This window comes from Aster yellows witches'-broom phytoplasma AYWB (assembly GCF_000012225.1).
Lineage (GTDB): Bacteria > Bacillota_I > Bacilli_A > Acholeplasmatales > Acholeplasmataceae > Phytoplasma.
Genome location: NC_007716.1, coordinates 576715 through 692057 on the forward strand (window position 1 = coordinate 576715; position 115343 = coordinate 692057).

Sequence of the window (115343 nt, forward strand, 5' to 3'; positions counted from 1 at the left end):
AAAAAATATGAAAATTACAAAATTAAGATATAGATTTGCAACTATTACAACTACTTTTGTATTATTGTTGTTAGTGGTGCTGATTTTTAAATCTTTTGACAATATTGATAATATAAGCCCAACAAAAAACGAACCTAATCATAATGTGGATGTTATTCAAGAAAAAATCTATAACATGGATGGAAACATTGACCATATTTTGGATTACGATAGCAAAACAAATCAAAAAATTAAACTCACAGCATTTAATGAAGAAGAAGGGTGTGTTTGGTATATCATAGAATATGATTTGCAAACTGCCAATAAAATAAGACAAACTGTCTTTGGCAATGATGGAAATATCATAAATATTAAAGAATACGATCCACATACGCAAAATTTAATTAAAGAAATAAGTTTCGCAGAAGGAACATCAAATATTTTATATATGTATGAATGCGATGCTAAAGGTGGAAATATCATAAAAGAAACTCATCATAATAGTCAAAATGGCAAAATAGAATATATTTTAGAATATGACCCTCAAACCCAAAATAAAATTAAACATACAAAGTATTTTCCTAATGGAAATATCGATTATATAAATAAATACGACCCCAAAACAGAAATAAGAATTTGGTGCGAAAAATACAAATATCAGAGCAAAAATAATGTTAAAGATATTTATAATTATGATCCTAATAGTGGCGATGTCATAGAAAACAATGACAATTAGAATTGTTGGGAAAAATGTTTAAAGGCAAAAGCAAGACTAGTTTAAAAAGGTAGTTTTTCGAAATAACAAAAAGAAAAAGCATGCAAAAGGAGCTTTTGCATGCTTTCATCCTAATATTTTATTTAATTTTTTAATTGTTGTTGTTTTTTATGTCCTAAAGCTTTATTAATGTGTAAAAAGTCTTCTGGATGAACGTACAAAACTCTATCATCATAACTATAATAAGTTTTTTTAGTGTAATCTTGTAAAATTTCGAACTGCATTTCTTCAATGTTATTTAATTTTTCTAAAACTTGTTTCAAAGTTTCTGGAATTTTATCCCAAAAATTCTTTTGTGAGTTAAAAGTTTGGGCATTATTAGGGATGGTATCAGCTTTGGATTGCTCTTGTTTTTCTTCTAATTCTTTGATTTTTTGTTTCATTTCTAATTCAAAGATCTTTTGATTAAAATAAGTTTCAAGCATTTTATGCTTTAATTCTAAAAGATCAGTTTGCGAACGGTTATTATCTTTTTTGTCCATCATCTCCATTAATTTTAAATTAATTAGACAATTAGAATCAAAGTCTTTGTTATTAATTAAAACATTGGGAATTTGAGGTTGTTCGTTTTTATTATTGTTGTTTTTGCTCTCTTTAAACGATTTAGAAGGACTAAAGAAAGCTGCAATGCGAAAATTGATAACATAAATGAAAATTAGCGTTTTAATTACTAATTTTACTAAAAGAAATATCAGTACAGGGAACAAAACAGCTCCAACAACCCAAATCCAATGGTTATTGGAAACCCAAGTTGCCAATTCTTCAAATCTCAAAAAACCAACCTCCTAATAAAAGCTTCTGTAAAACTTTTATACTTTATTTGTTAGCTTCATAAAAAACTTAAATATGGCTTATATTTATTTTATCATAAAACTTTATATCTACACCTTTATTTAATCAAAAAAAGAAACAATTGTCAATTAATTTTGGTGGTTTTTTGAGATAAAGTTGTTTTCTTGGAATTTTAGAAAAGATAAATAAGTTTTTTTGAGATTTAAAGGGTAAAATGATTGAAAAAATGCGTTTTAAAATATTTTAATAAAATAAAAACATCAATTAAGCTTTTCTGATAAACACTTTTTTTACTTTATTAAAATATTTTTCTTGGGGTAATTTAATTTTGGCAGGGATATCAGGATTCGAACCCGAACGAGCGGTTTTGGAGACCGTTATGCTACCGTTGACATCATATCCCTTAATTTGTAAGTAGGTTGTATGGTACGGGTGACAGGATTTGAACCTGCAAGCCTAAGCGCTAGATCCTAAGTCTAGTGCGTCTTCCATTCCGCCACACCCGCTTTTACATTTGTTATTTTCGTTCGTTAATAACTAATAAACAGTTATAAAATGGCAGACCCAGCTGGATTTGAACCAACGAATCACGGAGTCAAAGTCCGTTGCCTTACCACTTGGCTATGGGCCTCAATATAAATTTATAATCTGGATATTTTATTATTAAATAATGTTTATAATATTTTTTTTGTATTTTTATATTTTGTGTAATATATTCTGGGGCGGCTAGTGGGAATCGAACCCACGCATATCGGCGCCACAAGCCGCCGCGTTAACCACTTCGCCATAACCGCCAAATAATTTTAATAATTAAAATTCAATAACATAAAATATTATACCTTGATTTTGTTAATTTGTAAAGTAAAAAAAGTTAAGTGAGTTGTTTTTATAAATTTTTTTAGTCAATATTTTTTGTGAAAATGTTTAAAAAAGTTTTTAGGGTATAAATTGAGATAAAAAATATGTATCCAAAAAGAAGCAAAAGAAAAAAAGGATAAGTCCAAAAAAGTTTAAAAAGAAATTCCCAAAATATATTCCCAACAACAAGTTCTTAAAAAATAATATGAGAGATTAAATTATGGAAATTATTTTTATCAAAATGAAAATGACTTCGAAAACTAACAAAAAATAGCTAATTTTATTTGGCGGAGGAAGAGGGATTCGAACCCTCGCATCTTTTTAGATCTACACGCTTTCCAAGCGTGCCTCTTCGTCCACTTGAGTATTCCTCCAAAAATCCAAAAACTATAAAAGTTTAATTAGATTTATGATTTAATTATTAGCCGCAAAAGCAAAAGCATTCTTGCTGATCGTCTTTATATTGGTTAGTTTTGTTTTGTTTTAAACGCAAAACATCTTGAGCAATAGCAAGTTCTTCGTTGGTAGGAATGACAAAAGCTTTAATGGTAGAATCAGGAGTTGTAATAAGTTCTTGTTTGCCTTTAACTTTGTTTTTTTCTTCGTCTAACTTAATTCCTAAAACTGATAAACGTTTAATAATTTCGGAACGAAAAAAAGAAGAATTTTCGCCAATACCAGCTGTAAATACTAAAGCATCAATTCCTTTTAATAATACGTAATAACTAGCAATATAATCAACTATGCGCTTAACTTGGATGTCGTGTGATAAAATAGCTTGCTGGTTGCCTTCTTTAATGCTTGCCAAAATATCACGAGTGTCATTAGAAATACCTGATACTCCTAAATAACCTGATTTTTTATTCAAATCATCGATAACACAAGCAACAGTTTTGTTTTCTTTTTCAGATATAAATTTCACTACTGCAGGATCAATATTTCCACTACGAGTTCCCATAGGAACCCCTTCTAAGGGAGTGAAACCCATAGAAGTATCAACTGATTTACCAGAATCCACTGCACACAAAGAAACGCCGTTGCCAGCATGACAAATAATGATTTTGGCGTTGTCTTTAGCCAAAATTTGTTGCATTTGCTCAGTTACGTATTTATAAGATGTACCATGAGCTCCGTATTTTCTAATTTGGTATTTTTGGTACCAGTAATAAGGAGTGGCATATAAAAAATTAACTGCGGGCATGCTTTGGTGAAAAGTAGTATCAAAAACAGCTACTTGAAAAGTTTGAGGAAGTACTTTTTGAAAAGCTTTAATACTTATTATGTTTGCGGGATTGTGTAAGGGTGCTAGGTCGCATAAACTTTCAATTTGAGCAAGGGTTTTTTCAGTTAAAACGGCAGAATCACTAAATATTTCTCCACCTTGAACTACGCGGTGCCCTACTCCTTCTATTTCTTCCAAAGCATTAATAACTTTTTTTTGAATCAAAGCATCTAGCAATAACTCTACCGCTGTTTGATGGTTTGGCACTTCTAATACTTGTTTGTCTTTTTTGTCTTTGGTCTTCATTGTTAAAACAGCTTGATTGCTGCCAATTCTTTCAAATAAAACTGAAACAATTACTTCTTGTTGTGGCATTTCTAATAATTGAAATTTTAAAGAAGAACTACCAGAATTTACCGACATAATTTTCATATATTTTTCTCCGATTTTTGATGTATAATAATTTATTTTTTTGTTTATATATTATTTTTTTTGGTTGAGTTTGTTTTAATTATTTGTTATTTGATTTATTTTTTATTAATTTTTTGGTAAAATTTCAAGCAAACAATATATTCCCCAAGCATGAAAACAAGTTCCTGCAATAACAAAAAGATGCCAAATAAAATGAAAATATTTTTTATTATCTTTAATATAAAAATAGATGCCTAAACTGTAAAAAACACCACCAAGTAAAACGAAATAAAAAATATTGGTTTCCCACATTGCAGGCACTAACAAAAGCCCACTCCAACCAAGCAAAGCATAAAAGATTAAATGAATAATTTTTCCTTTATTCATCCAAAAAACTTTGCATATGATACCTGAAAAAACTAAAATACATTGGCAAACAAAAAAGAATTGTCCTTTGGAAATTGGCACACTTGCTAAAGCAAATAAGGGTTTTTGTAATTCTGGCAAAAGTAACAAAATAGGGGTAAAAGTTCCCCAAATTAATAAATAAATACTAATATGATCTGTCTTTTGAAAAAAATTATGAGCTTTGGTAAAGGATAAAGAATGATACAAAGTACTCATCAAATAAAGAATAATCATCGATATGCTAAAAACAAGCACAATATAACCGTTAGGATTTGACATTGAAGAGGTTTTAAGACAAAAACAAACAAGAATAAAAAATCCTAAAGGAATCATTAAACCATGGGAAATGGCGTTGGCAATTTCTTCACCCAAAGTTTGTTTATCACTTGGTTTAGTAGAACATTTCAGAATAAAACTCCCTTCTTGCTTGGAATATGCAGCAATTAATGAAATTATAAAAAGTTTAGAAATTATACAAATTATAAGAAAAAATAAGGAAAATAAGGAAAATAAGGAAAATAAGGAAAATAAGGAAACATTTAAAAAATAATAATTCATTTTATTAAATAATTTATAAATTAGATTAAATTGTAATAAAAACTAATTCTTATATATTCTATCACATAAAAGTAGTTGTTAAACTAAATTTGGTAAATTGACAAAAGACAAATATATGGAGTTTCACAACATGCTTCAAAATATAATAATGTATGGTCAGCAAATAAGGTTATAATATTTAAGGAAACTGAGTTTCCATAGAAAAGGAATATTTTTAATGAAATCTATTCAAACTAAATACTACAAGTATTTAATAATTATAACATTTATTATCGCACTAATGATTTTGTTATCTGCAATTATTTTTATTAATCAAAAAAATAAATCCGCCCCTAAGGCAAAATTAAGCCAACCCCTTCCTGAAATCAAAACCACTCACAAGACAAATATTATTGAACATTATTTAGGTCTAAATCCTAATTTAGAAAATTTAAAAAAAGAATTTAGAAAAATAAACCCTGATTGGAACCAAGAAGTTTTTGCTTATAATTATCATATGCTTTCTAAAAATAATGCAAATCAAAAAATTACTGATGCTATCCAAAACAAAATTTTTGCTATTTTTTTAAACTTTAATGATGAAAAAATTACATCATATCAAACTCAAAATAATCTTTTAGATGCCTTAAAGCAAAATCAAAACAATAAAATTCATATTTTTTGGAAAAAAGAAAAACCAAATCCCACTCTTATATTAACTTTTCAAGACCAATTATTGCATAACATAAATAAATGGCAACAAACGGCAACAAATATTTTTGATAAATTACAAACCTATATTAATGATATAGATCAAATATTAAAAAAACCACTAACACCACTTGAAAAAAATAAAATTGTAATTGATATGAATACAGGCAAATGCAAAATCACAGAAATTAAAGATTTTATAAAACAAAATTTGATGGCTAATTCAAATGCCAAACTTGAATCTGATCCAGAACAAAATATTTTAATAAAAAAATTAAGGAAACAATCTTTTAATTTAATGGAATTGAGAACAAAATTCCAAACTCTCCAAAAAATATCTCAAAAAATATCTCAAAATGTCAATATAACTACCATATTTCAAAAAGATATGCAAGAATTAGAAAACCTTATAAAAACAACTATATTAGAAATTATAAATGAATCTGATAAATTAAATATATAATTTTCATAAATAACTAATGATTTTTTTTATACATTTTTTTCTTCAATTCTTCCAAAATTTGTTCTACAATAGCTTTAACTTGAGGATTGACAAAAAGAATCTGATTTTTAACTTCAAAATAAGTTTTTTACTACAATTTTTCAAAATCACAATTTTTAATTTATCAATATTAACTTTTTTCAACATTCTTCTAATTTTTTGTTCTTTGGCTTGTTTTTTAACATGAATATTTCCTTTTTTCTTCGTTTTATTTTTATTAATAAATTATTTTTAGTTAATAAAATAAGCTAGTTTTTTAATACCGTATTTTTGCATTTAAGCTTTTATTTTAATCTTTTAGGCAAAATTTTGTCTTTACCATATTTTTTTACTTTTTTTGTCTTTATAAAAATATTTTACAACTTTTCAAATAACTTTTAAATATTTTGTAATTATTTTTAATATATTGCATCATTTACATTTTGGATATATTTTAAATATTTTTAATCATAAAAAGGAGACAAAATTCATTATTAATCATTTGCAAAATCAAAAAACTAATATTTTATCACAAAAACTCCAAATTCAAATTATTTTGTATTTTTTGCATTTATATAACATCAATAACATTATTAATTGGATTAGTTTATTTGCAATTTAGAAATCAAAGACTAAATCATAAAGTTTTCAATGAAACAGTAGCTATTAATGAACCTCAAATCCAAACTCTCAAAAAATATAAAAAAACTCACCCAAACAAAATAAAGGGGGTAAGTGGGACAAAACTTTAAAAAAGGGAATAGAATTTGTATCTGTAATACAAAAACCTACTTTAATGACTCACAAAAAATACATTTTTTATGAAAACAAACCAAATATTGCAAATTTATAATCTATTCCCGAATTAACTAATGTTCAAATATTAGAACAAATAATAAAACCCCAAAAAATTAATCAAATACAAAAAGAACTTGATTTGTTTAAACAAAAAAACAACCATTTTCAAGAACCTTTGGATTCGCAATGAATTAAATTATTGCAAAATCCTTTTAATAAATGGCAAAAAACTTTAAACAAAATAGATATTTTTACTCAAATCCAAATAATACAAGATAACAATGCTATTTTTTGCTTATTTTTAACAAAAATATTGAAATTACCCTTAGAAAAAATAAATAAGGTTATAATTATGGAATATAACAGTAATCAAAAAAATATTAATTCAAGACAAAGAGATTTTTTTAGGTAATTTAATATTAAGCATTTATCAAAAGCAATTTAACTGTAAAGAAAGTTTTAATTTATACTTTAATCCTGTAAGAAAAACTTTATCTATTTATAAAAAAAATATAACATATTATAAATAGCTTACAATTTTGAGCAATAAAATATTGTAGTTCCAACAGCAACAAAAAAAACAGATATAATTAGAAAAAAACACATTAATCACAATCAAACAAACCCCAAAGAGACTTTTTACAGTCTCTTTTTTTATTAAACCCAAATAATTTATAATTTTGTTATAATTGAAGTATCAAACACACAAAAAACCAAAGCAATAAGGAAAGCAAGGATAAAACATTGATAGCTGAAATAATTATAGATATAAAAACTACATATCAAGGAATCAACAAACCTTTTGATTATTTGGTACCACCCCATTTTGAAAAGATAATCCAAAGGGCAATGAGAGTTGTTGTTCCTTTTGGTAATGCTAATTTACAACGCTTAGGCTACATTATCAATTTAAAAGAAAATAGCCAATTTAATAACAACTTAAAAGAAATAATAACTATTTTGGATGAAAATCCTTATTTTGATCAAGAATTTTTTTTATTATCCCAAGAAATGTTAAAAACTCCTTTTATCATTAAAGCTTTAGTTTATAAAACTATTTTCCCCAAAGAATTTGTAAAATCTTTTTTAAAAGAAATTAAAATTATAAATAAGGAGTTGTTGCCTGAAAATCTCAAAGGTTTTTTCACAAACAAAAATGAAATTTTTTTAAATCCGAAAAACAAATCCCAAGAAAAACTGTTAGAACATTTCACAAAAATATCTAAGAAAAAAATTGTCATAATCAAAGATATTTTACAACTTAAAGAAAAAAACAATGAAAAAAAAATATGCATTTACCACCTTAATCCACAATCAAGCGAACAAAAAGACAAAAAATTAACACCCAAACAAAAAGATTTTATTGAAAAATTAAAACAATTAAAGCCTTTGAAAAAATTATATAAAACACACTCAAATGAAATCAAACATAGCAAACAAAAAATAGAAATTCAAGAAATCACAAGAAAAAAAGCCTTAGAATTAACTTCGAACAGCATTATTCAATCCTTAATCCGCAAAAAGCTTATTTTACAAACAGAAAAAAAAATAAGTATAATTTTGAATCACAACTTTGATTTGCTTGCAGAAGACAAAAAAATAATTTTGAATGAAGAGCAAAAACAAATATTGCAAAAAATAAATATTAACTATCATAAGACTTATCTTTTGCACGGAAAAACAGGAACAGGAAAAACTGAAATTTATCTCCATTTAATTACAAAAGTTCTCAATCAAAATAAGCAAGTTTTATTATTGGTACCCGAATTAATGTTAATAGCTCCTTTAATGCAACGCCTCCAAGCCAAATTTACAAAAAAAAATATAGCTATTTTGCATAGTTATTTAAGTCCCAAAGAACATTTAGACCAATTCTTAAAAATTAAAGAACAACAAGCCTACATTGTTTTGGGAACTCGTAGTGCTATTTTTGCTCCTTTAAATAATTTAGGAATTATTATTATTGACGAAGAACACGAAGAGGCTTTAATAGAAAAAGAACGCGCCACTTATGATGCAAGAATCTTAGCACAAATAAGGGCTAAATACCACAAAATTCCTTTAATTTTAGGAAGCGCTACTCCTTCTTTGGAAAGTCATTATCAAGTTTTACAACAAAATTATCAACTTTTAAGCCTTACCAAAAGAGTTTTAATTGATGATTTTCCGCCCATAGAACTTGTTGACATGAAAGAAGAATTAAAAAAAGGTAATTTAGAACCTTTTTCCCAAAACCTCAAAAATGCCTTAAAGGAAGTTATAGCCAAACAACAACAAGCCATTTTATTTATCAACACCAAAGGTTTTGCGCCATTTGTTTTATGCCGTTTTTGCGGGTTTGTCCCCAAATGCCATAAATGCAATAATAGCCTTACTTTTTATCTAAAACAAGAGCTATTAAAATGTAGTCATTGTAACTATAAAGAGCAATTTACAAAAAAATGCAGACGCTGTTCCAAAGAACAAATAAAAGAAGTTGGCGTTGGTATCGAATACATCGAAGCTTATATCAAAAAAGAATTTTTGCATGCAAGGCTTATCAAATTTGATTCAGATACTATAACAAAAATTAGTCAATACGAAAAATTATGGAACGATTTTAATCAAGAAAAAGCAGATATTTTGTTAGGAACTCAAATGATTGCCAAAGGGCTTGACTTTCACAAAGTTACTTTAGTAGGTATTTTAATGGCAGATTCTTTACTCAAAATTCCTAGTTTTAAAGGCTCAGAAAAAACCTTTCAATTAATCATTCAAGCAGCAGGACGTTGTGGCAGAAAAGAACAAGGAAAAGTAATTGTGCAAAGCTATAATGTAGATCATTTTGCAATTAATGCAGCAGTTAAATATGAAGAAAAGGGGTTTTTGAGAAAACTTTTAGAAGAAAGAAAAATGTCACAAAACCCTCCATTTGGATACCTGAGCCAAATTTTAATCTCTCATAAAGATTTTAAAAAAACTTTTAATATTGCTTACCGAATCAAAGGCGCATTGGCAAATCGCTTTTCGCAAAAGATAACTGTTTTAGGTCCTGTTTTGTCACTTATTCCTAAAAAAAATAACCGTTATCGCTGTTTATTGACACTAAAATATAACATTTGGCCTTTGGATCTAGATTTTATTTTGGAAAACAACATTCACCAAGATGCTTTAATTGTTTTTGATAGGTTCAACAATTTATTGTAAACAAATTATAAAAGCAAAAGATAAATTAAATTTACATTGAGGAAAGAAAAAACAACATCCAAACAAAATTACCATTCTTTTTTATTGCTTTTTAATTGCCATTAACAAAAAAATATGTACTTAAAAAAAACCAGAAAAAACAATACAAAATCAGCAATTATTTTATTGTATAAATTGACATTTTTTATTATTTATGTTAAAATGAAATTAGTTAGTTATTAAAAATATAAATTAAAAGCGAGGTATTATTTCAAAAACATATGGACGATAGTGATAGTATAAAATTTATCACAATAAAGATCTTTGAAAAAAAGACGTTTTTGGATAAAAAAAAAAATTTAGCAAATAAAAAATTATGCATTAATGCCAAAAGGGGTTTTTTCTTATGAATCCGATAATCATATTGATTATTTTAATCGCATTAAATGCTTTTTTTGCAGCTTGCGAAATATCTTTTATTTCTACTAACGAAAGCAAAATTGAATTAGATATTAGAAAGGGCAATAAAAATGCTTTAAGAGTAAAAAAAATCAAAGCCAAACCAACCACTTTTTTATCAGTAATTCAAATTATGATTCACATCATTACTTTTTTTCAAGGAAATATTGTAACATCTTATTTTCTAAGAGAGAAAGAGGGTCATTTTTCATTACATAAAATTGGAATTGAGGCTTTAATTATTACTCTTTCTATTATTTTTGGAGAATTAATTCCTAAACGCATAGCAATGCATGCGCCTTCTAAAATTGCTTATTTTTTTTCTGGTTCTATTTCCTTAATTGCTTGGTTAATTACGCCTTTAGTTTGGGTTTTGACTCAAGTAAGTAATCTTTTTCTTATTGTTTTCGGACTAAATCCTAACAAAAATAGCATACAAATTTCGGAAGACGAACTACGATTGATGTTAATTTCAAGTTATCAAAAAGGCATAATTGACAAAGATGAAAATAAAATGATTCAAAATATTTTTGAATTTGATCACACAAACATTTTTGAAGTAATGCGTCACCGCACTGAAGTAGTTGCAATTGATGTTGAAATTACCAAAAAAGAATTAATTAAAACTATCCAAAATGAAAAATACACACGTTTCCCAGTTTATGAAAATAGTATTGATAATATTATAGGAATTTTACATATTAAAGATATTTTTAATTATTTAATGTCCTCAAACACAAATAAAATTTTTGATTTGAAAAAATTCATTAGAAAACCTTATTTAGTGCAAGATGCCCAAAATACTAGAGAAATATTTCGCGAAATGAAAAAAAACAAAACCCATATGGCAATAGTAATTGACGAATATGGTGGCACAGCTGGAATAATTACTTTTGAAGATTTAATTGAAGAGATTTTAGGTGAAATTTCTGACGAATACGACAACGAAGAGCTAATGATCAAAGAAGTTGCCAAAAATGAATATATTGTCAATGGATTTGCTGATTTAGAAGAAGTCGCAGAAACAATTAAATTAGAATTTAACACTGAAGATTACGACACTTTAAGTGGTTTTTTAATAGGAAAATTGGGAAGATGCCCCAACCAAAATGACAAAAATACCGAAATCATTTACAAGAATTTTAAATTTAAAATCTTAAAACACAATGATAAAGTAATTTCTCAAATCAAAATCTCAAAAATAGATTTACAAAAATAAAATAAAAAAAGCAAATATTTTCATATTTGCTCTTTTTTATACCTTTATAAGTTTGTTCAATTAAAAAATCATTTATTTTCAAATAAATAATAATGAGTAGTAAAAATCAATGTTTAGAATTATAACCATTCATCAAAATATTAAAATCCACATCTTGAATAAAATTAAATATAATTTTATTAATAATATCAATGTTTTTTAAAATGTTTTTTTGACTACTTGCATTTACAGGCGTTAAAAGATATTGATCCAAAGGCATACAAGAATCTAAACTAACTCCTATTTTTAACCTTTTAAATTGTTTAGTGCATAAACGATCAATAATATTTCTTAATCCGTTATGCCCTCCATGACCACCTTGCATTTTTAACTTTAATTTTCCTTCATCCAAATAAATATCATCTACAATGACTAAAATATTTTCTATCTTAATGCGATATTTATTTATAATTTTTTTCACCACTTCGCCTGACAAATTCATATAAGTTTGTGGTTTAATCAATAATGTTTGATGATTATTAAAGTTAATTTGATAAATATGGGCATTTGTGTCTTCCTTCAAGGTTTGATATTTATTTTGACTTAAAAAAGAATCAACAACAACAAAACCAATATTATGACGAGTATTTAAAAATTTTTTACCTGGATTGCCCAAACCTACAATAAGTTTCATCGTTTGTCCTTTCTTTTTTGTGTTTTATTATTTCATTTTGTTATTTATGATAAGAAAAAGCAAAAACTGTTTACAAATTTAATTTTGCAATTGTATATTTGAATTATTTTACTAATTACATTATTTTTTCTTTTTGAATTGAACAAAGAAAAGCGGTTTTATTTTTTGTATTTTGTGCGCAAATTATTTTTAATAACGAAGATAACAAAATACCAACGGCAATAAAGAAAAAAGATGCTTTCATTAAAGCATCTCTTATATAAATTATTGAAACAAATAGCAAAGAAAGAAATTATTTATTAATATCTTTTAAAATATTTTCTATACGACGCCCATAAGATAAAGATTTATCATATTTAAAAACTAAATCAGGGATTTTACGAAAATTTTTAATTTTTTTAGCTAATTCGAACCGAATAACAACTTTATTTTGTTCAATAGTTTCTTCTGTTAATTTCAAAACAGCTGGATCATCGCTTAAAATAGTATAATAAACATTAGCAAAAGACAAGTCTTTTGTTACTTTAACATCAGTTAAATTAATATATCCTATTTGTTCGTCTTGAATAACATCATTAATTAAAACCAATTCTTTTTGAATTAGACTGGATAGCCTTTCAGATGTTGTTACCATTTTTTATTCCTCTACTTTGCTTAGTTTAGATGTTTCTATTATATCATTAATTTCAAAATCATTAAAACCATCAAGTAAAATGCCGCACTCATGACCTTGTTTGGCAGATTTAATGTTATCTTTGAGATGTTTTAAGGATGTAATTTTGCCTTTAAATAAAACTTCATCATTGCGCATCACTTTAGCAAAATCGCTATTATTGACAATGCCTTGTGTCACATAACAACCAGCAATATTACCAACTTTACTGATATTAAAAATTTTTCTTACTTCTACTTTGCCAGTAACCACTTCTTCAAAAGTAGGCTTAATCATAGATTTTAATTTTTGTTCAATATCTTCAATAATGCGATAAATAACATTATGAATAGTAATTTTTACTTCTTGTATTTGAGCAGATTTAAGTGTAGAAAAAGCAGGTTTGATATTGAAGCCTATTAACAAACTGTCTGATGATTTGGCAAAAGCAATATCTTTTTCTGTGATTGTTCCAACAGCAGCGCGCAAAAGTTGCACTTTAAGATCGGATACTTTAATTTTGTCAATCATACCTTGAAGCGCTTCCAAACTGCCTTGAGTATCGGCTTTTAAAATGATATTTAGTTCTTGAGGTTTTTCGGTTTCTAAGTCTTGTAAAATATCTTCTAAATTAAGAGGAGAAGGGGGTTTAGCTAAAGTTTCTTTAGTTTTGGTTTTTTTTTCAGATACAATTTGTCGTGCTTGTTTTTCATTAGAAACGGCATAAAAAATATCTCCTGCTTGAGGAACTTCTTTTAATCCTGAAACTCGCACAGGTTGCGAAGGTAAGGCTTTGGTTGGTGTTTTTTTATTTTCATCTTCCATGGAACGAATTTTCCCATAAGAAGTTCCAGCAACAACGATATCGCCTACTTTGAGGTTTCCATCACTTATAATAAAAGTAGCCACAGGACCTAAAGATTTATCAAGGCTTGCCTCAATAACTGTTCCTTTAGCTTTTTGATCGGGATTAGTTTGTAAATTTTGGATTTCACTAAATAAAAGAATAATTTCTAATATTTTTTCCAAACCTTCTCTTTTTAAAGCAGAAATAGCAATATAAGGAGTAGTGCCGCCCCATTCTTCAGGTAATAAATCATAACTAGATAATTCTTGCATAATTTGTTGTGTTTTATTGTTGGGTTTATCAACTTTATTTAAAGCAACAATAATAGGAATTTGGGCTTTTTGGGCGTGTTTCAAAGCTTCTAAGGTTTGTGGTTTGACACAATCATCAACTGCTACTACCAAAATACAAATATCAGTAATTTTAGCTCCTCTAGCTCTCATCTTATCAAAAGCTTCATGTCCTGGAGTATCAATAAAAGTTATTTTATTGCCTTGGTATTCAACTTGATAAGCTCCTATGTGTTGTGTAATGCCTCCAAATTCTTGATCAACTACACGAGTTTTTCGAATGGCATCTAATAGGGTTGTTTTACCGTGGTCAACATGTCCCATAATAGTTACAATAGGAGGTGTTTTTTGCAAATTAAGTTTTTGATTGGGCTTGGCTTGGAGTTTGGATTTAGTTAGTGGAGGCTTTTGTGGTTGAAGTTGTGGTGGTGTTTGTTCTTTTTGGGGTTCAATTACTTTAATATTGTATTCTTTGGCTAAAAGTTCAACAATATCTTTTTCTAAGGTTTGGTTAACATCTGCTTTAAGCCCTAATTGTAATAACTTTTTAATTAAAACAGCACTGGTAATGCCAAAAACTTGAGCGATTTGAAAAACTTTGTCTTGGGGATTAAAAACATAGTTTTTACTAGCAAAATCGTTTTGAAAATCTGTTTTCTTAGATAATTTAGGGGTAGTTTTGGATGAATTTTCATTATTTGTTTTTTTGTTAAGGGTCATTTAAATCCCTCCTTTAATTTTAATAATTTTGAATGCATGAAAATAAAAAATTACAACATAAAAAAATAAATTTGGACAAAATAATAAAGTGTGAAGTAAACAAAAATATTAAAAAGATGGAAAAAATGAATAAATATAAAAATGTTTACTAAGTTTTTGAAGCAATTAATTTTAAAAGGATTTGATATATTTCTTCAGGAACTTGGGTTTTGAGTTTTTTATCTAAAAGTTTCTTTTTTTGCGACAAAATAACATATTCAGGTTTTAAGGTTAGATATGCCCCTCTTCCTTGAAGTGCTAAATTAAAATCAACAGATACTTTTCCTTGTTTAGTACTATTTATTCTGATCATTTTTTTGATATCTTGAATTTTTTTAGAAACTATACAAGTGCGTAAAACAGTCATTACAATTAAATTAATCCTTCTATTTGGGCTTGATCTAAGGTTTTGATATCAATATTCCACTTAGTTACTTCCACTGCTAATTTAACATTTTTACCTAATTTACCAATTGCTAAAGAAAACTGGTCGTCAGGTACAATTGCAAGAGCGCATTTGTTAATGTCGTCTTTGATGACAACTTGAAGGCATGAAGCAGGTTTAAGGGCATTTGCAATAAGTTCTTGGGGATCGTCGCTCCAAATAAATAAATCAATTTTTTCGCCTTTAAGGATTTTGATAACATTTTTAATACGGTTGCTTCTTTCGCCAATACAAGAGCCAATTGCATCTATTTGAGCATCACAAGAAAATAAACCAATTTTAGTGCGTTCGCCAGAAATGCGGGCAACACCTGCAATTTTAACGATGCCTTCTTGGATTTCAGGAATATTTTCTTCTAACACTTTAACTACAAGTCCAACATGATTACAACTGACAAAAATCTTAGGCCATTTGGTAGTTTTTTTTACTTCTGACAAAAAAACTTGAATTCTTTCACCTACTTGCATTTCATTATTTGAAGCAATTTCTTTTTTAGGAAGTAAGGTAGTAATTTCTTTTTCTAATTCCAAATTATAAAATTTGTCGTTTTCTGAAATAATTTTAGCACTAATTAATTTGCCTTCTTGTTGTTTAAAAAAATTATAAATGTTTTCTCTTTTCTTTTTGGTAAGTTCTTCGTTAAATTGATTTTTAAATTCTTTGACAGCGTATAGATTAAAATCTTTAGGATCAACTTTAATATCAATTACTTGACCTATTTTAGCATGAGGCTTGATTTGTTGAGCTTCTTCAAGAGTAATGGGAGTTGACTCTTTTAAATTAATAGTGCTGATAGTAGCTTCGTCAGCTACCAAAAATTGTTTATATAAAATAATTTCACTTTTGTCTTCTTTTAAATGGATTTTACAACTTTTAACTTTATGATTTTTTTTGCAACCAGAAATCAATCCTTTAGCAAAAGCATCAATAACTTGGTCTTTATCTAAACCACTTTCTTGAGCGATTTTATCTAAAAGTTTAAAAAAATTCTTACTAATCAAATGATACCTCCTAGTAAATGCATCTTGTTAGGTTTGGGGAACGTTTAACATTAACAAACGCAACCAACTAAAACTAGATACAAAATAAAAAAACAGTGATTTTTTACAAGCACCATTTTTTATCTTTTGATGAAAAAATAACTCATAATATAATTATATCATTTCCCAAGGCAAATAACAATTTTTTATGCATACTTAAGGAATTTTGTGAATAAAAAGTAGATAAAAATAATAAATTTGGCTATTGGACAATATCTTTAGGAGTTAAATATAAGAAATTAGTTTTTTTGGTTTTACCAATAAGTCCTTTCAAAATTTTTACCATTACCCAAGTATCTTGTTTGCAATATTGTTCTAAGGCTTGAAATTGCGCTTGAAATTTTAAAGGAGACATTTGAGGAAGTTGAATGTAAGTTAAAAAAGCCTCAATACCATTTTGAATAACTAAATTTTGATAATTCAGATTGCAAAATAAAGGAGTAATTTTTTTGATAGAAAAAGAGCCTTGTAAATGGGGATGATAAAAATTAATGCCTGCGGCTTGTTCGGAATCAAATCCTAGGTTTTGATAAAAAGTTTTGCTGCCTTTTAGAATGTCTTTAAGGTCAAAAATACGCGCAATAAGATTTTGGATTTGGAAGGAATATTCAGGAAAAAGCAAAGATAATTCTTGAAGCCGTGTTTTTTCAAAAGCTTTATGATAAACAATAATGGAACCTCCATCATCTAAAATGGCATTGGTTAGTTTTTCTAATAAGGTTTTTCTGTGATCAGAGTGATTGGGTGCCAAAAAAGAAACGTGATTTTTATCTTTATCGCACAAACCAGGGGCTTTTTCAATGTGAAGTGAAAATTGAAATAAGGATTGAGTGTAGGGTTTTTCGCCCTTAAATCTAGGAAAAGGAGAAGGAAAAGCTTCAAAATCTAAATAATAAAGAGGATATTTTAAGGTTTGCAAACCTGCTTTAATCTTATCAAAACAATAATAAGGAATCTTTTTTTGGGTAACTTTTTGTTGCACTTTATTATCAAAACGATTCAACCAAGCAAAAGGGATATCAAAAACATGATAATATTGTTGCAAAATTAACTGTTGTATTTCGTATTTTTGTTTTTTTTGGGAGTCAAAAAAACCTAAATGATTATAAAAATAAGTAAAAATACTATCTTTAGAAGGGATGTTTTCATAAAAATGAAGGATTTTTTCGGGCAACAAATAAGAAGCAAAAGTGCTTTTGGGCTTGGAAGTTTTGGAAGACAAATAAGAAATTAAAAGATTGGCATCATTTTCTAATATTTGAGTTACTTGTTGAGTAATCAAAGTCAAATCAATAAAAGTAAGCAAGCTAGGATCCAAAGACTTATTGCAACTTCTTTTGTCATCCAAAACATAATCCGAATTAAGAACTACCAAATAATACTCTATTTTTTTCTTTTTTTGTGCCTCAGTTAAATTATTTTCAATTACCCATCTTTGATAAGTTAAATCATAGATGTATTTTCCTTCTTCTGATTCAGGATTAAAAAAAGTTTGCATTTTTTTTTGATAAGATAGATTTCCTTGATTGGAAACCTTGAAAAAAGGCGATAAAGTGTTAGGGTTTGTATAATGGAAAAAAGGCATTTTTTCTTTGTTATCATTTACAAATTGCAATTTTAAAAATTTTTTGCTAGTAGTAGTTTTAGTTTCAAAAATACGAATAGTGGTTTGGTCTTCTTGATATCCATCTAAAAAACAATAAAATTGATATCCTTGTTTATTCATTTGAAACTTTTTTTGTTGATGAGTTTCCAAAGAAAAAATAACTTCTCCTGGAAAATGTTTTTCCAAATAAGAACTTACCAAAAGCTCTAATTGTTTGTAATAAGGTTGCATAATGGCTAAATGTTTTTGGTTTAAAAAAGCTTGATATTCTTCTTGCTCACTTAGATTTTCTTGTAAAAAAGCAAGTTTTTTAGCATAAGTTTCTTCTTTAATTAAATCTTTGAGTTCATTGGAAAAATCCAAAAGAAACTGAGATTTATTTTGATACAAAAACTTAAAATTCAAATATTTTAAAACTTTTAAAAACTTAATAAAACGAGTTTTAGAAATTTTCATTCATATGTCCTTAATTATTGTCTAATTTGATATCTGCATAAAAGCAAAAAATACAAAATATTAATCAATTTGATTTTGTTTAATTGTTTTTTTACTCATTAAAAAATACAAGAGTTATTGTTTTTTATTAAAGTTTTTTAATGTTTTTTGAATACGCAATTTAGCATTAAAATCTTTTAAAGCATTTCTTTTATCATGTTTTTTCTTGCCTTTAGCTAAGGCAATTTCTAATTTAACTAAATTTTTATTAAAATAAACTTTCAAAGGAATAACAGACAATTTTTCAGTTTTGATTTTTTTTTGAATTTGGATAATTTCATATTTTTGCAACAAAAGCTTTTTAGTTCTATTTTCATCATATACCAAACAACAACTAAAAGGATATTTTAAAATAGTCATATTCACTATAAAAACTTCTTCATTTTTGATATGAATATAGGAGTTTAATAAATTAATTTTTCCTATTCTAATTGATTTTACTTCACTCCCTAATAATTTAATTCCTGCTTGATATTTTTTTTTTTCTAAAGAATAATCATAAAATGCTTTTTTATTAGTGATAATTGTTTTCATAATTTAAACTTTTCCTTTGCAAAACGAAATAAATACAATAATCAAATTTGAGTTAGTAAGTATTGTTTCAAAAATAATTTTGTTGTAAAGTAAATATTTATAACCAATATTATTGTGAAATCTTGTTTTCTTTTTTAAACACTTTAATCAAATATTTAATTACAATTGAGTCTTATCAAAACTAAAAAAATCATTTTTTCAAAAAATAAATTTTATTTGCAAAAATATAAGAAGGCCCTTATTGCTTTTTTTCTTTCTTTAAAGAAGGTTTAATAACTTTTTGATAAGTTAAAAGACTTGTTTCAATAGCACTAAATGCTGATTGTTTATCTTGTATAGCTTCAATAACTACTTTTTTCTTTTCTAAAGTTTTGTAATTTTCAAAAAAATGCTTAATTTCTGCAATCATGGGCAAAGGCATATCTTTTAAATCTTGTAAATGAGAAAAATGCTTATCAAAAACAGGAACTGCAATTACTTTTTCATCTAATTCATTATTATCAATCATTTTAATTACTCCTAAAGGACGACATTTTACCAAAGTCATAGGATCTAGGATTTCTTGAGATAACACCAAAACATCTAAAGGATCGTTGTCTTCACAATGAGTTAAAGGAACAAAACCATAATTAATCGGATAACGAAAAGCAGTTGTCAAAAAACGATCAAGCAACAAAAGACCTGTTTCTTTATCAATCTCATATTTTTTTTTACTTCCTTGAGAAATTTCAATAACTACTATAAACTCTTCTTTAGTAATTCTTTCGGGATTAATATCATGTAATATATTCATTTTTAAACCTCTTTATTATTTTATTTATTTTATAATTTTTTTGCAATGAAATCTTTTTTCTTTGGTAATTACAAAAGATACATTAAAATGCTTCCTGCAACTGCAACATTTAGGCTTTCGACATTTTGGGTGAAAATATTTACAAAATAATCAGAAAGGCCTTCTGTTTCCGAAGAAATCCCTTGCCCTTCATTACCTAAAACTAATACTTTTTTAGGATGTTTTTTAGCATCTTTTATAGTAATATTGGATTTTTGGGGAAAAGCACTAAAAATAGAATAGTTTTGTTCTTTAACTTCTTCTAAAAAAGATTTGGTACTTCCTCTTTTTAAGGAAAGCGAAAATAAGGCACCTTGACTTGATCTAATGGTTTTTTCATGATAAAAATCAGCACTATGAAAACTGGCAAAAACTTGATTAAACCCAAAAGCACTAGCAGAACGCATTAAAACTCCTAAATTAGCAGGGTCTTGAATATCATCCAAAACTAAAATTTTATCAGACAATAAATTGTTCTCTGAGATAGGTTTACAAAGAGCCATTTGATCAAAGACAGTTTTAGTTTGAGATAATTCTTTCATCAAAGAAGACTCAATAAAAGTCCCTGGTTTTTCTTCATTAGAAGTAAAAATGGCAACAACAGCGTTATTTTTTTGTGCTTGTTCAATAAGATGATCACCATATACTAAAAATTGTTGATATAAATCGCGATATTTTTTTAATTGTAATTTTTTTAATTTTTTAAAAGTAGAATTTTGTTTCGATGTAATCATAAATTTTCCTTTGATAAAATTGTTCCCTTTTTAAGATCTTTTTAAATATTATTTTATTGTTTTTTTATCTTTTGCATTTTAATATTGACTTACAATAGTTTGCTCTGGATTTTGTTCGCAAAAATGCTTAATTGCTTCTTTTACATCAAAAAAACCATAATCACAGATTTTAAATTGCAAATGTTGGTTTATATTGAGAGTAATTGTATTTTTCAAAGCATCATTTAATAATGCAAAATAATCTATTTTTTGCTCTTCTCTTTTAGTTTTTAGAATAGTTGGTTTAGTGGCAGGATTTTGAGGCAAATAAAGAGTACAACAATCATGAAAAGCACGAATAGAAATATCAAAAGTATCAATTTGTTTAGCTATTTTAATTATTTCATTTTTATCCATAGTAACTAATGGTCTTAAAATAGTCATATTTGTTACTTGAGTAATTGTTTGCATGCTTTCCAAAGTTTGACTTGCTACTTGTCCTACTGATTCGCCATTAATTAAACATAAATGATTTTTTTGACAAGCAAATTGAGAAGCTAAACGATACATCATCCGACGCATAATATTAATGATATAAGAATCTAGAACTGTTTTAGTAATTTTTTCTTGAAAATATCTAAAAGGCACTAAATGCAATTTAATTTGATTACCAAAAGCATAACGACTCAAAACTTTAGCTAAATCAATTACTTTTTGGATTGATTCTAAAGGAGTTAAAGGGCTGGACTCAAAATGTAATAACTCTACTGTAATACCTTTTCTCATTGCTAAATAAGCAGCTACAGGAGAATCAATGCCACCACTCATCAAAACAGTTCCTCTACCTCCAGAAGAAGCAGGAAACCCTCCTAAAGCTTGAGTTTCATCACTTTTCAAATAAAGATAAGTATTTTCTTTTCTAATAATAACATGCAAAATAACTTGAGGATTTTTAACATCAACTATTAATTTGCCTTCAAACTGATTTAAAATTAAAGGAGCAATTTGTTGGGTGATTTCCAAACTTTTTAAAGGAAAGCTTTTATCTTTTCTAGTGGTTTCTATTTTAAAAGAAGTATTTTTTGTAATTTTTTCTTGCAACAACGAACAAGTTTTTTGAACAATATCATCTAATTGTCTGCTTGCTTGACTTACTACAACAAAAGAAGAAATCCCTGATACATAAGACAATCTTTTAAGAATTTCTTTTTCTAAATTTACATCATAAATATATTCTAAATAAGCATAATCATGTTTAAAATACATTTGAACGTTGCAAAGATCTTTAATTTTATTTTGCAATAATTGCCTTAATGTATTAATGAAAGCTTTTTTATTTTTTCTTTTTAAAAATAATTCTCCAAATCTAATTAAAATTTTTTTCTGATACATAAAGTTCCTCACATCAATATTTTGTGTATGAATATTTTTGAATAAATTATATTTAAATATCTTTATACAATTAAAATATTAAAATATAATAACTTTTTACAGATTAATTATAACATGAATACAACTATTTTTGTGATACAACTGCATATTGATAAGTTTTTACCTTGAATACTACAATTATAAATTTATATATCCTCATTTAATAATATATCTTTTTAAAAGGATTGTTTTTCTTCTAATTGTTCCAAAAAATTTATATTTTAATATATTTTTATCTTTTGTGAATTGTGATGTAATCATTGGTGCATTGCTCCTTTTTATTTTTTTATTCTTTGGTTTGGTTTCGGATTGTTTTATCTTTTAGACATTCAACTTGTGAGAGTTTTAAATTTTTTCTGGAGTGATGCCGAAACTTAAACAAATAACATTAAATTTGTTTTTGCTTAATTTGGTTTTTAATTTTTTAAGGAGTAATTCATCATGATTTACTTGTTTTAACCATAATTGATGTGGGTTGAGGTTTCTTATTCTATCGGGATCATAATTTTTTTCTTTGAAAATGATATTATTTGATTTGGTTTTTTGTTGGATTGAAGGTGAGTGACTTTTTCTTATTAGTTCATTGATTGCTGATTTTATGATTGGGGGTTATGTAAGCAATGAAGTCATAACCTAAATCTTGTTAATTATTGAGAGATTTGATTAATCCTAAGAATCCTTCTTAGTACAAATAATCTCTAATTAACAATTTAGGGCAATATTTGAATTTTGAACTATTTTTTTACTAAAGGTAAATGAAGTTCGTTTAAATGATTACAAATTTCTAAATTCTTTTTGTTTTTTAAAAAAATCTTTAAATAATTTTTATCTTAACATTTAGCCTTAAAGAGTTTTTAAAAAATAAAAGGTGTCTAAACTTTTGGAACAGCGCAAGATGATTGGTTTTTGTTGGTTCTAGTTAGGTTGGTGGATTTGGGTTTTACTTTTTTTCTTCTTGTTGCTTTCATGCGAAATAAGCTGTTCTAATTAACCCTACTAATAAAAATATTACAAAAAAAATTGTTGTTGTTTTGTTGTTTTGTCATTTTTAAATGTTCTCCTTTTGGTGGTTTTTAGGGTTTATTATTTTTTGATCTTACCTTTATTTTACTCTTTTTTGCGTAAAAATCGCTCAAAAATAGTACTTTTTATCAATAATATATCTTTTTATAAACAAAAAAAAGATTAACTTTTACAAAAGTTAATCTTTCCATATAAAAAAATATTTAATTATAAAATAATCTAAAAATAAAAAGGACTACCACCAATAAATTCTTTTAACAAAGACTCATGAAACACTAAATTAGAATCAAAAGATTTAAAAAAACTTAACAAATTTAAAAAATACTGAGCTTTATCAAAATACTTACTTGTTTCAGGAATTTGTAATAAAAAAGGAATCAAATATGGTTTTAAAACATTAAATTCATAAATTAATTCAGAATTAAAAACAAAATCAGCTTCTTTTTGAATAGGATAAATCCATCTAAACTCCCCTTTTCTCACAGAATCCCAAAACTCAAAAGTCCTTAAAATATTGGTATTCCTAGAAATATAATCTCTTATAGCTCTTCTTAAAAACCTTACATCGGTTAAATGTAAAGGATTGTGTAAATCTAGTGATAATTGATGTTGTGGAGAAATATAGATTTGAAATTTTTGTAATCTTGGAATAAAAGGAGTAAGTTTAGGGTTTATGGCATGCATTCCTTCTACTAAAATAATGTGATTATGGGTTTGAATATCTTTTTGGGTATGACTACGAGTAACAAAATCAAATTGTGGAATAGTAGTTTTTTTACAAGTAAGCAAATCATAGATATTTTGATTAAATAAAGGAATATTTAAGGCATCGATACTTTCAAAATCAAAGGAGGTGCCATCTTTTTCTTTGGGAATATCTTTCAAAGGCAAATAATAATTATCCATAGCAACAATAAAAGTAAAAATTCCTAAAGCTTGTAATTGTAATTGTAATCTTTTAGCAAACGTAGTTTTGCCACTAGAAGAAGGGCCTGAAATATTAATAATTTTAAGATTGGAAACGCGTTTAGCAATTTGGGTGCTTAATTGTTGCAACTGATTTTGATGATTAATTTCTGCAAGATTAATTAAATTGAATTGACTTTGAGCAGTTTGAGCAAATTGATTAATTTGAGAAACATTTTGTATTTGAATAGTTTTTTTAAAAGCCAAACTTTGAGTAAGCATTTGTTCAAATAGAGGCTCTTGTTGAAAAAGAGGAATTTTTTCATCACTAAAAGGAGTTACAAATTGAATAACAAACCCATTTTTATGATAAAATAAATTATATTTATCTAAATAACTAGTGTTAGGAACTAAACCTTGATACATATAATTACAATAATTTTGGCAAAAATAAAGGGTGACAAAGGAAGGATTTTTTTGTTTGAGGAGACTAATTTTATCCCCAAACCCCAAAGATTGATAAATTTGTAAGGCTTTTACAAGAGGCAATTTCTTTTTTGTAATATCTAATTTTTGATATACTAACAAGAGCATTTCTTCTTTGATTTGTTGAAACATTTCTGGCAAAAAAGTAATTTCTTTGGGAAAAGATGCCAAAATACTAGAAGAACTATAATAAGTAAAATGTAATGAAATATTTTCAAAAAGTTTGTAAGATGCCATAGCAACTAAATATCTTAAACTAGCTTCATAAATATTTACAGCCTCAGCGTGCCAAGCGCCTAAAAAAGCAATTTGATTGGTGGGGTCTTGCAATTTAAAGGTAAGTTCTTTTAATTTATTGTTTACTTTGGCAGCATAAACATTTTTAAGGTTTAATTGATTTTTTAAAGTCTCTAAACTAGTGTTTAAAGGAACATTTAAGATGGTTTGATTATAATAAACTTTTAGCACGATTTCCTCTGATACTGATAATATATTAAAAACCTCAATTAAGAGGTCTTTTCCTAAATAAAATTATTGTAATGTTTGTGGATTGCAATAAATAATATTGAAAAATAAAAAAAGGTAAAAAATAATTAAAATGTGGGGGCATGAATGAAAAATGATAAAGATTGCAAAAAATAAAAAAAGGGTAATTTTTTAAATAAAGCCTTTATCTAATAATTGCTTTCTTAAAATATCTGCTTGGATAAAATCTCTGCATTTTCTTGCATCTTGCCACAAAAAATATGTTTGTAAGTCTTTTTTTGTTGGTTTGTTAAATGGAATTGCAATTACTAAAGTATTTAAAATTAATAATAAAGAGTTTTGAAATTGAGATAACTTATCCAAAATTTGGGTTTGATGGGCTCGTTTAATTATTTGTTCCATTAAATCAATTACTTTATGAGTAGCAAAATCATCTTGCATTAATTGATGAAAAAGCTGCATTATATCTTGGTCTAAGGTTTGACAAAAAAAATGATTAACTTTTAAATAAAAATTATTTTTAGTTAAAAAATAAGTTATTTTTTTGTATTTTTGTTGAGTTTGTTCCATTAAATCATAACTAAAATTAATTGGCTTACGATAATGAGTACTTAAAATTAAAAACTTTATTATACAAGGATTATATTGCTTTAATAAATCTTTACACCAAATAATATTGCCTAAAGATTTAGACATTTTTTGATTTTGATAATCTAATCTTTCTACATGCATAAAAAAATTAGCTAGTTTTTGATGACTATGGGCATGTGTTTGGGCAATTTCATTTTCGTGATGAGGAAATTTTAAATCTGTTCCTCCTCCATGAATATCCAAAGGCAATTTAAAAAGTTGTTCAATCATAGTTGCACATTCAGTATGCCAACCAGGACGCCCCGCAAACCAAGGGCTTGGGTATGTGATGCCTTGAGAAGTTTTTTTCCACAAAATAAAATCTCCTGGAAATTCTTTTTGGGGGTCTAATTGTTTACGTACATTTTGTTTAAGTTGGGATAAATCTTGTTTTTTGAGTTTACCATAATCAGTGATTTTAGATACACGAAAATATATTCCTTGATCAGTAAAATAAGCAAATCCTTGGTCTAAAAGAGTTTGAATGTATAAAATCATAGAATTGATATATTGAGTAGCTTGGGGTTTAAAATTAATGGTTTGGATATTAAGGGTTTCAAGGAGATTGTTAAAAGATTTAATATACTTATTGGCTAAATCTTTTTCCAAAACTTGGTTTTTAAGCGAAGTTTCAATAATTTTATCATCAATATCAGTAATATTCACTACATAATATACCTTAAATTTAAGCATTTCTAAATATCTTTTCACTGTATCAAAAAAAATTAAAGGTCTAGTGTTTCCTAAATGCAGGTGATTATAGACAGTAGGCCCACAAACATAAATGTTAATTTGGGGCGGATGGTCAGGTTTAAAAAATTCTTTTTTGCGAGTTAAAGAGTTATAAATTTGTAGCATTAAAGAAATCCTTTTTGTTTGGAAAATGGAATAAAGAAAAAAGAAATGATAAGTAAATGAAATTAATTAATATATAAATATTATTTTTCAAATGGAATTAATTAGAATTTTTGGGCTTGTTTTAAAACATAAGATAAATTTTTAAGTACTTGTTTTTTTCCTAACAATTCTAATAAAAGGGCGATACTTGGACCATGCATTTTGCAAGTAGTTCCGATGCGCAAAGCCATAAAAAGTGTTTTTTTAGAAAAATCATTTTGGTTAGCAACTTGTTTAATGGCATTAAAAATAACATCTTTTTTAAATACAATAACATCAAAAACATTATAAAAAGTTTTTAAAATTAGGGTTGTTTGGGGATTAGTTTGTAAAAAAATCGTAGCTTCTTGTGATAAGGAAGGTTTGGTTTGAAAAAAAAGTTGATAAAAGTCTGCTATTTGTTGTATATAATTCATTCTATCTTGAAACAAAGAAACAAATTTAGTCATCCACTCTTTGTCATTTGTAGGAGCAGTTGTAAGAGTTAAATATTTTTTTTGCACAATAAATGATGCAATCACTTCTGGAGTTAATTTTCTTAAATGTTGATTATTCAAATAATCTAATTTAACTGTATCAAACATAGCAGGAGCTTTATTGAGGCGTGCCACATCAAATAAATTAATTAATTCTTGAGGACTTAATATTTCGGTTTGACTTAAAGGACTGAATCCTAACAAAGATAAAAAATTAAATAAGGCTTGTGGCAAGTAGCCTAATTTTTCATATTGTTCAATGAATTGCATAATGTTAGCATCTCTTTTACTTAATTTTTTTTTGTTGTCGTTAAGAATTAAAGTCATGTGAGCAAATTGAGGAAGATGCCATTGAAAAGTTTGATAAATCATAATTTGTTTAGGGGTGTTAGTTATGTGTTCTTCTCCGCGAAAAATATGAGAAATCTGCATTAAATGATCGTCAATAACCACTGCAAAATTATAAGAAGGATAGCCGTTTGATTTGATGATAACCCAATCTTCAATTTCTTGACTTTGAAAAGTAAGTTTACCTCTAATTAAATCATCAAAGGAAAAAGTTTGATTGGTAGGAACACGGAATCTTATTGCAAAAGTAGTTGTATTTTCTTGAAATTCTTTGTAAGCGAGACCTTGATCAAGTAGTTTTTGGGCGTATTTTTGGTAAATAGCAAGTCTTTCTGATTGGCGATAAGGTCCAAAAGGCCCTTGGATATCGGGCCCCTCACTCCAATCAATCCCTAACCAACGTAAATTTTTTAATTGAGAAGCCTCGCCGCCTTTAACATTGCGGGAAAAATCGGTGTCTTCGATTCGGATGATAAACTCTCCTTGATTGTGTTTGGCAAACAAATAATTGAATAAAGCAGTACGGGCATTTCCTATATGCAAAAAACCAGTAGGGCTTGGAGCATAACGAACTTTAATTTTTTTCATAGTTACAGTAATGGTTTTCCTTTTAATTTAAAATCGATAAAGGGGAGATGTTGGTTAAAAAATTAAAAAAAAGGAACTTTTTTACAAAGTTCTTTTTTGGATTAACGTTTGGAAAATTGTGGTGCTCGACGAGCTTTTTTTAAACCGTATTTTTTGCGCTCTACACAACGAGCATCGCGAGTTAATAAACCAGATTTTTTTAAAATGGCTCTTAATTCTGGAATACTTTCAATTAAAGCGCGGGCAATTCCTAAACGAATAGCGCCTGCTTGAGCTGAAAGTCCTCCACCATTTACATTCACACTTACATCAAAAACTTCTCTTTTTTCAGTTAATTCTAAAGGTTGAATCATTTCTAGACGTGTTGCAGGTAATGGTAAATATTTTTCAAAATCTCTAGTATTGATTGTAATTTTGCCAGTACCATTAGTTAAAATAACTCTTGCCACAGAACTTTTACGACGACCAGTACCAAAATAATTTACTTTTTTCATCTAATTAAACCTCTAAACTTTCTGGTTGTTGAGCTTGATGATTATGTTTTTGTTCGGCATAAACAAATAATTTTTTACCAATTTGTGAACCTAATTTAGTATGAGGAACCATTCCTAAAATTGCTTTTTCAACCATTCTTGTAGGAAATTTAAGCATCATTTCTGAAGCTACAACTTTAGTTAAACCACCAGGATAACCTGAATGTTTGTAGTAAGTTTTTTGTTGCCATTTTTTGCCAGTTAAATTAATGTAGGCAGCATTTATAACAATAACATAATCGCCATTGTCTACATGTGGCGTGTAATGTGTTTTATGTTTTCCTTTTAAAATGGAAGCCACTTTGGTAGCTAATCTACCTAGGATTTTGCCCTTAGCGTCTACTAGGTGCCATTTGGGTTTTACTGTTTTTTTATTAGCCATTAAAGTTTTTTGATTGTTTTTTGGTTGCAATTGTTCTGTCATGGAATTTTCTCCTTATCATTAGTGAAAAAATAGTGATTAATTTTATGTGTGTATTTATGTTTTGTTTGAAAGCGATGAAAACAAAAAAAGAGCTATGAAATATTTTGTAATTTTGATATGAAATAGTCTTAAATTATTATGATATATTAATTTTTTATTTTCAATATTCTCTTAATATTTTACTAAAATAATGTCATTAAGTCAAGTAAAAAAATAATTTTATTCGCTTTTTTAAAAAATAATGCATAAATTGTGTAAAAAAATGAAAAAAGGCAATGATGAATAGATGATTCTCGGATAATTTTGATATTTTTTATATAAAAATAAAAAAGGTCCAAAAAAAATATTTACCACGTTGTAAACAACAAAAAAATAATTTAATAATAAATAAAAAGGTATTTTTTGCAATTTTAAATTTAAAATTGGGGAATCGTTAAATAAAATATTTTTTTGAGGCAAAAATATTATTTTTTAATTCTTAATTTATTTGATACACATTTACTAAACATTAAGGGAATTTTTAAAAGCAAGAGCAAAGTCTTTGCCTTTTAGCACTTCTACTAAAGCAAAAGCAAAGTCAAAGACAGTTATAGGGGAACGAGAAGTTACAAATTTATCACTAATAACAGCTTTTTTGTCTGGCAAATAAGTACCTTCAATAAAATTATTACAAGAAGGAAAACAAGTAAAAGGGTGGTTTTTTAATAAATCTAGTTTACCTAGAAACATAGGAGCGGCGCAAATAGCTCCAATAACTTTATTAGCATCAAAAAAAATTTGAATTAATTGCAATAAAAAAGTTTCTTTTTCAATAATTTGTGCCACGTAAGGTCCTCCAGGAATAACTAAAAAATCGTATTCTAAAGGATTAATGGTAGCTAAATTGGCGTTTGCTTTTACACAAAGCCCGCTAGAAGATACAACTTCTAATTGGGGATTTAGAGTTGCGCTTGTTAAAGGAAGGGATGCGTGATTTAATAAAGCTCTTGTGACTAAAGCCTCACAATCCTCAAATCCATCATATAAAACTAATAAACCTTTCATATTGTTCTTTGTTGTCTCCTTTTTAACTTTGTTATTTGTTTAGTTGCATGTGTTTGTAAGTAATTTTTTGGTGTTGGTGTTAGTTAATATAAATTAAAATACAAAGTGAAAATAAAAATAAAAAATACCACAAAAAAACTGTGATATTTTAATTATTAATTTTGGTTTGCTAAATATTTTACTAAATTACGTCTTTTGCTGTTTTTCATAAACAAACCCCTTTTAGAGTGAAAATCATGAGGATGTTGTTTTAAATGTTCACTTAATTGTTTGATTTCTGCTGATAAAATAGCAATTTGAACTTCAGATGAACCTGTATCTTTTGCAAAATGTGAATTTTGTTTAATGATTTCTTGTTTTTGTTCTTTGGTTAATGCCACGTAAAAACTCCTTTTTTTAATTTATATTTAGTTGAATTTGATAGGTTTTAGGTTTGATAATTAATGTTAAACTTTTAAAAATTGGTCCACATCAAGAACAAAAATCGTTGCTCCGCCAACAGAAACTTCAGTAGGAAAAGAATTATAAGCGCTAAACTCATTGATGATATTGTTTGGAATCATTTGAGTTTTTTTATGAGAATGGGATTTTATAATTTCTAAAGCTTTGGATACTTTTTCTTCTTTGACTCCCAAAATAAAAGTTGCATTAACTTCTTTTAAAAAGCCTCCTTTAGTAGCTAATCTAGTTGTAAAAAAACTATTTTCTATTAAAGATTGTTGTACTTTGTTAGCATCGTGACTAGAAACGATAGCTATAATTAATTTCATATTATCCACAATAGTATTATACCTTAATTTTGCTTTATTTGATGAAAAAAAATAACCAAAAAGTAGGTAGGAGAGGAAAATGAAAAAAGGATTGCGATTAGTGTTTATTAAGGGCAAAAGCAATTCGATTTCCCACAAAATAAACTGTTTGAGTTAAAATAAAGGTAATCAAAACAGATACTATAATTAAATCAAAACGAGTAAAAAAAGGTTCAAAATCATAATGTCCGTTATATCCATTATCAATTGCAACTGCTGCAATACCTTGATGCCCTACAATTTGCAAAACAGAAGAATAAGCAAGGGAAGTGATAAAAAGAGAAGCTAGTTTTAAAATGATATCAGAACGAGTTTCTACTAACAAAAATTTAGTCACAAATTGAAATTTAGTCGCCCCAAGACTAAATGATGTTTGGTATAATTCTGGATTAGTAGTTAAAAAAACTTGTTCACAATGGCGAGCAAAAAGAGGAACAATAGCCAAAACTAAGAAAAAAAGGGCAGTACCAAAACCATAACCCATGCGAAAATAAGGGATTAAAACTAATTTTAGTAATAAAACAATTAAGATTAAAAAGGGAGTAGAAATGAAAAAATTCATCAAACTATTTAAAATCCAATATATTTTATAATTTTTTTGTATTTGGAATAAATATAATAAAACTCCTAAAATAAGCCCTAAAAAAAAAGCAATAAAACAACCTATTAAAGTAATTTTAAGAGTTTCTTTAAAACCATTCCATACCAATTTATTTTTAGCTAAAACATTCCACAAACGAATAAAAATATTATTTTCCATTAAGTTTTTCCATTAATTAGAAGAAGAAGAAGCAGAGCCTGTTTTGCCTAAATATTTATATTTAATGTTTTTACTTATTTGTTTAACTTCTTGTCTTGGAATCATATAAAAATTGGTTGCAAATGGGTTTGCTTCCATATATGCAATAGCTTCTTCTTCTTTTAAAATATCTTTTAAAATTTTAATTTTCCAGTCATTTTCATTATTGTTGGTAGTTACTAAAGAAATGGCATAAGAATAAAGAATATCATCTAACTTATTGGGTTTTTGTATTATGCCTAGTGATATAAATTTATTTATTCCTAATCCCATAACAGTAGGATAATTAAGACACAAATCAAAATCATTGTGAGCGAGAAATCTAGATGTAATTTTGTTTAAATCCGTTTCAGTAGTGTATTCTATATAAGGATATAAATCAGTAGATTTAAAATCTGTAGTTTTTAAATTAAATTGCTCTTCATTGATAAGAGTGCGTCCTGGGTTTTTTTCTTCGATAATTTTTAATTCTTGCAACAAACACAAAGCTAAAGAACGTTGAAAATTATCTTGTGGCATCAAAATTTTAAGATTGCTAGGATGGGTGGTTTTTTGAATGCTTTCTAAATTATTAAAAGTATTAGGTTTAGCAAAAAGCCCAAATTTAGCTAAATAAACTACTTGGCTAAACGTTAATTTGTCTTTATCTGTGATATTTGATTGTTCTTTGTTAAAAACATTTAGATGATGTACATGAGCGTCTAATTTGGCATCAACTTGTTTGTTTAAAAGTAATTCATTGGTTTGTTTAAATCCTAAACTTAAATATTGAACATCTAAATCAATATTGTATTCTTTTAAACGGTCTTTGGCATATGCCTCTAAAAAATCTTTAATAGTTGGCAGAGCAGTCGCTACTTTTAATTTATGGGTTTTTTGGTTATAGGAGTTATCAGCTAAAGTTTTTTTATTATACCAAAGAAAATAACCCAAAAGCAAATTACACAAAAGAGAAATAGTTAATAAGGCAAATATTAGATTTTTTTTAGTTTTGGAAGATAAAAAAGATAGTTTAAACATGCAATGCGTCTCTTTTCTAAGTAATTTTATTTATTAATATTTTGTTTGACAAAAACATTTGTATGATAAAAAAGGATAAAATTCAGACAAAAATGTTTTGATAAGAAGTAGCTTCAAATTTACAAGAATGATTCAGGGTAGAAATTTTAGCTAATTTTCCTTGTTCCAAAATAGCTACACGGTGGCACAAACTTTTAATTACTGCAACATTATGAGAAACTAAAACAATTGTAGTTTTTAGTTTTTGATTGGTTGTTTGCAATAATTTCAAAATCTCCTGACTTGTCATTTCATCCAGGGCAAAAGTAGGCTCATCACAAAAAATAATTTTAGGCTCATAAACTAAGGCACGCGCAATGGCTACACGTTGTTTTTGTCCGCCCGAAAGTGTTTTAGGATAGATATTTCTAAATTGTTTAAGCCCTACAAAATCTAGCATTTTGTTTACTTTAGAAGTAATTTGTTTTTCAGGAGTGCTTCTTATTTCTAAAGGAAGAGCAACATTTTCAAAAACATTTAAATTACTCAAAAGATTAAAATTTTGAAAAATCATAGCACTTTCTAGATGGCTAAAAGTTTTTTGAATGGAAGAATTAGCATTTTTATCAGGCAACATAAATCCATTCATAATTTTTAATAACGTAGTTTTGCCAGAACCTGAAGTTCCTACTAACCCAAAGATTTCTCCTTTAAAAACTGCAAGTGAAATGTTTTGTAAAACCGGAAGTTGTTCTTTTTTAAGGAAAAAAGTTTTCGAAAGATTATTGATTTTAATCATAAATAATTCCTTGTTTATTGTTTTTTTGAATTTAAATGATTGGAAAGTAGGTGAAAAAAATAAAAAAAACTCTAAAACAAAAATGATGAAGAAAAGTTTAAAAAATGCAATTGGAGTCAGTAAAAGTTTTTAAAAGCTTTTCAAAATTAGTAGGTAAGGGTGCTTCCAAAATAAGATTTTGATTAGTGATAGGGTGATTGAATTTTAGTATTTTAGAATGCAAAAATTGACCTAAAGGAGTAATATGGTGTGATGAGTCATAAAGTAGATCTCCTACAATGGGATGTTTTAGGAAGGAAAAATGTGCTCTTAGTTGATGAGTTCTTCCTGTTTCCAAATTACATTCCATCAAAGAAAAGTGAGAAAAGCGTTGCAAAGTTTTAAAATGAGTAACAGCAGTTTTGCCGTCGGGCATAACTTGCATTTTTAATCGATTATGATTATTTCTTCCGATAGGTAGTTTAATAATACCTTTATCTTCTAAAAAACCTTCAATTAAAGCCCAATAAATTTTGGTAATTTTTCTTTGTTGGAACGCAATTTGTAGTTTGTCGCTTACATCATTAGTTTTAGCAACAATTAATAAACCAGTAGTATTTTTATCAAGTCTATGAACGATACCAGGCCTTTGGGTATCTATATGACTTAAAGTGTTAAATTGGTGTAACAATCCATTAACTAAGGTTGTTTTTTGAAAACTTAAAGAAGGATGCACTACCAAATTGGCAGGTTTATTGATAACTGCTAAATAAGGATCTTCATAAATGATGTCTAAATTAAGATTTTGAGGAGTTTGTAAATTAATAGATTCGTGAGTTTGAGGGATGATAACTGTAATGAGGTCTTGGGGCTTTAACAAATAACTTTTTTTAGAAGATTTGGTGTTGACCAAAACTTGTTGTGCCAAAATTAATTTTTGACATTGACTTTTATTTAAATTAATGTGAGCGGATAAAAAATGATCCAAACGTTGAAATGCCTCACTGGCAGAAATAAGAAACTCTTTTTTTTCATTCATGCAAAAGGCCTTGTTTTCTAAAAGTTAAAAAATGCAGTAAAAAGGTTGGGTTAAAAAATAAAGACAAAATATTCAAAAGATTAAAAAATTAAGAAAAAGCATTAGTGATAAAATTAAATTATCATAACGAACACCAACTCTAAGAAAGTTTAAAATTGGTGTTAATTGTAAAGATATTTTTGTTTTTTGTAAAAAAGCTGTTTTTAGAAATGAAAAAAATAGATTAGATTTAAGTTTGTTCGGAGTCTGTTGACAAAACTTCTGGAGAAGCTTTTTCATTATTGTTTGGATTTGATTCATTTGATTCTTGGTTGTCTAAATTGGTTGTTATTTCTAATTCATCATTTAAAGGAGTTTTATCAGTGTTAGTTGTTTCATTGTTGGAAGACATTTGAGAAGTTGTTTGGGTTGGGGCGTTGGTTTCTTCTTTTTCTTTTTCCCACCAAGCAATTTTTCCCGTAGCTACAATTTCGTCAATATCTCTTTTATTAAGGGTTTCTATTTCAAGTAAATATTTGGCGATTGTGTCAAGCAAATCTTGATTTTCTTGAATAATTTGTTTGGCTTGTTGATAACAATTAGCAATAATTTTTTGAATTTGTTGATCAATTTCTAAACCTTTAGGATCAGAAAAATCATTTTGAAAAGTGTTTCCTGAATATTGCACTGGTCCTAAATCACTCATTCCATATTTAGTTACCATCAGTTTAGCTATTTGTGTAGCGTGTTTAAAATCGTTATAAGCACCATTAGAAACGTCATCAAACATTAATTCTTCAGCGACACGTCCGCCAAGAAAGGAAGTAATTTGGGCTAATAGGGCTTTTTTAGAAGAAAAGAAAGTTTCTTCTTGAGGAAGCATTAAGTTGTATCCGCCTGCATTTCCACGTGGAATAATAGTGATTTTTTGAACTATTTGGGCAAAAGGAATTTTGATTCCAATAACAGCATGTCCTGCTTCGTGATAAGCTACCATACGTTTTTCTTTGTCGTTGTATTTTTTAGATTTTTTAGTAGGACCAATTAAAATGCGGTCTAAAGCTTCGCTAATGTCTTTTTTATTGATAAAAGTAGCATTTCTTCTAGCAGCTAATAAAGCAGCTTCATTTAAGGTTCCTTCTAATTGAGCGCCACTAAAGCCTGGAGTTTGTTTGGCTAATTCTTCTAAACTGATTTCTTCTGAAAGTTTTTTATTACTTGCATGTAATTTTAAGATAGCTTCACGGTCTTTAACATTTGGTAAAGTAATATTAAAGTGACGGTCAAAACGCCCAGGACGTAAAATAGCTGAGTCAAGAACTTCGGGTTGGTTAGTAGCTGCAATAACAATAACACCCATTTTTTGGTTAAAGCCATCCATCTCTACTAAAAGTTGGTTTAAGGTTTGTTCAGAACCGTTGCTCCCACCAATATTGGAACCTCTTTTTCTAGCAACTGCCTCAATTTCATCAATAAAAACGATACAAGGAGCTGCCAGTTGAGCTTCTTTAAAAAGATCTCTTACACGTGAAGCTCCAACACCTACATAAACTTCATCAAAATCAGAACCTGAAGCAGCAAAAAAAGGAACGCCCGCCTCACCTGCAACTGCTTTAGCAAGTAAGGTTTTTCCTGTTCCTGGAGGCCCATACAACAAAACTCCTTTAGGAATTCTTGCTCCCATAGCAGCATATTTACGCGGGTTTTTTAAAAAGTCAATCAATTCTGACATTTCTTCTTTTTCTTCATCAGCTCCTGCTACATCTGAAAAAGTAAATCTTTTGTGATTGATAATAACTTTGCGACTTTTAGCGCCTTTTTTACCAGAGGTTGATGCCAAAATTTCTTGTCCCATTTGTTTGATAGTATCGGCAAAAAAGAGAAAAAAACAGTAAAAAAATAACATTGTTAAACATTGTCTAAATACCCAAAAAACATGTTCATAACCATTCCAAGGTCTAGGATCTACAGAATAGGTGTTATATTTGTATTTGCCGTTTGGTTTTTTTTCAAATACTTTGTCATAAGGAATATTAAAAAAATCAATTACTCTACCATCTGTAGTAGTAACTACAATGTCACAAAAAGCAGAATTAGCAAAAATGGGATTATACTGTATTTTTTCAATTTCGTTTTTTTGCGCAAGTGCATCAAATGTATTGTTATCTTTTTTTTCATGCTTAGTAAAATAACAATAAATAAAAGTGGCGCCTATTAAAATTACAGCAAAATAAAGGACTCCCATATGGAATTTTTTAAAAATTTTATCAAAAAATGACATAAATTAACCTTTCTTGCAAGAAATTATCTTTGGGTTAAACATTAAAATAAAATATTTTAATGTTTTGAGTTTAAATTCGGGATGGATGTAATTTCTGCATTTTTTTCGATTCTCATTTTTAATTTGTTTGAGAAAAACAATTTGAAGAGGTAAAAAAGTTTTTAAAAGCTAAATAAATCCTGAATTGATTTCCTAAAGTTAGGTTGGTATATAATTGAGGAATAAATAAAATATTGTCTAGATTGTCTACTACTAACCATAAATTATTTCTTTGAGTAAGGGGAACTTTTTTTTCAATTAAAAATTTTTTCAATTTTTTAGTGCCAAAACTAAATTTTAATGTGTCTTTTGGTTGGCGCAAACGCACTTTTAAAGGGAAGCTAACTTTTTGAGAATTATAATTGAGGGTTTCTATCAAAGGACAAACACAAACAAGACAAAGATTACATGTAGAAACACACAACAAAGGTTTTGTTAAAGCAAAGGGGAGCGGTAGTGCGGGGTTCATTAATTTAATATGCTTGTAATCTTTAATTAAATGCCAATCAGAATTAAGATGCCAAGATAGATTAGGCTTATAAGGATTGTTAATGCCTTTGATTATATTTTGGATAAAAATAAAACTTTGAGTAATATTTTTTTGTTCTAATAATAATAAAATGATATCTTTTTGAATAACTAAATCAAGGTTTAAAAAAGGCGCAAGTGCAATAGAGTTTGGTTGGTTACAACTATGATTTGTGTGTTTTGTAAGAAATAAAAGAGTTTGTTTTCGAATAAAATTGTAGGCTTGCAAAAGAGTTTGTTGGTATTTTTGGATATTTTGCAAAAAACTAGTTTGAGTTTTTAAATAGGGAATAACTTGATGCCTGATTTGGTTTCTTTGATAAGTAAGCTTTTGATTGGTGTAATCTTCCAAAAAAGGAATTTTGTAAAAAGCAGCATAACTTATGATTTTAGCTTTGGGAATGTATAAAAAAGGTTTTAAAAAGATGAAATCCGTCCAAGAAGTTTGGATCTGCATGCCACTATAACCTAGCAAAGTGCTGCTTCTGCTTATTTTTTGTAAAATAGTTTCTGCCAAATCATCTAAATGATGAGCTGTCAAAATAAAAGGGGTTCGGTGTTTTGCAGCTATTTGCATTAATTTTTGTTGCCTTAATAAACGTGCTTGGGCTTGAAAGTTTTTTTGAGGGCAATTTAGTTCAAAATAATGGAAGCCAAGGGAGTTTTGGAGGCAATAATTTTTAACTAATTCTTTATTTTTCCAAGTATTGGAGTTTGTTAAATGGTTGAAATGCACAACTTGAAGTTTTATTTTTTGTGCCACCAAATAATGAAGTAAAGCCATTGAATCAACGCCACCACTTACAGCTATAATATAGGTTTGATTGGTTTCTAGACTACAAGCAAGTTTAATATTTTCCATGAAAAATCCTTAATTAAAATTGCATTTGAGTTGGAGTTTTAGGGTGTTGAGTTGTTCTTGGTTAACTGCGCTGGGAGCTTCTAACATCAAATCTTTGGCACTTTGGGTTTTAGGAAAAGCAATAACATCTTTGATATTATTAGTTTTGGTAAACAACATCACAAGACGATCAAGACCTAGGGCAATTCCTCCATGAGGTGGGGTACCGTATTTAAGGGCTTCGATTAAAAAACCAAAACGGTTTTGCACTTCTTCTTGCAAAAATCCTAAAAGACTAAAAATTAATTCTTGCGTTTGGTGATTGTTAATTCTTAACGAACCACCACCCACTTCATAGCCGTTCCAAACTAAATCATAAGCATTGGCAAGAGCTTTTTGAGGATTGCTTTTTAAAATAGTAGCATCACGAGGGGCAGTAAAAGGATGGTGCAAAGAGTAAAGACGGTTTGGTGGGGATAGGTCTTCTTGAATGGTTTCAAACAAAGGAAAATCAACAATCCATAATAACGCTTCTTGAGTTGTGTCAACCAAAGATAAATCAAGGGCTAGTTTGGTGCGAAAAATACCTAAAGCTTTGTGAATAATGTCTTTTTTGCCAGAAACGACAAAACAAATTTCTTCATTTTTTAAAAAAGAATCATCTTGAATAAATTGAGATATTCCACCTATAATTTTATCATTTTTTTTAACAAAAGAAAACAATTTCAAGTTAAAATGTTTACTAAAAAACAATTGATACTCATCTAGTTTACGGCGTGTCAAAAATGCTGTTTTGGAAACTTTAAATCCTTTAATTTTTCCTGCAAAAATATTTTGGGAATAAGTATTAGTATCAAAAAAAGTAGTAAAATCTGTAATTTTAAGGGGATTCCTTAAATCTGGTTTATCAGAACCATAAAGTTCAAAGGCTTGTTGATAAGTTAATCTTAAAAAGGGTTGAAGAAGTGGTTTTTTCCAAATATTGGCAAATAAATCTACTATAATTTCTTCTGTTAAAGACATAATTTCATCTTGATTTAAAAAAGATGTTTCGATATCAATTTGACTAAATTCAGGTTGTCTATCAGATCTGAGGTCCTCATCACGGAAACAACGCGCTACTTGAAAATACCTTTCAAATCCTGCAATCATGTATAATTGTTTAAAAAGTTGGGGAGATTGAGGAAGAGCATAAAAATTACCTGGATAAATCCTAGAAGGCACTAAATAATCTCTTGCTCCTTCAGGAGTTGATTTAGATAAAATGGGGGTTTCTAGTTCTAAAAAATCATTTTTCAAAAGGGTTTGACGAATACTTTGGGTAATGTGATGTCTTTGAATCAAAAAATGTTTAACTTCAGGATTTCTTAAATCCAAATAACGATATTTAAGTCTGGTTTCTTCTAAACTTTCTTGACTTTGAAACACATTTAAAGGTAAGGTTTGAGCCTCACTTAAAATTTCAATATGAGATACTAAAATTTCAATATCACCAGTTGGCAAATCAGGATTTTTATTGATTCTTTCAATTACTTGACCTTTAATTTGCACGACTGTTTCTAATTTAATTAAAGCTATTTTGTCGTATTGTGGATTGTTTTCTTTAACTAATAATTGAACGATGCCAGAAACATCGCGTAAGTCAAAAAAAAGAGTTTTTCCTAAATTACGTTTACGAAAAATAAAACCTTTTAGAAAAACTATTTTTCCTTGGTGGATTAGTGTTAATTGATTATTATAATAGCTATATTTAGTTTTCATGAATATAATTTAACTCCTTGTTGTTTTGTAAATAAGAAACAACATCTTTTTGTAATATGGTGGTTTGCTGTTGGGTGTAAGTATTTTTGATTGTAATTTGATTATTGGCAAATTCTTTTGGTCCCAGAATTAAAAGATAAAGAGGTTGTTTTTTTAAGGCTTGTTTAAGACTTTTGGAAAAAGATAAAAACTTATAATTAAGATCAGCGGAAAAACCTTGATGGCGGAGAGTTGTTGCAAGTTCAAGACCTTGATAAAAAAATTGTGGCTCACTAACTAATATAAAGGCATCTAAAGAAGGTAAGATATTTTTGTTACAAAAAGAACGGGTGGCTAGAATTGACATTAAGCGTTCCATACCTAAGGCGAATCCAATACCAGGCGAAGGACTTCCTCTAAATAAAGTAACTAAATTATCATAACAACCACCGCCACCCAAAACTGCTTGATGTCCTTGTTCGTTATTGTAAACAATTTCAAAAACACTATTAGTATAATAATCAAGCCCACGGACTAAATCATGACACAATTCAAAATTAACATTCATTTGTTTAAGCCCTTCTAAAACTTGTAAAAAACGAACTTTAGCATCCTCAACAAGGTGGTCAAAAATGCGTGGTGCTTGCTTTAAAAAAGGTTCATTATTACAATTTTTACAATCCCAAATACGCAAAATATTTTTTTCAAATCTTTCTTGGCATAAAGGACATAATTGTTGATAATGTGTTTGTAAATAGTTTTTAAAAACTTGTAAATAATTATTGTATGTAGTTTTGCATCCCAAAGAATTAATTTTCACAGTAATATCACAAATCCCTAATGATTTAAGGGTTTTATAGGCAAGAAAAATTACTTCTACATCTAAAAAAGGGCTTGATTGTCCTAAAATTTCTACTCCTACTTGATGAAATTGACGATAGCGACCTTTTTGAGGTCTTTCATAGCGAAAAAAAGGTCCATAATAAAAAAACTTGTGTAATTGTGAAGTTTTATCTAATTTATTTTCCACATAACTACGAATAACACCAGCAGTTCCTTCGGGACGCAAAGTAATAAAACGTCCTTTTTTATCTGTAAAAGTGTAAGTTTCTTTGGAAACCATTTCTGAATGTTGAGCTGCTCTATCAAAAACACCACGATATTCAATTATAGGAGTTCTTATTTCTTGCAAATGATACTTAGCAAATAAAGTGCGAATGTGATTTTCTACTTTTTGCCAACAAACCATTTTATCCAACATCAAATCATGAGTACCTTTAATTTTAGAAAACATCTTTGGGCTCCTTTGCTTTTAGGGGTTTGGTTTGGTTTTTAATTTTTGGATTGTTTTGTTGTTTTTGGGATAAAAGTTTTGATAAAGCTTTTTAGGGATTTTTATATTTTTTAAGTTTTTTTGATAATAAAGCTTTAAAAGATGGATGAAAAATAATTTAAAAAACACAAAAAAAACAAACAATAAACAAAATAATTTTAATAAGGTATCATTAATAATTGAATAAAATAGAATAAATGAAGTAATAAATAATTGTCTGCATTATAAATAATAAATTATTTAATTATTGATTCTTTGAATTTTATAAATTTGTGAAATTTTATATAAATTAGTAATTAAATTATTTAATTCTTTAGTATTAGCTATTAAAATCCTAATCTTAATAATTGTTTCTAATTTTTGTTTATTAATAACATTAAATTCTAAAATACTTAAATTAAAACTATTGATTTTATTAATAATTTGTTGCACTAAAATATCTTTGGTAGAAGCAATAATGCTAATCCAAGCAGGATATTTAGCAATAGTGTAATCTTTTTGCCATGAAGCAGTAATTAGTCTTTTTTCATCACATTGAGCTAAATTATTACATTCCTTGCGATGCACAATAATGCCTCTTCCTTTAGTGACAAATCCTAGGATTTCGTCGTTATAAACAGGGGTACAACAACTTGCCAATTTTAATTTAGGATTACTAAGACCTTCAATAATAACACCTGTCTCACTTTGATGTTTGAGTTTAACATGAGATTTTGCCATTTGTTTTTGCAAAATATTTTGACTTAAAGTTTCTTTGGCTAAAACAAGCAATTTATTAATTAATGACTTAGGATTTAATTGTTTTTTAGCAATTTCATAATAAAAATCGTTAAGAGTTTGAATATTATAGCGCTCAAAATGTTTTTGGACAAAATTATTATCAAGTAAGGAAATTTCAATTTTATTGGCGGTTAATTCTTTTTCAATAATATCTTTTCCTTTTTGAATTTCTGCTAAATATTCAGTTTTATTTTCTTTGATATCTTTCTTTAAAAAACCTTTAATTTTTCTTTTAGCGTGTGTTGTTTTTACCATACGCAACCAGTCTTTATTAACTGATAAAATATTTTTATTGGTTTTAATCGAAATAATATCGCCATTTTTTAGTTGATAATCAATTGGTGCAATTTGCCCATTAATAATAGCTGCTGTCATTTTGCTTCCTACTGCGGAATGAATACGAAAGGCAAAATCAATGGGAGTAGAACCTTTGGGAAGTTCAAATACTTCTTGAGTAGGAGTAAAAACATAGACATTATCACTTAAAATATCATTTTTAATAGCATCTACAAATTCTTTGGGTGTTTCTTCAGGATGATTTTTGGCATCAATAGTAATTTTAACTAATTCTCGATACCATCTTAATTTTTTGGCAAGTTCTAATTGTTTAGCTTCTTGGGAATAAGTTTTATTTTCTTTATAAGCCCAGTGAGCAGCAATTCCTTTTTCAGCAATTTCATCCATTTCTTGAGTTCTTATTTGCATTTCAAACAAAGAACCATCCTTAGTTAAAACAGTTGTGTGCAAAGATTGATAAAGATTGGGTTTAGGAACTGCAATATAGTCTTTAAATCTTAGGGGCAATGGCGAAAAATGACCGTGAATAATCCCTAAACATTGATAACACAAATCAACGGTAGGAACAATAATTCGGATAGCTAAAAGGTCAAAGATTTCTTCAAAACTAACTTTTCTTTTAACAATTTTTTTATAAATGCTATAAATATTTTTGACGCGTCCTTTAATAGTGTAATTTTTGAGTTGGTGGCTGTCTAAAAGAGATTTAATATTAGTAATAATTTTGGCAATTGATTCTTCACGTTGTTGTTTTTTTAAACGAATTAAATTAGAAACACGGTAATATTCTTGAGGAAAAACATATCTTAGAGACAAATCTTCTAATTGTGATTTAATTTCAAAAAGTCCTAAACGATGTGTTAAAGGAGCGTGAATTTCTAAGGTTTCTTTAGCAATGCGTAATTGTTTTTCTGAAGTCATCACATTTAAAGTTTGCATATTGTGCAAGCGGTCAGCAATCTTTACAATAACAACTCTAATGTCTTTCGCCATCGCTAAAAACATTTTTTGTTGATTATCAGCATGTCCTTGATTTTTGTGAAAAGCAATTTTGGTAAGTTTGGTTGCCTGATAAACTAAATAAGCTACATCTTCTCCAAACAAAGAAGTTAAATCTTCCATAGTAGCATTAGCATCTTCCAAAACGTCGTGGAGTAAACCCGCCATTAAAGTATTGGGTTCGCTGTTTAATTGTGCCAAAATTTTAGTCACTGCACAAGGATGAATAATATATGGTTCTCCTGTAAAACGTTTTTGCCCGTGATGTTTTTCTTTGGCAAAAAGATAGGCTTTAGTAATTTTTTGCAAAATGGTGGCATCTTGAATATTTTTGAAAATCACAACCATTAAATCTTGATATAATGTATCTTTTTCTAAAGTTAAATCGGAATTTAAAATCATCTTATAACCTTCCTTTTTAAGGATTTAAAAAAAAGCAAAGAAAATAAAAGGAAGCAAAAAATAAATTAAGTGTATAATCTTTTTGTGCCTTGAAAATAAACTTCTTTAATAACACCTGCACCACAACAAATATTATTATTATAAAAAGCACATATTTGCCCTGGAGTTACTGCTTTAATTGTTTGAGGATAATAAATTTCTAAGGTATTTTGGTCTATCCAAGTTAAAATAACATCTTGATTGGGTTGGCGGTAACGCATTTTGGCTTGCAAGTGCAGATTGGTTTTTTTACCGCGCCAAACAATATCACTAATTAAGGCTTTGTCGCTGTATAAATAAGGATGTGTGTTGCCTTGTTCTACGTATAAAGTGTTAGTTTGAAGGTGTTTTCCCACGACAAACCAAGGTTTTTGGCTGGAAAAATCACCCAAACCTAAATTTTTGCGTTGCCCTATAGTATAATACATTACTCCTTTGTGATGTGCTAAAAAAGTACCATCCAAAGTTTTAATATCACCTTTTTGAGCGGGTAAATAGTTGCTTAGGAATTGAAAAAAATTTCTTTCACCAATAAAACAAATCCCTGTGGAATCTTTTTTAGTGGCATTAATTAAATTATTTTCTAAAGCAATTTGGCGTACTTCTTGTTTGGTGAGATTACCCAAAGGAAACAAAATATTTTGTAATTGTTTAGTTGCTAGTTGTGATAAAAAATAAGTTTGATCTTTGTTTTGATCCACAGCACAAGCAAGTTGTGGAAATAATTTTTGTTCCGAAAAAGTTTCATATATGATGTTAGCATAATGTCCCATAGCAATATATCGAGGGGCAAGTTTTGTTGTTACATACTCAATGAAAGCTCTAAATTTAATTTCATTATTACACAAAATATCGGGATTTGGAGTAAGATTATTTTCAAAGGCTTTTATAAAAGACATAAATACTTTTTGCCAATATTCTTCAATAAAATCAACACGATGTAACTTAATTCCTAGTTGTTCAGACACTTTTAAGGCATCTTTATAATCTAGTTCTTGCGGGCATATGTCATTTAAAGTGGGATTGCCTTGGATATCAAAATTAAGATTGCTATCCCAATTACGCATAAAAACTGCTTCTACCAAATAACCTTGTTTTTTTAAAAGAAAAGCAGCAACGGCACTATCAACTCCTCCTGATAAACCAACAACAACTTTTGTCATTTTTTGCTCCTTTTCTTTTTTTAGTTTGTTATGTATTATTTTGATGATATTTTATTGATGTTTTGATATTTTGGTTTTTTTGGAAATTTGTTTTATTACTTTTTATTCTTGTCTTTGTAGATAAATAGGAAGCAAAAATTCATTTCTGGGCGAAAGACTATTTTCTAAAACTTTAGGACCTGGTGCCACATTTTGTCTTTTAAATTGGTTTTGATAAAAAGTTTTAAGATATGAAACAACTAATTGATTGCTTTTTTCTTGACTCAAATCAAAGGCAATTTGTAATAACCAAGCAATTTTGGTTTTGGTAAAACCTTTTTTGATGTGGCAACAAAGAATAAAATCTTCTATAATTAATTTTTGATTAATGTTTTCTTGTGCTAATTTTTGATATAATTTTTTTAAGGAAGGTGCAATTTGTAAATGGTTGTTTTCTAAATGATAAAGTAATAATTCTTTAACTAAAACGTTAGGAACACCAGCATTGACATTATAAATGTGGTCATAATGACTACGAGGATTGTTTTTTCCTAAAGCCATATCCGAAAAATTATTATTTTCTAACAACAAAAACTTTTGCGTTTGGGAAGCCAATTCCTTTAAAAAAACTTGATCTAGGTCTTTGGTACAAGAAGCAAGCTCGTTTGATAAAATAGAAATGTTGTTAACATTTTTGACTAAAGTAGCTATTTTGTTTGTTTCATTTGTTGCGCTTGTGTTGTTTGTGGCATCAATTTTGTCAAGTCCCAAAAAGGCTAACAAATCTTTTTTATTTAAAAAACCACTTTCACAAATGTGACAAACTCCTTTAGTTTGTAAAAAATCTTTGAGGAGTTGATAATGAGTTGGGTTAGAAAAAAGAAGTGGATTTAGGATTACAATTAAATCTTCTAATGGTTTTTGCAATAAGGAAAAACTTTGAAAAGCAACTACTAAAGTTAATAAATCTTTAATATTTTCAGTAATTTCTACAATTATTTTGGCGTTCAAATTGCTAAGTTTGGTTTTAAGTGCTAATACTTGAATTTCGTTTGCCAATTTTAAGTGCGAAGCAACATTTGATTGAGGAATAAAAGGCGTTTGATTGATTGGTTTTTCAAAATAATAATGAGGTGTTTCTTTAAGTTCAAAATAAGCTTTTAAAAAAGGATGTTGTTTACCTATTCTTTGGTCACCATAAGTAGTATCAATTCTTCTTTGAAATTTAATTAAATCAACACAAACATCAACTACTAAACTTACATCTTGATTAAATAAATCTTTTTCGGAGACCATTTCGCCTAACAAAGCAGCCATTTTGTGGTTAGAAAATAAATTATCAACAGTGGATTCAGTAATTCCGCTACTGGTGTAAAAATAGCCTCCAATTTGTTTGCGCGAATGATCAAGAACGGCATTTTTTCTTAAATCAAGTTTGCCTATGTGATCAGTTGAAGCAGAAAGGTTAAAAATTAAATGAGCCCCATTTAAGGAAAGTAGATCGCCAGGAGAAAAGACAGTCCATAAATCTTGACAAATTTCTACTCCAAAAATAAGATCAAATTGAGAATTAATAAATAAAACATCTCCAAAAGGAACTGTTTGACCCAAAATTTGGATGTATTGGGATTCACAGGTTTTACCTGATTGAAACCATCTTTTTTCACTAAATTCTTTATAATTGGGAATAGTTTTTTTAGGGGTTATTCCTAATATTTTATCTTTTTGAATGATAACTGCTACATTAAATAAAACTTCATGCAAAGCAAGAGGCATACCTAAAATATAGACTCCTTCAAAAGAATTATTTTTTAAAAGCCAATCTAAAGCTTGAAAATTTTGTTCTAAAAAATTAGTTTCAAAAAAAAGATCTCCTGCTGTATAACTACTTAAACAAAGTTCAGGGAACAAAACAAAACTGGCTTTACTTTTTTTTAGAACATTTTGCATACTATAAGCATTTTTTAAGGGATTGCCTACTGTTAAAGGAGGACTTGCTAATTCAATTTTAATAGAACCGTTTTTGTACATTTTCTTTTATTTGCTTCCTTAGTTATTCATTTTTTAATAATTAAAGTTTAATATTTATGATAACTAATATTTTTTATTAAGATAATTTAATGTTAATAACTATAATTTTTATTGTTTATTTTTAAATAATTTTTTATATTGATGTTAAATAAATTGATAAGTATTTATATGGTTTAGGATGATAAAAAAATAAAACCATTATATATATTATATAATTTTTTAATAATTTTCCCAAATAAAACCTTATAATTAATTCTTTTTTATTATTAATAATAATTTTTGATTATAATTGTATTTATAAAGATTATTTTATTGATAAAAACTATTATTAATAATAAAGATAAATAAAAAAAAACTAGGTTAAAAAAAAACCTAGCTTTTTTTAAAAACAGTATAATTAGGGATTAATTAGTTTTTTTTGTTTTTTTTAACAAAGAAAACGCCACCACCAATAGCAGCAACAACTGTAACAGCTACTAATGTTAAAAACCACCATGATTTGTACCAAGATGTAGTAGAAACACCTTTACCAGCGTCAACTACATAAGTGTAAGTTACTCCACCTGTAACAACATCAGGTTTCGTAGTTTTAGCTTTAACTATTACTTTTTTTGCATTTGTATCGGCTACATCAACTGTAACATCAACATTTTCATCTGTTAAAACATCAGTATAAATTTTATCTACTTTAGCAGCTTTTAAAGCTTTAACAATTGAAACTATTTGTTTAGCTTCTTCATCTGATTTAAAAGTAAGTTTGTCAGTTCCTGATGGTAATGTTGCTGAATTTAAATCGATAACATTATTAGCAAAAACTTGAACGCCAACAAACATTAAAGAAACAGCAGCAAATAAAACTAAAACTTTAGCAATTAAAGATTTTTGAGTTTTTTGATTTTGCATTGTTTGTTCTCCTTTCTTGCGTTATATAATTATATGGTTTGAGTTGTTTTCTAACAAAGATTTAAAATACAATCAAAACCTACTATTATTTTAACATGAAAAAAAGAAAAATGAGAAATAATAATTAAAAAAATAAAGCTTTATTAGTTACAAAAAATTATTCTTGTGTCCCTAAATCAAAGTTATTATCTTTATTTTCTTTAAAACTTACAACAGCAGCCTCAGTTGTAATCATCAAAGCAGAGATAGAAGCAGCATTAATAACAGCTTGACGAGTTACTTTAGTAGGATCAATTATGCCTTCTTTTAATAGACAAACATATTTACCTTCTTTAGCATTAAAACCAAAATTTGAGGGTTGTAAAAGTTGTTGTTTTACTACATCTTTACCTGAAAATCCTGCATTATAAGCAATTTGATAAGTAGGCACTAAAAGACTTTGTACTACCAAATCAATTCCTTGTTGTACTTCTTTATTATCAGATACTAAAGTATCTTTTAATTCTTGATAGACCTCAACTAAAGCTTTTCCACCACCAACTACAATTCCCTCAGTAATAGCAGCTTTAGTAGCATTAAGAGCATCTTCAATACGTAATTTTTTATCTTTTAATTCAGTATCAGTTGCAGCCCCAACTTTAATTAAGGCAACTCCTCCTGATAATTTAGCTAATCTTTCTTGCAAATTTTTAGTTTCATAATCAGAAGTAGAATTTTTAATTTGGGTTTTTAATAATTGAATACGTTTTTCTAATTCAGGACTTTTAGAATTGCTTATCAAAGTAGTATTATCTTTTTTAATAATAACTTTATTGATATTTCCTAAATCATCCATTTTTAAATCTGCTAATTTCATATTAAGATCTTTAAAAACAAAATTAGCTTTTGTAAGTACTGCAATATCTTTTAACATTTCTTTTTGATTATCGCCAAAACCAGGAGCATTAGTTACAACTACATTAAAAGTTCCTCTTAATTTATTAGCTACCAAAACCCCTAAAACTTCATTTTCCACTGCTTCAGCTACAATTAACAAAGGTCTAGATGCTTTTACTACTTCTTCCAAAATAGGTACAATTTCTTGCACGGTGCTAATTTTATGATCAGTTACTAAAACTAACGCATTTTCTAAATGTACTGTCATACTTTCTCTATCAGAGACAAAATAAGGAGAAGCATATCCTTTATCGTACTGCAATCCTTCAACAACTTCTAATTCTGTTTCAAAACCTTTGGATTCATCAACATTAATAACTCCATCTTTACCTACTTTTTGCATCGCTTGGGCAATGATTTTACCAATTTCTTGACTACCTGATGAAACAGAAGCCACATTTTGAATATCTTCTTGGTCGTCTACTTTTTTAGATTTAGCTAAAAGTTTTTTTGCAACTGTTAATGAAGCTAACTCAATTCCTTCTTTTACTAAAACAGGATTAGCTCCTGCATCAATTGCATCAAAACCACGATGAATCATACTTTGTGCCAAAACAGTTGCTGTAGTTGTTCCATCTCCTGCTTTATCGTTAGTTTTAGAAGCCACTTCATATACTAACTTTGCTCCCATATTTTGATAAGGATTTTTTAATTCAATTTCTTTTGCAATAGAAACACCATCATTTACAATAGCGGGCGACTCGTAGGCTTTTTCTAAAATAACATTACGTCCTTTAGGTCCTAAAGTAACTTTAACAGTATTTGCAATTGCATCTACTCCTTGTAATAAAGCTTTTCTTGCTTCTTTGCCATAAAGTATTTTTTTACTCATTTTATTACTCCTTATTTATTGATTTATTAATATTTTTATGATTTATGATTTTAAAAAGGGATTAAAATATTGCCTTTTTATTTATTAATATTTAGTTTATAATTATTTATCTTATCTATATTATATTATTTAATTTGTGCCAAAATATCTTTTACAGCAACAATTAAATAATCTTTTTCTCCTAAAGTAACTTTGCTACCAGAATAGCTTTTATAAACCACTTCGTCATCTTTTTTTAAACCTTCAACTTTAGAACCTACTCCAACAACAACTCCAACAGAGGATTTTTCTCTTTCTGATAAAGCTAAAATAATTCCGCTAGCTGTTTTGGTTTCTTCCATTTTCAATTTTAAAACAACATTGTCATGTAAAGGGATAATTGTTTTTTGTTTCATGATTAAACTCCTTTTAATTTAGTAATTTATTATAGTAAATAAAATATTTTTGTAATGATTTAATTTTAGCACTAAATAATTTAAGTGCCAAAGCAATTTTATTATATCATAAGATTTAATAATTGGCAAGTGTTAAAAGAATTAATTAGGTTTTTTGGGGGGATTCAAAAAATTATTTTATGTTTATGGTTTGAAATTGCAACAAAGTTTTTTATTTATGTTGTTATTTATTATCATAAAAATAAGTTTGATAAATAATCTTTAATCTTGGATTAAGATAAATAACACAAACCAATAATAATAAATTACAAGTAATAACTGTTTCTAAATTAAGAACAAAAATAGTAATAAAAGAAGTTATTCCATTAGCAAAAAAAATATTATAATGGGAATTGTCTTTTAGAATATATTTAATACTTGGCAAATAACATAAATAACCATTTATAGTATAAAGACAAGTATGAATTAACATAATTATAATTAAAATGATTAATAAACGTATAATATTTTTTTTATTAATATTAAAATGACTTAAATCTTTATAATATAACAATCCTGTAAAAGACCAAGATAAAAGAGGCATTAAATTTTTTAAAAGATAATTCAGTATGAAAAAAGTTACTTTATTAATATTTATTTTTTCAAGCAAAAAAATATCATAATCAGCTAAAATCCAAAAATGACCCAAAGTGGTTACAAATTCACAAAAAAGATAAATAATAAGTGTTAAATAAGCTTTCTTAAATCCAAAAAAAAACCCTAAATAAAATAAAGGTACTAAAGCAAAATTCAAATAAGCTTTATAAGTTAAAGGAGACCTAAAATAATCATAGAATCCCATTTGTTTAGAAATATGAAATAATATAAGAGCTAAAGCAAGTATATGAGCTGCTAGAATATATTTATGCAAAGTCTTTTTAGTCTTTTGGGTGATTGAAGAATACAAAACATTGCTCCTTTTAGTTTTCTAATATACTTGTTGATAAATTTATTTTTAAGGAATTATGATATTATTTTTATCACCTCAATTATAACATATATCAAAATACAATAACATCAATGTTAATATAAATAATTTATTCAAGTTATCAAACAAAGATAAAAAATTGTTAATTAAAAATAAAAAAATAATGGATATTTTATATACATTATTTACTATAATTATTATTTAATTGTATTTGTTATAAATTAAAATTGAATAATAATCTATATTAATTTTAATTTTTTCTTGTTTTTTTAGGTCTTTTTGTGTCTTTGGATAAAATTAGGTTATTTAACAACTTTAAAAAATCAAATATCCTAATTTACTTGCAACAATTATAAAAAATAACAACGAAAATAAACATTGCAAGTAAGGAGCAAACAGAGACAATCAATAAATTTTTTTTTGCAAACATAAATATCTCCTTGATAAAAATGTGATTAATAAAAATGAAATAGGCAAAAAAATAATTAGGAATTAAAATAATAAATAAAATAAAAATTAATCAAAAAACAAAAAATATACTAAAAAAACAAAGTTTTTATCTACAAAACAAAAATATCATAATATACAATATCCAAAATAAAAGCTTAAACTATTTTACTAAATTATTAAATAAATATACAAATATAATAGCACAAAACAATCAAATAAAATAATGTTACAATTAAGATAAATCCCTATCATCAATATAAAATTATTCCAAACCAAATAAACAACAATAAATTTATTTTTAAAAAAGCAAAAAAATATCATACAAATAAACCCTTATTGTGTTATAATAATTTATATATTGTAATTAACAAAGGAGAAAAACAATGAGTAAATGTTATATAACTGGAAAAACCACCCTCTTTGGTAATCGTCGTAGCCACGCTATGAACGCAACTAAAAGAATTTGGAAAGCCAACTTACAAAATGTAAAAATTATTGACGAAAACGGCAAGATTCAAAAAGTAAAAATCTCTGCTAGGGCTTTAAAAAAGCTCAAATTACAAAGAGCCTAAAAAAATCTTTACTTTCTTTTGATTTTTTATTTTTTCTGATTTTCTCAAAAATAAAAAATCAAAAGTTCAAAAAAACCCATTAAAAAAATAAATAATAAAACACAAACACATCGTATAAAACATAACAAAATAAAAATAAAATCAAAAAAATAATAAGGAGCTCTAAACACATGAAAGCAAACATTCACCCTCAATTTAAAACAGTCGAAGTATCTTGTGCGACTTGTGGCAAACAACACCCAATTGGCACCACAGTTAATAGCATCAAAATAGAAACTTGTTCTAATTGCCACACTTTTTACACCGGAGTCCAAACTTTTGTAGTTAAAGCAGGCCCAGTTGACAAATTTAACAAACGTTATGGCATTACCCAAGACCAAAAAGTTAAAAAATTTCCTTCAAATGCTGATAACCAAAAAGAACCCGCCGAAGAACAAGAATAAAAATAAATAATAAATTCAAAAAATATTTAAAATAAAATAGCAAATCGCCCTATAAGTTCTTTTGGACCAACTATCACAACAAAAAACCAAAAAACTAAATCAAATTATCTTATTTATAAAGGAGTTCAAAAAAATGACCCAAAAAGAACAAGGGCAAGGGTTTATTGAAGTTATTTGCGGACCAATGTTTGCAGGAAAAACAGAATCATTAATTCAACGCAGAAATAAAGCATTAAAGCTCAAAAAAAAAATTTTATCCTTCAAACCAAGAATAGATGACCGTTATTCTGTTAAAGAAGAGATAGTTTCTCACAATCGCAACAATATTCCTGCTATTTTAATTGACAAAAGCAAAGACATTCTCACATTTATTACTCCCGAAATTAATGTTGTAATAATAGATGAATCCCAATTTTTAGATAACGACATTATCGCTATTGTAGATTATTTAGCTAACTGCAATATTGAAGTTATTATATCAGGTTTAGAACTTGATTTTTGTGGAAAACCATTCGGACCAATGCCTTATTTATTAGCAATTGCAGACACCGTTACTAAATTAACTTCCATTTGTGCTATAAGTGGGGGAAAAGCTAACCGAACTCAAAGATTAATTGAAGGTAAACCTGCTCAAAGTAATGAACCTGTGGTTTTGGTAGGTGGAAAAGAATACCACGAACCTCGTTGTCGAAAACACCATTGTTTAGCAGACATTGACAAAACAAAAGTTAACTGGAAAAACTTCGCCAACCAATCTAAATAACTCCACTAAAATAATTCATCTAAATAATTCTTTTAGAATGTGGATTGATACTTAAAATATGGAAAATAACAACCAACAACATATTTTTTTTATGAAAGAAGCTTTAAAAGAAGCCCAAAAAGCCTACCTCAAAGAAGAAGTCCCCATCGGAGCTATCGCTGTTTTAAACCAAAAAATAATTGCACGTGCTCATAATAACAGAAACACTAAAAAACTTTTTTTTGGACATGCTGAATTTTTAGCCCTAATAAAAGCAGGCAAAAAAATAAACAGCCGTTTTTTAAATGATGTATCTCTTTATGTCACTTTAGAACCTTGCTTAATGTGTACAGGAGCAATTATACAAGCAGGAATCAAAAACCTTTATTATGGCACGAGCATTGAAAAATCATATTCTTTTAATGATATGTCATCTATCCAAAATATGCCTTTTATGGATAAATTAAATATCCAATCAGGACTTTTAGCTCAAGAAAGCATACAACTTTTAAAAAAATTTTTTCAAGAACTAAGAATCAAAAAAAATAATTTACTATCCAAATAAAAAAAATAAAAAAATGCAACAAAACAATAACAACTCTTATAACAACCCAATTAGACCATCACAACCGATGGTCTTTTATTTTCAAAAAAATAATTTGCCAATAATGAAATACTTTTTATTTTAAATATTTTCTAATCCTAAATAATTCACCCTACATTAAAACACTAATAATAATAATAATATTAAATAATATTTAATAAAAAATAAATAATAAAAAACACTAACTAAAAAAACAACCTTTAATATTTATATCTATTATCTATTTTACTTTTATCTTAACTATGTTTTTTCACCAAAGGCAACAAACCAACCAAAAAGAACAAAATAAAAAAATTAGAAATATTACTAAAAGCCAAAAATATGAAACATTCCAATCAAATAAAAACAGCTCAAAAAATAATTACTATCTTAAAAACAAACGGCTTCGAAGCCTTTATTGTTGGTGGCACTGTCAGAGATTATTTACTCAAAATAAATGCCAACGAAGACATCGACATCACTACTAACGCCGCTCCCAAACAAATAAAACTCCTTTTATGCCCAAAAAAAACAACCCAAATACAAATTAATTATGGTAGCCTTAAAATAACTTTTGAAAAATATCTTTTCGAAATTACTACTTACAGAAAAGAAGGCACTTACAAAGACTATCGCCACCCTAGTGAAATTTTTTTCACTAAAAACATCCATCAAGACCTTTTAAGACGTGATTTTACTATTAATGCTCTTTTAATGGATGAAACTGGTAAAATATTTGATTTCACACCCGAAAAAAAAGGCAAAACAGACTTAAAAAAAGGCTTAATTCGTACTATCAAAGACCCTTTTATTAGATTTCAAGAAGACCCTTTAAGAATTTTAAGAGCTTTTTATTTTCAATCTAAGCTATGTTTTTGCATAGAAAAAAACACCAAAAAAGCTATCATCCAAAAAAACCATTTATTAGCTAAAATTTCTTCTCAAAGAATCTATGAACACCTCGAAAAAATAATCACTCACAAAAACTGGCACCAAACTTTTAAAACCATGATAGAAACCAAAACCCATCTATTTTTACCCCAAATATACAAAAGTATTCTTTGTTTAGGTTATTTAAATGAAACTCAACTGAAATACATTCAAACACACCACAAATTAAAAAGAAGAATTTTTTGGTCAATGTCACTTTTACTAAACAACCAAATCCTTGCATCTTTTCCTTTTACCAAACAAAAGAAAAAAATCTACCAAAACATTGCCTCTTTAAGTTTATATCTTTGGGAAAATATTACTTTTAATTTATTTAAACATGGATTAAAAAATTGTCTCCTAGCTAATCAAATTAATTATCTTTTACAAAAAGAACCTTATGAAGTAGCTAAAATGCAATATATTTATCAACATTTACCAATAAAAACAATTACTGAACTTAATTTTAGTTGGAAAGAAGTCTTAAAACAATTGCCCCAAAAACCCAAAGGAACATGGATTAAACATACACAAAAAGAATTAATTACCAAAGTACTTAACAGAGAAATACCCAACATCAAAGAAAGATTAATTAATTTTGTACTTAGCAAAAATCAAACCCTAGATAAAGAATAAAAAAAACAACGAATAAAAATAAAATGAACTTAATTGTATTATTAGCAAAATTATAAACATCTATTTATTTTTTGTTTATAAATGTAATAATTCAAACTCACTATTTCCCATTATCAACATATTTTTATCAATCCCAATCTAAACCAATAGGAAACAAACGTATGAAAAAAAACCAAACCAACAACTTACCAAAATATCAAAAAGGGCAAATCTACTTTTTTACAGGCCAAGTCACAAGCATCAATCAAGGACTTCATTTTTATAATATCACCTTACAATTACAAGAAAAAAACGACATCAACATAAAATTAGAACCTCAAACCAAACCACCTATCCAAGGACAAATATATAATTTCAAAACTATTTGTCTTCTCAAAAATGAAGAACTTATTTTGATGAATCAAACATATAATTTAGCTTACAATGTATTAGATATGCAAACTTTGTACGAAACTTATTTAGTTTTTTATGAATGTTCTCCCATTTCTTTTGCAATAGTACAAGACGAGTTAGAAAGCTATTTAAATAAAATAAAAAATAAAGTCTTAAAACAAATTACTTATAATTTATATTGCAAAAACAAAAATAAATTTTTAATTTCCAAAGCAGCGTTAAAAATTCATCACAATTATTATGGCGGACTTGGTTATCATACTTTAACTATGTTAAAAATGGCAGAATCTCTTTTAAAAATTTATCCTTTTATCAATAGTGATTTACTATTTGCAGGTACTATTTTACATGACATGGGGAAAATTAAAGAACTAGATTTAGAACAAAAAAATTATACACCAAAAGGTTTGCTATTAGGTCATTTAGTCATGGGTGCTTGTGAAGTGGAAAAAGAAGCCCAATTATTGGGTTTACAAGATAAAGAAGAAGTTTTATTATTAAAACATATTTTAATTTCTCATCATGGGCTTTTAGAACATGGAGCTGCCAAAAGACCACAAATAGGAGAAGCTCTTTTACTTTGGTATTTAGATAATATCGATTGCAAATTAACATCTTTACAAGAATTTTTACAAAAAACCGATGCCCAAACATTTACAGAACCCATCCCTGTTTTAGAAAGAAAAGGTTTTTATAAATCATTAGATTTAGATCAAAATAATGATGATGAATAATTTTGTTTTTTCTTAATTACAAAAATTTGTATAATATGAAACATTAAAAGTTTTGTAATAAATTATCCAAGTAAGAATTCTTGAAAAGTTTGCCAAGGCAATAAAACACAATTAATTTTACCTGGAAATTTATAAACTATATCAAATGCTTTTAGATCCGAATTAAGAAAAGCATCATCTTAAATTTGATTTTGCACCATATCCATAAAATGATTAGTTTTATTTAAGACTTGTAATTTGGTTAAATGTTGTAAATAAACTAACATAACACCGACAGAAGCAACACAATTAGAACAAATGTTGGCTTCATATTTAATATCTATAAATTTTATTGTTATCAAAATTTTAATTGAATAATAACTTTATTACCACAATAAAAAAATTTCAAATTGAATATATCCTGTGAGTTTAGCATAAGTTTGATTTTGAGGATTGTGATAATGTTCAATAATTATTTCGTGTTTTTTAGCATCAAACATTTGTTATTTCTTTCTTGCGCTTATAATTCAAAATATGTTAATAATTTGATTATAACCATTTTTGTTGAATTCATTCTCTTAACTCATTCTGGTCTTTTACCATAATATAATCTTGAGTTATGCCAACATGTAAAAATTGTACTTTTCTATAATGATTGTCATTTAAAACTTGTTTAAGGATTGTAACTTTAGGGTGTGTCTCAGTTCCTGTTTTAGCAGTTAAAATAACAAACACATCTTCTCTATGGGGTTCAATATTTTATTTTTTGCCCTAAAACCAATGTATTTGCTTCGTGAACGTATAATCCATATTTAGGATAAAATAAGGAGCTTACCATTGTTAAAAGGCAAAGTTTCCTTCTTTTTGTGGTTTTGTAAATTTGATTATATCCTTGCATAGTATAAAAATTATTACCAATATTAGTATCAATCAAACCTTGTTTTAAGTCGTAATTACATGACAATTGATATTGGGGTTGAACTTCTTGTTCAATTAAAATCTCTAATTTAGTGTTATATTGCAAAAAATCATCTTTAATTTCAACAAGAGCATCAAACACTCTTTGAAAAGGGCTTGAAATTTTAATTATTTGTTCCATTTTTAATTCCTTTTTTGTTTTTGCTTTATAATGTTGTTTGTAGAATTGAATAAATAACAATATTAATAAACTAAAATATTTTGACTATCTATTTTAAATTAGAATGTATTTTTGACATCTTATAAGTCTTTCAAAACAGGATTGCGATTTTTATTGTTATAAAGTCCGCATTTAGAATAATAAAAGGATTGAACATATTCAAACATTTCTTTATTGTGAGTTTTTAAAATTTCGTTTTGATAATTAAGAACATGAATATTAAATCATATATTAGAATATCAGCTTTGCTAGAAGAAGTTAAACTGTTCCTTCTGTGTAATAATTTACCTTAGCAAAGGAGGTCAATGTGCGCTGTTCCGTTTTTTTAGACAACTTTTGTCTTTAAAATTGTTCTTTAAGACTTAAAATTAAGTAGATAATTTCATATCTTTTCAAACTAAAGAAATATTTTTTTAAATTTCAAAAAGTTTCTAAAACTTTTAATAATTCTTTAGTTTCAAAAGATATTTTTTTGTCATATTTTACCCTTACACTATATATTTAAGTAAAAAAAGTTAAAAAAGTGGTAAGAAAATGAAATTATAATTATTTTTTTACGTAATTATGTTATTTTGATTAAAAAAATGCGCAAAAAGTAACCTTTTTCAAGGTTGAAAATTTGAAATAAAAAATTATTATCTAAAATTTTGACAATATTGAGAAGGTGATGAATAATTTAATTTAGCTAAAATCCATTGATTGTTCCAAAATTTAGGGAAATAATTGATTATTTTTTTAACTTTTTCAGGTGATTTTTGAAATAAAAAAGGATGTTGATGTTGTAAGATAGTTTTCATTTGGCCGAAAAAGTTTTCAATTACAGTGTTATCACGTGGAGTAGCTTTTCTCGACATGCTGATTAAAAAACCTTTTTTAATTAGTGTTTGTTGGACTTTTTGTGATTGATAAACTGTGCCTTGGTCGGAATGAATGATACAAGGTTCTTTTAATAGAGGTAATTTTTGGATGGTGTTTAAAACTAATTCTTTATTTTGATGTTTGGAAGTGTGGGAAGCGATAATTTGGTTGTTGAAAGAATCAATAATACAAGAAAAATATAAAAATCCTTGGGGAGTTTTGAAATAAGTTATGTCGGTAAATAGTTTTTTCATGGGTTTAGTTGATATAAAGTCTTGATTAATTAAATTGTCTACCACTTTTAATTTAGCTTTTAAATTATTTTTATAATAATATTTATTTTTTTTAATTCTTAAACGACAAAAAAATACCGTTTTCTTTCATAATAGTATAAATTTTTTTCTTGGTAATGTTTTCGTTAAAAGTTTTTTGGTATAAATCAGTGATTTTACGATGACCGCAAAAATATTTTTCTTGTAAACATAAAGCTTTGATGCGATTTTGTTGTAATAAGTATTTTTCTTTTTTGGCTTTTATTTTATTTTCGACTTTCAACCAATAATAATAAGTGCTTCTTTTGGTTTTGATAGTTTTTAAAATGGTTGTTAAATTTGGTTTTTGATTAAATTGTTTAACTAATTCAAAAACAGTTTTTTTATCAGTTTTTTGGTTTTTTTTCATTAGAGTTTGTAATAATTTATTTTTTTGTTTCTCTTTTTCTATTATTTTAGCTATTTTTTTCATGATTTAAATATTGTTTCCTTTTTTTATATCATATACATAACCATTATAACTCTGAATGATTATATTTATTTAAAAAAGGGGGTAGCGCGCAACTGGGGGGTTTTTATTTTTCTTCTTCTTTTATTTATGTGTACTTATGATTGTTATTAGCGCTTCAGCGCTTTAGGGTATTGTGTTTGGATAATTTTTAACAACTCTTTTTAATAATGTAAAGGAAAAATAGGGAGTTATTTATATATCGAAAAATAATAATGATAGATAAAAGATACAACGATAATATCAAATATCGAGTATCATTATCATTATCGATATAATATATAAAATATCACTCCTTAAAAATGTTTGGTTTTGTCAAAGAATTTTAAATATTGAAAGTGTTATAAAACTGTTAGTGAAGTGTTATAAAACTGTTAGTGAAGTGTTATAAAACTGTTAGTGAAGTGTTATAAAACTGTTAGTTAAGTGTTTATTTGATTTTAGATATATATTTATACATGGGATGTATTTTTTTAACCCGATAGCCCTGTTTATTTTTGGTTAAAAATAATTTGATGTGTTTTAAATCTTCCGATTGATAATAAATAACATTTAATCCTTTTTTTATAATTTGTTTTTATAGGATTGTTATATTTATCTACTTTTTTAGCATCTAATTTATATAATTTTAAAGTTTCTAGTTTGTCTATGGTTATCTTACTTATTAATTCTTTAATATAATCTTTTTGTTCGTTAAGATAATTAATTTGGAAGATAGGGAAATGTGTTTTAAGGGTATTATTTTGGTGTTTTGGGGGTGTTATTGGGTTGGTAAGGGTTAGATTATTATCGTTTTCGGAAGAGTGATTTTTGATTATTTCTATTCTATACTTTTTCATTTCATCTAAGATTTGAGGGTCTACAAATAGAGTTTGGTTTTTAGGGCGGTAGTTTGTTTGTTGATAGGAATTTTTCTTTTTAGAATGAGAAACAATTGTAATATTTAATAATTCTCCTTTTAATGTTTGTAAAAAGTTTTTGATTTGAACTAAGTCGTTGGGGGTTGATTTTGTTTCCCAACCGCCCTTAATGATTCCTTGATTTGTTTCTTTTTTCATATTTTTCTCCTTTTAGTTAGTTTTTTAGTTTTTTGTTATTTTTGATATAAAAAAAAGACCTTCAATTGAAGGTCAAGTTTGAATATTGAAAATATTTTTTAGGTATATGTTGGATGGCATTTATTAATATTATGGATTCTTAGTCCCATAATTGGTTAGTTTAGTTACTTTACTCTTTTTATTTGTATTCCTCGATAAAATTAATTGTACCGTTGAAATTGTATAGGGGTTTTTTTTACTATTTTCCCATTTTTATCGTATTCGTTAATCCAGTCAATTGTTTTTCCATCGTAGAAATAGTATGTTTCTTTATTTATGATGTTGTTTTTATATTCAGCAATATGACTAATTCCTTTGCCTCCTATGATTGGGTAATAGGTTGCTTTGACTCTTTGTCCTTGTTTATCGAATTCAATAATAGCAGAAATTGTTTTTCCATCAGGGATGAGGTAGGTTGATTTTGTTTTTTTACCATTTGAGTCATATTCACAGATAAATTTAATTTTTTTCCCATCTTTTTGATAATGAGTTGATTTGATTCTAATACTATTTAATGAGAATTCGGTGATGGAATTAATTGTACCGTTGAAATTGTATAGGGTTTTTTTTACTATTTTCCCGTTTTTATCGTATTCGTCAATCCAATCAATTGTTTTGCCATCTTTTAAATATGTTATTTTGGTTAAATTAATTTTCATTTTTTCAAATCTCCTTTTATTGATATAATTACATATATTTGATAAGGATGGGATTTTGCAAGTATTAAAAGTTTTATTTTTAACTTCGATTGTTTTAATGTTGCCTAAAACATATCCTGATTCATCTTTGAAAATATTATTGTTTCTTTGAATTTCTAATCTTTTTGGAAATAATTCATTTATAGCTAAATATTGAAAAACAGTTTGATTAAAACCATAGAAAACAATTACAACTGATGAAAAAAAGAATGGTTTTAAATGGAGATAGTGGTTTATTTGTAAATTTATTTTTTTTATATTTTCATTAACTTTTATTTTTATAAATCTATTATAACACAAATCAACTTTGGTAATCAGTTTTTTTAATTAGTTTTTCAATTCTTGTATATTTTGTCTCCTTTCGATTTTATTTTGTAATTTTGTTAAATTATTTATTAATTTTGGACCTTAGTAATTGAATGTGCGTGATTCATATTACTAATTTTAATTTTAAAGGTTTTATAGGGGGAAAATTTTGAGTTTTGGCTTTAAGTTGTTATTTTATAATAAATAATTATGTAATTATTTCTACTTTGTCTTTTCCAAAAAAATAAATAGCTAAATCGACTATGATTTTATTTTTGGCCTCTTCATAAGTAATGTATGGGTCTAAAAAACATTTTTGATATGCTTCTTTTCCGAATTGTCGCAATAAATCATCAACATCTTTACAAGTTTTATCATAAGGTGGTAAAATGCGTCTAATTTCGTAAATAATATTTTCTTCTTTAAGTTGTTCTCCTAAGGCTTCACTTCGTTTTTGACCTGTTTCATCATTATCTAAGGCAATAATTACTTTGATATTTTCTTTTTTTAGAATTTCTATTTGTGATTTAGAAAGTAGTTGAGTGACACAAATGAGACCGACAACGTTTTTAATATTGTTTTGCCAACAACTAATGACATCGAAAAAACCTTCATGAATAATAATGGTTTTCATTTGTTTAATATAAGGTAACGCTTCAAAAAAACGATAACTGAAATGAAAAGTAGGTGTTTGACTAAAATTATTGAGGGATTTATATTTAGGTTGGAAATAAGAAACTTCGCGAAAGTTATTTTGATAAAAATGAAATGTTTTATTGTATCCATTTTCAATGGGGATAATGATGGAACCATGAAAAGTATCGTGATAATATGTTTTATTTTGTTGATTGGTTTTATCTTTAATAAAACCATATTCAATTAATTTTATTGTATCGATATTTTGCTTTTTACAATAATTTAATAGACGAAAGGATAAAGGCTTATCAGATAATGGGGCATAACCTAGTTTAAATTCTTTAATAGTTTCTATAGTTAATTTTCTTTTTTGGGTTAAATATTCTAATCCTAGGTGAGATTCATTATTTCGGTTAGTGGTTAATAAATAATGATAATAATCTCTAATTTGGTTGAATAAAGGTGATATTTCTTTAAATAATTGTGTTTTTGTAGCGTTAATTTCTTTTTCATCAATTGGGTTGTTGATTTTATTGTGGTGGTATTGATATTTAAAAGGTTCGTAAGAAATATTAGGCGTTGAAGTTTGTTGTTGGATTAAGTTTTTAAATTCTTGAGTTTTCATAAAGTTATTGATTTTTTCAAGAGCGTTATTGAAGGTTTTAATTCCTCTTATTTCCATATAAACATCAATAATATCGTAATCTTTACAACATTTCCAACAATGAATTTTATTATCTGAAGTTAAATGGCAACAAGTTGGGTTTTGTCCTTGATGAATGGGACAAGGAAAACGTTATTTGGGATTGAATTTTGGTGGTATTATATTTAATTTTTTTAATAAAACTGACATAGGGAAGTTGATTTGAATATTTTTTATTTTTTCTTGAAAATTCATTTATTTTAACTCCTAGTTTTTTTGATTAATAATAAGTTTCTATTTTATAAGGTAAAACATAACCGATTTCTTGGAAGGTTTGAGTGGTCATTTCAAAGTGATAAATTAAGGTTTTTTTGGTACCACTTCTATTTTTTTGATACATACTTCGATTATTTTTTGATTTTCATTGTCATTATAGTCTGAATATAGTTCTTCTAAGGTTGAATTATATATATTTATGGGCTTTTCTTTGTCTTTGGATAGTTTGGGTTTGAATTCAGACATCATTAAGACGATATCTGAGTTAGTTTCAATTCCGCCACTTCCTTTTAAAGCTGTTATTTCTGGTGATTTACCTTGATAATTGCTGTATGTATCTCTTGAAAATTGAGATAAAATGATAATAACAATGTTTAATTCAATGGCTAATTTTTTTAATTTAGTCATGATTTCATCAATTGCTAGACGGTCATTTTCTAAGTGGTTTGTGGTTTTGGTTATTTGAAGGTGGTCAATTACGATAATTTCTGCTTGTTTTTCTAAATAAAAACGATAAACTAAATCAATTACATAATCAATATTTTTGCTTTTATCATAACTAAATGATAAATTTATGTTTGCAAAAAATTGTTTTGCTATTTTCATCCTTTCCGTGTATTTGAGAGGTGTGATATTGGCATCTTCAAAATTTTTATCTAAAATAACATCTAGAGGAATTTGAGTTTGGTGGGCTAATAAACGATTTAAATTTTCTTCTAAGGTCATTTCATAAGAAAATACCAAAATATGAGGATAATGAGATATTTCTTTGTGTTTGGTTTTGGCTATATCTAAAAGAAGATTGTAGACAAAAGTTGTTTTACCTAATCCAGTATACCCCCCAATAGTGATTATTTGGCCTTTTTTGAATCCTTTTGTGGATTGGTTGAGTCCTTTAAAAGTTTCGGATAAACGGTAATATTCTTCTTGTATTTTTTGTTTTGATTGATTATCTGTGTCAAAAAATTCAGGATGCAAAGAGGCCATTTGGTTTAAAGTAAAGTGTGTTTTATCGTTTTTATGGGGGATTAAAGAGATAAAATTTCTTAATTTATCAAATATTTCTTGGTAATATAAATTTTTGTGGTAGGGGTCTTGGTTTTCATATGTGGGGCTAATGATTTTTATTAATTGTTGAAATAGTTTTTCTTGGGTATAGGTATGTTTTAGATTATCTAAAACATGATTATTATTTTGGTTATTAAAATCATCATTTAAATAATTTAAAGAATCTAAAGTAAAGTTATCTTGAGGGAAATGAGTTTGTAAATATGTTAATAACTCTTTGATAATAATGGGTTTTGTAGTGAGTTTGTCCCATGGATGAGATGTTTGTTTTTCTAAAAATAAATATTTTAAAGCTGTAAATATTTTTGTATTTTTGGGGTTAAGTAGATTTTTGGGGTTGATTATTTGGCAGTAAAGGTTTAACTTTTCCCATTGGCCTTGTTCGATATAATTTATTAATTGTTTTAACGCTTTTTGTTCGTTGGTTAACATTTTAATATTAACTCCTTTTTTTATTTTTTAATTATATTGATATTAGAAAAAGGGATGAATTTGGCGGTAATTAAGTTTTGTAATAAATTATTGGCTGAATTGGAAAATAAGTTAATTACTTGATTAATGCCTTGTACTTTTCCTTGATTAATTTTATTGTTTAGTCTTTGAGTTTCTGTTTCATTGTTAGTTAATAAATAAAACTCAAAACGTGTGTCTAATTTTTTTAATTGTTGTCCTTCTACCATGACTTGTTTATAGCGGTCTCGGAGACAGGTTTTGAAATTAAACGCCATTATTCGTTTAGTTTCTGTGAATAAAACTAAATCAAATTTAATGTCTGGGCTGAAGAATAAATAAGCCTGTGGGTATAAATTGATGATTCCTTTGTTTTGAAAATATAATAAAATGAGGTATTCATTGATTTTACCACGGATTACTTTTTGGCTTTGAGAGTTATGTTGTTTATTATTAAGATATTCGTTTAGGAGTTTGTGGGTTTTTATCATATATTCGTTAAATGGTTTGTTGAATAAAGATGTTTGGATTATTTGTTTCGTGATGTTAACACACAAAGATTGTTGATTCAAAATATTGATATTTTTAAAATGTAAATTTAAATCCTCCTTAGTTAAAACTTTAGGGTAATATTTAAAATGATAAGCTAGTTTTTTTACTAAAGGCAAATGAAGTTCGATTAATTGATTACGAATTTCTAAATTCTTTTTATTTTTTAAAAAATCTTTAAATAATTTTTGTCTTAACATTCAATTCCTCTCTAAAAACATTTTTTTTAGAAAAGATATGAAATTATTTTTCAGTCTTGAAACAAAAAAAGACTAACTTAATAGTTAGCCTTAAAGAATTTTTAAAAAGTAAAAAGTGTCTAAACTTTTGGAACACCTCAATGACGTCTTTTTTTGACTAAATCACGAGCTTTATTGAGGGTATTTAAAACTGATTGCAAAGGGGGATTTTAACTTTAATAATTTTGGGAATTTGCATAAATTTAAACCTTTCTAAAGCAAATAAAGGATTTGAATGGCAATTTAGTTATTAGAAATATTTTAATCGATATTATAAATAAAAAATAAATTTATAATTATTTTTAATAATGGTTAAGTGTTTCAAAACTTGTAATTGAAATTTTTTTCATAAATTAAAATAGATAGATTACAGTAAATAAAATTGGCATTTTTTAAATAGATTATACAACAAAAGCAGTCAAATAAAATAATATTTTTTAGTAATTTTTAATTGGATAATTAATTTTGGTTATTGTTAAATTGTTTTAAAAAATTATTATATATAAATAACTTTGTAAATTCATGAAAATGATGATAATTAAGTCAATTCATTTATTAAGCATTAAGAAATGAAATAGTTAAAAAATTATGATTTTGGAACAGATAAAATAATAGTTAAAGGATTTTTTTTTAAGACTTTTTTTAATTGATTTTTGGTTGAAACGTGATTTAATAAAAAAGGATAAGCAAAAACTAAAACAAAAAATAAAACTATATTTGCCAAAAATAAATAAAGAGGTACGATTGCTTTTAAAGATGAGCAAAGTTTGGGCAAAAACGTTAAAAATGAATCTAATGTTCCTTGCAAAGAAGCCGATATCACCATTAATAAAACAAATATAAAAAAGAATAAAGGAATCCCCAAAAATTGAATAATAGTTAATTTTATATTTAAATGATGAAATATTTTGCGAATATCTTGATCAGAAGCCCCTAAAGATTTTAGAATACCAATATCTTTGTTTTTTAAGGTGATAATATTTCTCATATGAATAATAATTTGATAAAAAGATATACCTAAAAAATATATATGAAATAGCAAAGGTGCTAATAGCCACCACCAAAATGTCTTGTTTTTGATTTGACTTTGTGGTGTAACATAACCTAAATTACAAAACCAAAGAAACATATTAAAAAACATTAAAAAAGAAAGAGTTAAGAATAAAGCACCATTGCTAGATGTAGAAATGATTTTAAAAGCTAATTTCTTATTATTTTTTAAAATATTTCGAGTTACTAAAAGAGCTGTTTGTTTGGAAAGATGAGTTTGTACTAAAGGAAAATGCATTGCTTGGTGTTGATAATTATAATTTTCATTTGCCAAAGTGGGTGTAAAATCCAGTTCCATAACATTATTTTTTTGTTTTAATAAATTAAAAACTTCTTCTTGGGTATAAGTTTTATTTTGTAATATTTGAGGTTTATCAGTAGAAGTTTTATTTGCTTTTTTAGTAAGGTCTTTTGCAATTTTACCATCAGCAAATTCAATGATGCGGTCTGCATATTTATAAGCGCTTTGGGTATTGTGAGAAACTACAACAACTAAGGTATCTTTTGATATTTGTTTTAAACATTCAAAGATTTTTTTTCCTGTTTTTTCATCTAAATTACCAGTAGGTTCGTCTGCCAAAATCATTTTAGGATTTTTAATTAAAGCACGAGCAATACTTACTCTTTGTTTTTGTCCGCCTGAAAGTTGATTAGGATAGTGAGTTTCTAGACCATCCAATTCTACTTGTTTTAATATTTGTTGTATTCCCCAATTGTCTACTGATTTTGATTGTAGTTCGCAGACCATTTGAATATTTTCGAAAACTGTTAAATTATCTAATAAATTATATTCTTGAAAAACAAATCCTAAAAAATAATTGCGATAAGAATCTAGTTCGAATGAAACAAATTCATTAATGTTACGTCCTAAAACTGTAATATTTCCTTTAGTAGGTTTGTCAAGCGCTCCCATAAGATTCAATAAAGTGGATTTGCCAGAACCTGATTTACCAGTAATAAACACTAATCCTTTTTGAGGTAATTGAAAAGAAACATTTTCAATGACTTCTGTATTTTGAATTTTTTTAAATAAATTATTAATTTTTAGCATAAAAAATTAATCTCCTTTTTATTTCTTATGAAATTAAAAATAAAAACAATAGATAATGAAATATTTAAGAAATAATAATAATAGCAAGAAGTGATTTAAAATAAATTATTGTTTTTGCTTATTTATTATTTAAGAATAAAAAGGTTTATTTTGTTTTATTTAAGGCAACTTTTTTACTTAGTTTGGTGTTTTTTAGTTTTTTAATTATGAACCAATAAAGAAATGTAATAACTAAAGAAGTGAAAGCAACAGCAGCAGTAATAACTTCAAATATGTTATCTTTAACCCCTTGTTTTAATTTTTCAGGAAAAGTTTTTTTAACATCTGCAAATTCTTTTGTAACTTCTTTTTTTGCTTCGTTTCCCACATATTTAGCTAATCTACGAGTTAAATTAGAAGCTATTAAAGAAACATCATTGCTTTTTTCTCCTAAACACCAACCAAGCAGTTTAGTTGCAAATTTATGATTATTTAAAAAATTTCTAATATCAGCAATTCCTTCTTGGGGATCTATGTTTAAAGATTCAGGAACAACATCAGCATCAGCATAAGGCCAAAAATTATTAATTTTATCTTTAATAGATGACCAAAGGTTTTGTTTTTCTTGTTTATCTTCAGGGTTTTGTAATTTATCCAAATCTTCTTTCACTTTTTGAACTTTTTGTAAATTATCCAACGCAGTTTTATAAGCTTCTTTTAAGGGTTGAGGAGTTTGATTATCCAAAAAAGGAAAAAAACTTTTAAGAGATTGCCACCAACTTTTAGAAGGTTTTAATAAATTGGAAACATCTTGAAACTTATTTTCTTTTAAATTTTTTTCTACTTCTTTATATTTTTGTTCCGCTTTTTTATATGCTTCATCAAATTCTAACATATTTTTTAATATTTCTTCTTGTTGGGTTAATTCTTTAATTTTTTCTTTTGTGTTTTCGATAGCAGTTATTTCTTCTTGTATTTGGTTTAATAATTTTGTGTCAATATTTTCAGGAGTTTTGGTTCCTGGCAATTTCTTATAAATAGCTGATCCAGTTGTTTTGGTTATATTCCACAACCAAGAACCCCATCCTTCTTTTTGTTCTTCTTGCTTTTCTTCTTTTGGTTTGTTTAATTGATTATCTTTTGCATCATTTTGATCTTTATTATTACCCTCATTTGAACTCTCTTCTTTATGTGCAAAAACAACATTATTATTAAAATAAGGATTTTTCTTCTTAAAAAAACTAAAACCACAAACATTAAAAACTATAAAAATCAAAAAATTAACTAAATTTAATATTAATGCTAAACATAATATTTTTTTACCTATAAATTTCATTGTTTTACTCCTTAGTTTTATAGGACATTTAAGTATTAATTAAATGTTATGATAAGATATTTTATTGTAATTATAATTTATTTTAGTTTTTTCTAAATTAAACAAATAAATTATTTTTTTGGATAGTTAGGTTTTTGAGGTACGAATTTAAAAATAATTCATGATGTTTTTGGTTATAATAAAGTCTGAATAATAAAATAGTAAAGTGTTATTTCTAATTTCTATATACTTATAAATGCTACCTTATTTATTATAACTTATTTTTATAAAACAAAAAACAAATTTGTGATGTTGGCAAGCTAAAAATACCTTAGTGAAGGATTATTTTTTTTATTTAAGTGTTTTGAAATTCTTTAAATATGATAAAAAAACAATTTGTTAAACAGGTTTGTTGAGTGTAAGTTTTTTATATCCAAAGAGCAATTTTTTCTTCTAAAATATAGTTTCCTGAATCATTTAGTATCACTTGATTGTTTTTTATTTGAATATAACCTTTTTTAAAAGCATTATTAAGACATTTATTATAACGAGATAAGGACCATTTGAGGTCTTTATAAATCTCTTGAAAATGATTTTTTTGCAATTGATCTTGGTGATTTTTGAGATGCATTAGTAAAGAAATAATCATAAATTCTTTTTTTTGCAAATTATTTTTAATCATTTTAGCAACAATTCCAGTTTTAGGGGCTAAGAAGAAAAAGAGCAAAAAGTTAACTAAATTTGTAAAAGCAATTAATCCTGATACTGGTAAATTAAGTCCAATTGCCAAATAATAACCAAGGCTAGAATTCACAAATGAGAGCCATAAAGAAAGCAAAAAACTATTACATAGATTCTTAGTAGCCAAAAGAGATGTAGCAGCAGGTCCAATCATACAAGAAATTACCATAATAGAACCAACTACATCAAAAGAAATAACAGCTGTTATAGAAACTAAAAACATTAATAAATAATTAATTAAAGTAGTGAAAAATCCTAAGATTACAGCAAGATTAGGATCAAAAATATAGATTTTTAATTCTTTATAAAAGAAAAAAACAAACAATAAATTAAAAAACAAAAGAGGAATAATTTTTTTGAGTTGTTTAATGTGGGTGAGTTCAATATTGCCTAAAAAAACAGCATCAGTATCTAAATGTTCGTGTCTTGTATAAAGACTTATCAAAATAATAGCTACCGAAAAGAAAAAAGTAAACACAATTCCAATAGAAGCGTCTTTAGTAACTTTAGAGTGTTTGCCTAAAAGTTCTACCATATAAGCTGTAAGCACGCCCACTAAAGCAGCTCCCATAATTAAAAGAGGAGAATTAAGATTTTTAACTACTAAAAAAGATACAACTATTCCTAATAAAACACTATGACTCATAGCATCAACTACCATAGAAGACTTTTTCAATACTAAAAAAACTCCTAAACTAGCCAAAGTCAAAGAACAAAATAAAATAACTAAAAAAACATCTAGTTCAAAACCACCAATAATATTTTTTATAAAACTTATCATTAAACAATACCGTCAATTAAATTTTCAACTATTTTAATTCCTTTAGGTGTTAATTGGACTTTTTGATTTTGTAACATTAAATATCTTTCCTTCCATAAAAAAGTTTCTATTTGAATTATTGGCAAACTTAAAGTATGATTTTCTTCTTGTTCATAATAAAGATGAATAAGTTGACGAAATTTTTTAATCTTTTTTTGATATTTAATTTTTTGCAAATATCTACTAATAACTCCATATTTAGGAGAAAACAACAAGGAAACAGCAATAAATAAAGTAGTAATAACAATAATAATTGGTCCTGTTGGCATATCTTGTATACTATTACTTATAAAAACTCCAATCAAACTAGAAAAGAAAGTAACAACAGAAGCAACAAAAACATTAGTAACAAATCTATCACTAAATTGACGAGCAATTACTCCTGGCATAATTAAAAAAGCACTTGTCAAAATAATGCCAATAATTTTTAAACTAGTAACTACTACTCCAATTAATAATAAATTAAGAATAAAAGTCATAATTTTAATGTTAAACCCTACACTTTGGGCAAAGTTATCATCAAAAATATAGATTTTGAATTCTTTCCACAAGCCAACTACAACAACTAAAGTAATTAAAGCCATAATACCAGTAGAAATCATATCTAGTTCAGTTAATAAAGCAATTTGTCCTAAGATAAATTTTTCCAAAGTAGCTATTTTGTTATCCTCACAAGTATTTTGAGCAATGGCAATTAAAACATTGCCAAAACCAAAAAAAGAAGCAAGCACTAACGATAAGGCTGTATCTGATTTAATTTTAGAATATTTTTTAATAAGTTCCATCAAAAGCAAAGTAACAAACGAGGCAAGAATAGCACCCAACCACAAAACCCAAATATCTGTACTACGAGCAAAAAGATAAACTAAGGCAATTCCTGGCAAAGTGGTGTGCGAAAGAGCATCTCCAATTAAGGCTTGTTTTTTCAAGATAATAAAAACACCTAAAATACCCGATGTAAATCCTAAAAAGCTAGCTGCTAAAAGAACTTTAACAACAGTATAATTAAATTCTAAAACAAACATATTTAACACTTTCTTATTTATATTTAATTTTATTTTGTTTTCTTTGGGGTTTGCAAATTATGAATATCTTTTTTTAATTTTTTATTTTGAAAAGTTTTATTTAAATTAGTTTTATTAAAAACTTCATCCGTAGTGCCACTTGCAATTTTTTGTACGTTTAACAAAACTACATGATCAAAATATTGAGTCACTGTTTCTAAATCATGGTGCACTACAATAATGGTTTTATTTTCTTTTTGCAAATCTTTTAAAACTTGAATAATTTTTTTTTCTGTTTGGATATCAACTCCTTGAAAGGGTTCGTCCATAAAATAAATATCTCCTTGTTGAGCTAAGGCGCGAGCTAAAAAAATTCTTTGTTGTTGCCCGCCTGAAAGTTCAGATATTTGACAATCCTTAAGATCTTGCATTCCTGTTTTTTCTAAAGATTGCATTACTATTTCTTTATCTTTGGCAGTTGGTTTTTTAAACCATCCTAAATGTCCGTAACGCCCCATCAAAACAACATCAAACACAGTAGTTGGAAAATCCCAATCAACTGAATTTCTTTGTGGCACGTAGGCTACTTTTTTTCTTAATTGCCCATATTTTTGATTATAAAATAAAACTTCTCCAGAAATTTTGTGAATCAATTCTAAAATTGTTTTGATTAAAGTAGATTTTCCAGCACCATTAGGGCCTAAAATTGCTGTCAAAGAGCTTTGATAAATATCTAAATCAATATCCCACAAAACTGGTTTTAGATGATAAGCTACGGTTAGGTCTCTAATTTTAATGGCTATTTCTTTTTTCATTATAATCTCCTTATTTATTTGTTATTGTTTTAATTCTTTTTCTATTGTATGAATATTGTGTAATAAAGCTCCAATATAAGTGGAATGCTTGTATTTCGTTGGATTTCCTTGTGAATCTTTATCATCTTCAAATTCTATTGGCTCTTCACTTTCTGAACCCAAAGCATCAGCGTATAATTCTTCATCACTTTTTTTAATATTATGACCTTTACTTTTTACAGATTCTTTAAGAGAATCAAGCGTTCCTTCTGGAAAAGAACTTTCTACAAAAATAGCTTTTACTTGGTTGTTAACCAGTTTATTAGCTAATTCTTCAATATCACTAATACTAGCTTCTGTTTGGGTAGAAATTCCTTGAATTGGACTTAACTCAAAATCATATTTTCTAGCTAAATAAGAAAAAGCATCATGGGCAGTAACTAAAATAAAAGTTTTGCCTTGAGAAAAAAAATGTTCTTTTAATGCTTTAAATTTCTTGCCTACATATTTATGTAATAATTTTAATTTGTGTGCATATGTTTGACAATTATGTTCTAAATTATAAATATCACTTTGGCGAAAACGCGAATCTTTTACCAATGCTGTTTTTAATTTGTATTTTAATTGGTGTAAAACTTTAATCCAAAGATCTATATCAAACCAAATATGAGGATCTGGCCCATGAGTATCTTCATCTCGTTTAATATCTCCTTCTTTAATGCGTTCATCCTCCTTGCCTTTTTGATTTATAACTTTGGTATTTGCTTCATCTAACTGCACTACTGTAAAGGAATTATTCGTTAAAAGCGGAAAGGCTTCTGCCATTTTAGCTTCCAAATGCAGTCCATTAATCACAACTAAATCAGCTTCTTTAATTTTTTTGCGATCTGATAATTTGGTTTTGTAATTGTGCGGATCAATTCCTACTCCCATCAAAGAATCAACTTGAATGCCTTTAATTTTGTTATATTTGTTTTTGTTTTCTTCTTCTACAACATCACCAACTAAATGCTTGACTAAATCTTTTAACATGGTAGAAGTCGTTACTATTTGTAAATCTTTTGAAACAGTTTTGGCATTTTTGGCTTTTGTCAAAGAAAAAAAAGGAATAGATAAAATCAGTGTTGTTATTGTTACCAAAAGAAAAATGATTATTTTTTGTTTGTGTTTAATAAAAAAATCCATAATTATGGTCTCCTTTTTGCCTTTCTGAATGAATTTAAAAAATGATCTAAATTTTAACTATTTTGTGAGGTAAAAACAATGTTGTAAAAAATATCTAAAAATATGTAATTATAATTTATTGTTTTTAGGATTTATTTATAAAATCCATCATTAAAAAATTTCAATTTTGATACAGTTATTACCATACATTTGTAATAAAGTAGTAAAAATGTTTAATTATAATGAGGATTAATTTGTTATTGGGAGTTAGGTTAATTTTAGTAATAAAATGTTTTTATTGGATGTTTTACAAATAAGTTTATTGCTTGTGATTTCATTTTTTAAAATGTTTTTCATATTTACATTATGAAAAAAACTACAAATTTAAAGATATTTATTATATCTTAATATAAATTAATGCAAAATGTTATGCAAGTTTTTTTGAAATTGTTTTGCAATACCTTGTATAAATACAAAAAAGGGAAAGTCCAAAAAATAAATTAAGGTATTCAGGCAAATATTCCAAATATAATAATTTAATACCAAAGTTATTAAAAAAAATAAAAAATATGGCTAATAATTAAATAAAAGAGTTTATTAGCGCAATAACAAATTTAGAAAATATGCTTATTATTTTCCAAAACATTGCAAACATATTATAAAAAAATAGTTATTAATTAAATATATTGGGGTTACTATATAAATAAGTTCTTATTTAATGAAATCCAATTGCAAAAAATAGTTTTTGGGTTTGAGTTTGGAAGTCATTATGTAGATTATATATAATCAAAAAATAAATATAATTAATTTAGTATCTTGCTTATTTTGCTCATATGCGATTTGTTAAAAATTAATAAATTTAGAAATAAATAACTTATAAAATTTGTAGTTGATTTTGAATATTTTAAATCTAATAGAAGTAAGAGTTTAGATTTAAGAATTAAAATATTTAAATAATTATAATTATATTATAATATAAAATTGTTTAAATTAAACATAAAAAAATTTGGCAAAATATTTTAATTCAACTTTTTTATTTAGGGCGTATAATAAAATTAAGGGATACAGAGTTGTTAAAAAGGCACAATGATAAAATGTGATAAATACAAATGTTGCATAAAAAATGCAATTATAATTTAATATTTTAATGGGGCATTTTTAACCCTTTAATATTTATAGAAAAGTAAAATATTTGTAATATGAAAACCAAAAGCAAAGCAATTATGTGTTTGTTTCCCAAATACCTTACTTTAATTTTATTCATTATTTTATTGGGCATACATTTTTGCAATAGAATTAGCATTTATGCTGTAAAAAAACAACAACTAGAAAACATCCAAGAAGAGGAAAATGGAATAGGGGTTGTAAAAAATACAAATAACACACAACAAAAACACCAAATAATAAATAATCAACATTCAAAAAAATTAAAGAACCCCAAAAATTTTGAAAAATTATTTCCCCCAGAAAAAAGAATAATCAATGATTTTAGTTATTATAAACAAAACAATCAATTAACCAAACAAGATATTATAATCGCTTTAAATGGCATGCTTAAAGAAATAAAAAAAGAATCAAACATACAAATAGAAAGTGATGATTTTGAAATAGCAAGCGAACAATTAGAAGAAAAATACGAATCACAAACACAAAATCCAGAAGAAATACAATGGAAAGGTAGTTTTCAAATTGAAGATATATTGGGTAATAAAATAGAATTCAATTTTACTAAAAAAATGATAAACTTAGATGAAATTATTACAAATAACCATTTAGGAACAATTCAAATAACACCTAATATTACTGAGGAACAAAGAAAAAAATTAATATGTGAAGTTATTTGGCAAAAAAATCCTCAACTCCAAAATAAATTTTTAACTAAAGATTTTCAATTTACCAAAAACAAAGATGGCAGTAATAATTTTTGTAGAATAGAATACGATTTAGCAAACGAAGACAAATATCATGAATATGAAGGCATAATTGACCTAGAAATTAACTATCAACAAGAAACAAGCACACCTCCAACAACTAAAACCACTACAACAAATTCAATAATGTTTTATAAAATTATAATAATTTTAACCGGCCTAATAGTTGCTTTTTTACTTATTTTAATTTATAAAATCAAACATCAAAAAAATAAATGAATTGCTTTCTTTAAATTATTTTAATATCTTTCAAGAAATATCAAAATATAAAACCATAAAGACAATGAAAGCCAAACTTTGTAGTTTGGCTTTTTTATTTATAATAAAGGGGATGAATAATTTTTAAATTGCTTAAAAAACAAATAAATATACAATAATTATAAAATGAATAATATTAATTATATATTATTACACAAATATAGATATACCAAATAATAAATATAACAACAAAAAAATAATATTTATTGATTTTTAAATAATTTAATAAAAAAGGTCAATGTGCATAAGCCATGTTCTGTTCTTGTTAAACAAGTGTGGCTATTTATCTGCTACTAATAAGTAGTGCAAAACTAATTTCATTTAATCGCTTTGCATGCCCCTACCATTATTTTGGGTTGTTAGCTTGAGGGGTTTATCACGTTTCACTTAATTATTTCTAATTAACTCGTCTCTGTGACACTTTCAGTTTTTATCTCATAGATTAAAATAATGTAATTATCTCAATCCTTAGATCTAAAAAACGCCGTTACTTTTTACAGTACTCTAAGTTATTAATTCCTTAGACACAAACACTACATGCAATCGCAGCATGTGCTAACATGGACTTTCCTAAGCTTAAAATAATTATTTTAAACCTCAGCCACTTGCATTGACCTATTTTATTATATCAAACATTAAAGTAAAATGAAATCTTTAAATTATGTTTGTAGATGTTTTAATGATAAATTAAGAAAATAAATTTTTTTTATTGGGTGTTTTATATTAAGATTTCAAACATTTGATAATTTTGTAAACTGCATCAGTAGGAGCCAAAGCGCTTAAATCAACAACAACAATCCGATAAGTTATAATTATCAACATGCTCAATAGCAAAAATAATATGAATATGCAAATCTAAAATAGCTTTTATTATTGAGGAGTTATCTAAAAAAAAGTCACCTTCTGTATCCAAACAAGAATATGGATTGTTATACTTAATTTTCTAAGAACTTTATAATTAACATAAAGTGTTTTTAAACTAAATTATAATTGGTAAAACTTTTAACAGACTCTTTTAGGTAATAAATATCTTTTGGATTCAAAAATAAAGTGTCTGTCGATTTATCATACTGAGTTTGTTAATAGTTTTCTTTCTTAATTAATATTTTCATATATGATGAACATCTTTTTTTTTAATAATATAATTAGCACAATAAGATATATAAATGCTCTATTGTTCATTGTTAAAAACCCCATGATTTAGTCCTTTTGTTTTTTATTTTATTATAACTCAATTTTGATGAATTAGTTTATATTTTTGGTTGGAAAAAGGAAGGTTTTGGGTAATAAAAAAAGATCTTAATATAAGATCTTGCATTTGACTTATTTTTTTTTGGATCAAAAATATAATTTCTTTGTGTTATAATTACCAAATTATAAAAAATCAAATAAACGATCACAAATTTTAACTTGATCTCCTGGTTTGGCTCCTTTTTTTTGTAATTGTTCTTCCATCCCTATTTTTTTCAATATTCTATTAAATCTTTTTACAGATTCTTCGTTGTTAAAATCGGTACGATGAAAAAAAATTTCTACTTGATTTCCAGAAACAACAAAAACAGAATCACTTTCTTTAATAACAGAAATGGTTTTTAGATTATCAGTAAGGGTGTATAATTTAAAGTCATTGTTGTTATTTGGGTTAACTTCTAAGGGGGTATTTTGCAAAAAGGAGCTCATTTTATATTTTAAGATTTCTAAATTATCAAAAGAAACCAAAGAAAGGGGGATAATAGGTTGTCCTTTGATTTTTTGTTTCAAAAGAGTAAGTTTTTTCAAAGAATCAGGTAAATCCATTTTATTGGTAACAATAATTTGTTTTTTAAGTAATAATTGGGGATTGTATTGTTTTAATTCTTGGTTTAAAGTTTGGAAATCTTGGTAAGGGTTTGAACTTTCCATACTTAAAATATGAACTAAAACACGACATCTTTCAATATGTTTTAAAAATTGAATTCCCATACCACAACCTAAATGAGCATTTTCAATTAGGCCTGGTAAATCAGCTACTACAAAACTAAAACCATCCACTTCAACAACTCCTAAATGAGGTTTAATTGTGGTAAAAGGATAGGAAGCAACTTTAGGTTGGGCTTTGGAAATAGCAGAAATAAGAGAGGATTTCCCAACACTTGGAAAACCTAATAATCCGATATCAGCTAAAACTTTAAGTTCTGTTTTGATTTTAAAACTTTCACCTAAATCACCTTTTTCAGAATAACTTGGAGCTTGATTTTTAAAAGTAGCTAATGCTTTATTGCCTTTGCCGCCTTTGCCGCCTTTAGCAATAACTAAGGTTTGTTGGTCGTATAAGATCTCTCCCAAAAACTTGTTATCAGCAGTGTAAAAAACTGTTCCTAAAGGAACTTTAACATAAAGATGAGGGGCATTGGCTCCATTTTGACCTTTATTTTTTCCATTTATTCCATGCGGCGCTTTAAGATGTTTTTGATATTTTAATTTTAATAAGGTATTCTCGCCTTTGTCGCCTACAAAAATAACAGACCCGCCGTTGCCGCCGTTGCCGCCAGCAGGTCCTCCAAAAGCTACATATTTTTCTCTTCTAAAAGCAACGATGCCATGACCACCATTACCAGCAAAAACCTCATTAAAAGCTTCATCAACAAAATGCAAACTAAATACCTGCTTTCTTTAAATACATAAAAAAAATTATTGCAGATAAACAGAAACTTTTTTACGACCATGCTTTTTTTCAAATTTAATGATTCCACTCATTTTAGCAAATAAAGTGTCATCTCCACCTCTACCAACGTTAAAACCAGGGTGAATTTTGGTTCCTCTTTGACGATAAATAATAGCGCCTGCTTTGGCAAATTGACCGTCAGAAAGTTTAGCACCTAATCTTTTGGAATGAGAATCTCTACCATTTCGAGTAGAACCTGCTCCTTTTTTAGAAGCAAATAACTGAATTTGTAATTGTAATAACATGTTATAACCTCTTTCTTGTTTGAATTTGAGATATTTTTTTAAAATGATTGGGGTATTGTTTGACTAAATTGCAGATAGTGTATTCTAAATTATCTAGCAAAATAAAAAGGGTGGGATTTTGGGTGGTTTTAACTTCTAATTCAAACAACTTATCTTGTAGATTGTAGGTAATATCTGTTTGGAATTGAAGCTTTTCTAAAGCATTCAGAGTCACAATAATAGCAGTAGAAACCGAAGCACATACAATATCAAAACCTTTAGGAGCGTATAAAGCGTGACCGAAAACTTGAATACTAGTAATTTTTTTTTGTTCTTTGTAAAAACAATAGCGAATCATAGTTTTTAAACAGTTATTTTAGTAATCAAAAGTTTAGTATAGGATTGTCTGTGTCCTTGTTTACAACGATATTTTTTACGTTTTTTATACTTAAACACAATAATTTTTTTAGCGCGATCATGTTTGATTACTTGAGCTGTTACTTTAGCGTCTTTAACAAAAGGGACGCCTAAAACAGGATTGGAGCCACCAACAGCCAAAACTTCTTGAAATTGATAAGTTGTTTCTGGCTCAACATTTAGTTTTTCAACATAAATTTCTTGTCCTTCAGAAACACGAAATTGTTTTCCCCCAGTTTTGATGATTGCAAACATTTTATTTCCTCCTTGCAAAAATTGCAAATTATCTTGGATAATTTATTGAATCTGATAATAATTAATTGTTTAAAAACAATGGTTTTTATATTTTTTTTTATTGGGCATTAAAACCAAACCAAAAAAAAATACAATAATCATACATTATTATAACATATCTTATTGAAATATGAATGTTTTTTTTGTTATGAGGTTTTATTATTGTGCTTTTTGAGATATCTATTTTGCGGATGGGCGCTACATTTATCACTACAAGCCCCTAAATATTTGTGTTCGTTATGTTCGTGGCACAAAATTTGTTTGTTGCATTGAGGATTAGAGCAATTAATATAGCGTTCACAAGGGGTGCCATCAAAATAGTCTTTGCCAACGATAACATGTTCTTTTTGATTAACAGTAACTGCTATTCTTTGATCAAAGACATACATTTGACCATCCCATAAAACACCTTGAGTTTCGGGGTGTTTACCATAAGAAATAATTCCTCCTTCTAGTTGATAGACATCCACGAAACCTTCTTTTTTTAAGAAAGTACTAAATTTTTCACAACGCACACCGCCAGTGCAATAAGTTACGATTTTTTTATTTTTTAATAAATGGGTGTTTTGTTTGACCCAATTTGGCAAATCACGAAAATGTCTAATGTTAGGGTTAACTGCATTTCTGAAATGTCCTAAATCATATTCATAGTCATTACGAGCATCAAGAATTAAAACATCTTTTTCTTGCAAGGCTTGCAAAAATTCTTGAGGAGCTAAATAAGCGCCTTTGTCTTTGGTAAGATCAACCTTTTCTTCAAGACTCAAATTAACCAATTCAGGCTTGACTTTAATAGAAAGACGCGGAAAAACTTGTGCATCCACATTTTCAATTTTAAAAACAGTATTGCAAAAACGCACATCTTGTTTTAGTTGATCGATGTATTTATGTATTTGTTCTTTTGGACCTGACAAAGTGCCGTTAATACCTTCTTGGGCAACAATAATACGTCCTAAAAGTCCTAGAGATTCGCAATATTTAAAATGTTGGTTTCTAAAAGTTTGAGGGTCTTTTATTGGAACATATTGATAATATAAAATAACTAAGTATGAGGAGTTAGAAGTTTTTGTCATAAAATAATTATGCCTCTTTTCAATTGAGATTGCATGCAAAATCTAATTAATTTAGACTTTATTTTATTATTAAAATAAATTATTATGAATTTAAAATAATGAATGATTGATGTTTTTTGTTTCATTTATAATTTTTTATTTAGGTTTTTTCAGATAAATATTAAGGTTTATAAAATAAATTTTAGGAGTGTTCTTCCCAAAAAATATACATATTTTGAGCACCATTTGACATTTGTTTTAAATCATCTAAACTATATTTTATTTCACCTTTAAAACTTGCAGTCCTTGTACCACCATCAAAAAATACTCCTAATAAATCCGAAGGAGCGTCTTTAATGCGGCACAAAAGGCAAGGATAAGTTTGAATGGTCTCGGAATTATAACAAGGATAATCAGATATAAAACCCCAAAAATATGGATTAATATTCGTTTTAATATAGGTTTCTATTTGTTGAGGAAAAGTTTGAGAATTGTGGGGGCGTAAATAAATGTTTTTAATTTGCATATTGATATTACCTCGCAATTATTTTAGTAAATAGAAATAATGAATTTTTGGGGTTTCCTTTGAAATAGTTATAAAATTATTAAAGGTTTTATTAGTGGCTTTTGGTTTGGCAATAAAAAACGCCGAATCATTTTATTTTTCATAAAAGATTCGACTCTATATTCTAAATTATTATTGTTAAAAACATTCAAATTACTTAATAATATCGGTTCCTAAATAAGACTGTAAAATTTCAGGAACTGTAATAGTGCCATCTTGGTTTTGATAATTTTCTAAAATAGCAATAACAGTTCTTCCAACAGCCAAACCTGAACCGTTTAGAATATGAACGTATTCATTTTTGTTGTTTTTAGGATTTTTCATTTTAATATTGGCGCGTCTTGCTTGGAAATCGCAAGAATTACTGATAGAACCAATTTCACGATAACAATTATAGCTGGGTAAAAAAACTTCTAAATCATAAGTTTTTGACATACTAAAACCCAAATCACCAGTAGAAAGCAAAACAACACGATAAGGAAGTTTGAGCAGTTTTAGTATTTCTTCGGAATCTTTTAACATTTGTTCTAGATATTCATAAGAATTTTGGGGGTGGCAAAACTGGATTAATTCTACTTTATTAAATTGATGTTGTCTAAAAATACCTCGGGTATCTTTGCCAGCTGAGCCTGCTTCTTGGCGAAAAGCAGTAGTGTAGGAGACGTATTTAATAGGAAGTGTACCTGGTTTAAAAATTTCTTCACGATGCAAATTAATGGTAGGAACTTCTGCTGTAGGATTTAAATACCAATTATTTTTGGAATTGTAAAGTTTGTAGACTTCATCTTCAAACTTAGGTAATTGACCTGTTGCAAACATGGATTTTTCATTGATAATATAAGGAGGAATGATTTCTTGATAACCTTTTTTACTATGAAGATCCATCATAAATTGAATTAAGGCTCTTTCGAGTCGTGCTCCTAGCCCTTTACAAACGACAAATCCACTACCAGAAATTTTGGAAGCTCTTTTAAAGTCCAGAATATCTAGTTTTTCTGCTAAATAAACGTGGTCTTTAGGTGTAAATGGAAAGGTTCTTATTTGCCCTTCGCAATACAATTCCTTATTGTCTTTATCGTCTGTGCCAATCGGCAAAGAATCATGTGGCAAATTGGGGGTAATACTTAAAATATCAAAAATTTCTTGTTCTTGGAGTTTTAACTTTTGTTCTAATTTTTGTAAATCATCACGCAAAAAATTATTTTCTTGCAAAAAAAGGGCAATATCTTCTTTAGCATTAGCTTTTTGGGCAACTTTTTTAGCTGATTGATTTTTTTGACTTCTTAAATTTTGTATTTGCAAAAGTAAAGATTTTCTTTGTTGTGCTAAAAGAGGCAATTTATTTAAATAAGCAAAACTTTGTTGTCTTTTTTCTAATTTTGCAATAACAGATGGCAGATTTTGGACTACAAAATTCAGATCTAACATAAAAAATACCTCTTTACTTTGGAAAAAATTGATTTAATGGGGTGGTGGCAAAAATAATAAAATAAATCAAAGGGATAGAATAAATCTTTTAATTGAATGTTTTTTACAATATTTTTATTAATGTTTTTGTTTGTTTGTTGATAAAATCAAACCATAAATGCATCAAATTATAAGATAAAGAAGGTGGGCATTAATACATCTTTGCCAATAAATTTTTATGCGAAATATTATTAATTGTAGTTATAGAGCCTTTTTTAAGGATATATTTACGTTCATTTAATGACGATCTCAATACAAACACTTGTCACCAAAAATGATCCTAAAATAAACCCTGAAATTACATAAATTACTTTGTTTAACCAAAAACATGAATTTATTAACCTTTTTCAATCAAATATAATTAAAAAGAAAAATTAAAGTGTGTTTACTAATTTTTGTAAATCAGATTTGTTTCTAGCAGAAAAGTTAGCGTGATAAACTCTTTTAGAAACACCTTTATCAAATTTTTTATAAGCTACACTTAATAAAGCTAAGGCTTTTTGTTTATCAGCATTTGCCACTGCAGTTTTTACTTGTTTTACCACTGTTTTTACAGATGATTTAAAAGAAAAATTTTGTAAACGACGTTTTTCATTAGTTTTATTACGTTTTTTTTGTTGTTTAATATTAGCCATGATTATAATCTCCTCTTTTTTAATTACTTAATTATCAATTTTATTATTAATAACTCTACTGAGGATTATACCAAAATTTAAATAAAAAATCAAACAAATAATTAATTAAGGCAATATATAAAATCCAACCCCACTTGAAAAGAATAGGTGATAGCTCCGTAAAAAATATGTTATTTTTTATTATTTATAAATAAAATAAAAGGAGATTTAAAATAATGAATGTAAGAAAAAAATTTTAACACTTATTTATTGCTTTTGAAAACAAAATTTAAATGTTTATTTTAAAATTATATTTTGAATATATAAGTATTTTTTTTTAAAAATGATAAAAGTTCTTCTAAATGTGTTTCTTGTTTAGGTGTTAATTTCTTTTGTTTTTATATAAACCACAAATATCTTAATAATGAATCCCGTAATTCTGTTTTATTATCTATTTTATGAAATTATTTTTGCATTCATTGAATTTTTTGAATTTGCTTAATGTTTTTTGGATTGCTTTTTTTATAAATAATATTTTTGCAAAACCAAAATATCATAATCCATATAATCACAAAAAATAAATTTGAAAAAAGATAAAAATGGCGAATTAATTGAAGGTTTTATTATCCCTAAATATTTTTTTACACATTCCCATAAAAAAATAAAGTTTTTTGCTCATAAAACAACTCTTTTTATATAATTAACTTTTATAACATTTTGTTAATAATCATTCCTAAACATTTCAAAAATTAAATAATTCTATCACCCTAAATTATAAACAATTACAAAAATTTATCCAACCCAAAATCAAGGAAAAACCAAACTGTAATTAAAGTTTGGGTTATTTTAATTAAAAAATGATACATTTGTAAAAAATCAAAAATCTTCAAAGAAAGCCTTAGATTTAGGAAACTTATCAGTTTCAAAAATTTCTTTCGGAGTGCCTTTTTCAAGAATTTTACCTTGTTCCATGAAATAAATAGTATCAGATACTTTTTGAGCAAATTTCATTTCATGAGTTACAATAATAAGGTTTATTTTTTTCTCTGATAATTTTTGTAAAGTTTGTAATACTTGCAAAGTAGATTCAGGATCTAGAGCAGAAGTTGGTTCATCTAAAAGAATAACTTCAGGTTTCATACATAAAACTCTAGCAATAGCAACGCGTTGTTTTTGTCCCCCTGAAAGTGTTTCTACTCTTTGATTAGCAAGAGCTTTTAAATCTAGTTCTTTTAACCGTTCTAAAGCATTTTCTTGAGCTTCTTGTTTAGATAATTTTAATACTTTCATCGGAGCTAAACAACAATTTTCTAATACTGTCTTTCCTTCAAATAAATTAAAACTTTGAAACACCATTCCTACTTTAGTTCTTAAATCAGATAATTTTACTCCTTTATCTAAGATATTTTTATTATCAATTAAGATTTGTCCAGAATTAGGTTCTTCTAATAGATTAAAACACCTTAATAAAGTAGATTTCCCTGAACCTGAAAAACCAATAATAGTTACTATTTCTTGTTTTTTAATTTTTAAATTAACATTTTTTAAAATCTCTTTATCGCCAAACTTTTTACAAAGATTTTTAACTTCAATTAAATATTGCATTCTAAACTCCTTTTTTTTGTTTTTCTAAATATTTAACAAATAAATTAGCAATCGTAATTAACAATAAATAAATACAAGCAGTAATAGCATAAGGAATAGCAATACTTCCTGTTTGAACGATTTGAGTTTTGGCTTTCCATGCTACATCTAACAGACCAACCAAACCACCAAAACAAGCACTATCTTTAATATTTACAATAAATTGTTGTACTACAAAAGGAAGTGATCTTTTAAGTGTTTGGGGAAGAATAACAAAAAAAAATGTTTGTCTTTGAGTCATTCCTAAAGCTAGAGCAGCTTCTTCTTGTCCTTTATCTAAAAACTTAATATTTTGTAATAAAATACTCGTAATACTAACTGCTGAATTTAATAATAACACTATAACACCTGAATACATCGGATTTAATTCAGGATTATAAGCTCTCCAACCAAAATGAACTATAATAATTTGAGCTGCTACTGGAATTGATTTAAAAATATAAAGTATTGCATCAAGTAAGTAAAGAAAACTTTGTATTAACCCTAAAATAAAGGGTTTTTGTGTTTGATAATTAGGTTTAATGCTTTTAATCCCCGTTAAAACAATAGCTAAGATAAAACCTACAATAACTCCATCTAATGCAAGTAATAAAGTAGTTTTTAAAGGTGTTGAATATTCAGACAAAGCAAGAGATACTTTTTGATACCACTTTAATCCTTGTTGTTGGCTTAACTCTTTTAAAGATTTTTCTAACCATTTATTAGTTATTTCTTTAAACTTAGATATTTTGTCTTTTAATTTTTGTATTTTATTAATGGGGCCTTGTTTGTCAGTGGGTTTTGATTGTTCGTTTTTTAATTTTTTGGTTAATTCAATTATACCTTCAACATTTAAACCGTCACCTTCTAAAACAAGTCCTTTTTCTTTTAAAACTTCTTTAAAAGCATTATTAATTTGAGTAACTAATTTTGTATTACCTTTTTTAACTGCAATTCCTAAACCCATAGGAGAAACAGTAAAACGATTATCATAAGATATAATTGATATATGTTTTAATTTATCATTTTGCGAAGCATAATATTTAGTAATATAACTATCAGTTACAAAAATATCAGAAGATTGATCTTCAACACTTTTAACACACATAACAGCATCATCAATAGGATTTAATTTGGTAATGTGTGATAAATTTCCTAAATCTGATCTAATATTTTCAATAACTTTATCAGCCACAGAACCAGTAAGAGTTAAAAATTGAATTTTGTCTTTTGTATCTTGTAATTTACCTTTTATATCTTCATAATTTACTTCTAATGGCAAATTTCTAAAACGTTCATCATCTGATCTTACTAAAAAACCTGTATTATCTAAAGTATAGGCAATAGAAAAATCAAAGTTTTCTTTTCTTTTGTTAGTAATGCTAATAGAAGAAATAGCTACATCCACTGAACCATTTTGTACAGCAGCAAACATCCCATCAAAATCAAAAAGACTAAATTTACAACCTTCATACTTTTCTTCTTTAGGTAATGCTTTTACTATTTTATCAATTAAATCTATATCAAATCCAGAAATATATTCACCTTGAATAGTTCTATGATTTTTACTTGTATCTTTATCAGATTTAATAGTCAAACTATTAGGGGCTGCATCAGCTACCACAGCTACTCTTAAATATTTCTTAGAATTATTAACTCTTTGAAATAACCCCACACTAAAATGAAGCCATCCCCAAAAAATCATAAAGAAAAATAATGAAATATATTTAGTATATTTTAGATATTCAACAATTTTGTATTTTTTTTTCCTTTGAATCATAATATATAATTTTTACCTACACTTTCAATTTTGGTGTTTATAAAAACTATCTATTTGACAAATTTAATTTAAAATACCACCAAAAAACAAACATCATTTTTATAATAGATACAATAATTTTAATATACTTATGAATATTAAATATATATTTGGGAGGCATCTTTTTAATTTTCATTTTTTAACCTTTTATTTGTATATTATAAATATACATAAATTGTAATATGCATCATTTATAAATATTTTTCAAATTACTCTAAAATAATATCAAACTTTTAATACTAAGATATTTTTTTTAAAATAATACTTTATTACTTATGATAGCATAAAAACAATTAAAATTAACATTTAATTAATATAAGTATAATTACTTTAATATAAAAGATTCCAAAAGGCAAGAAATAAATATTGGTTTAATAATTAAAATTTAGTGATTTATGCATTAATTTTTTTATATTTTATATTAAGAATTAATATTTATTTTATATTAATATTTATTTCTTATAATTCTTAAATTAATTTATTAAGTACTAACTAAAGTTTTTAAAGCAGGATTTAATTTTTTTTCTAAATATTTACTTAAAATGTTAAGTAAATTAAATTAAAACTAAGTAAAAAAAACGGAAAGTATTACAAATGGAGTAACTAAATCTGCTGTAACATTCACAGCATCATTTGTAACAAATGAAATATCAATTAATGCAATTAATCCGAAGAAAGTACAAGCTTTAATATTAGTAAAAAATTGTGCTACTACTAAATGAACTGTTTTTTTAATGCTTGAGGGAAAGTAACATAATAGAAAGATTGTTTTTTTATTCAATAATAAAGATTGAGCCGCTTCCACTTGTCTTTTATCTAAAAATTTAAGAGTTTGCATTAAAAAAACAGCAATATTAGCAGCTGAATTTAATACAATGGAAAATTAATGATGCATGTAAGTTTGATGCATTGTAGGAAACTTAATAAGCCACCATAAATATCTTTAAAACCAAACTAACAAACCTTGAGCAGCAATTGTAACTCCAATGATAAATAAACATAAAAATCTACAAATTTAGAACCTACTTGTTTAACAAGTTTCACAAAGACATTATTTTTTCTAGAGCATTTTGTGATATTGTAGTTACATTTAGTTCAACAAATTCTCTTTATTGTGCTGCGTTTCTTTTATTTTTTTCATTTAATTCTCTTTTGTTGTTTTGAATTTTTTAATTCCATCTTTTGTCTGGTGAATTTTTTTGTGGATTTATTATTTGTTCTCATATTTGAGCATCAGTTAATTCTGAAATAGATTCTAAATTTTCAATAGTTAGTTTGATAAGTTATTGGGTTAAGATATTTGCATATGTGATAATTTTTTTCGATAATAACTAAAAACATTAATACTATAAAAATATATTTGTTGTGAGTCATTAAAGTAGGTTTATGGTTTATAGATGCAAATTCCATTTACTTATTTAATTTTCATCCCGCTTTTTTTCTTGGATTTGATTTGGGTGAGTTTTTTTATAGTTTTTGAGAGTTTAGATTTGGGGTGTGCTAATAGCTATTTGAAAAAATTTTATTATTTAGTATTTGTGATTTGTTCCGTTTTTTTAATTTATTTTAATATTTAGCATTCGTAAAAAAATAATTTTAATTTAATTTTATATGGGGGTTTTTATTTTTTTTACTTAACTAGATAGTGTAAAAATAAAATATTTAAAAATATTTATTTAGTTTGAAAAGAAATGAAATTATCTTCTTAATTTTTAGTTTTAAAGAGGAATTTTTAAATCAAAAAATGTCCAAAAAATGGAAAGTTGCAGCCTTCGTATAACTCCACACTAAAATAAAAATCTTAGTAATTTTTTAATTTGTCTGTGAAATTTTAAAAAATTAACAGGCACCTTTACACTTCTTTAAAAATTATTTTTTAAAGGGTATTAATATTTTATAATTTAAAAATTAATAAAAATCCTAATATTATTTGAAAAAATAATCTTGTTGAATCATCATTTTCTGTTAAAATGATAATTGTATTGACAGCGACATTAATCAACAAGTATTAATTTTTACACATAAAAAATGTTTAAAATAATTAATGACTCTATTTATGTTTTCGTCGCTGTCAATATATATAGTTTTTTTATCTAAATGTATATATTTGATTCAAAAATATAATCATTTATTTCACAAACAAACGACTATGTCAAGATTATTATATCATTCATAAAAAAAACTTTCAATAAAATAATTTTTACTCAAAATGTTGATTTTTATTTTGGCAATATATTAAATATTTTATTTATAATTCAAATATATTTTTTTTAAATTAAACAATTTTTAAACTAATTTTAAAAAAATGATAAATCTTTATTAAAAACAGAAAGTAAAAAAATGACAAAAAGTAATTCTCATAAATCAAAAATTATTTTTATTATTTCAGGTTTAGTTATTTCAATAGCTGTTATTTTTATTTTATTTATTTTTATGTTGTCTTTAAATCAACAAAATCAAACTGAAGAAGAAATAGTTCAACCTCAACATAGAGTTGAACTTCAAAAGCATTTAAAACGAGATAATGATATTATTCCTAAAAATAAAAATGAAGTTGTTAGAACAAAATCAACAAAAAATATTGTTTATAAACTTGATGGAAAAACAAAAAAATATATTGAAGAATATGATCCTAAAACAAATGCATTAATTAAAATAATATATTTTAATTTTAATGGAGAACAAATATCTAAAATTCAAGATTTAGATCCACAAGGTAATTTAATTAAACAAACAGTTTATCACGAAAATAGCCCAAATATATATAATATTCAATATTATGAACCTCAAACTAAAAATTATTTCAAAATAGAATATTTTGAAGTTGACGGTAAAACAATATCTTCTACTGCTGAATATAACCCCCAAAAGAATAATAATTTATTAAAACAAACTTTTTATTTCTCTGATGGTAAAATAAGAGCTATATACATTTTTGACCCCATAACACAAAATTTAATTAAAACAACATTTTATCAACCTGATGGTAGAACAATACATTATATCAACGAATTTAATGCCATAACAAGAAAAAGAATTAAGCAAACTAATTATAAATTAGATGGAACTATTGATACAATAAAAAATTTTAATTAAATATAAAAAAAATAACTCCCTATTATTTTAGGGAGTTATACAATAAATAAAAAATAAAATATCAAAAAAAACTAAAAGCTAAACTAAGTATCAATACGTCCCTTGTGTTGTTTTTAGAAAACAAACTGAAAACATGGATAAATATTTACATAAAGGTTCAAAAGTATATGTATAAGGCACCCTATCATTCCAAAAATATACTAACCAACGAAGGTCAAAAAACGAACCACCACCAAAGTAATTATTCAAAACATCATCTTTTTAGACAACAAACCCAAATAATATTTACACAATTAAGTCCCTTTAGGGACTTTTTTTATACCCAAATTCAAAATAAAATTTAACAAAATTAAGGAGTAAGTAAATGAACTTAAAACCTAAAAAAATCTTTTTCTTATTACTTATATTATAGCATTAATAATTTCAATAATTTAAAGTTTTTTTTAAGTTTTTGTAATTTATAAATAATTTTATTTATTTTTTTCCAACAACAAAAGCCGTCCAATAATTAGACAGCAAAAATTAATTAAAAATATTTAATTTAAACTAATTTAATAAAATTAAGGAGAAAGTTGAAAACTTTGAATATAATTATTTTCAAGATATCTATACCAATATTGACATTCAACTTTATTTAATATTTTAATATCTTTTTTTTCATAATCTTTTTTAAGTTTTAATTTAAGTTTTTGTAATTTAAAATATTTTTTAAAATTCTTATTAAGAAAATAATTTTTTGGTTGAATCTAGATAAATTTAAACTAAAAATAATTAGAATTTTTAACTTGATTTGGGGTCATATAAGATTTAAACAATAAAGTTAAATTATGTGGAATTTTAATATTTCTTCCATTAATTATTTTTTTAATATTCCATTCAAATATATTAGAAAAATTAAAATTAACCATTGGAAATGAACTTAATTCTATTTCTTTAATTATATCATAAGGAAATAATGCCAAAAAGATTCTTTAGGACAAGAAAAACATGTACGAGAAAATCCAAACAAATGACGACTATAAAAATCAATTCCTTTATTAGAATTTGATTCAATTTGTTTATCATTTTTAGAAACATATTTACTAACATATGAAACAACTTTATTAACATAATTTTTTTTATCAAAAGTGCCTTTATAAAAAAATTTACATTTACTAATTTCAATTTTTTCAAATAAAAGATTTGTTTTTGATGGTCTAAAAATTTGAACGTTTTGACTAATTGGATTTAAATGTTTATAATGTTTTATATTATTTTTATTCATAACAGATGCATAAGCATTAGCCCAAAGCAAAGCAATTTTTAACACATTTAACATTCTTTTTCTCATAATAATTTTGAGGTATTTTAATATTACCTTTTTCATCTATTTTATGCATTAAATAATCATCATAAAAAATACTCTTATTTCCTTTAATAGGTCGGTTTTTCAAACCCAAAGCATAATTTTCCTAATAAAAAACTTCAAACCTTAGAACAACAAAGAACAAATTATTATTTTAAAAACTAGAACAAATAAAAAACATCGCAAGAAAAATTATTATATCAAATAAAACAACAAAAAAACATAAAGTAGCTATTTGACAATCTAAAAAAAGAAAAAAGATTGTTAAAAACTCAAAACAATGAAGATAACAACCACACACCGATCAGAAATGACAATGAAAATGACTAATTCAAATTTTACTATTGATTTTGTATCTGGAAAGTTATTTGTTGTTGGTTTATGTTTTATATTTAAATATCTCTTTTTCAGTTTCCTTCGACTATTCAATCCCAACGATAATAACCCAATTAAAAAGAAAATGAAACCCCAAACTCAAATAATCAAAAAAAAGATTTAAAAAAAGATATCGATTAAAAAAATCCCAAACAAACAAGAATATAACGAAAATATCACATTAGAAACTTTAATAAATCAAGAAAATTATCAAAATTATCAATAATTTATTTATTACCAAAAAAAATCAAACCTTACAAGAAGTAATGACTTTGAATGACGCTAATAAAAATATTATTAAAGACTAAATGATTCAAAACAAAGGCAATACTGAAGAATTTTAAAAATTAAAAAGTTAAGTGTGTTAAAATAGTGATGTATTAAAAAGGAAAGGAATCTATAATCAAAATTAAAAAAATAATCAAATAGTTTTTTATTATTTTAGGGATAATTCTTTTTTTATTATCAGTTGGATTGTTTTAATTGAAATGGAAATCATTAAATTACCGAAAGAAAAATCCCTATTTTAAAAGAAATCAAATCTGATATAAAAGGCGAATAAGAAGAAATTAATTATAAAGTAAGAAATCAACGAATAATTAAAATTCATTACATATTTGATTGCTTTAATGGCATCGGTTATTATCAACAACAAACTCAAACCAAAAAGGGCGGTTTTAATGATATTTTAACCATTTAACACAGACTCCAAACCCAAAAAAGAACATTCTAACTTAGTTTTTTTAAATCAAAGATCGTCATCCTTTCAGTCGTTGGAATAAAAGATCTTGATACTTATAACCATACCACTTTTAACGGATTTGATGTTGATTCTTTCGATGCTTAAGATGATATTTTTATTTAGATAAATATGTAAAATTCGAAAAATAACAACAATGACGATTAAAGACTATTGCCTTGGCGGTTGTTTCGTTGAAAATGATAACTTCGCATTAACCTTTTTCCATCTCCACCTTAACCCCGTCCGCAATACTTTATCTCTTTAACAAGTTAAACACAAATATGATAAATCCCAAGAAACCAAAAAATAATAAAAGAAATATTATATCACTAGTTGCAAAATTTTAATAACTCCAATATGTTAAAAATTAAAGGAATAAAAGGAGATTTAATATAATGTTTAAATTTAAAAACAATTTATTATTATTGAATATATTTTTATTTATTTTATTAGGATTATTTTTAATTACTAATAATCATCAAGTTATGGCGACGCCTTATAATGTTCCTTTAAAAACAATTTATCAAATTCAAAACAACCATATTAAAGAAAATAAAAATAAACCAATAAAAATTAGTTACTATATTAATGATAAAAAATTATCATTAGAAGATATGGCAAAAAAAATAAATATAATTAATAATTTAAACAAAAAACCTATTAGTAGGTTATAACAAAAAAATAAAAATAAATTGAATTCAACAAAATAGATGTTATATTTTATTGTTAAGAATAAGGTCCCCAAATTGTCTCTTTACATCCTGATTTTTTTGACAAAGATAATCTCAGGCAAAACAAAAAAATCCAAGAAGAATATTACCACTTATCGGAAACTTTTAAAGGGCTCAACCAATTAACAAAAGGATTCAAAAAAGTCCAAATCATAACTATTAGGGGAGATTGGATTAGATAAAGCAACTTTGGTCTATAACTTCATTTTATATATAGCCAAAACCAAAAAACCAAGAAATTTCTCATTATCCTCATATTTTGGTATTTTCTTATGAAATGACCTTAGAAGAAAATTTAAATCGTTTATTATCCCACCAAACTCAAATTCCCTTGAATGTTATTTTAGATAAAAAATTGGAGGACTTAAGCATCACGCAAAACACCTACAAGGAAAGGATAAAAACAACAAAACAATTTTTTTTACCAACATAAATTTATCATTTAATTATGATAAAAGCAAAAATATTAATTATGTAATTTATTTAGTTTATAGCCTTCATTTAAAACAAAAAAAGCCGAAATTATCGTCATTGACCACATTCAAATAACCAAAACCAACAACCATTTAGAAAATGACCGTCTAGCCATTAACGAAATCATGACTAAATTAAAAAAAAATAGCCATTGAATTAAACATTGTTATTATCATTTTATCTCAATTTTCAAGGGATTTTTTGTAGGCGATTACTGAGTTTTTTAAAATATTGTTTCTTTTTAAAAAAATCTTTTTATTATTGCTTATATTATAACATTAATAATTTCAATAATTTAAAGTTTTTGTAATTTATAAATAATTTTATTTATTTTTTTCCAACAACAAAAGCCGTCCAATAATTAGACAGCAAAATTAATTAAAAATATTTAATTTAAACTAATTTAATCAAATTAAATTAAGGAGAAAGTTGAAAACTTTAAATATAATTATTTTCAAGATATCTATACCAATATTGACATTCAACTTTATTTAATATTTTAATATCTTTTTTTTAATAATCTTTTTTAAGTTTTAATTTAAGTTTTTGTAATTTAAAATATTTTTTAAAATCCTTATTAAGAAAATAATTTTTTGGTTGAATGCTAGATAAATTTAAACTAAAATAATTAGAATTTTGAGTTTGGTTTGGAGTCATATAAGATTTAAACAATAAAGTTAAATTATGTGGAATTTTAATATTTATTCCATTAATTATTTGTTTAATATTCCATTCAAATATATTAGAAAAATCAAAATTAACCATCGGAAATGAACTTAATTCTATTTCTTTAATTATATCATAAGGAAATAATGCCAAAAAGATTCTTTAGGACAAGAAAAGCATGTAAGAGAAAATCCAAACAAATGACGACTATAAAAATCAATTCCTTTATTAGAATTTGATTCATTTTGTTTATCATTTTTAAAAACATATTTACTAACATATGAAACAACTTTATTAACATAATCTTTTTTATCAAAAGTGCCTTTATAAAAAACTTTACATTTACTAATTTTAATTTTTTCAAATGATGGTCTAAAAATTTGAACGTTTTAACTAATTGGATTTAAATGTTTATAATGTTTTATATTATTTTTATTCATAACAGATGCATAAGCATTAGCCCAAAGCAAAGCAATTTTTAACACATTTAACATTCTTTTTCTCATAATAATTTTGAGGTATTTTAATATTACCTTTTTCATCTATTTTATGCATTAAATAATCATCATAAAAAATACTCTTATTTCCTTTAATAGGTCGGTTTTTTAAACCCCAAAGCATAATCTTTATCAGTACACAAATAACGAGAATATCCACAAAAAGAATTATTTCAAATAAAAAACTTTTTTACAAACATTAAAAGGAGAATTATTAAATATTACAATTGTTTCTCATTCTAAAAAGAAAAATTACTACCAACAAGTAAACTACCGCCCAAAAACCAAACTCTATTTGTAGACCCTCAAATCTTAGATGAAATAAAAAAAATATAGAATAGAAATAATCAAAAATCATCATTCCGAAGAACATAATAATATAACTCTAAACAACCACATAAAACCCAAAATAATACCCTTAAAAAAAAACATTTCTCTATCTTCCCCAAATATAAATATCTCAACGAACAAAAAGACTACATTAAAGAATTTAATAAGCAAAATAAACATAGATAAGTTAGATACTTTAAATTAGATTTTTAAAAAAAGATAAATATAAAAAAAACCCCTATCAAAACAAACTATAAAAAAGCCTAAACGTTATTTATTATCAATTATAAGATTTTAAACACATCAAAGTGTTTTTAACCAAAAATAAAAAAGGTTGTCGGGTTAAAAAAATACATCCCATGTATAAATATATATCCAAAATCAAATAAACACTTCATTAAAAGTTTTATAACAGCTTTTAATATCTAAAATTCTTTGTCAAAGCCAAACCTTTTTAAGGGGTGATATTTTATATATTATATCGATAATGATAATCGATATTTGATATTTGATATTTGATATTATAGTTATATCATTTATCTATCATTATTATTTTCCGATATATAAATAACTCCCTAATTTTTCCTTTCGGTTATTGGAAAAAGAGTTTTTTAAAATTCTAAAACCAAACCAAAAGCCCTCAATGCGCTGAAGCGCTAATAAAACTAATAAATATAAAAGATAAAAAAGATAACATTAATTAGATAATGTTTTCAAATGCCCCAAATGAGACTGATAACCTAATTTAACAAAAAAAGCCAATTTTTATTATAAAAAGAAATAAATTTCCTAATTTTTTTATTAATCATATTAAAAGAATCTAAAAATAATCGCGGTTCTTGTTTTGTTTTAATAAAAACCTTAATAAGACTCAGTTACCGTGTTATCGTTGGGTGTAGATTTGCGCGACATACTAAAAAAACCTCTATTATTTAAATAAAATTGAAATTTAATACTTTGATAAACTTTCAACTGATCTGAGTGAATAATACAAGTTTTTTTTAATTTAAGTATTTTTTTTAAAATTTTTTTTAACTAATTCTAAATTAGGATTTTTGCCAATAACCGATGCCAAAAATTGATCATTATACCCATCAATAATCGTTGAAACCCACAAATGCACTTTAATATTTGTAAAACCAAGTCAAATCAGTGTATAATTTAGTTAATGATTTATTAGTTTAAAATCATTTTTAATTAAATTAGTTTTTTTGAAAATTCCTCATAAAATTTTTTTTTGAATTAGGTTGTCTCCATTTCATCAACCATTTTATTTTTTTCATAATTTTTAACACTAATTTATGATTAATGTTGTGATTTTAAAAATTCTTTGATAAAGAACTGCAATTTGTCCATAACCAATTGAAAAATAATTTTTTTGATATAAAAAAACCCTACCAATTTTTTTAACGCCAAATAATCGATGATTTTAGTTTTTTCTTTTTTGGTTTTTTGTTTCTTCACCAAAAATAATAATTATTGTGATTTTTTTTGAATAATTTTAAAATTTTATAAATAAAAAAAGTATTTTTGTGAAAATTTTAACTAAGGTGAAAATAATATTTTCTAAATTAGGGTTACTATAATCAATAACGATTTACAATAATTCAATTTCTTTTCTTGTTATTTGTATTTTTCATCAACATAACCGCCTTTCATTCCTTACATTTTACCATCTAAATATTTTTTCTCAACAAAAAAACAATCAAACAACATAATTTCGCAAAAAAACAGAAAAGACAACGCCCCATTATTAAAGAAATTTTGCAATTTTTTGTAATGTTTTTTTGATTTTAAAAGATGAGAATAAATACCTAAATAAGAAATTAATTGTTAATTTTTTAACCCTAAAATGCGTGGTAAATGGGGTGCAGTTCGTTTTTTTAAGTAATGTGATATAATAAGAATAGCATAGACAAATTTATTTTTAAAATAAATTTGTCTATGGTTAAATTGAATTGCGATATTCCATTTTTTAATATATTTTTTTATTTAAACTAATAAAAAAAAATAAAAATGAGGTATATAAAATAATGAAATTAGATATTAAAAAAAATTATTTTTTTAATAAAAAATATTTTAAATTTACATTTGTATTTGTTTTGTTTGTTTTATTATTTAATAAATTTAATCAAAACCATATATTTGCTATGATAAATAAAGATATTGCTTCTTCTTCAACATCAAATAGAATCCATTCGAATCAATCAAAAAAAATAAGTTTAACAAGTAGTTCAAAAAGTTTCGAAACTTTGGAAGGACTAAGTCATAAAAAATCAAATCCACAAAATTTATCTTTTTATGATATTGTAAAAAATATTAAATTGGATTTAAATAAAAATTATCATTTAGGAGTGTTTTCTTTAGAAGAAATAAAAGATCAATTTTCAGATATTTTAATCAATTTTTACCCTTCATTTAAATTTTATGGTTCTTTTCCAACTACAGAAGGTTCTCAAAACTTTTTTAAAATATATGAACAACAAAGCCATCCACAATCATTTTATATATCTTTAAAAGATTTTGAAGAAATATTTGAAGAAGGAGGAGGAGGAGTCATTTATAATAAATTAAGATTAAAACAAAATGAAATACAAAAAAGAACAATTTATAGTTTTTTTTACGATACCGAAAGTCATAATTATATAGGTTCTGATGAACATACAAGATGGAATTCTGATAATGTACTTGATTTTATTGTAGATATAGAAATAACTAAATCTCCTATAAGTAATGCTATTCCAATAAATTTACTTTTTAAAACATTTTCTTATACATCAGATAATTTATTTTTTGATATTGGTTTTGGAATAGATAATGTTTCCTTTATAAAAAAATAAAAAATAACTTTTTAAAATATTATTTAGTTTAGAATTTATTTTTTCTTCTTTTCTTTTTTTATAAACAAAAAAACTAATCTTTCTAAAAAAAGATTAGTTTTTTTGTTTATATTTTTAATATCTTGTTTTTATAAAAAATTATAATGAAAATTAAAGTCCATATTAAAAATATTGTTATTTTATAATTGGTAATGTTTAAAATATTTTTTTTAAAATATTACTTTTAGAAAATGCAATAAAAGGGAATGTGCTTTTGTGTAGGTGATAAATATCTTGTTGAGATTAAATGTTAATTGGATTTCTTTGATAACAAAAGGCAAAAAAATTATTATAATAAAAGCTTTCTTCTAAGTTAAAATAGTTTTTCAAAAGGTGCTATCTATTGTAATCATTTGGCTTTTTTGGTTAACTAAATTTAATGCTAAATGGCTTTAAAATATGAGGTGCTAATGATGATTTATTAAATATCTTATTATGATTAATAATTAAATATATTTTTTCCCTAATAAAAGTTGTTTATCAGGAGTAAAGGTGAAAAAACAAGATAATTTATTTAGATTCAAAAGTTATGTAGCCATAACGCTCTGAAGCGCTAATAAAACTAATAAATATAAAAGATAAAAAAGATAACATTAATTAGATAATGTTTTCAAATGCCCCAAATGAGACTGATAACCTAATTTAACAAAAAAAGCCAATTTTTATTATAAAAAGAAATAAATTTCCTAATTTTTTTATTAATCATATTAAAAGAATCTAAAAATAATCGCGGTTCTTGTTTTGTTTTAATAAAAACCTTAATAAGACTCAGTTACCGTGTTATCGTTTGGTGTAGATTTGCGCGACATACTAAAAAAACCTCTATTATTTAAATAAAATTGAAATTTAATACTTTGATAAACTTTCAACTGATCTGAGTGAATAATACAAGTTTTTTTAATTTAAGTATTTTTTTTAAAATTTTTTTTAACTAATTCTAAATTAGGATTTTTGCCAATAACCGATGCCAAAAATTGATCATTATACCCATCAATAATCGTTGAAACCCACAAATGCACTTTAATATTTGTAAAACCAAGTCAAATCAGTGTATAATTTAGTTAATGATTTATTAGTTTAAAATCATTTTTAATTAAATTAGTTTTTTTGAAAATTCCTCATAAAATTTTTTTTTGAATTAGGTTGTCTCCATTTCATCAACCATTTTATTTTTTTCATAATTTTTAACACTAATTTATGATTAATGTTGTGATTTTAAAAATTCTTTGATAAAGAACTGCAATTTGTCCATAACCAATTGAAAAATAATTTTTTTGATATAAAAAACCCTACCAATTTTTTTAACGCCAAATAATCGATGATTTTAGTTTTTTCTTTTTTGGTTTTTTGTTTCTTCACCAAAAATAATAATTATTGTGATTTTTTTTGAATAATTTTAAAATTTTATAAATAAAAAAAGTATTTTTGTGAAAATTTTAACTAAGGTGAAAATAATATTTTCTAAATTAGGGTTACTATAATCAATAACGATTTACAATAATTCAATTTCTTTTCTTGTTATTTGTATTTTTCATCAACATAACCGCCTTTCATTCCTTACATTTTACCATCTAAATATTTTTTCAACAAAAAACCAATCAAACAAAATAATTGCGTAAAAAAATAACTTTAATTTAATTTTATTCCCGCCTTTTCCACTTTTTTAACCTAACTATATAATGCAAAGATAAAATTAAAATTCATCTTTTCAAATCAAAAAACCAACAAAACCCGTACCCCATTATTAAAGAAATAGTAAATAAATGTTTTTTGCAACTTTTTGTAATGTTTTTTTGATTTGAAAAGATGAAAAAAGAACTTGATTGTTATTTTTTTAACCCTAAAAAAATGTATGGTAAATGGGGTGAAGTTCGTAACTACTATTTTAACTTTGGGAGCATTTTATAGAGGAAAAGCAGAATGCAATATTAGAAAAAAATTATAGATGATAATGTAATGAATACTATCATTAAATTACCTTGAATATTTCTAATATTACATGTTATAATAAAGTAAATTACTAAAAAATTATATACTATTTATTCACCAAAACTTTTTACCAATTCTTTTAAAAAAAAATTAAAATATGTAGAAAATAAGAGGCATTTTATAATAAAAATGTTATAATAAAGCTGTAAATACAAACAATGGAGGAAAACATGTATCACATTCCAATAGGAATCTCAGGAAGACACGCTCACCTATCACAAGAAACAATTGATATTTTATTCGGTCAAAAAAATTATCAACTAACTTTTTTCAAACCACTCAAACAAACAGGACAATTTGCAGCGCAAGAAAAAATTGATGTTATGAGTCCATCAGGAAAAATTCTTCCACAAGTTCGGATTTTAGGACCCACAAGAATTTTTGACCAAGTAGAAATTAGTCAAAGTGATGCTCTAAGACACAGTTTTACAGCTCCTGTTAGATCTTCAGGCGATATTAAAGGTTCAGGCAAAGCCACTTTAATAGGACCAAAAGGTCAAGTAGACATTGAAGAAGGTGTTATTATTGCCAACAGACACATTCATTTATCTACCCAAGACGCAAAAAATTTTGACATTACTGACAAACAAATGGTAAGTATTGAAATTGAAGGCACTAAACCTGGTATCTTAAAACAAGTTTTGTGCAGAGTACACCCTGATTTTAAACTTGAATGCCACTTAGATACTGATGACGGCAGTGCTTTTTTACTCAAAAATGGCGATACTGTTAAATTACTGAAATAAATCATTAAACAAAATAAAAAAATAAATAATTTTTTAACTTAAATTCTTGAGTTATAAGGATCTTGCAACTAACCCCCAAAGACCTTATAACCTATATTTATTTTCGCCCCTTAACATAACTAAAAAACATAACTAAAAATTATTTTATTTTTTTATTGAACGAAAGACATAAATTTCCTTTCATTTGTGTCTTTCGCTCAATAAAAACTCTTCTTTTAAAAACGCAAACAACAAGAAGGAGGTAAAACGGATAAGGATAAAAATTACAAAAACCCAATAAACTTAATTAAAAAATTATCCTCAATAAAATCAATGCAAACAACCAATCCATCTTTTAAAAAGTTTCTCAGATCTGAAGTTTTTCGTGACCCTATCTACGGTTATATTTATCTGGAATACGAATTGATTGAAAAATTAATTGATACTTCTGTTTTCCAAAGATTAAGACGTATAAAACAGTTAAATGGAGCTAACATCGTTTTTCATGGAGCAGAACATTCTCGTTTTACACACAGTTTAGGTGTTTATGAACTTGCAAGACGGTTTTTAAAAATCACAAATATTAAAAAACACTTTTCTGAAAAACAAAAATTAATTTTACTAGTATCTTCTTTGTTACATGATATTGGACACGGCGCTTATTCTCATTCTTTTGAAACCTTATTTGACGTAAACCACGAAACACAAAGTGCACGCATAATCAAAAATAACAAAGAAATTAGAACTTTATTAGATCCAATAAGTCCTGATTTCAAAAACGATGTAGCTAGTGTGATTGAAAAAACAAAGAAATTCCCCTTAATAGAACAAATTTTAACTAGTCAAATTGATATTGACAGATTAGATTATTTAGAACGAGATTCTTATTTTACAGGTGCCACTTATGGGCATATCGATTTAGAACGTTTAATGCGTAGCATGATAATTGAGCCTCATCCTAGCAAAAATAACGAAAAATGTATTGCCTTTAGACAAAGTGGTGTTTTTGCTATTGAAAATTTTTTAATTAACCGATATCATATGTTCTGGCAAGTGTATTATCATCCTAAAGTAAGAGCTTATAACACTATTTTAGAAAAAATTTGTAAACGTTTATTTGATTTACTACAAAATAAATATCCTATAGATCCATACATCCAACCTTTTTATAATTTTGTAAACAATCAAACTGAACTAGATAAATACTTAGCAATTGATGATTATTATATGAATGGTTTAATCTTGCATCTTAAAAATAGTAATGATACCATTTTAAAAAATTTATGTAATGATTTTCTCAATAGACGTATTTGGCACATTTTAGATGATAACAAACAAAACCAAGAACAAATTGCACACATTAAGCAACAATATCACAGCCAAAACACCGATTATATTAAATATTATACTTCAAGTAATGCTGCTTTTCAAAATGCTTATTCCGAAAGTAAGCCTAAATTTGAAACCAAAATCTTAATTAAATCTCAGGGAGAACTCAAAAGTCTTAAAGAAGAATCTCCCATTATTAAAAGTTTAATTAAAAGTAGCCCTAAACAAGATAATAAATTTTTTTATCGCCCTTTATAAAACCGAAACTCCCCCCCCAAAAAAAAATTCCCCCAATTCGCAACTATCCTACAAATCCCAAAAGCCAACATCCATATCAATTTTATTTAAGGAAATCAAATGCATCACACAAACAAAAAAAAATACGGTCAAAATTTTTTAACAGATGTTAATTTATTAAACAAAATTGTAACTAAGGCTTCAATCACAGACAAAAATGTTTTAGAAATTGGACCTGGTAAAGGTGCTTTAACCAAAATTATTGTCCCTCAAGCTAAAAATGTTTTAGCCTATGAAATTGATGCTACCCTTAAACCTTTTTTAAATTTTGAAAATCATAACAATGTTAATATCATTTATGATGATTTTTTAAAAAGAGATTTATTAAAAGATTTTGATCATTATTTTAGTCCTAACTCTCAATTAAGTTTAATTGGTAACTTACCTTATTATATTACCTCACCTATTCTTTTTAAAATTATTGACACTCCACAAATTAATGATGCTACTATTATGATTCAAAAAGAAGTAGGAATGCGTTTACTGGCTCAACCAAATAACAAAAATTATAACGCTTTATCTGTAATTATTCAATTTCTATTTAGTATTGAAAAAATCCAAGAAGTTAAAAGACATATGTTTTTTCCTACACCCAAAGTAGACAGTATTGTTATCAAACTTACTAAAAATAACAACATTTTACCTACTTTCTTAAAACAATTTATCAAGTTTGTAAAAAATTCCTTTAAACAAAAAAGAAAAACTTTACTCAACAACTTATCTTGTCAATTTTTGTTATCCAAAGAAACCATTATTCCCTTTTTCTTACAACATCACATCCCTTTACAAATTAGAGCCGAACAGGTAACTTTAGAAACTTTTCAAAAATTAACTGTTAAATGGTTTATTTTTTTAAATATGTCATAAAATAATAAAACTTTTCATATTTAAAATAAATCAAAAAGCTCATTAGAAAATAATTTTTTCCTTTTTTCCGATATTAAACATCAATATCAAAAAATTAAATATTAATCTTTTTTAAAATAAAAAAACATTAAAATATTAACTGTATCCAATAATTATTTATATTTTATTTGTAATTTGTATCATTGCACAAACCATAAATAATAAATAATGAATAATAATTTAGCATTTAATATAAAATGAAGCAAAACTGGAGGCTTAAGAAATGAAAGTTACTGATGTAAAAGTTAGAAAAATAAACGGTGAAAGTAGATTAAGAGGAGTTTCTTCAATCACTTTTGAAAACCAATTTGTAGTTAATGACATCAGAATTATAGAAGGAGAAAGGGGTATATTTATTGCTATGCCAAGTAGAAAAACTTCCAAAGGCAACTTTAGAGATATCGCTCATCCCATCAATTCAGAAACCCGTCAAATAATTGAAAATTGTATCAAAACCAAATACCAAGATTTGCTAGATAACCCTCCACAAGAAGAAGATTTTTCTCAAAATTCTGAAAATTAATAATCATTACCTTTAAAAAAATTCCAGTTTTTTGGAATTTTTTTTACATGTTTTGAATTCAAAACACCATTTTATTAAAAAACTTTTGCAAATAAAAAACTAAAACACACCAAACTAAAAACCCAATCATCACAAAAAAACTTTAAATTACTAAAATATTTATCCCAAAAAAATTAAGCAAAGAGGTACAAAAATTTGTCTTGTTGCAGCAATTATTCATTCATCCACAATCACAAACACAACGATAAAAAAAAATTAATTTGTTTTGTTATAGGAACATTTTTATATAGTTTATTTGCTATATATTTACATTACTACAAGAACACAAACACATTAGTATTAGTCTTTGTTTCTTTGGCACTTTTATTTTTAATCGGCTATCATGTCATTTTAGAAGGTTTTATAGAAACTTGGCAAGATACTTGCAAATTTAAAAAATTCACTCCAAACATTCATATTTTAATGACTTTAGCTGCTCTAGGAGCTTTATATTTACAAAACTACAACGATGGAATTTTATTAATTGTCATATTTTCAGGAGCTTCTTTTTTAGAAGAATACGTTGAGTCAAAAAGTCAAAAAGAAATCAAAAATCTATTAAAACTTCAAGTAGCAGAAGCAAGATTGCAAAAAGAAGACGGCAGCACTGAAATTATTCCTTCCAAAATACTCAAAATAAATGATTTAGTCTTAATTTTACCAGGCGACCAAATCCCTACTGACGGCGTAATTGTTTCGGGCAACCCCAACATTAACGAAGCTCACATAACAGGAGAAGGCATTCCTTGCGACAAACAACGAGGCGATTTTGTCTACGGCAGTACCATTAACGGCAACAGCCATTTTGTTATGCGTGTCACAGCTACTAACGAAAAGACTGTTTTTGCTCAAATTGTAAGATTGGTAAGTCAAACTCAAAACAATATTTCCAAAACTGCTACTTTAATTAAAAAAATAGAACCAATTTACGTAAAAACAGTTATGGCAATAGTAGTTGTTGTCCTTGGTCTTGCAGGAATACTACATTTTGCTGGACAAAGTAATTCCAATTTCCAATTTATCACATGGCTACAAAAAACAATGATTTTTTTAACTGTATCATCTCCATGTGCCCTAGCTGCCGCTGACATTCCTTCCACTCTTACAGCTATTTCTAACCTCACTAAAAAAGGAATTTTATTCAAAAAAGGCAGATCTTTGGAAAAAATTGCAGACATCAAAGTTTTTGCATGCGACAAAACAGGTACCCTTACTGAAGGCAAACCTCAAGTAACTGATGTTTATGTAGCGCCTGAAATAAATGAAGAAAAGTATAACAAATATTTAAATATATTATTAGGGATGGAACAAAAATCAAACCATCCTTTAGCACTAGCTATTAAAAACCATTTCCACCATAAATCTTATCTCCAAATGGAAATTAATAACTCAGTTGGCATCGGTCTTGAAGCTTTTTTTCAAAACAATCATTATAAAATTGCAAAAGCTAATGATTTTACCAAAACCCCAATCTCTGAATCTTTACAAGCCCAAACTCAAAAATTTTTATCCGAAGGTAAAACCATCGTTTATTTTAGTTGTAATAATCACATTGTTATGGCTTTAGCACTTTTGGATAAATTGCGTCCTCAAGCTTATAATTTGATGCAATACTTCAACAATAAAAACATATATACTGCAGTAATTACAGGAGATACTCATCAAAGCGCTTGCATCTTACAAAAAAAACTTCATCTAAATGCAGCTTGGGGAAATATTCTACCCGCCTACAAACTAGAAAAAATTCAAGAACTACAAAAAGAAAAAGGCACTACAGTGATGGTAGGTGATGGTGTTAATGATGCTCCTGCTCTTAAAGCTGCTGATGTAGGAATTGCGATGCAAAACGGTACTGATGTGGCAATGGATGTAGCAGATGCAGTTTTAATGCAAAATGATTTATCAAAAATTATCTATACTCACCAAGTAGCTGTCAAACTGCGCAAAATCATCTGGCAAAATATTATTTTTGCTATGGCAGTAGTTTGTATCTTGAATCTTTGTAATCTTTTTGGATATATGAATTTACCTTGGGCAGTCACTTGCCATGAAGGAAGCACAATTTTAGTTATTTTCAATGGTTTAAGACTTTTACAAAACCCCAAAAACCCTAAACCAGAAGACAAAAAGACTAATAAAAAAAAAATTAATAAATAATTTTTTTCTTTATTAACATCATTATAAAAGACAAAACAAAGACAAAAAAAACCACCCCAAAGGGTGGTTTTTTATTTACATATTAAGGATTATCAAATCATAATTTAAAAAAGAGGAGAGTGTTGATTTTAAAATATTTTATTATTATATTTATAATTATTTAATCTTGTTCAAATGTTTTATCACGTTTTAATTTAAGATAAAAAGTTGAAAAAATTAATGATGTAATGATAAAACAAATAAAATTACTAAGAAAAATGCTCAAACCTACTCCCATTACGCCTTGATTTAAAAAGTATTTGGAAAAAAGAACAATAAAAAAGACACGAATTAAAGTTCTTAAAAAATTAAGATAAACAGAAGGCCCTACGCGTTTAAAAGCTAATAAAAAATTAAACATAATAATAGAACCACACGATAACCATAAACTAGTTGTTTCAAAAAATAATAATGTACGAAAAGCATCTTGTTCCAAACTAGAAATCTTTTCCCAAGGACTACCATGAAATAATGGCAAAATCAACTTATAACCAAAAATATTAATCAAAGAGCCTATCAAAGCCAAAACAAACATACAAAAAATAATTTTTTTGAATGCTTCAAAAACTCTATTAAGGTTATTATGACCTAAATTTTGAGATATAATAGCATTTTGGGAATCCGAAAAAGAATTAAGAGCATTATAAAAGACATTATTGATAGTTACTGCTAAGGCTAAATTAGCTCCAATTTGAGAACTACTAATTCCTTGAGGATCGCCGTAACATTCTTTAACAATGATACTTACAATTAATTTGCCAACACTATAAATGCTAATACTAGCACAAACAGGAATAGCTAATTTGAAAAGTTTTTTTAAAAATTCTTTATCAAAACTGATTTTGGATAAAATAATACGGAAGGGGTTTTTGCTGTCAAAAAATAAAAACCACAAAGCAAATAAAGTAACAATTCCGTTAGAAATCAAAGTAACCAAAGCCAAAGAAACCATGGAAGAATTCCAATAATGAAAAAGAACAAAAGAAAAAATAATTTTAATAGAAGCATTCAAAATATTTAAAAAAAGGGCAATTTTGTTATTACCTTTGGCGCGCTCCAAACTTAAAAAAACTGTATTTATAATGATGCAAACAAGTGACAATATAATAAGATTGTAATACTTAATACCTTCATTGTTTTCAATTGCATTTTGACTAATTTTTAAAATATTAGTTGCAATGAAACTTTTGAAAACAAAAATGCATAAAAAAACTAAAATAAACCCCGTTAAAATAGAAAGAACAAAAGTTTTTGCCAAATAAAGGTGCATTTTATTAACATTATTTTGTCCATAAGCACGTCCTACTAAAATAACACCTCCTGTGGCAATAGAAATACCAAAAGGAATAAGAATACCTTTAAATATATGTACGCGACTTACAAAAGTGAGTTGATTATCTGAAATTTGATTTCTTTTTAAAATAAAAAGGTCAATAGCATCTGATGCATTTTGAAAAATCCAATAAATAATGATAGGAAATGTAAAATAAAAAATTACTTTCCATAAGTTTCCTTCTAATAAAAATTTTCTATTTCTTTTTTCATTAATTAAAATTTGTGTTATTGCTTTTGTTTTAACCACAAAAAACCTCCATCTAATGTTTTGGTTGAGTCAAACAATTTGAAAATATGTGCAAATAAAAGCCATAACACATATTATATTTTATCAAAATTAGAGGGGTTTTAGGAGGCAAAAGGTTATATTTAGAGGGGGAATGTGCTAAAATATTTCATTTATTTAGGCAACTAAACATTTTTTACAGCTACCCTCAATTTAGCTGAAATACTACGCGAATTGTTTTGCATTTCTTCTTCACTTGGCAAAAAGGCTTTTTTAGTAATAATACTTAAAGGAGTTTGGGGAATAATTGCAATAGGCAATTTTTTAGGTAAAACAAAAGTACTATGTTTTTTAAAAAAATGTTTAATAATTCGGTCTTCTAATGAATGAAAACTAATAACTACTATCCTGGCATTTGGTTTTAATAAATCAAGACTTTGTTCCAAGGCTTGTTTTAAGGATTCTAATTCTTGATTAACTTCAATACGCAACGCTTGAAATATTTTTTTAGCACTATGTCCTTTTTGGAGGTTGCAAAATCGATCAGTTATAGAAACCAAATCATAAGATGTCTGCAAAGGTCTTTGTTTAATGATTTCTGAGACAACCAAAGAAGCATTTTTAACTTCACCATAAAGCTTAAAAATATTTTTTAATTGTGCAAAGGAGTAATTATTTAAAATATATTGTGCAGTAATTGTTTGATTAATATTCATTCTCATATCTAAAGGAGTGTTATGCAAATAACTAAATCCTCTTTGGGGATTGTCAATTTGACAAGAAGATAGCCCCAAATCAAATAAAATACCATCTAATGAAAAACTTTTCGTTGTGCTAATTGGGCTTTAAATACGAAAAATACTATGAATTATTTCAATTGGCAAATGTGGTGACAAGGTTTTTTTAGCATTTGTGCAAGCTTCTACATCTTGGTCAAAAGAATATAAAAACCCTTGTTGCAAAAGATTTGCAATTTCTATAGTATGCCCACATTGCCCTAAAGTGGCATCTACATAAATACCTTCAGGCTTGATCTTTAAAAAATCTATGGCTTCTTTTTTGAGAACTGAAATATGGTGAAAATTTTGTTTGTTCATGGTTTTTACCTAACTTGCAAAGTTAAAAAATGTGATTCAAAAAAATAAATATTGAAAAAAAGAAAAGGAAAATGAATTACAATTATAAAAAAAATAGTTAAATTACAAATAATATTGTTTAATTTAACTTATTTTATCAAATATGAAATAGCGTCTAAATGTTAATTACTTAAAGGCAAATTTAACTTTATCATTAATAATTTCTTCCAAAGCTTTACCAACTACTTTATTACACAAAAGTTCAGGCAATTCTTTTTTTTGAGCTTCTATGACATGAGCAGTTTTGCTTGCAATATGAACTAATTTGTATTTAGAATTAATTTTATCCAATAATTTATCAATAGAAGGATAGATCAAACCTTCCTTATTGTATTTTTTTTTATTTGGTTTACTATTATTCTGCATAAACATTATCCTCCAATATTTTTAAATAATTGCGAATACTACGTTTCGTTTTGGCGTGTTCTGCTCTAATAATTGCAATAATACGGTCAGCAGCATTAGCCACTTCATCATTTACTACAATATAATCGTATTTGTGAGCTAAGCGAAACTCGTTATTGGCTTTGGCAATTCGTTGTACAATATTTATTTCTTGTTCGGTACCACGTTTTTTTAAACGATCATAGAGATCTTTTTTTTTAGGTGGAACCAAAAAAATAAAAACTGTGTTTGGCATACGTTTTTTTCTTAAATGAGTGGCTCCTTCAACTTCAATTTCTAAAAACACTTCTTTTCCTTGTTTTAAAAAATCTTGAATTTGCTTTTTAGGAGTGCCATAATAATGATCAATAAATTTAGCCCATTCTAAAAAACAATTGTTTTCAATCCCTTTTTCAAACTCTTCTTTAGTTAGAAAATGGTAATCTTTACCGTCTTGTTCGCCTGGTCGCGGTTTTCTGGTAGTAGCAGAAACAGAATACACAAAATTATGATTAGTCATTTCAAACAAAGCTTTTCTAACAGTGGCTTTACCAACTCCTGAAGGTCCTGAAAGAATTATTAAAAGTCCTTTTTTATTTAATTTCATGTTAGATTACCTTTTTCTTAAATTTTGTGAAAGTGGTTAATAATATTAGTTGTGCTTAAATAATTTTAAAAATTGAAGGTTAAAAAATTAAAGTGGTTTTGATTAAAATAAACAATCACCACCAAAAAAATTAATATTGATATTAATATCGATTAATTAACAATAATATTTAACAATTTGTTGGGAATATAAATCATATTTTGAATTTTTTTATGGCATACAAACTTATTAACTTTTGAATCTTGCAAAGCTCGAATTTTAATTTGTTCTGAAGACAAATTAAAAGGAAGTTCTAAAACAGCTCTTAATTTACTATTTACTTGCACAATAATTTTTACTTGCAGTTGTTCCAAATGGTTTTTATCATAAAAAGGCCAAGTTAAAGCAACTAATTGGGTTTTATTTTTTAAAATGGTTTGATTAATTTCTTCTGTCAAGTGAGGAGCAATCGGATTTAATAGTTGTAAAAAGATCTGTGCTTGTTTTTTTCCTATTTTTTGATGTTTATAAACTTGATTAACAAAAATCATTAATTGACTAATAACTTTATTGAATTTCAATTTTTCATAATCTTGGGTTGTTTGAAAAATGGTTTGATGATAAATAGCGTTTAGAGAAGTTTCAAAATCATTTGGCATTGAAAAAGAAAACATTTGATAAACTCTATTTAAAAAACGTTGTATTCCTTTGAAACCTTTTTCACACCAATTTTTAATATCTTCTAACGGACCCATAAACATGATATAAATTCGCAGTACATCGGCGCCATATCGCGCAAGCATTAAGGAAGCACTTACTCCGTTGCCTTTGGATTTGGACATTTTAGTGTGATCATGTCCCAAAATAATACCTTGATTAACTAATTTTTGAAAAGGTTCTTTGGTAGAAACCAAACCCAGATCGTATAAAAACTTATGCCAAAAACGTGCATAAAGCAAATGACCAACAGCGTGTTCTGTCCCTCCAATGTATAAGTCTACTGGCAAATAATAGTCAAGTAGTTCTTTTGCTTTGGCGGTATTTAACGGGATTAGACCCAAATGGTTTTTCAAAATATAGCCAATATAGTACCAAGAGCTACCTGCAAGTTGTGGCATGGTGTTACAATCTCTGCGATATTTTTTGCCATCTTTTTCAAAATATAGCCAAAAATGGGCTTTGGATATGGGTGATTCACCTGTGCCTGATGGTTTGATTTGTTCCAAAACAGGAAGTTCTATTGGTAAGTTTGTATCGCTATCAGTATAAATTTCATTATTGGAATCATCATAATAAATGGGGAAGGGTTCTGCCCAATATCGTTGGCGCGAAAAGACCCAATCACGCAATTTATAAGTATAATGAGGATAACCGTGGTTTTTTTTTTCTAAAAATTGCAACATTTTAGTTTTGGCTTGTTCGTTATTAAGACCATTTAAAAAATCACTATTGATGTGAATCCCTTCCCCTGTATAAGCCTCGGTCAAGGGAGGTTGAGTTTGATTGGTGGTAGGCATTGCAAAATCAGAAGAGGGGGGATTTATGACTTGAATCATTTTTAAACCATGTTTTTGAGCAAACTCAAAATCTCTTTGATCATGACAAGGAACAGACATTAAAGCGCCTGTACCATAATGAGGAAGAACATAATCAGCAATCCAGATAGGAATTTTGGTGTTGTTACAAGGGTTAATTGCAAAACTGCCTGTAAAAACACCTGTTTTGTCTTTGTTGATGTCTCTTTCTAAGTCTTTTTTTTGTTTTGTTAATTCCAAATAATTGTTAACTGCTTGTTGGTGTTCGGTTTTGGTTAGTTGTAAGGCTAATTCGTGTTCGGGCGCTATTACTAAAAAAGTTACACCAAAAAGAGTATCGGGGCGATTGGTGAAAGTTTTTAAAGTCATTTTTTGATCGAAAACTGGGAAGGAGACAATTGCTCCTTGATTTTTGCCAATCCAATTAGCTTGCATTTCTTTCACATTTAAAGGCCAATTAACTAAATTAAGGTCGTCTAAAAGTCTGTCGGCATATTGAGTTATTTTTAAAACCCATTGTTTCATCTTTTTTTTAACAACCGGATGATTACCTCTTTCAGAAAACATCCCTTTTTCATTAGAAATTACTTCTTCATTGGCAAGCGCTGTTCCTAAATTAGGGCAAAAATTTACTTCTATATTTTTGAGAACTGCTAGTCCTTTTTCGTAAAGTTTTTTAAAAATCCATTGAGTCCAGGCATAAAAATAAGGATCTGAGGTGGCAAGTTCTCTGTCCCAATCCACACTTTTACCAATACTTTGGATTTGTTTTTTAAAATTATTGATATTTTCATAAGTAAAATTGCGGGGGTTTTTGCCTGTTTGCAAAGCATATTGTTCGGCGGGCAGACCAAACGAATCCCAACCAAAAGGATGCAAAACATTAAAACCTTGCATGCGTTTGAACCTACTCATAATATCACTTGCAGTATAACCTTCAATATGGCCTACATGAAGCCCTTCAGAAGAAGGATAAGGAAACATGTCAAGACAATAAAATTTCTTTTTTGAAAAGTTATCTTGAGTTTTGAAAACATTATTTTGTTGCCAATAAAGTTGCCATTTATGTTCTATTTGTTTAAAATCATAAATTAATTTTGTCATACTTGAAAGCCTTCTATATTTGTTTTAACTTTTATGATGTGTTATAATGTGGGGGATAAATTAAATGATTGAAAAAAAAAAAAATGAGTTAGTTTAAGAGGTGTTTTTGGTTATGTAAAAAACGATATCTTGAACAGTTTTGAAATTTTGTAAAGTTGCATCACTAATGTTGATTTGAAATGTTTTTTCTGCTTCCATAACTAGTTCTAAAGCGTCAAGTGAATCAAGTCCTAAATCTTCTTTAAAACGGGTGTCTAAAGTAATTGTAGAAGTATCTAAAGATAATTGGGTGGCAATTAAATCTTTAATTTTCTCAAAAATCATTTTTTATTTCTCCTTCAAAAAAGCAATAATTGCTTAATAATATTATACTAAAAAAAATCTTTTTTTAATTGTTACATTTGCCAAAATAAAAAAAAGTAAATGATTTGCCTGTATTCAAAATGAAGTTGTTTTGATTGTAAATTATAAAAAGGTGTCCATTTACAAGAAACAAACTAAAATATTTTATTAAAATAATTTAGTTTGTTAATGAGAAATTATTTAATTTTGTAATTGTTTTTATTGAAATAAAATTTCGTTAATTTTTTTTTCGTCTAATTGATTCGCTAACAAAGTTAAAAGTTTTATAGTGTTTATAATGTCTTGTTTGTGTACTACAGAAGTGTGAGAATGAATGTAGCGTACAGGAACACAAAAAGATAAGGAAGCTGCTCCTTCACGCACTAAATGCATAGTTGCAGCATCGGTTCTACCACCAATTCCACTTATTTCTTGTACAGGGATATTGTTTTCGGTAGCGATTTTAAGAACAAAATTGCGTAATCCTTTGTGAGCAACTAAGCCCCCATCATAAACTAAAACTTGAGGGCCTTTTCCTAGAGTATGCCCTTCTTTTTCGCCCCCCGGAACATCATTTCCAATACCAGTATCAACAGCAATAGCAATTTGAGGGTGTACTTTGTGAGCACTGGTTTGAGCTCCGCGTAGTCCTACTTCTTCTTGGGTAGTAAAAACACCAAAAAATTGATGGGTAGTAGGATTGACATTTTGTAAAACTTGCATCACAATTGCAACTCCCACGCGATTATCTAGGGCTTTTGCAAGGAGGTAATCAGAATTACCAAGTGTACTAAATTCTATATAAGGAGTTACCATATCACCAACACGAACGCCTAATTTTAAAGCTTCTTCTTTGTTTGCAACTCCAATATCTAAATACATAGAAGAAGTGTTAATAACTTGATTGCGATCTTGAAAAGACATGGCATGTGGAGGTTTACAACCAGTAACTGCTTTAAGAATGCCTTTATCAGTGTGAATTTGCCACACTTGAGCAAGCATTACTTGAGAAAACCAACCACCAAGAGTTTGGAATTTGATAAAACCTTCTGGAGTAATTTGCTTAACTATTAAACCTATTTCATCCAAATGTGCTGCAAACATAATGCGAGGACCTGTTTTTCCTTTACAAGCAATTACGGAGCCTAAATTATCATATTGGATAGAATCTACTTGGTTTTGAATTTTGTTCACTACATAATTAGCAACTGCTTTTTCTTGACCTGGAATACCATTTAACATTGTTAAATTTTTTAATAAAGAAACTAAATCACTCATTTTCATTCTCATTTTTGGGTGCGTGTAAACTAGCGATTTGGAATTGTTTAATTCCTGTAAATGTAAGATAAATACTGTGCACTAAAGATAAAACAGCAAATAATTTTAAAATGATATTTTTTAAGTTTTCAAATAAATTACTACCTAATCCAAAACAACCAAATCCAAACATTAAAAGATATAAAATGAAAAATGAAAAATTTTGTTTCTTGAAATAATTAATATTTAAATTAATGAAACTGTGAAAAATAAATATCAATGACAAACAACAGTTAAAAGTTAAAAGTTTGCCAACTAAAGGGTTTTTGGTTTTGAAATCATCAATATTTAACAAACCTAATCCCGGTAAAAAAAAGGAAGTAACAATGACAAAAACAAAGACAAAAACTTCTAGGGCAAAGAAAAAACGAAGTTTAGAAAAAGTTTCTTTGTATTTTTTAAAAACTACTAAATAAGTAAATAGCGATAAAAGTACACCTAAAAAAAATAATCCTAATTGGAATTTCAAACTTCCAAGTTTAAATGTTTGGTCAAAAAAACAACATACAGCTACCAAAAGAAAAAAAGTTGCCAATAATAAAGAGTAAAATCCTTGTAAACGTTTTTGTTTAATTTGATTCATTATATTATATAACTCCTATTTTTTTCTAATTATTGCAAAATGAAAAATTAAAAAATAATTATTCATGAAAAACATAAAAATCAAGTTTAAAATTAAAAAAAGAAAAATCATGAAAATACGTATTTTGAAATTTTTAAATTATTTTTTAGCAAGAGCTTTTTTTAAAGCTGAAACAATTTCGGTTTTTTTAAGTTTATTAAAATTAGGAACTTTGTGTTCTTTTGCTAATTTTTTTAACTCAGGAAGCAACATTTTAGATAAATCTAAAGAAGGTTTTTTTGCTTTAATTTGGGTTATTTGTGGTTGTGTTTCCAAAGCATAATCGGATTTTTCCTCAGAAAGTTCATTAGATAAAACTTTTTCAAGTTGTAGAGAGGTTTTTTCTTCGGTTTGTGCAAGTTGGTTTGATTGTACTTCTTGTAATTTAGTTGATTGATTTTCTTTTTTTTTAAATGTTTGTTGAAATTGCACTAAGGTTTCTTTTGCTAATTGAACATATTGTGCGAAAGTTTCTGGTTGTAAGTGTGCTAAATCCGATAATACTTTGCGATTAACATCCACTTTTGCTAAAGCAAGTCCGTGCATTAAACGAGAATATTGCATTCCACATAACATAGCACCAGCATTAATACGAGAAATCCATAATTTACGAAAATCTCTTTTTCTTTGTTTGCGGTCTCTATAAGCGTATTGCAAAGAACGCATTACTTGCTCATGAGCTGTTTTGTAAAGAGTGCTTTTGGAACCAAAATATCCTTTTGCCATTTTTAAAACTTTTTTGCGACGACGGTGTCTTGCAGGAGTAAAACTAATTTTTGCCATATTATTTTTCCTTTCTATAATCCTCTAATAAGAGTTTTGATTCTGTTGTAATCACAAAGTTTAACACAAGTCACTCCTCTTAGTTGGCGGTTTTGTTTTGTAGTTTTGGAAGCTGCAAGGTGATTTTTGTATGCGTGGCCTCTTAATAATTTTTTCTTTTTAGTAATTTTAATGCGTTTTTTAAGCCCGCTGTGGGATTTTTTCTTAATCACTTTAATCATCCTTTCTTATTTTTTTATTTTTAATTGGGTGTAAAAAAATATTTTTGGTTTATGAATTGGGTTAAGTAGTTTTATTTTGATTAATTTTTCAGCCATTAAAATACACCATTAAAGTTATTTTAAAGGCGACAGAACTGCTGTTAGTTGATTACCTTGTAGTTTTAAAGGAGTCTCAATTTGAGATAAGTTTTTTAAATCTTGCATAACTTGTTTAAAAACTGTTTCTCCTAATTGAAAATTATTAATCATACGACCACGAAAACGCATACTAACTTTTACTTTATCACCTTGTTTTAAAAATTTTTGGGCTTGTTTAATTTTAGTATTTAGATCGTTTTTATCAATGGTGGGATTGAGGCGAATTTCTTTTAAAACACTAATTTGGGTTTTCTTTTTGGTTTCACGAAGTTTTTTTTGTTGGTTATAACGATGTTTTTGATAGTTCATCAGTCGCGCTACCATCGGTGAGGAATCTGCGTTTACAACTACAATATCAATTTCTTTTTGTTCTGATAATTTTAAAGCTTCCTTTTGATCAAAAACACCTAATTGTTCGCCTTTTTCATCAATAATGAGATATTTTCCTTGTGGTATATTTTCATTATATAGATCATAATTAGAACTTTTTTTAAATTTGTTGATTTTAATATTTAAAACCTCCTTTTG

89 protein-coding genes, 5 tRNA genes, 1 other RNA gene and 7 pseudogenes are annotated in these 115343 nt (G+C 26.5%); 22 read left to right on the plus strand and 80 right to left on the minus strand.

Annotation, left to right across the window (positions count from 1 at the left end; genetic code table 11):
• Positions 1–7 precede the first annotated feature (7 nt).
• Positions 8–715, plus strand: coding sequence for a DUF2963 domain-containing protein (locus AYWB_RS02735; RefSeq protein WP_011412837.1), 708 nt, complete (start codon positions 8–10; stop codon positions 713–715).
• A 122-nt stretch (positions 716–837) separates the two neighbouring features.
• On the opposite strand, the gene AYWB_RS02740 is transcribed toward AYWB_RS02735, so the two are convergent.
• The 8 genes from AYWB_RS02740 to trhA form a co-directional block, all read right to left on the minus strand.
• Positions 838–1527: a hypothetical protein gene (locus AYWB_RS02740; RefSeq protein WP_011412838.1), complete on the minus strand. Its 690-nt coding sequence runs from the start codon at positions 1525–1527 to the stop codon at positions 838–840.
• A 348-nt stretch (positions 1528–1875) separates the two neighbouring features.
• A tRNA-Trp gene (locus AYWB_RS02745) sits at positions 1876–1950 on the minus strand.
• A gap of 20 nt (positions 1951–1970) precedes the next feature.
• Positions 1971–2052: transfer RNA gene (locus AYWB_RS02750), tRNA-Leu, on the minus strand.
• Positions 2053–2102: 50 nt separating this feature from the next.
• Positions 2103–2177: transfer RNA gene (locus tag AYWB_RS02755), tRNA-Gln, on the minus strand.
• 87 nt (positions 2178–2264) lie between these two features.
• Positions 2265–2340: transfer RNA gene (locus AYWB_RS02760), tRNA-His, on the minus strand.
• 349 nt (positions 2341–2689) lie between these two features.
• Positions 2690–2778 (minus strand) — tRNA-Ser (locus AYWB_RS02765).
• Positions 2779–2825: 47 nt separating this feature from the next.
• The gene (locus AYWB_RS02770; protein WP_011412839.1) at positions 2826–4058 is read right to left on the minus strand and encodes an acetate kinase; all 1233 of its coding nucleotides are present in this window, start codon (positions 4056–4058) and stop codon (positions 2826–2828) included.
• 105 nt (positions 4059–4163) lie between these two features.
• Positions 4164–4778: a PAQR family membrane homeostasis protein TrhA gene (gene trhA, locus AYWB_RS02775; protein ID WP_238374431.1), complete on the minus strand. Its 615-nt coding sequence runs from the start codon at positions 4776–4778 to the stop codon at positions 4164–4166.
• A gap of 19 nt (positions 4779–4797) precedes the next feature.
• Between trhA and AYWB_RS04070 the strand changes: the two genes are divergently transcribed.
• The 4 genes from AYWB_RS04070 to AYWB_RS02795 all read left to right on the plus strand — a co-directional run bounded on the left by AYWB_RS04070 (position 4798) and on the right by AYWB_RS02795 (position 11815).
• On the plus strand, positions 4798–4995 hold the full coding sequence (locus AYWB_RS04070; RefSeq protein WP_187321659.1) for a hypothetical protein: 198 nt from the start codon (positions 4798–4800) through the stop codon (positions 4993–4995).
• Between the two features lie 225 nt (positions 4996–5220).
• On the plus strand, positions 5221–6156 hold the full coding sequence (locus tag AYWB_RS02780) for a hypothetical protein (RefSeq protein ID WP_011412841.1): 936 nt from the start codon (positions 5221–5223) through the stop codon (positions 6154–6156).
• A 1560-nt stretch (positions 6157–7716) separates the two neighbouring features.
• Positions 7717–10158, plus strand: a complete 2442-nt coding sequence (gene priA / locus AYWB_RS02790) for a replication restart helicase PriA (protein WP_011412844.1) — start codon at positions 7717–7719, stop codon at positions 10156–10158.
• A gap of 385 nt (positions 10159–10543) precedes the next feature.
• Positions 10544–11815, plus strand: coding sequence for a hemolysin family protein (locus tag AYWB_RS02795; protein WP_011412845.1), 1272 nt, complete (start codon positions 10544–10546; stop codon positions 11813–11815).
• A 106-nt stretch (positions 11816–11921) separates the two neighbouring features.
• On the opposite strand, the gene pth is transcribed toward AYWB_RS02795, so the two are convergent.
• The 33 genes from pth to AYWB_RS02965 form a co-directional block, all read right to left on the minus strand.
• Positions 11922–12488 carry an aminoacyl-tRNA hydrolase gene (pth, locus tag AYWB_RS02800; RefSeq protein ID WP_011412846.1) on the minus strand — a complete coding sequence of 189 codons (567 nt, stop codon included), beginning with the start codon at positions 12486–12488 and terminating at the stop codon, positions 11922–11924.
• A gap of 292 nt (positions 12489–12780) precedes the next feature.
• Positions 12781–13122 (minus strand): 30S ribosome-binding factor RbfA, encoded by a 342-nt coding sequence (gene rbfA / locus AYWB_RS02805; protein WP_011412848.1) that lies wholly within the window; start codon positions 13120–13122, stop codon positions 12781–12783.
• A gap of 3 nt (positions 13123–13125) precedes the next feature.
• Positions 13126–14997, minus strand: a complete 1872-nt coding sequence (gene infB / locus AYWB_RS02810) for a translation initiation factor IF-2 (RefSeq protein ID WP_011412849.1) — start codon at positions 14995–14997, stop codon at positions 13126–13128.
• A gap of 148 nt (positions 14998–15145) precedes the next feature.
• Positions 15146–15403, minus strand: a complete 258-nt coding sequence (locus tag AYWB_RS02815) for a YlxR family protein (protein ID WP_011412850.1) — start codon at positions 15401–15403, stop codon at positions 15146–15148.
• Positions 15404–15408: 5 nt separating this feature from the next.
• Entirely contained in the window at positions 15409–16482 is a 1074-nt protein-coding gene (gene nusA, locus AYWB_RS02820; protein ID WP_011412851.1) for a transcription termination factor NusA, read from the minus strand.
• A gap of 241 nt (positions 16483–16723) precedes the next feature.
• Positions 16724–18583: a DUF2779 domain-containing protein gene (locus AYWB_RS02825; RefSeq protein WP_011412852.1), complete on the minus strand. Its 1860-nt coding sequence runs from the start codon at positions 18581–18583 to the stop codon at positions 16724–16726.
• A gap of 114 nt (positions 18584–18697) precedes the next feature.
• Complete coding sequence (smpB, locus tag AYWB_RS02830; RefSeq protein ID WP_011412853.1) at positions 18698–19156, minus strand: SsrA-binding protein SmpB; 459 nt, start codon at positions 19154–19156, stop codon at positions 18698–18700.
• A gap of 238 nt (positions 19157–19394) precedes the next feature.
• Entirely contained in the window at positions 19395–19949 is a 555-nt protein-coding gene (locus AYWB_RS02835; protein ID WP_011412854.1) for an inorganic diphosphatase, read from the minus strand.
• 68 nt (positions 19950–20017) lie between these two features.
• A complete protein-coding gene (locus AYWB_RS02840; RefSeq protein WP_011412855.1) occupies positions 20018–20722 on the minus strand; it encodes a TrmH family RNA methyltransferase in 705 nt (234 codons plus the stop codon).
• Between the two features lie 78 nt (positions 20723–20800).
• Positions 20801–22093 carry a tRNA uracil 4-sulfurtransferase ThiI gene (gene thiI / locus AYWB_RS02845; protein ID WP_041639913.1) on the minus strand — a complete coding sequence of 431 codons (1293 nt, stop codon included), beginning with the start codon at positions 22091–22093 and terminating at the stop codon, positions 20801–20803.
• A 1281-nt stretch (positions 22094–23374) separates the two neighbouring features.
• Positions 23375–25015: a nucleoside kinase gene (locus tag AYWB_RS02850; RefSeq protein WP_011412857.1), complete on the minus strand. Its 1641-nt coding sequence runs from the start codon at positions 25013–25015 to the stop codon at positions 23375–23377.
• A 189-nt stretch (positions 25016–25204) separates the two neighbouring features.
• Positions 25205–26521: a cysteine--tRNA ligase gene (gene cysS, locus AYWB_RS02855; RefSeq protein WP_011412858.1), complete on the minus strand. Its 1317-nt coding sequence runs from the start codon at positions 26519–26521 to the stop codon at positions 25205–25207.
• 101 nt (positions 26522–26622) lie between these two features.
• Complete coding sequence (gene gltX, locus AYWB_RS02860) at positions 26623–27972, minus strand: glutamate--tRNA ligase (RefSeq protein ID WP_011412859.1); 1350 nt, start codon at positions 27970–27972, stop codon at positions 26623–26625.
• A 101-nt stretch (positions 27973–28073) separates the two neighbouring features.
• Positions 28074–28466 (minus strand): 30S ribosomal protein S9, encoded by a 393-nt coding sequence (gene rpsI / locus AYWB_RS02865; RefSeq protein WP_011412860.1) that lies wholly within the window; start codon positions 28464–28466, stop codon positions 28074–28076.
• Positions 28467–28470: 4 nt separating this feature from the next.
• Complete coding sequence (rplM, locus tag AYWB_RS02870; protein WP_011412861.1) at positions 28471–28929, minus strand: 50S ribosomal protein L13; 459 nt, start codon at positions 28927–28929, stop codon at positions 28471–28473.
• A 501-nt stretch (positions 28930–29430) separates the two neighbouring features.
• Positions 29431–29973, minus strand: a complete 543-nt coding sequence (locus AYWB_RS02880) for a DJ-1/PfpI family protein (RefSeq protein WP_011412863.1) — start codon at positions 29971–29973, stop codon at positions 29431–29433.
• A 155-nt stretch (positions 29974–30128) separates the two neighbouring features.
• Entirely contained in the window at positions 30129–30353 is a 225-nt protein-coding gene (gene rpsO / locus AYWB_RS02885) for a 30S ribosomal protein S15 (protein ID WP_011412864.1), read from the minus strand.
• A 66-nt stretch (positions 30354–30419) separates the two neighbouring features.
• Positions 30420–30743 carry a cyclic-di-AMP receptor gene (locus AYWB_RS02890; RefSeq protein ID WP_041640035.1) on the minus strand — a complete coding sequence of 108 codons (324 nt, stop codon included), beginning with the start codon at positions 30741–30743 and terminating at the stop codon, positions 30420–30422.
• A 97-nt stretch (positions 30744–30840) separates the two neighbouring features.
• Positions 30841–31542 carry an ABC transporter permease subunit gene (locus AYWB_RS02895; RefSeq protein ID WP_011412866.1) on the minus strand — a complete coding sequence of 234 codons (702 nt, stop codon included), beginning with the start codon at positions 31540–31542 and terminating at the stop codon, positions 30841–30843.
• 12 nt (positions 31543–31554) lie between these two features.
• Positions 31555–32601 (minus strand): MetQ/NlpA family ABC transporter substrate-binding protein, encoded by a 1047-nt coding sequence (locus tag AYWB_RS02900; RefSeq protein ID WP_011412867.1) that lies wholly within the window; start codon positions 32599–32601, stop codon positions 31555–31557.
• 82 nt (positions 32602–32683) lie between these two features.
• Positions 32684–33379, minus strand: a complete 696-nt coding sequence (locus AYWB_RS02905) for an ATP-binding cassette domain-containing protein (protein WP_011412868.1) — start codon at positions 33377–33379, stop codon at positions 32684–32686.
• Positions 33380–33476: 97 nt separating this feature from the next.
• Positions 33477–34397 (minus strand): RluA family pseudouridine synthase, encoded by a 921-nt coding sequence (locus AYWB_RS02910; RefSeq protein WP_011412869.1) that lies wholly within the window; start codon positions 34395–34397, stop codon positions 33477–33479.
• A gap of 229 nt (positions 34398–34626) precedes the next feature.
• Positions 34627–36657 (minus strand): ATP-dependent zinc metalloprotease FtsH, encoded by a 2031-nt coding sequence (gene ftsH / locus AYWB_RS02915; protein WP_011412870.1) that lies wholly within the window; start codon positions 36655–36657, stop codon positions 34627–34629.
• A gap of 118 nt (positions 36658–36775) precedes the next feature.
• A complete protein-coding gene (tilS, locus tag AYWB_RS02920) occupies positions 36776–38086 on the minus strand; it encodes a tRNA lysidine(34) synthetase TilS (RefSeq protein WP_011412871.1) in 1311 nt (436 codons plus the stop codon).
• 9 nt (positions 38087–38095) lie between these two features.
• Complete coding sequence (gene aspS, locus AYWB_RS02925; protein ID WP_011412872.1) at positions 38096–39826, minus strand: aspartate--tRNA ligase; 1731 nt, start codon at positions 39824–39826, stop codon at positions 38096–38098.
• A complete protein-coding gene (gene hisS, locus AYWB_RS02930) occupies positions 39816–41099 on the minus strand; it encodes a histidine--tRNA ligase (protein WP_011412873.1) in 1284 nt (427 codons plus the stop codon). Before hisS ends, aspS begins: the two co-directional genes overlap by 11 nt.
• Positions 41100–41378: 279 nt before the next feature.
• On the minus strand, positions 41379–43616 hold the full coding sequence (locus AYWB_RS02935; protein WP_011412875.1) for a RelA/SpoT family protein: 2238 nt from the start codon (positions 43614–43616) through the stop codon (positions 41379–41381).
• A 65-nt stretch (positions 43617–43681) separates the two neighbouring features.
• Positions 43682–44854, minus strand: coding sequence for a tRNA 2-thiouridine(34) synthase MnmA (gene mnmA, locus AYWB_RS02940; RefSeq protein ID WP_274376791.1), 1173 nt, complete (start codon positions 44852–44854; stop codon positions 43682–43684).
• Between the two features lie 66 nt (positions 44855–44920).
• A complete protein-coding gene (locus AYWB_RS02945; protein WP_011412877.1) occupies positions 44921–46828 on the minus strand; it encodes a nitrilase-related carbon-nitrogen hydrolase in 1908 nt (635 codons plus the stop codon).
• 408 nt (positions 46829–47236) lie between these two features.
• On the minus strand, positions 47237–47731 hold the full coding sequence (locus tag AYWB_RS02950) for an immunodominant membrane protein precursor (protein WP_011412878.1): 495 nt from the start codon (positions 47729–47731) through the stop codon (positions 47237–47239).
• A 157-nt stretch (positions 47732–47888) separates the two neighbouring features.
• On the minus strand, positions 47889–49499 hold the full coding sequence (gene groL / locus AYWB_RS02955; protein ID WP_011412879.1) for a chaperonin GroEL: 1611 nt from the start codon (positions 49497–49499) through the stop codon (positions 47889–47891).
• 125 nt (positions 49500–49624) lie between these two features.
• Entirely contained in the window at positions 49625–49894 is a 270-nt protein-coding gene (locus tag AYWB_RS02960; protein WP_011412880.1) for a GroES family chaperonin, read from the minus strand.
• Between the two features lie 223 nt (positions 49895–50117).
• A complete protein-coding gene (locus AYWB_RS02965) occupies positions 50118–50840 on the minus strand; it encodes a hypothetical protein (RefSeq protein ID WP_011412881.1) in 723 nt (240 codons plus the stop codon).
• Between the two features lie 854 nt (positions 50841–51694).
• Here AYWB_RS02965 and rpmB point away from each other — a divergent pair.
• The 6 genes from rpmB (at position 51695) to AYWB_RS02995 (ending at position 56344) form a co-directional block, all read left to right on the plus strand.
• Positions 51695–51883, plus strand: a complete 189-nt coding sequence (rpmB, locus tag AYWB_RS02970) for a 50S ribosomal protein L28 (protein ID WP_011412882.1) — start codon at positions 51695–51697, stop codon at positions 51881–51883.
• 170 nt (positions 51884–52053) lie between these two features.
• Positions 52054–52326: a 50S ribosomal protein L31 gene (gene rpmE / locus AYWB_RS02975; RefSeq protein ID WP_011412883.1), complete on the plus strand. Its 273-nt coding sequence runs from the start codon at positions 52054–52056 to the stop codon at positions 52324–52326.
• A gap of 133 nt (positions 52327–52459) precedes the next feature.
• Positions 52460–53089 (plus strand): thymidine kinase, encoded by a 630-nt coding sequence (locus tag AYWB_RS02980; protein ID WP_041639918.1) that lies wholly within the window; start codon positions 52460–52462, stop codon positions 53087–53089.
• A 58-nt stretch (positions 53090–53147) separates the two neighbouring features.
• A complete protein-coding gene (locus AYWB_RS02985) occupies positions 53148–53633 on the plus strand; it encodes a nucleoside deaminase (protein ID WP_011412885.1) in 486 nt (161 codons plus the stop codon).
• A 360-nt stretch (positions 53634–53993) separates the two neighbouring features.
• Positions 53994–55217, plus strand: coding sequence for a CCA tRNA nucleotidyltransferase (locus AYWB_RS02990; RefSeq protein WP_011412886.1), 1224 nt, complete (start codon positions 53994–53996; stop codon positions 55215–55217).
• A 161-nt stretch (positions 55218–55378) separates the two neighbouring features.
• The gene (locus AYWB_RS02995) at positions 55379–56344 is read left to right on the plus strand and encodes an HD domain-containing protein (protein WP_049749269.1); all 966 of its coding nucleotides are present in this window, start codon (positions 55379–55381) and stop codon (positions 56342–56344) included.
• Positions 56345–56893: 549 nt separating this feature from the next.
• On the opposite strand, the gene AYWB_RS04340 is transcribed toward AYWB_RS02995, so the two are convergent.
• The 14 genes and pseudogenes from AYWB_RS04340 to AYWB_RS03065 form a co-directional block, all read right to left on the minus strand.
• On the minus strand, positions 56894–57058 hold the full coding sequence (locus tag AYWB_RS04340) for a hypothetical protein (RefSeq protein ID WP_011412889.1): 165 nt from the start codon (positions 57056–57058) through the stop codon (positions 56894–56896).
• A gap of 16 nt (positions 57059–57074) precedes the next feature.
• On the minus strand, positions 57075–57422 hold the full coding sequence (locus AYWB_RS03005) for a hypothetical protein (protein ID WP_049749270.1): 348 nt from the start codon (positions 57420–57422) through the stop codon (positions 57075–57077).
• 674 nt (positions 57423–58096) lie between these two features.
• Positions 58097–59063, minus strand: a pseudogene (locus AYWB_RS03010) (IS3 family transposase).
• Positions 59064–59529: 466 nt separating this feature from the next.
• Positions 59530–60157 (minus strand): annotated as a pseudogene (locus AYWB_RS03015) (hypothetical protein).
• Between the two features lie 200 nt (positions 60158–60357).
• Positions 60358–61194 carry a DUF2963 domain-containing protein gene (locus tag AYWB_RS03465; protein ID WP_011412894.1) on the minus strand — a complete coding sequence of 279 codons (837 nt, stop codon included), beginning with the start codon at positions 61192–61194 and terminating at the stop codon, positions 60358–60360.
• A 214-nt stretch (positions 61195–61408) separates the two neighbouring features.
• Positions 61409–62734: pseudogene (locus AYWB_RS03025) on the minus strand (toprim domain-containing protein).
• A gap of 25 nt (positions 62735–62759) precedes the next feature.
• A pseudogene (locus tag AYWB_RS03030) lies at positions 62760–64255 on the minus strand (replicative DNA helicase).
• Between the two features lie 20 nt (positions 64256–64275).
• Positions 64276–65022: a hypothetical protein gene (locus AYWB_RS03035; protein ID WP_011412897.1), complete on the minus strand. Its 747-nt coding sequence runs from the start codon at positions 65020–65022 to the stop codon at positions 64276–64278.
• A 625-nt stretch (positions 65023–65647) separates the two neighbouring features.
• Entirely contained in the window at positions 65648–67162 is a 1515-nt protein-coding gene (locus AYWB_RS03040; RefSeq protein WP_011412898.1) for an ABC transporter ATP-binding protein/permease, read from the minus strand.
• Between the two features lie 145 nt (positions 67163–67307).
• Positions 67308–68477, minus strand: a complete 1170-nt coding sequence (locus AYWB_RS03045) for a hypothetical protein (RefSeq protein ID WP_011412899.1) — start codon at positions 68475–68477, stop codon at positions 67308–67310.
• A 406-nt stretch (positions 68478–68883) separates the two neighbouring features.
• Positions 68884–69978: a metal ABC transporter permease gene (locus AYWB_RS03050; protein ID WP_011412900.1), complete on the minus strand. Its 1095-nt coding sequence runs from the start codon at positions 69976–69978 to the stop codon at positions 68884–68886.
• Entirely contained in the window at positions 69978–71042 is a 1065-nt protein-coding gene (locus AYWB_RS03055) for a metal ABC transporter permease (protein WP_041639922.1), read from the minus strand. The genes AYWB_RS03050 and AYWB_RS03055 overlap by 1 nt, the downstream gene beginning before the upstream one ends.
• A gap of 29 nt (positions 71043–71071) precedes the next feature.
• Positions 71072–71836 (minus strand): metal ABC transporter ATP-binding protein, encoded by a 765-nt coding sequence (locus tag AYWB_RS03060; protein ID WP_011412902.1) that lies wholly within the window; start codon positions 71834–71836, stop codon positions 71072–71074.
• A 21-nt stretch (positions 71837–71857) separates the two neighbouring features.
• Positions 71858–73000: a metal ABC transporter solute-binding protein, Zn/Mn family gene (locus AYWB_RS03065; protein ID WP_011412903.1), complete on the minus strand. Its 1143-nt coding sequence runs from the start codon at positions 72998–73000 to the stop codon at positions 71858–71860.
• Between the two features lie 1178 nt (positions 73001–74178).
• Between AYWB_RS03065 and AYWB_RS03070 the strand changes: the two genes are divergently transcribed.
• Positions 74179–75129, plus strand: coding sequence for a hypothetical protein (locus AYWB_RS03070; protein ID WP_011412904.1), 951 nt, complete (start codon positions 74179–74181; stop codon positions 75127–75129).
• Between the two features lie 280 nt (positions 75130–75409).
• Here the strand turns inward: AYWB_RS03070 and rnpB are convergent.
• The 12 genes from rnpB to AYWB_RS03125 form a co-directional block, all read right to left on the minus strand.
• Positions 75410–75781, minus strand: an RNA gene (gene rnpB / locus AYWB_RS03770) — RNase P RNA component class B.
• 761 nt (positions 75782–76542) lie between these two features.
• The gene (obgE, locus tag AYWB_RS03075; RefSeq protein ID WP_011412905.1) at positions 76543–77802 is read right to left on the minus strand and encodes a GTPase ObgE; all 1260 of its coding nucleotides are present in this window, start codon (positions 77800–77802) and stop codon (positions 76543–76545) included.
• Positions 77803–77838: 36 nt separating this feature from the next.
• Positions 77839–78117: a 50S ribosomal protein L27 gene (rpmA, locus tag AYWB_RS03080; RefSeq protein ID WP_011160463.1), complete on the minus strand. Its 279-nt coding sequence runs from the start codon at positions 78115–78117 to the stop codon at positions 77839–77841.
• A 1-nt stretch (position 78118) separates the two neighbouring features.
• Entirely contained in the window at positions 78119–78454 is a 336-nt protein-coding gene (locus tag AYWB_RS03085; protein WP_011412906.1) for a ribosomal-processing cysteine protease Prp, read from the minus strand.
• A 5-nt stretch (positions 78455–78459) separates the two neighbouring features.
• A complete protein-coding gene (gene rplU, locus AYWB_RS03090; protein ID WP_011412907.1) occupies positions 78460–78768 on the minus strand; it encodes a 50S ribosomal protein L21 in 309 nt (102 codons plus the stop codon).
• A 185-nt stretch (positions 78769–78953) separates the two neighbouring features.
• The gene (locus AYWB_RS03095; protein ID WP_041639925.1) at positions 78954–79880 is read right to left on the minus strand and encodes a rhodanese-related sulfurtransferase; all 927 of its coding nucleotides are present in this window, start codon (positions 79878–79880) and stop codon (positions 78954–78956) included.
• Positions 79881–80061: 181 nt separating this feature from the next.
• On the minus strand, positions 80062–80385 hold the full coding sequence (locus AYWB_RS03100) for a hypothetical protein (protein WP_041639927.1): 324 nt from the start codon (positions 80383–80385) through the stop codon (positions 80062–80064).
• A 192-nt stretch (positions 80386–80577) separates the two neighbouring features.
• Complete coding sequence (serS, locus tag AYWB_RS03105) at positions 80578–81852, minus strand: serine--tRNA ligase (protein ID WP_011412910.1); 1275 nt, start codon at positions 81850–81852, stop codon at positions 80578–80580.
• A 413-nt stretch (positions 81853–82265) separates the two neighbouring features.
• A complete protein-coding gene (gene rpsT / locus AYWB_RS03110; protein ID WP_011412911.1) occupies positions 82266–82526 on the minus strand; it encodes a 30S ribosomal protein S20 in 261 nt (86 codons plus the stop codon).
• Between the two features lie 855 nt (positions 82527–83381).
• On the minus strand, positions 83382–84110 hold the full coding sequence (locus AYWB_RS03115) for an amino acid ABC transporter ATP-binding protein (RefSeq protein WP_011412912.1): 729 nt from the start codon (positions 84108–84110) through the stop codon (positions 83382–83384).
• Between the two features lies 1 nt (position 84111).
• A complete protein-coding gene (locus AYWB_RS03120) occupies positions 84112–85908 on the minus strand; it encodes an ABC transporter substrate-binding protein/permease (RefSeq protein WP_011412913.1) in 1797 nt (598 codons plus the stop codon).
• Positions 85909–86512: 604 nt separating this feature from the next.
• Positions 86513–86752: a hypothetical protein gene (locus tag AYWB_RS03125; RefSeq protein WP_160122709.1), complete on the minus strand. Its 240-nt coding sequence runs from the start codon at positions 86750–86752 to the stop codon at positions 86513–86515.
• Positions 86753–88287: 1535 nt separating this feature from the next.
• Between AYWB_RS03125 and AYWB_RS03775 the strand changes: the two genes are divergently transcribed.
• The gene (locus AYWB_RS03775; protein ID WP_011412914.1) at positions 88288–89043 is read left to right on the plus strand and encodes a DUF2963 domain-containing protein; all 756 of its coding nucleotides are present in this window, start codon (positions 88288–88290) and stop codon (positions 89041–89043) included.
• An 85-nt stretch (positions 89044–89128) separates the two neighbouring features.
• Positions 89129–89325: pseudogene (locus AYWB_RS03780) on the plus strand (single-stranded DNA-binding protein); the annotation flags it as partial.
• Positions 89326–89980: 655 nt separating this feature from the next.
• Here the strand turns inward: AYWB_RS03780 and AYWB_RS04345 are convergent.
• Positions 89981–90361, minus strand: coding sequence for a hypothetical protein (locus tag AYWB_RS04345; protein WP_238374406.1), 381 nt, complete (start codon positions 90359–90361; stop codon positions 89981–89983).
• 1539 nt (positions 90362–91900) lie between these two features.
• Between AYWB_RS04345 and AYWB_RS03140 the strand changes: the two genes are divergently transcribed.
• Both AYWB_RS03140 and AYWB_RS04350 read left to right on the plus strand, forming a co-directional pair.
• Positions 91901–92179, plus strand: a complete 279-nt coding sequence (locus AYWB_RS03140) for an SVM family protein (RefSeq protein WP_011412918.1) — start codon at positions 91901–91903, stop codon at positions 92177–92179.
• A 68-nt stretch (positions 92180–92247) separates the two neighbouring features.
• Positions 92248–92908, plus strand: a pseudogene (locus tag AYWB_RS04350) (DnaB-like helicase C-terminal domain-containing protein); the annotation flags it as partial.
• 315 nt (positions 92909–93223) lie between these two features.
• On the opposite strand, the gene AYWB_RS03150 reads toward AYWB_RS04350, so the two are convergent.
• Entirely contained in the window at positions 93224–93529 is a 306-nt protein-coding gene (locus tag AYWB_RS03150) for a hypothetical protein (RefSeq protein ID WP_011412920.1), read from the minus strand.
• A 2707-nt stretch (positions 93530–96236) separates the two neighbouring features.
• On the opposite strand from AYWB_RS03150, the gene AYWB_RS03155 reads away from it, so the two are divergent.
• The 6 genes from AYWB_RS03155 (at position 96237) to AYWB_RS03180 (ending at position 105047) form a co-directional block, all read left to right on the plus strand.
• Positions 96237–97043 carry a hypothetical protein gene (locus tag AYWB_RS03155; RefSeq protein WP_011412923.1) on the plus strand — a complete coding sequence of 269 codons (807 nt, stop codon included), beginning with the start codon at positions 96237–96239 and terminating at the stop codon, positions 97041–97043.
• 2198 nt (positions 97044–99241) lie between these two features.
• Positions 99242–99817 carry a phosphate propanoyltransferase gene (locus AYWB_RS03160; protein WP_041639933.1) on the plus strand — a complete coding sequence of 192 codons (576 nt, stop codon included), beginning with the start codon at positions 99242–99244 and terminating at the stop codon, positions 99815–99817.
• Positions 99818–100129: 312 nt separating this feature from the next.
• Positions 100130–101383, plus strand: coding sequence for an HD domain-containing protein (locus AYWB_RS03165; protein ID WP_011412925.1), 1254 nt, complete (start codon positions 100130–100132; stop codon positions 101381–101383).
• A 99-nt stretch (positions 101384–101482) separates the two neighbouring features.
• The gene (rsmA, locus tag AYWB_RS03170) at positions 101483–102289 is read left to right on the plus strand and encodes a 16S rRNA (adenine(1518)-N(6)/adenine(1519)-N(6))-dimethyltransferase RsmA (RefSeq protein WP_011412926.1); all 807 of its coding nucleotides are present in this window, start codon (positions 101483–101485) and stop codon (positions 102287–102289) included.
• A 262-nt stretch (positions 102290–102551) separates the two neighbouring features.
• Positions 102552–102851, plus strand: a complete 300-nt coding sequence (gene spoVG, locus AYWB_RS03175; protein ID WP_011412927.1) for a septation regulator SpoVG — start codon at positions 102552–102554, stop codon at positions 102849–102851.
• Between the two features lie 195 nt (positions 102852–103046).
• Positions 103047–105047, plus strand: coding sequence for a heavy metal translocating P-type ATPase (locus AYWB_RS03180; RefSeq protein WP_011412928.1), 2001 nt, complete (start codon positions 103047–103049; stop codon positions 105045–105047).
• A 160-nt stretch (positions 105048–105207) separates the two neighbouring features.
• Here the strand turns inward: AYWB_RS03180 and AYWB_RS03185 are convergent, their stop codons facing one another.
• The 11 genes and pseudogenes from AYWB_RS03185 to infC form a co-directional block, all read right to left on the minus strand.
• Positions 105208–106668, minus strand: a complete 1461-nt coding sequence (locus AYWB_RS03185; protein WP_011412929.1) for an MATE family efflux transporter — start codon at positions 106666–106668, stop codon at positions 105208–105210.
• Between the two features lie 164 nt (positions 106669–106832).
• Positions 106833–107744 (minus strand): annotated as a pseudogene (rsmH, locus tag AYWB_RS03190) (16S rRNA (cytosine(1402)-N(4))-methyltransferase RsmH).
• Positions 107745–107909: 165 nt separating this feature from the next.
• Positions 107910–108155, minus strand: coding sequence for a DNA-directed RNA polymerase subunit omega (locus AYWB_RS03195; RefSeq protein ID WP_011412932.1), 246 nt, complete (start codon positions 108153–108155; stop codon positions 107910–107912).
• Entirely contained in the window at positions 108139–108774 is a 636-nt protein-coding gene (gene gmk, locus AYWB_RS03200; RefSeq protein ID WP_011412933.1) for a guanylate kinase, read from the minus strand. The genes AYWB_RS03195 and gmk overlap by 17 nt, the downstream gene beginning before the upstream one ends.
• Before the next feature lie 152 nt (positions 108775–108926).
• Complete coding sequence (gene leuS / locus AYWB_RS03205) at positions 108927–111392, minus strand: leucine--tRNA ligase (protein ID WP_011412934.1); 2466 nt, start codon at positions 111390–111392, stop codon at positions 108927–108929.
• A gap of 93 nt (positions 111393–111485) precedes the next feature.
• Positions 111486–111716 carry an acyl carrier protein gene (acpP, locus tag AYWB_RS03210; protein ID WP_011412935.1) on the minus strand — a complete coding sequence of 77 codons (231 nt, stop codon included), beginning with the start codon at positions 111714–111716 and terminating at the stop codon, positions 111486–111488.
• Between the two features lie 237 nt (positions 111717–111953).
• Complete coding sequence (locus tag AYWB_RS03215; protein WP_041639936.1) at positions 111954–113012, minus strand: M42 family metallopeptidase; 1059 nt, start codon at positions 113010–113012, stop codon at positions 111954–111956.
• Positions 113005–113634, minus strand: coding sequence for a hypothetical protein (locus AYWB_RS03220; protein ID WP_011412937.1), 630 nt, complete (start codon positions 113632–113634; stop codon positions 113005–113007). The genes AYWB_RS03215 and AYWB_RS03220 overlap by 8 nt, the downstream gene beginning before the upstream one ends.
• Before the next feature lie 138 nt (positions 113635–113772).
• Positions 113773–114456, minus strand: a complete 684-nt coding sequence (gene rplT, locus AYWB_RS03225; protein WP_011412938.1) for a 50S ribosomal protein L20 — start codon at positions 114454–114456, stop codon at positions 113773–113775.
• 14 nt (positions 114457–114470) lie between these two features.
• Positions 114471–114677 (minus strand): 50S ribosomal protein L35, encoded by a 207-nt coding sequence (rpmI, locus tag AYWB_RS03230; protein ID WP_011412939.1) that lies wholly within the window; start codon positions 114675–114677, stop codon positions 114471–114473.
• Between the two features lie 114 nt (positions 114678–114791).
• A complete protein-coding gene (gene infC, locus AYWB_RS03235) occupies positions 114792–115325 on the minus strand; it encodes a translation initiation factor IF-3 (protein WP_083755016.1) in 534 nt (177 codons plus the stop codon).
• Between the last annotated feature and the right edge of the window lie 18 nt (positions 115326–115343).

Bases quoted from the DNA above. Each gene is read 5' to 3' on its own strand.
- AYWB_RS02905 (WP_011412868.1), bottom strand. From the start codon at position 33,379: ATGATTAAAATCAATAATCTTTCGAAAACTTTTTTCCTTAAAAAAGAA.
- AYWB_RS02980 (WP_041639918.1), top strand. From the start codon at position 52,460: ATGACCCAAAAAGAACAAGGGCAAGGGTTTATTGAAGTTATTTGCGGA.
- rsmA (WP_011412926.1), top strand. From the start codon at position 101,483: ATGCATCACACAAACAAAAAAAAATACGGTCAAAATTTTTTAACAGAT.
- AYWB_RS03165 (WP_011412925.1), top strand. From the start codon at position 100,130: ATGCAAACAACCAATCCATCTTTTAAAAAGTTTCTCAGATCTGAAGTT.
- rpmI (WP_011412939.1), bottom strand. From the start codon at position 114,677: ATGATTAAAGTGATTAAGAAAAAATCCCACAGCGGGCTTAAAAAACGC.
- spoVG (WP_011412927.1), top strand. From the start codon at position 102,552: ATGAAAGTTACTGATGTAAAAGTTAGAAAAATAAACGGTGAAAGTAGA.
- AYWB_RS02780 (WP_011412841.1), top strand. From the start codon at position 5,221: ATGAAATCTATTCAAACTAAATACTACAAGTATTTAATAATTATAACA.
- rpmB (WP_011412882.1), top strand. From the start codon at position 51,695: ATGAGTAAATGTTATATAACTGGAAAAACCACCCTCTTTGGTAATCGT.
- AYWB_RS03085 (WP_011412906.1), bottom strand. From the start codon at position 78,454: ATGATTCGCTATTGTTTTTACAAAGAACAAAAAAAAATTACTAGTATT.
- rbfA (WP_011412848.1), bottom strand. From the start codon at position 13,122: ATGGTAACAACATCTGAAAGGCTATCCAGTCTAATTCAAAAAGAATTG.
- AYWB_RS02935 (WP_011412875.1), bottom strand. From the start codon at position 43,616: ATGATTTTAAATTCCGATTTAACTTTAGAAAAAGATACATTATATCAA.
- AYWB_RS02985 (WP_011412885.1), top strand. From the start codon at position 53,148: ATGGAAAATAACAACCAACAACATATTTTTTTTATGAAAGAAGCTTTA.
- AYWB_RS02950 (WP_011412878.1), bottom strand. From the start codon at position 47,731: ATGCAAAATCAAAAAACTCAAAAATCTTTAATTGCTAAAGTTTTAGTT.
- AYWB_RS02835 (WP_011412854.1), bottom strand. From the start codon at position 19,949: ATGAATATATTACATGATATTAATCCCGAAAGAATTACTAAAGAAGAG.
- AYWB_RS03155 (WP_011412923.1), top strand. From the start codon at position 96,237: ATGAAATTAGATATTAAAAAAAATTATTTTTTTAATAAAAAATATTTT.
- trhA (WP_238374431.1), bottom strand. From the start codon at position 4,778: ATGATTCCTTTAGGATTTTTTATTCTTGTTTGTTTTTGTCTTAAAACC.
- AYWB_RS02735 (WP_011412837.1), top strand. From the start codon at position 8: ATGAAAATTACAAAATTAAGATATAGATTTGCAACTATTACAACTACT.
- acpP (WP_011412935.1), bottom strand. From the start codon at position 111,716: ATGATTTTTGAGAAAATTAAAGATTTAATTGCCACCCAATTATCTTTA.
- AYWB_RS02795 (WP_011412845.1), top strand. From the start codon at position 10,544: ATGAATCCGATAATCATATTGATTATTTTAATCGCATTAAATGCTTTT.
- infB (WP_011412849.1), bottom strand. From the start codon at position 14,997: ATGACCCTTAACAAAAAAACAAATAATGAAAATTCATCCAAAACTACC.
- rpsI (WP_011412860.1), bottom strand. From the start codon at position 28,466: ATGAAAAAAGTAAATTATTTTGGTACTGGTCGTCGTAAAAGTTCTGTG.
- tilS (WP_011412871.1), bottom strand. From the start codon at position 38,086: ATGGAAAATATTAAACTTGCTTGTAGTCTAGAAACCAATCAAACCTAT.
- AYWB_RS03220 (WP_011412937.1), bottom strand. From the start codon at position 113,634: ATGAATCAAATTAAACAAAAACGTTTACAAGGATTTTACTCTTTATTA.
- rpmA (WP_011160463.1), bottom strand. From the start codon at position 78,117: ATGTTATTACAATTACAAATTCAGTTATTTGCTTCTAAAAAAGGAGCA.
- AYWB_RS02890 (WP_041640035.1), bottom strand. From the start codon at position 30,743: ATGAAATTAATTATAGCTATCGTTTCTAGTCACGATGCTAACAAAGTA.
- AYWB_RS02815 (WP_011412850.1), bottom strand. From the start codon at position 15,403: ATGACTGTTTTACGCACTTGTATAGTTTCTAAAAAAATTCAAGATATC.
- rpsT (WP_011412911.1), bottom strand. From the start codon at position 82,526: ATGGCTAATATTAAACAACAAAAAAAACGTAATAAAACTAATGAAAAA.
- AYWB_RS02945 (WP_011412877.1), bottom strand. From the start codon at position 46,828: ATGTACAAAAACGGTTCTATTAAAATTGAATTAGCAAGTCCTCCTTTA.
- AYWB_RS02960 (WP_011412880.1), bottom strand. From the start codon at position 49,894: ATGAAACAAAAAACAATTATCCCTTTACATGACAATGTTGTTTTAAAA.
- AYWB_RS02990 (WP_011412886.1), top strand. From the start codon at position 53,994: ATGAAACATTCCAATCAAATAAAAACAGCTCAAAAAATAATTACTATC.
- serS (WP_011412910.1), bottom strand. From the start codon at position 81,852: ATGTTAGATCTGAATTTTGTAGTCCAAAATCTGCCATCTGTTATTGCA.
- AYWB_RS02880 (WP_011412863.1), bottom strand. From the start codon at position 29,973: ATGAAAGGTTTATTAGTTTTATATGATGGATTTGAGGATTGTGAGGCT.
- groL (WP_011412879.1), bottom strand. From the start codon at position 49,499: ATGAGTAAAAAAATACTTTATGGCAAAGAAGCAAGAAAAGCTTTATTA.
- AYWB_RS03100 (WP_041639927.1), bottom strand. From the start codon at position 80,385: ATGCAAATTAAAAACATTTATTTACGCCCCCACAATTCTCAAACTTTT.
- rpmE (WP_011412883.1), top strand. From the start codon at position 52,054: ATGAAAGCAAACATTCACCCTCAATTTAAAACAGTCGAAGTATCTTGT.
- AYWB_RS03095 (WP_041639925.1), bottom strand. From the start codon at position 79,880: ATGACAAAAACTTCTAACTCCTCATACTTAGTTATTTTATATTATCAA.
- ftsH (WP_011412870.1), bottom strand. From the start codon at position 36,657: ATGTCATTTTTTGATAAAATTTTTAAAAAATTCCATATGGGAGTCCTT.
- rplT (WP_011412938.1), bottom strand. From the start codon at position 114,456: ATGGCAAAAATTAGTTTTACTCCTGCAAGACACCGTCGTCGCAAAAAA.
- AYWB_RS02840 (WP_011412855.1), bottom strand. From the start codon at position 20,722: ATGATTACATCGAAACAAAATTCTACTTTTAAAAAATTAAAAAAATTA.
- aspS (WP_011412872.1), bottom strand. From the start codon at position 39,826: ATGAAAACTAAATATAGCTATTATAATAATCAATTAACACTAATCCAC.
- pth (WP_011412846.1), bottom strand. From the start codon at position 12,488: ATGAAACTTATTGTAGGTTTGGGCAATCCAGGTAAAAAATTTTTAAAT.
- AYWB_RS03160 (WP_041639933.1), top strand. From the start codon at position 99,242: ATGTATCACATTCCAATAGGAATCTCAGGAAGACACGCTCACCTATCA.
- AYWB_RS03140 (WP_011412918.1), top strand. From the start codon at position 91,901: ATGTTTAAATTTAAAAACAATTTATTATTATTGAATATATTTTTATTT.
- AYWB_RS02910 (WP_011412869.1), bottom strand. From the start codon at position 34,397: ATGAATGAAAAAAAAGAGTTTCTTATTTCTGCCAGTGAGGCATTTCAA.
- AYWB_RS02900 (WP_011412867.1), bottom strand. From the start codon at position 32,601: ATGTTTAAACTATCTTTTTTATCTTCCAAAACTAAAAAAAATCTAATA.
- AYWB_RS02825 (WP_011412852.1), bottom strand. From the start codon at position 18,583: ATGAAAATTTCTAAAACTCGTTTTATTAAGTTTTTAAAAGTTTTAAAA.
- AYWB_RS03040 (WP_011412898.1), bottom strand. From the start codon at position 67,162: ATGCTAAAAATTAATAATTTATTTAAAAAAATTCAAAATACAGAAGTC.
- AYWB_RS03065 (WP_011412903.1), bottom strand. From the start codon at position 73,000: ATGGATTTTTTTATTAAACACAAACAAAAAATAATCATTTTTCTTTTG.
- AYWB_RS03070 (WP_011412904.1), top strand. From the start codon at position 74,179: ATGAAAACCAAAAGCAAAGCAATTATGTGTTTGTTTCCCAAATACCTT.
- AYWB_RS03050 (WP_011412900.1), bottom strand. From the start codon at position 69,978: ATGATAAGTTTTATAAAAAATATTATTGGTGGTTTTGAACTAGATGTT.
- AYWB_RS02995 (WP_049749269.1), top strand. From the start codon at position 55,379: ATGAAAAAAAACCAAACCAACAACTTACCAAAATATCAAAAAGGGCAA.
- AYWB_RS03060 (WP_011412902.1), bottom strand. From the start codon at position 71,836: ATGAAAAAAGAAATAGCCATTAAAATTAGAGACCTAACCGTAGCTTAT.
- gmk (WP_011412933.1), bottom strand. From the start codon at position 108,774: ATGAAATTAAATAAAAAAGGACTTTTAATAATTCTTTCAGGACCTTCA.
- AYWB_RS03215 (WP_041639936.1), bottom strand. From the start codon at position 113,012: ATGAGTGATTTAGTTTCTTTATTAAAAAATTTAACAATGTTAAATGGT.
- rplU (WP_011412907.1), bottom strand. From the start codon at position 78,768: ATGTTTGCAATCATCAAAACTGGGGGAAAACAATTTCGTGTTTCTGAA.
- gltX (WP_011412859.1), bottom strand. From the start codon at position 27,972: ATGAAAAAAATTAAAGTTCGTTATGCTCCAAGCCCTACTGGTTTTTTG.
- cysS (WP_011412858.1), bottom strand. From the start codon at position 26,521: ATGCTACAAATTTATAACTCTTTAACTCGCAAAAAAGAATTTTTTAAA.
- AYWB_RS02770 (WP_011412839.1), bottom strand. From the start codon at position 4,058: ATGAAAATTATGTCGGTAAATTCTGGTAGTTCTTCTTTAAAATTTCAA.
- rplM (WP_011412861.1), bottom strand. From the start codon at position 28,929: ATGACAGAACAATTGCAACCAAAAAACAATCAAAAAACTTTAATGGCT.
- hisS (WP_011412873.1), bottom strand. From the start codon at position 41,099: ATGTTTTCTAAAATTAAAGGTACTCATGATTTGATGTTGGATAAAATG.
- AYWB_RS03035 (WP_011412897.1), bottom strand. From the start codon at position 65,022: ATGTTAAGACAAAAATTATTTAAAGATTTTTTAAAAAATAAAAAGAAT.
- AYWB_RS03045 (WP_011412899.1), bottom strand. From the start codon at position 68,477: ATGAAATTTATAGGTAAAAAAATATTATGTTTAGCATTAATATTAAAT.
- AYWB_RS03775 (WP_011412914.1), top strand. From the start codon at position 88,288: ATGACAAAAAGTAATTCTCATAAATCAAAAATTATTTTTATTATTTCA.
- smpB (WP_011412853.1), bottom strand. From the start codon at position 19,156: ATGAAAACAATTATCACTAATAAAAAAGCATTTTATGATTATTCTTTA.
- AYWB_RS04345 (WP_238374406.1), bottom strand. From the start codon at position 90,361: ATGTTAAATGTGTTAAAAATTGCTTTGCTTTGGGCTAATGCTTATGCA.
- leuS (WP_011412934.1), bottom strand. From the start codon at position 111,392: ATGACAAAATTAATTTATGATTTTAAACAAATAGAACATAAATGGCAA.
- AYWB_RS03120 (WP_011412913.1), bottom strand. From the start codon at position 85,908: ATGATTCAAAGGAAAAAAAAATACAAAATTGTTGAATATCTAAAATAT.
- AYWB_RS03195 (WP_011412932.1), bottom strand. From the start codon at position 108,155: ATGTTTATGCAGAATAATAGTAAACCAAATAAAAAAAAATACAATAAG.
- AYWB_RS02895 (WP_011412866.1), bottom strand. From the start codon at position 31,542: ATGGAAAATAATATTTTTATTCGTTTGTGGAATGTTTTAGCTAAAAAT.
- AYWB_RS03055 (WP_041639922.1), bottom strand. From the start codon at position 71,042: ATGTTTGTTTTAGAATTTAATTATACTGTTGTTAAAGTTCTTTTAGCA.
- AYWB_RS03115 (WP_011412912.1), bottom strand. From the start codon at position 84,110: ATGCAATATTTAATTGAAGTTAAAAATCTTTGTAAAAAGTTTGGCGAT.
- AYWB_RS03005 (WP_049749270.1), bottom strand. From the start codon at position 57,422: ATGGAACAAATAATTAAAATTTCAAGCCCTTTTCAAAGAGTGTTTGAT.
- thiI (WP_041639913.1), bottom strand. From the start codon at position 22,093: ATGTATCAGAAAAAAATTTTAATTAGATTTGGAGAATTATTTTTAAAA.